Source organism: Streptomyces pallidus (ex Mingjun et al. 2026), assembly GCF_051550185.1.
GTDB lineage: Bacteria > Actinomycetota > Actinomycetes > Streptomycetales > Streptomycetaceae > Streptomyces.
In genome coordinates this window covers 6,365,001-6,474,864 of the sequence record NZ_CP196181.1, presented here as the reverse complement: position 1 = coordinate 6,474,864, position 109,864 = coordinate 6,365,001, and the positions used below count along the sequence as shown (strand labels likewise).

General features: G+C 73.1%; 109 protein-coding genes, 2 rRNA genes, 1 pseudogene and 1 riboswitch (2 of these 113 only partly in view). Of the genes and pseudogenes, 50 read left to right on the top strand and 62 right to left on the bottom strand.

Features of this window, described 5'->3' with window-relative positions:
- From ACSHWO_RS28845 to ACSHWO_RS28835, 3 genes and pseudogenes are all read right to left on the bottom strand, one after another.
- On the bottom strand, positions 1 to 862 hold the 5' portion of the coding sequence (locus ACSHWO_RS28845; protein WP_438316270.1) for a hypothetical protein. Its footprint begins 707 nt before the window's first position; the window shows 862 of its 1,569 coding nt (coding positions 1–862); the start codon lies at positions 860 to 862; the stop codon falls past the left edge of the window.
- Between the two features lie 153 nt (positions 863 to 1,015).
- Entirely contained in the window at positions 1,016 to 1,210 is a 195-nt protein-coding gene (locus ACSHWO_RS28840) for a hypothetical protein (RefSeq protein ID WP_361101500.1), read from the bottom strand.
- A 99-nt stretch (positions 1,211 to 1,309) separates the two neighbouring features.
- Positions 1,310 to 1,972 (bottom strand): annotated as a pseudogene (locus ACSHWO_RS28835) (ABC transporter ATP-binding protein).
- 238 nt (positions 1,973 to 2,210) lie between these two features.
- On the opposite strand from ACSHWO_RS28835, the gene ACSHWO_RS28830 reads away from it, so the two are divergent.
- Together ACSHWO_RS28830 and ACSHWO_RS28825 are read left to right on the top strand one after the other, a co-directional pair.
- Positions 2,211 to 3,170: a fibronectin type III domain-containing protein gene (locus ACSHWO_RS28830; RefSeq protein WP_385845434.1), complete on the top strand. Its 960-nt coding sequence runs from the start codon at positions 2,211 to 2,213 to the stop codon at positions 3,168 to 3,170.
- Positions 3,171 to 3,254: 84 nt separating this feature from the next.
- On the top strand, positions 3,255 to 5,354 hold the full coding sequence (locus tag ACSHWO_RS28825) for an ATP-binding protein (RefSeq protein WP_438316266.1): 2,100 nt from the start codon (positions 3,255 to 3,257) through the stop codon (positions 5,352 to 5,354).
- A gap of 156 nt (positions 5,355 to 5,510) precedes the next feature.
- Here the strand turns inward: ACSHWO_RS28825 and ACSHWO_RS28820 are convergent, their stop codons facing one another.
- Positions 5,511 to 5,696 (bottom strand): DUF5999 family protein, encoded by a 186-nt coding sequence (locus tag ACSHWO_RS28820; RefSeq protein ID WP_361101491.1) that lies wholly within the window; start codon positions 5,694 to 5,696, stop codon positions 5,511 to 5,513.
- A gap of 155 nt (positions 5,697 to 5,851) precedes the next feature.
- Between ACSHWO_RS28820 and ACSHWO_RS28815 the strand changes: the two genes are divergently transcribed.
- Together ACSHWO_RS28815 and ACSHWO_RS28810 are read left to right on the top strand one after the other, a co-directional pair.
- On the top strand, positions 5,852 to 6,289 hold the full coding sequence (locus ACSHWO_RS28815; RefSeq protein WP_361101488.1) for an SRPBCC family protein: 438 nt from the start codon (positions 5,852 to 5,854) through the stop codon (positions 6,287 to 6,289).
- Positions 6,290 to 6,351: 62 nt separating this feature from the next.
- Positions 6,352 to 7,131, top strand: coding sequence for an LppU/SCO3897 family protein (locus tag ACSHWO_RS28810; RefSeq protein WP_438316262.1), 780 nt, complete (start codon positions 6,352 to 6,354; stop codon positions 7,129 to 7,131).
- 64 nt (positions 7,132 to 7,195) lie between these two features.
- Here the strand turns inward: ACSHWO_RS28810 and ACSHWO_RS28805 are convergent, their stop codons facing one another.
- Complete coding sequence (locus ACSHWO_RS28805) at positions 7,196 to 8,422, bottom strand: acyl-CoA dehydrogenase family protein (RefSeq protein ID WP_385845425.1); 1,227 nt, start codon at positions 8,420 to 8,422, stop codon at positions 7,196 to 7,198.
- Positions 8,423 to 8,613: 191 nt separating this feature from the next.
- On the opposite strand from ACSHWO_RS28805, the gene ACSHWO_RS28800 reads away from it, so the two are divergent.
- A complete protein-coding gene (locus tag ACSHWO_RS28800) occupies positions 8,614 to 9,258 on the top strand; it encodes a TetR family transcriptional regulator (protein ID WP_361097584.1) in 645 nt (214 codons plus the stop codon).
- 31 nt (positions 9,259 to 9,289) lie between these two features.
- Here ACSHWO_RS28800 and def read toward each other — a convergent pair whose 3' ends face one another.
- Positions 9,290 to 9,853: a peptide deformylase gene (gene def, locus ACSHWO_RS28795; RefSeq protein ID WP_361097587.1), complete on the bottom strand. Its 564-nt coding sequence runs from the start codon at positions 9,851 to 9,853 to the stop codon at positions 9,290 to 9,292.
- A gap of 122 nt (positions 9,854 to 9,975) precedes the next feature.
- Between def and ACSHWO_RS28790 the strand changes: the two genes are divergently transcribed.
- From ACSHWO_RS28790 to ACSHWO_RS28765, 6 genes are all read left to right on the top strand, one after another.
- Positions 9,976 to 11,214 carry a Mur ligase family protein gene (locus tag ACSHWO_RS28790; protein WP_361097590.1) on the top strand — a complete coding sequence of 413 codons (1,239 nt, stop codon included), beginning with the start codon at positions 9,976 to 9,978 and terminating at the stop codon, positions 11,212 to 11,214.
- 30 nt (positions 11,215 to 11,244) lie between these two features.
- Positions 11,245 to 11,973, top strand: a complete 729-nt coding sequence (locus ACSHWO_RS28785) for a type 1 glutamine amidotransferase (protein WP_361097593.1) — start codon at positions 11,245 to 11,247, stop codon at positions 11,971 to 11,973.
- 209 nt (positions 11,974 to 12,182) lie between these two features.
- Positions 12,183 to 13,208, top strand: a complete 1,026-nt coding sequence (locus ACSHWO_RS28780; RefSeq protein WP_361097596.1) for a 6-phosphofructokinase — start codon at positions 12,183 to 12,185, stop codon at positions 13,206 to 13,208.
- Between the two features lie 94 nt (positions 13,209 to 13,302).
- A complete protein-coding gene (locus ACSHWO_RS28775) occupies positions 13,303 to 14,262 on the top strand; it encodes a cytochrome c oxidase assembly protein (RefSeq protein ID WP_361097599.1) in 960 nt (319 codons plus the stop codon).
- Between the two features lie 32 nt (positions 14,263 to 14,294).
- Complete coding sequence (locus ACSHWO_RS28770; protein WP_361097602.1) at positions 14,295 to 14,453, top strand: hypothetical protein; 159 nt, start codon at positions 14,295 to 14,297, stop codon at positions 14,451 to 14,453.
- 137 nt (positions 14,454 to 14,590) lie between these two features.
- A complete protein-coding gene (locus ACSHWO_RS28765; protein WP_385845411.1) occupies positions 14,591 to 15,301 on the top strand; it encodes a lysophospholipid acyltransferase family protein in 711 nt (236 codons plus the stop codon).
- 27 nt (positions 15,302 to 15,328) lie between these two features.
- On the opposite strand, the gene ACSHWO_RS28760 is transcribed toward ACSHWO_RS28765, so the two are convergent.
- The 7 genes from ACSHWO_RS28760 to ACSHWO_RS28730 all read right to left on the bottom strand — a co-directional run bounded on the left by ACSHWO_RS28760 (position 15,329) and on the right by ACSHWO_RS28730 (position 21,802).
- The gene (locus ACSHWO_RS28760) at positions 15,329 to 16,990 is read right to left on the bottom strand and encodes an alpha/beta hydrolase (RefSeq protein ID WP_361097608.1); all 1,662 of its coding nucleotides are present in this window, start codon (positions 16,988 to 16,990) and stop codon (positions 15,329 to 15,331) included.
- 205 nt (positions 16,991 to 17,195) lie between these two features.
- Positions 17,196 to 17,993 (bottom strand): urease accessory protein UreD, encoded by a 798-nt coding sequence (locus tag ACSHWO_RS28755; protein ID WP_438319298.1) that lies wholly within the window; start codon positions 17,991 to 17,993, stop codon positions 17,196 to 17,198.
- Between the two features lie 65 nt (positions 17,994 to 18,058).
- On the bottom strand, positions 18,059 to 18,754 hold the full coding sequence (gene ureG, locus ACSHWO_RS28750; RefSeq protein ID WP_361097611.1) for an urease accessory protein UreG: 696 nt from the start codon (positions 18,752 to 18,754) through the stop codon (positions 18,059 to 18,061).
- Positions 18,755 to 18,785: 31 nt separating this feature from the next.
- Positions 18,786 to 19,460: an urease accessory protein UreF gene (locus ACSHWO_RS28745; RefSeq protein ID WP_385845404.1), complete on the bottom strand. Its 675-nt coding sequence runs from the start codon at positions 19,458 to 19,460 to the stop codon at positions 18,786 to 18,788.
- Positions 19,460 to 21,181, bottom strand: a complete 1,722-nt coding sequence (locus ACSHWO_RS28740; protein ID WP_361097617.1) for an urease subunit alpha — start codon at positions 21,179 to 21,181, stop codon at positions 19,460 to 19,462. Before ACSHWO_RS28740 ends, ACSHWO_RS28745 begins: the two co-directional genes overlap by 1 nt.
- Entirely contained in the window at positions 21,174 to 21,485 is a 312-nt protein-coding gene (locus ACSHWO_RS28735; protein ID WP_179177811.1) for an urease subunit beta, read from the bottom strand. Before ACSHWO_RS28735 ends, ACSHWO_RS28740 begins: the two co-directional genes overlap by 8 nt.
- Before the next feature lie 14 nt (positions 21,486 to 21,499).
- Entirely contained in the window at positions 21,500 to 21,802 is a 303-nt protein-coding gene (locus ACSHWO_RS28730) for an urease subunit gamma (RefSeq protein WP_385845390.1), read from the bottom strand.
- 311 nt (positions 21,803 to 22,113) lie between these two features.
- On the opposite strand from ACSHWO_RS28730, the gene ACSHWO_RS28725 reads away from it, so the two are divergent.
- Positions 22,114 to 22,497, top strand: a complete 384-nt coding sequence (locus ACSHWO_RS28725; RefSeq protein WP_438316249.1) for a VOC family protein — start codon at positions 22,114 to 22,116, stop codon at positions 22,495 to 22,497.
- 31 nt (positions 22,498 to 22,528) lie between these two features.
- On the opposite strand, the gene ACSHWO_RS28720 is transcribed toward ACSHWO_RS28725, so the two are convergent.
- On the bottom strand, positions 22,529 to 22,978 hold the full coding sequence (locus tag ACSHWO_RS28720; protein ID WP_438316246.1) for an ATP-binding protein: 450 nt from the start codon (positions 22,976 to 22,978) through the stop codon (positions 22,529 to 22,531).
- Positions 22,979 to 23,175: 197 nt separating this feature from the next.
- Here ACSHWO_RS28720 and ACSHWO_RS28715 point away from each other — a divergent pair, with 197 nt between their 5' ends.
- Together ACSHWO_RS28715 and ACSHWO_RS28710 are read left to right on the top strand one after the other, a co-directional pair.
- A complete protein-coding gene (locus ACSHWO_RS28715; RefSeq protein WP_438316243.1) occupies positions 23,176 to 24,108 on the top strand; it encodes a helix-turn-helix domain-containing protein in 933 nt (310 codons plus the stop codon).
- The gene (locus tag ACSHWO_RS28710) at positions 24,072 to 24,293 is read left to right on the top strand and encodes a DUF397 domain-containing protein (protein ID WP_438316240.1); all 222 of its coding nucleotides are present in this window, start codon (positions 24,072 to 24,074) and stop codon (positions 24,291 to 24,293) included. Before ACSHWO_RS28715 ends, ACSHWO_RS28710 begins: the two co-directional genes overlap by 37 nt.
- Before the next feature lie 4 nt (positions 24,294 to 24,297).
- On the opposite strand, the gene ACSHWO_RS28705 is transcribed toward ACSHWO_RS28710, so the two are convergent.
- Positions 24,298 to 25,473: an 8-amino-7-oxononanoate synthase gene (locus ACSHWO_RS28705; protein WP_438316237.1), complete on the bottom strand. Its 1,176-nt coding sequence runs from the start codon at positions 25,471 to 25,473 to the stop codon at positions 24,298 to 24,300.
- Positions 25,474 to 25,627: 154 nt separating this feature from the next.
- On the opposite strand from ACSHWO_RS28705, the gene bioB reads away from it, so the two are divergent.
- From bioB to bioD, 3 genes are read left to right on the top strand one after another with little or no spacing between them, the layout of a single operon-like run.
- Positions 25,628 to 26,878, top strand: a complete 1,251-nt coding sequence (gene bioB / locus ACSHWO_RS28700; RefSeq protein WP_438316234.1) for a biotin synthase BioB — start codon at positions 25,628 to 25,630, stop codon at positions 26,876 to 26,878.
- The gene (locus ACSHWO_RS28695) at positions 26,871 to 28,184 is read left to right on the top strand and encodes an adenosylmethionine--8-amino-7-oxononanoate transaminase (RefSeq protein ID WP_361097642.1); all 1,314 of its coding nucleotides are present in this window, start codon (positions 26,871 to 26,873) and stop codon (positions 28,182 to 28,184) included. The genes bioB and ACSHWO_RS28695 overlap by 8 nt, the downstream gene beginning before the upstream one ends.
- 1 nt (position 28,185) lies before the next feature.
- Entirely contained in the window at positions 28,186 to 28,908 is a 723-nt protein-coding gene (gene bioD / locus ACSHWO_RS28690) for a dethiobiotin synthase (protein WP_438316231.1), read from the top strand.
- 91 nt (positions 28,909 to 28,999) lie between these two features.
- Here the strand turns inward: bioD and ACSHWO_RS28685 are convergent, their stop codons facing one another.
- Positions 29,000 to 29,419, bottom strand: a complete 420-nt coding sequence (locus ACSHWO_RS28685) for a GNAT family N-acetyltransferase (protein WP_438316228.1) — start codon at positions 29,417 to 29,419, stop codon at positions 29,000 to 29,002.
- 233 nt (positions 29,420 to 29,652) lie between these two features.
- Here ACSHWO_RS28685 and ACSHWO_RS28680 point away from each other — a divergent pair, with 233 nt between their 5' ends.
- The 5 genes from ACSHWO_RS28680 to mug all read left to right on the top strand — a co-directional run bounded on the left by ACSHWO_RS28680 (position 29,653) and on the right by mug (position 34,886).
- On the top strand, positions 29,653 to 30,993 hold the full coding sequence (locus ACSHWO_RS28680; protein ID WP_385845365.1) for a hemolysin family protein: 1,341 nt from the start codon (positions 29,653 to 29,655) through the stop codon (positions 30,991 to 30,993).
- Positions 30,990 to 32,015: a hemolysin family protein gene (locus tag ACSHWO_RS28675; protein WP_361097651.1), complete on the top strand. Its 1,026-nt coding sequence runs from the start codon at positions 30,990 to 30,992 to the stop codon at positions 32,013 to 32,015. The genes ACSHWO_RS28680 and ACSHWO_RS28675 overlap by 4 nt, the downstream gene beginning before the upstream one ends.
- Before the next feature lie 29 nt (positions 32,016 to 32,044).
- Positions 32,045 to 32,836, top strand: a complete 792-nt coding sequence (locus ACSHWO_RS28670) for an SGNH/GDSL hydrolase family protein (RefSeq protein WP_385845359.1) — start codon at positions 32,045 to 32,047, stop codon at positions 32,834 to 32,836.
- 71 nt (positions 32,837 to 32,907) lie between these two features.
- A complete protein-coding gene (gene purB / locus ACSHWO_RS28665) occupies positions 32,908 to 34,341 on the top strand; it encodes an adenylosuccinate lyase (protein ID WP_385845353.1) in 1,434 nt (477 codons plus the stop codon).
- Complete coding sequence (mug, locus tag ACSHWO_RS28660; protein WP_438319297.1) at positions 34,338 to 34,886, top strand: G/U mismatch-specific DNA glycosylase; 549 nt, start codon at positions 34,338 to 34,340, stop codon at positions 34,884 to 34,886. The genes purB and mug overlap by 4 nt, the downstream gene beginning before the upstream one ends.
- Here mug and ACSHWO_RS28655 read toward each other — a convergent pair.
- Genes ACSHWO_RS28655 through ACSHWO_RS28645 form a run of 3 tightly spaced genes read right to left on the bottom strand, consistent with a single transcriptional unit; the run spans position 34,883 to position 37,054 of the window.
- Entirely contained in the window at positions 34,883 to 35,317 is a 435-nt protein-coding gene (locus ACSHWO_RS28655) for a hypothetical protein (RefSeq protein WP_361097661.1), read from the bottom strand. The genes mug and ACSHWO_RS28655 overlap by 4 nt on opposite strands.
- Positions 35,318 to 35,366: 49 nt before the next feature.
- The gene (locus ACSHWO_RS28650; RefSeq protein ID WP_438316223.1) at positions 35,367 to 36,119 is read right to left on the bottom strand and encodes an ABC transporter permease; all 753 of its coding nucleotides are present in this window, start codon (positions 36,117 to 36,119) and stop codon (positions 35,367 to 35,369) included.
- Between the two features lie 23 nt (positions 36,120 to 36,142).
- A complete protein-coding gene (locus ACSHWO_RS28645) occupies positions 36,143 to 37,054 on the bottom strand; it encodes an ABC transporter ATP-binding protein (RefSeq protein WP_438316220.1) in 912 nt (303 codons plus the stop codon).
- Positions 37,055 to 37,162: 108 nt separating this feature from the next.
- Between ACSHWO_RS28645 and ACSHWO_RS28640 the strand changes: the two genes are divergently transcribed.
- The 3 genes from ACSHWO_RS28640 to ACSHWO_RS28630 all read left to right on the top strand — a co-directional run bounded on the left by ACSHWO_RS28640 (position 37,163) and on the right by ACSHWO_RS28630 (position 40,305).
- Positions 37,163 to 38,335, top strand: coding sequence for a sensor histidine kinase (locus ACSHWO_RS28640; RefSeq protein ID WP_438316217.1), 1,173 nt, complete (start codon positions 37,163 to 37,165; stop codon positions 38,333 to 38,335).
- A gap of 9 nt (positions 38,336 to 38,344) precedes the next feature.
- Positions 38,345 to 38,995 (top strand): response regulator transcription factor, encoded by a 651-nt coding sequence (locus tag ACSHWO_RS28635; protein WP_361097674.1) that lies wholly within the window; start codon positions 38,345 to 38,347, stop codon positions 38,993 to 38,995.
- 152 nt (positions 38,996 to 39,147) lie between these two features.
- Complete coding sequence (locus tag ACSHWO_RS28630; protein WP_361097677.1) at positions 39,148 to 40,305, top strand: ROK family transcriptional regulator; 1,158 nt, start codon at positions 39,148 to 39,150, stop codon at positions 40,303 to 40,305.
- Positions 40,306 to 40,499: 194 nt separating this feature from the next.
- On the opposite strand, the gene ACSHWO_RS28625 is transcribed toward ACSHWO_RS28630, so the two are convergent.
- Positions 40,500 to 41,258 carry a GntR family transcriptional regulator gene (locus ACSHWO_RS28625; protein WP_361097680.1) on the bottom strand — a complete coding sequence of 253 codons (759 nt, stop codon included), beginning with the start codon at positions 41,256 to 41,258 and terminating at the stop codon, positions 40,500 to 40,502.
- Between the two features lie 330 nt (positions 41,259 to 41,588).
- Between ACSHWO_RS28625 and ACSHWO_RS28620 the strand changes: the two genes are divergently transcribed.
- The 4 genes from ACSHWO_RS28620 (at position 41,589) to ACSHWO_RS28605 (ending at position 47,546) form a co-directional block, all read left to right on the top strand.
- Complete coding sequence (locus tag ACSHWO_RS28620; protein ID WP_385845326.1) at positions 41,589 to 42,443, top strand: alpha/beta fold hydrolase; 855 nt, start codon at positions 41,589 to 41,591, stop codon at positions 42,441 to 42,443.
- 114 nt (positions 42,444 to 42,557) lie between these two features.
- The gene (locus ACSHWO_RS28615; protein ID WP_438316211.1) at positions 42,558 to 44,195 is read left to right on the top strand and encodes an alkaline phosphatase D family protein; all 1,638 of its coding nucleotides are present in this window, start codon (positions 42,558 to 42,560) and stop codon (positions 44,193 to 44,195) included.
- A gap of 109 nt (positions 44,196 to 44,304) precedes the next feature.
- Complete coding sequence (locus ACSHWO_RS28610) at positions 44,305 to 45,786, top strand: GNAT family N-acetyltransferase (RefSeq protein ID WP_438316208.1); 1,482 nt, start codon at positions 44,305 to 44,307, stop codon at positions 45,784 to 45,786.
- Positions 45,787 to 45,821: 35 nt separating this feature from the next.
- On the top strand, positions 45,822 to 47,546 hold the full coding sequence (locus ACSHWO_RS28605; protein WP_438316205.1) for a DUF885 domain-containing protein: 1,725 nt from the start codon (positions 45,822 to 45,824) through the stop codon (positions 47,544 to 47,546).
- Positions 47,547 to 47,628: 82 nt separating this feature from the next.
- On the opposite strand, the gene ACSHWO_RS28600 is transcribed toward ACSHWO_RS28605, so the two are convergent.
- Positions 47,629 to 48,180, bottom strand: a complete 552-nt coding sequence (locus ACSHWO_RS28600) for a rhodanese-like domain-containing protein (RefSeq protein WP_438316202.1) — start codon at positions 48,178 to 48,180, stop codon at positions 47,629 to 47,631.
- A 94-nt stretch (positions 48,181 to 48,274) separates the two neighbouring features.
- Here ACSHWO_RS28600 and ACSHWO_RS28595 point away from each other — a divergent pair, with 94 nt between their 5' ends.
- The gene (locus ACSHWO_RS28595; protein WP_361097698.1) at positions 48,275 to 48,721 is read left to right on the top strand and encodes an Lrp/AsnC family transcriptional regulator; all 447 of its coding nucleotides are present in this window, start codon (positions 48,275 to 48,277) and stop codon (positions 48,719 to 48,721) included.
- Here ACSHWO_RS28595 and ACSHWO_RS28590 read toward each other — a convergent pair.
- The 3 genes from ACSHWO_RS28590 to ACSHWO_RS28580 all read right to left on the bottom strand — a co-directional run bounded on the left by ACSHWO_RS28590 (position 48,711) and on the right by ACSHWO_RS28580 (position 53,625).
- A complete protein-coding gene (locus tag ACSHWO_RS28590) occupies positions 48,711 to 51,722 on the bottom strand; it encodes an AAA family ATPase (RefSeq protein ID WP_438316199.1) in 3,012 nt (1,003 codons plus the stop codon). The two genes, ACSHWO_RS28595 and ACSHWO_RS28590, sit on opposite strands and share 11 nt — an antisense overlap.
- Positions 51,719 to 52,888 (bottom strand): exonuclease SbcCD subunit D, encoded by a 1,170-nt coding sequence (locus ACSHWO_RS28585; protein WP_385845305.1) that lies wholly within the window; start codon positions 52,886 to 52,888, stop codon positions 51,719 to 51,721. The genes ACSHWO_RS28590 and ACSHWO_RS28585 overlap by 4 nt, the downstream gene beginning before the upstream one ends.
- Positions 52,889 to 52,998: 110 nt before the next feature.
- Positions 52,999 to 53,625 carry a YigZ family protein gene (locus ACSHWO_RS28580; protein WP_438316195.1) on the bottom strand — a complete coding sequence of 209 codons (627 nt, stop codon included), beginning with the start codon at positions 53,623 to 53,625 and terminating at the stop codon, positions 52,999 to 53,001.
- Between the two features lie 182 nt (positions 53,626 to 53,807).
- Between ACSHWO_RS28580 and ACSHWO_RS28575 the strand changes: the two genes are divergently transcribed.
- Positions 53,808 to 54,212, top strand: a complete 405-nt coding sequence (locus tag ACSHWO_RS28575) for a CoA-binding protein (RefSeq protein WP_438316192.1) — start codon at positions 53,808 to 53,810, stop codon at positions 54,210 to 54,212.
- On the opposite strand, the gene ACSHWO_RS28570 is transcribed toward ACSHWO_RS28575, so the two are convergent.
- On the bottom strand, positions 54,190 to 54,789 hold the full coding sequence (locus ACSHWO_RS28570; protein ID WP_361097854.1) for a helix-turn-helix domain-containing protein: 600 nt from the start codon (positions 54,787 to 54,789) through the stop codon (positions 54,190 to 54,192). The two genes, ACSHWO_RS28575 and ACSHWO_RS28570, sit on opposite strands and share 23 nt — an antisense overlap.
- 107 nt (positions 54,790 to 54,896) lie before the next feature.
- On the opposite strand from ACSHWO_RS28570, the gene ACSHWO_RS28565 reads away from it, so the two are divergent.
- A complete protein-coding gene (locus ACSHWO_RS28565) occupies positions 54,897 to 55,763 on the top strand; it encodes an EamA family transporter (RefSeq protein WP_438316189.1) in 867 nt (288 codons plus the stop codon).
- On the opposite strand, the gene ACSHWO_RS28560 is transcribed toward ACSHWO_RS28565, so the two are convergent.
- Positions 55,760 to 56,605, bottom strand: a complete 846-nt coding sequence (locus ACSHWO_RS28560; RefSeq protein WP_438316186.1) for an acyltransferase — start codon at positions 56,603 to 56,605, stop codon at positions 55,760 to 55,762. The genes ACSHWO_RS28565 and ACSHWO_RS28560 overlap by 4 nt on opposite strands.
- A 163-nt stretch (positions 56,606 to 56,768) precedes the next feature.
- Between ACSHWO_RS28560 and ACSHWO_RS28555 the strand changes: the two genes are divergently transcribed.
- Positions 56,769 to 57,329, top strand: coding sequence for a gamma carbonic anhydrase family protein (locus tag ACSHWO_RS28555; RefSeq protein WP_438316183.1), 561 nt, complete (start codon positions 56,769 to 56,771; stop codon positions 57,327 to 57,329).
- A gap of 42 nt (positions 57,330 to 57,371) precedes the next feature.
- Here ACSHWO_RS28555 and ACSHWO_RS28550 read toward each other — a convergent pair whose 3' ends face one another.
- The 4 genes from ACSHWO_RS28550 to ACSHWO_RS28535 form a co-directional block, all read right to left on the bottom strand.
- Positions 57,372 to 58,016 (bottom strand): DedA family protein, encoded by a 645-nt coding sequence (locus tag ACSHWO_RS28550; RefSeq protein WP_438316180.1) that lies wholly within the window; start codon positions 58,014 to 58,016, stop codon positions 57,372 to 57,374.
- A 63-nt stretch (positions 58,017 to 58,079) separates the two neighbouring features.
- Entirely contained in the window at positions 58,080 to 60,620 is a 2,541-nt protein-coding gene (locus tag ACSHWO_RS28545) for a beta-glucosidase (RefSeq protein WP_438316178.1), read from the bottom strand.
- A gap of 127 nt (positions 60,621 to 60,747) precedes the next feature.
- Positions 60,748 to 60,960 carry a DUF2191 domain-containing protein gene (locus ACSHWO_RS28540; protein ID WP_385845286.1) on the bottom strand — a complete coding sequence of 71 codons (213 nt, stop codon included), beginning with the start codon at positions 60,958 to 60,960 and terminating at the stop codon, positions 60,748 to 60,750.
- Between the two features lie 147 nt (positions 60,961 to 61,107).
- Positions 61,108 to 61,560 carry a DUF4442 domain-containing protein gene (locus tag ACSHWO_RS28535; RefSeq protein ID WP_361097729.1) on the bottom strand — a complete coding sequence of 151 codons (453 nt, stop codon included), beginning with the start codon at positions 61,558 to 61,560 and terminating at the stop codon, positions 61,108 to 61,110.
- 96 nt (positions 61,561 to 61,656) lie between these two features.
- Between ACSHWO_RS28535 and ACSHWO_RS28530 the strand changes: the two genes are divergently transcribed.
- Together ACSHWO_RS28530 and ACSHWO_RS28525 are read left to right on the top strand one after the other, a co-directional pair.
- On the top strand, positions 61,657 to 62,685 hold the full coding sequence (locus ACSHWO_RS28530; RefSeq protein WP_438316173.1) for a hypothetical protein: 1,029 nt from the start codon (positions 61,657 to 61,659) through the stop codon (positions 62,683 to 62,685).
- Positions 62,686 to 62,763: 78 nt separating this feature from the next.
- Entirely contained in the window at positions 62,764 to 64,071 is a 1,308-nt protein-coding gene (locus ACSHWO_RS28525; protein WP_438316170.1) for an MFS transporter, read from the top strand.
- A 78-nt stretch (positions 64,072 to 64,149) separates the two neighbouring features.
- Here ACSHWO_RS28525 and ACSHWO_RS28520 read toward each other — a convergent pair whose 3' ends face one another.
- The 3 genes from ACSHWO_RS28520 to tuf all read right to left on the bottom strand — a co-directional run bounded on the left by ACSHWO_RS28520 (position 64,150) and on the right by tuf (position 67,247).
- Positions 64,150 to 64,941: a spermidine synthase gene (locus ACSHWO_RS28520; protein ID WP_438319296.1), complete on the bottom strand. Its 792-nt coding sequence runs from the start codon at positions 64,939 to 64,941 to the stop codon at positions 64,150 to 64,152.
- Positions 64,942 to 65,123: 182 nt separating this feature from the next.
- A complete protein-coding gene (locus ACSHWO_RS28515; protein WP_438316167.1) occupies positions 65,124 to 65,984 on the bottom strand; it encodes a patatin-like phospholipase family protein in 861 nt (286 codons plus the stop codon).
- Between the two features lie 81 nt (positions 65,985 to 66,065).
- Positions 66,066 to 67,247: an elongation factor Tu gene (gene tuf, locus ACSHWO_RS28510; RefSeq protein ID WP_404233434.1), complete on the bottom strand. Its 1,182-nt coding sequence runs from the start codon at positions 67,245 to 67,247 to the stop codon at positions 66,066 to 66,068.
- 435 nt (positions 67,248 to 67,682) lie between these two features.
- Between tuf and ACSHWO_RS28505 the strand changes: the two genes are divergently transcribed.
- From ACSHWO_RS28505 to lnt, 5 genes are all read left to right on the top strand, one after another.
- On the top strand, positions 67,683 to 68,408 hold the full coding sequence (locus ACSHWO_RS28505; protein WP_438316163.1) for a TVP38/TMEM64 family protein: 726 nt from the start codon (positions 67,683 to 67,685) through the stop codon (positions 68,406 to 68,408).
- A gap of 48 nt (positions 68,409 to 68,456) precedes the next feature.
- Complete coding sequence (locus tag ACSHWO_RS28500; protein WP_361097747.1) at positions 68,457 to 69,329, top strand: undecaprenyl-diphosphate phosphatase; 873 nt, start codon at positions 68,457 to 68,459, stop codon at positions 69,327 to 69,329.
- A gap of 123 nt (positions 69,330 to 69,452) precedes the next feature.
- Positions 69,453 to 69,629, top strand: a complete 177-nt coding sequence (locus tag ACSHWO_RS28495; RefSeq protein ID WP_360637197.1) for a hypothetical protein — start codon at positions 69,453 to 69,455, stop codon at positions 69,627 to 69,629.
- Positions 69,630 to 69,698: 69 nt separating this feature from the next.
- Entirely contained in the window at positions 69,699 to 70,169 is a 471-nt protein-coding gene (locus ACSHWO_RS28490; RefSeq protein WP_361097750.1) for a nuclear transport factor 2 family protein, read from the top strand.
- 43 nt (positions 70,170 to 70,212) lie between these two features.
- Complete coding sequence (gene lnt / locus ACSHWO_RS28485) at positions 70,213 to 71,856, top strand: apolipoprotein N-acyltransferase (RefSeq protein ID WP_438316158.1); 1,644 nt, start codon at positions 70,213 to 70,215, stop codon at positions 71,854 to 71,856.
- Here the strand turns inward: lnt and ACSHWO_RS28480 are convergent.
- On the bottom strand, positions 71,780 to 72,685 hold the full coding sequence (locus ACSHWO_RS28480) for a Gfo/Idh/MocA family protein (RefSeq protein ID WP_438316155.1): 906 nt from the start codon (positions 72,683 to 72,685) through the stop codon (positions 71,780 to 71,782). The two genes, lnt and ACSHWO_RS28480, sit on opposite strands and share 77 nt — an antisense overlap.
- An 83-nt stretch (positions 72,686 to 72,768) precedes the next feature.
- On the opposite strand from ACSHWO_RS28480, the gene ACSHWO_RS28475 reads away from it, so the two are divergent.
- Positions 72,769 to 73,293, top strand: a complete 525-nt coding sequence (locus ACSHWO_RS28475; protein ID WP_438316152.1) for a DinB family protein — start codon at positions 72,769 to 72,771, stop codon at positions 73,291 to 73,293.
- 113 nt (positions 73,294 to 73,406) lie between these two features.
- Positions 73,407 to 73,952 carry a hypothetical protein gene (locus ACSHWO_RS28470; protein ID WP_438316149.1) on the top strand — a complete coding sequence of 182 codons (546 nt, stop codon included), beginning with the start codon at positions 73,407 to 73,409 and terminating at the stop codon, positions 73,950 to 73,952.
- 71 nt (positions 73,953 to 74,023) lie between these two features.
- Here the strand turns inward: ACSHWO_RS28470 and ACSHWO_RS28465 are convergent, their stop codons facing one another.
- From ACSHWO_RS28465 to ACSHWO_RS28430, 8 genes are all read right to left on the bottom strand, one after another.
- A complete protein-coding gene (locus ACSHWO_RS28465) occupies positions 74,024 to 74,590 on the bottom strand; it encodes a hypothetical protein (RefSeq protein ID WP_438316147.1) in 567 nt (188 codons plus the stop codon).
- A 95-nt stretch (positions 74,591 to 74,685) separates the two neighbouring features.
- Complete coding sequence (locus ACSHWO_RS28460; protein ID WP_438319295.1) at positions 74,686 to 75,354, bottom strand: uracil-DNA glycosylase; 669 nt, start codon at positions 75,352 to 75,354, stop codon at positions 74,686 to 74,688.
- A gap of 126 nt (positions 75,355 to 75,480) precedes the next feature.
- Positions 75,481 to 77,070 (bottom strand): ABC transporter substrate-binding protein, encoded by a 1,590-nt coding sequence (locus ACSHWO_RS28455; protein WP_361097767.1) that lies wholly within the window; start codon positions 77,068 to 77,070, stop codon positions 75,481 to 75,483.
- A 146-nt stretch (positions 77,071 to 77,216) separates the two neighbouring features.
- The gene (locus ACSHWO_RS28450) at positions 77,217 to 77,978 is read right to left on the bottom strand and encodes an SDR family oxidoreductase (protein WP_361097770.1); all 762 of its coding nucleotides are present in this window, start codon (positions 77,976 to 77,978) and stop codon (positions 77,217 to 77,219) included.
- A gap of 19 nt (positions 77,979 to 77,997) precedes the next feature.
- The gene (gene fabG / locus ACSHWO_RS28445) at positions 77,998 to 78,759 is read right to left on the bottom strand and encodes a 3-oxoacyl-ACP reductase FabG (protein WP_385845241.1); all 762 of its coding nucleotides are present in this window, start codon (positions 78,757 to 78,759) and stop codon (positions 77,998 to 78,000) included.
- A 142-nt stretch (positions 78,760 to 78,901) separates the two neighbouring features.
- On the bottom strand, positions 78,902 to 79,285 hold the full coding sequence (locus tag ACSHWO_RS28440) for a DUF3037 domain-containing protein (RefSeq protein WP_361097776.1): 384 nt from the start codon (positions 79,283 to 79,285) through the stop codon (positions 78,902 to 78,904).
- Positions 79,282 to 80,133 carry a HipA family kinase gene (locus ACSHWO_RS28435; protein ID WP_385845236.1) on the bottom strand — a complete coding sequence of 284 codons (852 nt, stop codon included), beginning with the start codon at positions 80,131 to 80,133 and terminating at the stop codon, positions 79,282 to 79,284. Before ACSHWO_RS28435 ends, ACSHWO_RS28440 begins: the two co-directional genes overlap by 4 nt.
- A gap of 18 nt (positions 80,134 to 80,151) precedes the next feature.
- On the bottom strand, positions 80,152 to 80,766 hold the full coding sequence (locus tag ACSHWO_RS28430; protein ID WP_438316141.1) for a cysteine hydrolase: 615 nt from the start codon (positions 80,764 to 80,766) through the stop codon (positions 80,152 to 80,154).
- Positions 80,767 to 80,846: 80 nt separating this feature from the next.
- Here ACSHWO_RS28430 and ACSHWO_RS28425 point away from each other — a divergent pair, with 80 nt between their 5' ends.
- Positions 80,847 to 81,332: a pyridoxamine 5'-phosphate oxidase family protein gene (locus ACSHWO_RS28425; RefSeq protein ID WP_438319294.1), complete on the top strand. Its 486-nt coding sequence runs from the start codon at positions 80,847 to 80,849 to the stop codon at positions 81,330 to 81,332.
- 28 nt (positions 81,333 to 81,360) lie between these two features.
- Here ACSHWO_RS28425 and ACSHWO_RS28420 read toward each other — a convergent pair whose 3' ends face one another.
- Positions 81,361 to 82,260 carry a LysR family transcriptional regulator gene (locus ACSHWO_RS28420; RefSeq protein ID WP_385845230.1) on the bottom strand — a complete coding sequence of 300 codons (900 nt, stop codon included), beginning with the start codon at positions 82,258 to 82,260 and terminating at the stop codon, positions 81,361 to 81,363.
- 74 nt (positions 82,261 to 82,334) lie between these two features.
- On the opposite strand from ACSHWO_RS28420, the gene ACSHWO_RS28415 reads away from it, so the two are divergent.
- Positions 82,335 to 83,312 (top strand): DMT family transporter, encoded by a 978-nt coding sequence (locus ACSHWO_RS28415; protein ID WP_438316137.1) that lies wholly within the window; start codon positions 82,335 to 82,337, stop codon positions 83,310 to 83,312.
- 56 nt (positions 83,313 to 83,368) lie between these two features.
- On the opposite strand, the gene ACSHWO_RS28410 is transcribed toward ACSHWO_RS28415, so the two are convergent.
- A complete protein-coding gene (locus tag ACSHWO_RS28410; protein WP_361097790.1) occupies positions 83,369 to 84,700 on the bottom strand; it encodes an aminotransferase class I/II-fold pyridoxal phosphate-dependent enzyme in 1,332 nt (443 codons plus the stop codon).
- A 36-nt stretch (positions 84,701 to 84,736) separates the two neighbouring features.
- Between ACSHWO_RS28410 and ACSHWO_RS28405 the strand changes: the two genes are divergently transcribed.
- Positions 84,737 to 85,450, top strand: coding sequence for a pyridoxamine 5'-phosphate oxidase family protein (locus ACSHWO_RS28405; RefSeq protein WP_438316133.1), 714 nt, complete (start codon positions 84,737 to 84,739; stop codon positions 85,448 to 85,450).
- Here the strand turns inward: ACSHWO_RS28405 and ACSHWO_RS28400 are convergent.
- On the bottom strand, positions 85,432 to 86,439 hold the full coding sequence (locus ACSHWO_RS28400; RefSeq protein ID WP_361097796.1) for a DMT family transporter: 1,008 nt from the start codon (positions 86,437 to 86,439) through the stop codon (positions 85,432 to 85,434). The genes ACSHWO_RS28405 and ACSHWO_RS28400 overlap by 19 nt on opposite strands.
- Positions 86,440 to 86,603: 164 nt before the next feature.
- Positions 86,604 to 87,587: an EamA family transporter gene (locus ACSHWO_RS28395; protein ID WP_438316129.1), complete on the bottom strand. Its 984-nt coding sequence runs from the start codon at positions 87,585 to 87,587 to the stop codon at positions 86,604 to 86,606.
- 169 nt (positions 87,588 to 87,756) lie between these two features.
- Between ACSHWO_RS28395 and ACSHWO_RS28390 the strand changes: the two genes are divergently transcribed.
- Complete coding sequence (locus tag ACSHWO_RS28390; protein ID WP_361097802.1) at positions 87,757 to 88,185, top strand: type II toxin-antitoxin system Rv0910 family toxin; 429 nt, start codon at positions 87,757 to 87,759, stop codon at positions 88,183 to 88,185.
- A gap of 87 nt (positions 88,186 to 88,272) precedes the next feature.
- Here the strand turns inward: ACSHWO_RS28390 and ACSHWO_RS28385 are convergent, their stop codons facing one another.
- On the bottom strand, positions 88,273 to 88,887 hold the full coding sequence (locus tag ACSHWO_RS28385; RefSeq protein ID WP_438316125.1) for a PadR family transcriptional regulator: 615 nt from the start codon (positions 88,885 to 88,887) through the stop codon (positions 88,273 to 88,275).
- A 189-nt stretch (positions 88,888 to 89,076) separates the two neighbouring features.
- On the opposite strand from ACSHWO_RS28385, the gene ACSHWO_RS28380 reads away from it, so the two are divergent.
- On the top strand, positions 89,077 to 89,895 hold the full coding sequence (locus ACSHWO_RS28380) for a PhzF family phenazine biosynthesis protein (protein WP_438316122.1): 819 nt from the start codon (positions 89,077 to 89,079) through the stop codon (positions 89,893 to 89,895).
- 36 nt (positions 89,896 to 89,931) lie between these two features.
- Here the strand turns inward: ACSHWO_RS28380 and ACSHWO_RS28375 are convergent, their stop codons facing one another.
- Positions 89,932 to 90,756: a CPBP family intramembrane glutamic endopeptidase gene (locus tag ACSHWO_RS28375; protein WP_438316119.1), complete on the bottom strand. Its 825-nt coding sequence runs from the start codon at positions 90,754 to 90,756 to the stop codon at positions 89,932 to 89,934.
- A 94-nt stretch (positions 90,757 to 90,850) separates the two neighbouring features.
- A complete protein-coding gene (locus ACSHWO_RS28370) occupies positions 90,851 to 92,389 on the bottom strand; it encodes a glutamate-cysteine ligase family protein (protein ID WP_361097812.1) in 1,539 nt (512 codons plus the stop codon).
- A gap of 494 nt (positions 92,390 to 92,883) precedes the next feature.
- Here ACSHWO_RS28370 and ACSHWO_RS28365 point away from each other — a divergent pair, with 494 nt between their 5' ends.
- Positions 92,884 to 93,501 carry a hypothetical protein gene (locus ACSHWO_RS28365; protein WP_438316115.1) on the top strand — a complete coding sequence of 206 codons (618 nt, stop codon included), beginning with the start codon at positions 92,884 to 92,886 and terminating at the stop codon, positions 93,499 to 93,501.
- Between the two features lie 268 nt (positions 93,502 to 93,769).
- The gene (locus ACSHWO_RS28360) at positions 93,770 to 93,967 is read left to right on the top strand and encodes a DUF5999 family protein (RefSeq protein ID WP_360637266.1); all 198 of its coding nucleotides are present in this window, start codon (positions 93,770 to 93,772) and stop codon (positions 93,965 to 93,967) included.
- Positions 93,968 to 94,090: 123 nt separating this feature from the next.
- Here the strand turns inward: ACSHWO_RS28360 and gcvP are convergent, their stop codons facing one another.
- Complete coding sequence (gene gcvP, locus ACSHWO_RS28355) at positions 94,091 to 96,976, bottom strand: aminomethyl-transferring glycine dehydrogenase (RefSeq protein ID WP_385849529.1); 2,886 nt, start codon at positions 96,974 to 96,976, stop codon at positions 94,091 to 94,093.
- A 197-nt stretch (positions 96,977 to 97,173) separates the two neighbouring features.
- Positions 97,174 to 97,272, bottom strand: a riboswitch (glycine riboswitch).
- Positions 97,273 to 97,385: 113 nt separating this feature from the next.
- Here gcvP and ACSHWO_RS28350 point away from each other — a divergent pair.
- Positions 97,386 to 97,766 (top strand): PRC-barrel domain-containing protein, encoded by a 381-nt coding sequence (locus ACSHWO_RS28350; RefSeq protein ID WP_361097821.1) that lies wholly within the window; start codon positions 97,386 to 97,388, stop codon positions 97,764 to 97,766.
- Between the two features lie 15 nt (positions 97,767 to 97,781).
- On the opposite strand, the gene ACSHWO_RS28345 is transcribed toward ACSHWO_RS28350, so the two are convergent.
- The 12 genes from ACSHWO_RS28345 to ACSHWO_RS28290 all read right to left on the bottom strand — a co-directional run.
- A complete protein-coding gene (locus tag ACSHWO_RS28345) occupies positions 97,782 to 99,251 on the bottom strand; it encodes a DNA polymerase IV (protein ID WP_438316110.1) in 1,470 nt (489 codons plus the stop codon).
- 77 nt (positions 99,252 to 99,328) lie between these two features.
- On the bottom strand, positions 99,329 to 99,967 hold the full coding sequence (locus ACSHWO_RS28340; protein WP_385849531.1) for a MerR family transcriptional regulator: 639 nt from the start codon (positions 99,965 to 99,967) through the stop codon (positions 99,329 to 99,331).
- A gap of 181 nt (positions 99,968 to 100,148) precedes the next feature.
- On the bottom strand, positions 100,149 to 100,625 hold the full coding sequence (locus ACSHWO_RS28335) for a bifunctional nuclease family protein (protein ID WP_361097830.1): 477 nt from the start codon (positions 100,623 to 100,625) through the stop codon (positions 100,149 to 100,151).
- A 52-nt stretch (positions 100,626 to 100,677) separates the two neighbouring features.
- Positions 100,678 to 101,454, bottom strand: a complete 777-nt coding sequence (ftsR, locus tag ACSHWO_RS28330) for a transcriptional regulator FtsR (protein ID WP_361097833.1) — start codon at positions 101,452 to 101,454, stop codon at positions 100,678 to 100,680.
- A 42-nt stretch (positions 101,455 to 101,496) separates the two neighbouring features.
- Complete coding sequence (locus tag ACSHWO_RS28325; RefSeq protein ID WP_361097866.1) at positions 101,497 to 102,429, bottom strand: FHA domain-containing protein; 933 nt, start codon at positions 102,427 to 102,429, stop codon at positions 101,497 to 101,499.
- An 82-nt stretch (positions 102,430 to 102,511) separates the two neighbouring features.
- Positions 102,512 to 103,531: a DUF881 domain-containing protein gene (locus ACSHWO_RS28320; RefSeq protein ID WP_438316105.1), complete on the bottom strand. Its 1,020-nt coding sequence runs from the start codon at positions 103,529 to 103,531 to the stop codon at positions 102,512 to 102,514.
- Positions 103,532 to 103,536: 5 nt separating this feature from the next.
- Entirely contained in the window at positions 103,537 to 103,869 is a 333-nt protein-coding gene (locus tag ACSHWO_RS28315; protein ID WP_030158423.1) for a small basic family protein, read from the bottom strand.
- A complete protein-coding gene (locus tag ACSHWO_RS28310) occupies positions 103,866 to 104,774 on the bottom strand; it encodes a DUF881 domain-containing protein (protein WP_385849533.1) in 909 nt (302 codons plus the stop codon). Before ACSHWO_RS28310 ends, ACSHWO_RS28315 begins: the two co-directional genes overlap by 4 nt.
- A gap of 96 nt (positions 104,775 to 104,870) precedes the next feature.
- Entirely contained in the window at positions 104,871 to 107,366 is a 2,496-nt protein-coding gene (locus ACSHWO_RS28305; protein ID WP_438316100.1) for a sugar phosphate nucleotidyltransferase, read from the bottom strand.
- A 100-nt stretch (positions 107,367 to 107,466) separates the two neighbouring features.
- Entirely contained in the window at positions 107,467 to 108,057 is a 591-nt protein-coding gene (locus ACSHWO_RS28300; protein WP_361097845.1) for a CDP-alcohol phosphatidyltransferase family protein, read from the bottom strand.
- Between the two features lie 130 nt (positions 108,058 to 108,187).
- Positions 108,188 to 108,304: ribosomal RNA gene (gene rrf, locus ACSHWO_RS28295) — 5S ribosomal RNA — on the bottom strand.
- Between the two features lie 74 nt (positions 108,305 to 108,378).
- Positions 108,379 to 109,864 (bottom strand): 23S ribosomal RNA (locus ACSHWO_RS28290) (it continues 1,630 nt past the right edge of the window).

Below are 109,864 nucleotides of genomic sequence, written 5' to 3'. Positions count from 1 at the left end.
ACACGCCGTCCTCGGCGACCGAGAAGGAGTTCTGGATCTCCTCGCCGTCGAGCCGGACGTGGCGGACGGTTCCGGTCTGCGGGTCCACCGTGCCGACCGGGCCCTGGCGGGTGACCCACCAGATGCGGCCGTCCCAGTCGGGCATCACCGAGGTGACGGGGTCGCAGGTGCCGCTGGGCCGCAGGTTGGTCCACCCGATGCAGTCGTGCGGGACGACCCCGGTGAGGTCCCAGTCGTCCTCGACGGTGAACTCCCAGCTGCCGCCGGGGGTCCGGGCGTGGGCGAGCCGCAGCACGTGCTGGCGGGAGTCGGCCAGCACGGCCCGGTCCTGGTCGTCGAGGTAGAAGTAGGCGCCGCCGGAGGTGTCCTTGAAGATCTTCGTGAAGTCGAGGGTGGTGATGGCCTCGACGGTCGAGGACCGCTGCGGGAGCCGGTACTCGGCGAGGGTGGCGAGGGTACGCGGCTCCAGCAGTTTGACCCGGAAGCCGGAGAAGGTGCCGCACACCGTCACCAGCCGGCCGCCCGAGTCGAAGGTGGCGGTCGCGCACTCGCCACCGAGGGCGGCGATCCTCTCGCTGGTCACCTGAGGGTTCCTGCCGAGCGGGCCGGACCAGGGGGAGGTGGCGCTGCCGGCCGCGTCGGAGTGCATGCCGCTGGGGCCGTTGGGTGCGAGGTGGGGGTGCTGCGGCGGGGCCTGACCGGGCAGCGGGGCGGCGGCGGCCGGGCCGCCCTCGTAGGGGGCGACCAGCCGGTGGCCGGGGGCCTTGGGTATCTCCTCCGCCTGCGCCGGGGCGGCCCCGTACAGGGCGGTCAGGGCGATCAGGGCCGGGACTGCGGCGCAGTTCAGCGCTCTTCGCATCATCCGGTCTCCCTCCTTTCTCCTCGGGCTCGTTGACAAAGCGTCTGATGTCGCGCCGCCGCCCGACGCTAGAGCGCCGTGCCCGAGGAGTCCATGGAGCTGCCGGATGGTTCACGGGGGTGCAACAGTCGGCCGCGGCACCGCGCCGCGCAGGGGTCAGGGGTCGATGCCGGAGACCACCTGGGCGGTGGCCGCCACCCCCTCGTGGATGGTCTCGGCCATGCCGCTGCCCGCGAGCTGGAAGCCGAGCAGGACGCAGACGAGGGCGTGCGAGAACTTGAGTCCGCCGTTGCGCATGAAGACCCACGCCAGGACGAAGAGCAGGACGGCCACGGAGAGCGAGATCACCATTGATACCTCCTTGTGCGGGCGCCATGGTGGCGTAGGAGGGGGTGCTCCCGGGCGAAACCCGTGTCGGCCGTACGGGTGTTGACCGTCCGTGACGATCGGTCAGTGCTTGACGACCTCGTCCGAGCGCGTCGTGCGGTCGCACCAGCGATCGAGCAGGACGGGGTCGTGGCAGACGGCGAGGAGCCCTGCGCCGGTCTCGGCCCGGTACTCCTCGACGACGCCGACCAGGGCGGCAGGGGTGGAGGCGTCGAGCATGGCGGTCATCTCGTCGCACACCAGCCAGTTCGGGCGCAGCACCAGCGCGCGGGCCAGGCAGGCGCGTTGCAGCTGGCCGTCGCTGACCTCGTGGGGGGGGGCGCCGGTCGAGCAGGTCCGTGCCGAGGCCGACCCGGTCGGCGAGCGCGGCGACCGCGGCGGCGGCCTCGCGGCGCCGGCCGGTGGCGCGCAGCGGTTCGGCGACGAGGTCGCGCAGCCGCAGGCGGGGGTCGGCGGAGAGCCGGGGCTGCTGGAAGACGACGCCGACGGCGGTGCGCAGGCTGCGCGGGCCCGGTGGCGGAAGCCGGTGACGGTCCGGCCGTCGAGGGTGACGGTGGCGAGGTCCGGGCGGTGCAGGAGGGCGGCGACCCGGGGGAGGGTGGACCTGCCGCAGCCGCTGGGCCCGAGGAGGCCGAGGGATTCCCCCGGGTGCGGGGTGAGGTGGGCGCCGCGGACTACGGGGAGGCGGCGGTCGTGGCCGGCGGTGATGTCGCCGAGTTCAAGCATGGTGGCAGGCGGTCCCTCCGGTGAACCGGGGGCGTTCGGTGCGGCCGACGACCGCGGAGTCCGCGCCGCCGGGTCCGGTCGCCGTCCCGGCGGAGGGGTGGGAGCAGGACGGACGCCCGGCGGACCGCCTGCCGCACGGGTCTTGCCCGACCGTCGACCCGCATGCCATATATGTCTAGACCTTTACGAGGACCGCAAGCCCGAAGGACCACGAGGAAGCCGAGCCGAGGAAGGCCCCGTGCGACGCCCCGCCCCCCTGCCCGCCCTCGGCCTGGCCGCCGCCTGCGCCGCCGCCGGGCTCACGGCCTGCTCCTCCGCCGACACCACTCCCCCGGCCGCCCCCGCCGGGATCACCGCCCAGGCCGGCAGCGCCACCTCCGTGCACGTGATGTGGCAGCCGGCCCCCGCGGGCGAGGGGGTCACCAACTACCAGGTCTTCGCGGCCGGCCGGCTGGTGCGCGAACTCCCGGCGGACCGGACCATGGTGGACGTCACCGGCCTGGTCCCGCAGACCGCCTACGTCTTCACGGTCCGGGCCCGCGACGCCGCCGGGAACACCTCCGCCCCCGGCGCCGAGGCCGCGGCCACCACCCCGGCCGCCCGGGCCGAGGACCGTACGCCCCCCACGGCCCCGGCCCGTACCACGGCCCGCGCCGACGGTCCCCGTTCGGCGGTGGTGTCCTGGTCCGCCGCCTCCGACGACACGGGCGTGACGGCGTACGACGTCTACCAGGGCGGCGTCCGGATCCACACCGCCGGCCCGGCCGAGACCTCCACCACCCTCACCGGCCTCCAGCCGGAGACCGCCTACACCTTCACCGTCCGGGCCCGCGACGGCGCGGACAACTCCTCCCCCGACGGCCCGGCGGCCGAGGCCACCACCGCAGCCGCGCCCGGCCGGGGCCCCGGCACCGCGCCGTCGGACCTCACCGTCACCGCCTCCCCCGGCGCCGTCACCCTCGCGTGGGCCGCCCCCGACACGGGCCGCCCGACGACGGAGTACGAACTCCACGTCAACGGAAGGCCCGTCACCGTCATCCAATTCGGTGCCGGAGCCTTGACCGGCGGCCGCGCCGAACACCGGCTCACCGTGACCGAACCTCCCGGCACGGTCTGGGAGCTGAAGCTGCGGGCCCGCATGCCCGACGGCACGTGGGGGGCATTCTCCGCGCAGCGGCGCATCGTGCTGGCCGGCTGAGAACGGAAGCACCCGTACCGGTGACGTGACAGCGATACGGACGGAACGGCGCGTCGGGTAAGGAAGATCACGCACAATACATCCGTGTTCGGAGAGTACTCGTTCAACAACAGTCGGGCGGATTCCGCGGGCGGCGATCCCGATCCGGCGGAGGACCAGGCACCGGGAAGACTGCCGCCGGAACCGGCCGTCTTCATCGGCCGGGAGGACGAACTCGCCGGGCTCCACTGCCTGTTGCACACGCACCGGCTGATCACCCTCACCGGGGTGGGTGGCGTCGGCAAGTCGCGGCTCGCCCTGCGCGCCGTCGCCGCCGCCGAACAGGCCCGGCCCGACGGGGTGTGGTGGGTGGACCTCTCGCCGCTGCGCGACCCCTCCCTGCTCACCATGACCGTCGCCCACGCCGTCGGGCTGGCCGACCATTCGGCGCGCCCGCTCGACGAGGAGCTGTGCGCCTGGATGGCCGACCGGGAGCTCCTCCTCGTCCTCGACACGTGCGAGCACATGGTGGCCGAGTGCCGCCACCTGGTCGGCGAACTCCTGCAGTCCGCGCCGGGCCTGACGGTCCTGGTCACCTCCCGGGAACCCCTCGGCAGCCCCTGCGAGCAGGTCGTGGACCTCTGCCCGCTGCCCTGCGACGGCCCCGACAGCGACGCCCTCGCCCTGTTCCGCGCGGCCGCCCTGGCCGCGGCCCCGGAAGCCGCGGCCGCCCTCGACGGTCCGGCGCGGGCCGCCCTGGCCGCGCAGGTGTGCCGACGCCTCGACGGGATCCCGCTCGCCCTGGAACTGGCCGGGGCTCGGTTGCGGATGTGGACACTGGAACAGACGGCCCGGCGCCTGGGCGTGCGGTTCGACGTCCTGTCGGACGACCGGACGTCCACGCTGATGCCCCGGCACCGCACGATGCGCACCGCGATCGGCTGGAGCCACGAGCTGTGCGAGCCGGTGGAGCGCTTGCTGTGGGCCCGGCTGTCCGTCTTCACCGGCGACTTCGACGTGGCCGCGGCCCGGACGGTGTGTTCGGGCGGCCCGCTGTCGGCGGCCCGCGTGGAGCGGGTGCTGGCCGGGCTGGTGGCCAAGTCCGTGGTCCGGCGGACGCAGGAGCGGGGCGCGGGCGCCCGCTACCGGATGCTGGACACGATCCGCGAGTACGGCCACGACTGGCTGGCCGAACTCGGCGAGGTGCGTACGGTCGCCGACCGGCACGCCCACTGGTACGCGGCGCTCAGCCGGGCCGCGGACCGCGGCTGGATGGGCCCTCGCCAGGTCGACTGGTACCGCAGGATGACCACCGAGCACCCGCAGCTGCGGACGGCGCTGGAGCACCTGCTCGGCACCGACCCGGCGGCCGCGCTGGAGACGGCGGGGGCCCTGTGGTTCTTCTGGTTCTCCTGCGGGCACGTGCACGAGGGCCGCGGATTCCTGGAACGGGCCCTGCGGGCCGCCCCGGCACAGGCCGCCGGGTACGCCCAGGGGCTGTGGGCGCTCGGGCTGACCGCCGTCCTCCAGGGGGACATGGCCACCGCCCGGGAGCTCGGCGAGGAGTGCACCCGGCTCGCGGACCGGCTCGCGGACCCGGAGGCTCGGCTGCGGGCCGCCCACCTGCTCTCGGTGTCCCTGCTGCTGCCGGGGGACCCCGCGCGGGCGCTGGAGCTCGCGGGTCCGCGGGCCCGGGCCCGGATCCGGGGGCGGGAGGACAGCGCCGGCCTGCTGATGTGCCGGCTCGTGACCTGCTACGCCCTGTGCGACCTGCAGCGGTACGAGGAGGCTGCCGAGGAGGCGCGGGGGCTGCGCGAGGCCTGCGCCGACCTGGACGAGCGGTGGCTGCGCGCGTACGCGGACTACGTGCTGGCCGTCGCCGCCCTGGGGCTGGGCCACCACGGGGAGGCGTCGCGGCACGTACGGGCCATGTTGTCGGGGAAGCGGCTGCTCGGCGACCGCATCGGCATCGCGCTGGGCCTGGACCTGCTCGCGGCGGCGGTCGCGGCGCTCGGCGACGGGGAGCTGGCGGCCCGGCTGCTGGGCACGGGGCACGCCTGGTGGCGCACGGTGGGGCAGCCCCAGATGGGCTCACCCTCCCTGACGGCCCTGCGGGCGCAGGGCGAGCGGCAGGCCCGTGCGGCGATCGGCGACGCGGCGTTCGAGAGCGCGTTCCGGGGCGGGGCGGCGGCTCCCACCGGCTGACCGGCAGCCGGTGGGCCGCGGACGTCCTGTGCTGCTGTCGTGGGCTCCCGTCAGTACGGGAGGGTTCTGCCCGACGGTGTGCGCAGATCCAGGTCTCGGGGTGCGGGCTTGGGGACGGGCTTGCGGATCAGCTGTTGGCGCATGCGGCCTCCTCGCTCAGACCAGGACCGGGCGGCGGGGTTCCACCACGCGGCCGTCGGGGAGCAGTTCGCCGGTGTCGTCGAAGACCAACAGGCCGTTGCAGAGCAGGCTCCAACCCTGTTCGGGATGGGAGGCCACACTGCGTGCGGCGTCGTGGTCCGGACTCTCGGCGGACGGGCAGGGGGGCTGGTGGGAGCACATGGCGCACCTCCTCGCTGTGTGGGGCGGGAGGGCCGGTGGTCACCCGGTCGATTCCGCGATCCACGGTGGCCGCGAGTATTACTGATCGCGACCCCCGGACGGAACCCATATCGGCGGTCCAGTTCAGGGTGTGTATGCCCGGCTACCATGCGCTCATGCCCGGTATCCGGATCGTTCACCGTACGTGTCTGCCTGCCGCTGAGGCGTGGCTGCGGCTCACGGCCTGGGAACGGCACGGCGCCCGGGTCCCGCTCACCCGGACGATCATGGAGACTGCGCCGCCCACGCGCGTCGGAACCCGCTTCACGGCCCGGACCGGAGTGGGCAGGATCACGTTCGACGACCCGATGGAGGTCGTGGTCTGGCAACCGCCGTCCGGGACGGGTGCGGGACGGGTCCGGCTGGTCAAGCGCGGACGCGCGGTCCGGGGCTGGGCGGAGATCGTGGTCAGCCCGCTGGCCGGCGGAGGGACCGAGGTCTGCTGGCGGGAGGAGCTGCGGGTGCGGGGACTGGGCCGGGCGTTCGACCCGCTGGTCGCGGCGGCGAGCAGGCTGCTGTTCGGTCGTGTGGTGGAGGGTTTGCTGCGTACCTGACAGTCCGGGCTAGGGTTCCGTGATCACCGACCCGGTGCCGCAGCGAGAGCGAGGAGAACCCCGTGGCCAGTCCACCCCCGCAGCACGGCGCGGGCCCGTACCCCCCGTACGGGCCGCAGCAGGGCTCCCCGTACGGCCCGCCCGCGGGGCCCCCGCAGCAGGGCCCGTACGCCGTTCCGCAGCCGCAGGCGACCCCGTACGGCCCGGGGCATCCCGTGGTCCTCGACTGCCGCATCTGCGGGTCGGTGCCCGCCGCGCCCGGGACCGTGCGCGGACACCAGGGGATGGTCGTCCTGATGCGGTTCCTGCGGACGGAGGGCCCGCTCTGCCGCGACTGCGGGCTCGCCACCTACCGGCGGATGCAGTCCGACACCCTCTGGCAGGGCTGGTGGGGACCGCTGTCGCTGTTCGTCACACCCGTCACGCTGCTGATGAACCTCGGCCCCCGGGCTGCGTACTACCGGCTCGCTCCCCCCACGGGGGCCATCCTGCGGCCGCTCGACCCGGGCCGGCCGCTGTGGCGGCGGCCACCCGCCCTGCTCCTGATCGCCGCGGCGGTACTGCTCTCCTTCGCGCTCCCGACCCTGGTGGTGCTGGGCATCCTGGCCGGGGACGGGGACGACAAGCCGACGCCGCTCATCGTCGGCAGCTGCGTCCGCAACGAAGGAGGGGACATGAGCCACCAGAGGCTGCTGGTCACGGACTGCGGCTCGCCCAATGCCGAGTACCGCGTCAGCAAGCAGCCGACGGAGCAGGACTGGTGCGGTCCCCGGGACTTCCTCGCCATGCCCGAGTACAGCGCCGAGGGCACCAAGCTCCACTGCCTGACGCCCCTGCGCTAGCGGTGCCCGGACGCCGGCGCCCCCGGACTCCGACCGTCCGGGGGCGCTTCGGCTCCGCCCCGCGCTAGCGGATCGGCATTCCGGAGAGGGTGCGGGCGATCACCAGCCGCTGGATCTCGCTCGTCCCCTCGAAGATGGTGTATATGGCCGCGTCGCGGTGCATGCGCTCCACCGGGTACTCACGGGTGAAGCCGTTGCCGCCGAGGATCTGCACGGCCTGGGCGGTGACCTTCTTGGCCACCTCGCTCGCGTACAGCTTGGACATCGAGCCCTCGGCCGAGGTGAACGGCCTGCCCGCGACGGCCATCCAGGAGGCACGCCACACCAGCAGCCGGGCCGCGTCGATCTGGGTGCGCATGTCGGCGAGCTGGAAGGCCACGCCCTGGTTGTCGATGATCGGCCGGCCGAACTGGGTCCGGGTCCGCGCGTAGTCGAGGGCCACCTCGTACGCGGCGCGGGCCGTGCCCACGGCCATCGCGCCGACCGCCGGCCGGGAGGCCTCGAAGGTGGCCATGGCCGCGTTCTTCAGCCGCTCGCCGCCCGCCTTCGCCCTCTCACGGGCCCGGGCGAGGCGTTCGTCCAGCTTCTCCTTGCCGCCGAGCAGGCAGGAGCCGGGGATCCGTACGTCCTCCAGCACCACCTCGGCGGTGTGCGAGGCGCGGATGCCGTGCTTCTTGAACTTCTGCCCCTGGGACAGGCCGGGGGTGTTCGGCGGCACGATGAAGGAGGCGTGGCCCTTGGTGCCCAGCTCCGGGTCGACCACGGCGACGACGATGTGGACGTTGGCGATGCCGCCGTTGGTCGCCCAGGTCTTCGTGCCGTTGAGGACCCACTCGTCCTTCGCCTGGTCGTAGACGGCGCGGGTGCGCATCGCGCCGACGTCGGAGCCCGCGTCCGGCTCGGAGGAGCAGAAGGCGGCGACCTTCACGTCGTCCGGGGTGCCGTACATCTGCGGGATCCAGGTGCCGATCTGCTCCTCGGTGCCGTTGGCGAGGACGCCGATGGCGGCGAGCCCAGTGCCGACGATCGACAGGGCGATACCCGCGTCACCCCAGAACAGCTCCTCCATCGCCATGGGGACGCCGAGGCCGGTCGGGTCGAAGTACTGCTGGGCGTAGAAGTCGAGGGAGTAGATGCCGACCTTGGCCGCCTCCTGGATGACGGGCCACGGGGTCTCCTCACGCTCGTCCCACTCCGCGGCCGCGGGCCGGATCACGTCGGCGGCGAAGCCGTGGATCCAGTCCCGGACCTGCTTCTGGTCGTCGTTGAGCTCCATGGTGAACTCCGCCATGTCCCCTCCAACTGTGCATCCACCAGTGCGTTACTGGCGGTAACCTCGACGGTGGCCACAGTCTGTTACCGGCGAGTAGCGACTGTCAAGCGAGGTCGTCCGCGGCGCGGCCGATTCGGTGGCCGGGGTGTGCGGGGTGTTACGTTGCGTGGGCGTCACGCACCATCGCAAGGGCGGGGAGAGAACACGTCATGGAGACCACGCAGCAGGCCGGGGGGCCGGGAACGGCCGAGCACCGCCGGCGGGAGCTGCTCGAAGCGGCCGACCGGGTCGTCCTCAGGGACGGCCCCAAGGCATCCATGAATGCCATCGCGGCCGAGGCCGGCATCACCAAGCCGATCCTCTACCGCCACTTCGGCGACAAGGCCGGGCTCTACCAGGCCCTGGCCGTACGGCACACCGACGCCCTGCTCGCCTCGCTGAGGGCCGCGCTCGACGCGCCCGCCGAGCGCCGGCACAGGGTCGAGTCCACCCTCGACACCTACCTCGCGGCCATCGAGGCCCGGCCGCAGGTCTACCGGTTCCTCATGCACCCCACCGAGGACTCGCACAGCGCGGAGCACGGCTTCGACGTGGGCCGGCACTCGGCGCCCCTGCTGCGCCGGCTCGGCGAGGAGCTGGCCGAGGTGATCAGCGAGCGCGTGGACCTCGGTCCGGACGGGGACCGGCTGGCCCGCGTCTGGGGGCACGGGATCGTCGGCATGATGCACGCGGCCGGGGACTGGTGGCTCAGCGAACGCCCCTGCGGGCGCGCCGAGTTGGTGTCCGGACTCACCGACCTGCTGTGGGGCCGGCTGTCCACGGCGGGCGACCGGGCCGACGGCCCCGGCTTCTAGTGCTTCGGCCGGCTGCGGCCGGCGGAGCGGTTCAGTCGGCCAGGACGTGCGCGCCCCGCGCACCCCACGGCGTCCGGCGGATCGCACGGCGCAGCCGCCGGGCCCGCAGCCCGGTGACCCGTTCCGCGTAGACCGTGCCGTCGAGGTGGTCGCACTCGTGCTGCAGGCAACGGGCGAAGAACCCGGTGCCGGTGATCCGCACCGGTGCGCCGTCCGAGGTGACGCCCTCGACGACCGCGCGGTCGAAGCGGGCCGTGCCGGCCTCCAGGCCGGGCAGCGACAGGCAGCCCTCCGGACCGAGGAACTCGTCCCCGTCGGCCTCGACCAGGCGCGGGTTGACGATGTGGCCGACGTGCCGGACGTCCTCGTCGTCGGGGCAGTCGTAGACGAAGACCCGCTGCCCCACCCCGACCTGGTTCGCGGCGAGGCCGACGCCCTGGGCGGCGTACATCGTGGCGAACATGTCCTCGATCAGCCGGTCGAGGGCCGGGCCGAACGCGGTGACCTCCTCGCAGGCCGAGTGGAGCACCGGGTCGCCCAGCAGGCTCATGGTGCGGACGGTGCCGGTGGTGCCGGGAATGACGCGCTGTCGCATGGCCGTAAGGGTACGACGGGCGAATATATGAGGAGATCCGCGGCGACCTGGGGCGCCGCGGTCAGGGCCCCGGCCGGTACTGGATAGGCTGGGGCCGGTCGACGCAAGGAGGACAAGGGACGATGGCAGGCAACACAGAGCCGCTTTCGCCGCGGGCCAAACTGGCCGTGACGGCGGGCAAGGCCGCGGCGGCGGTGTCGCGGGCCGCGGGACGTGGCAGCGGATCGGTGATCGGTGGCAAGGTCGCACTCAAACTCGACCCCGACCTCCTCGGAGCGCTCGCGCAGCATCTCGACGTCGTCCTCGTCTCCGCCACCAACGGCAAGACCACGACGACCCGCCTGATCGCGGAGGCCCTGCGGGCCAGCGGCCCGGTGGTCTCGAACGCCCTCGGCGCGAACATGCCGGCGGGCATCACCTCCGCCCTGGCGGGCGGATCGGACGCCAAGTACGGCGTAATCGAGGTCGACGAGAAGTACCTGGCCGGAGTGGCCCGGGACGTCACCCCGAAGGTGATCGCCCTGCTGAACCTCTCCCGCGACCAGCTGGACCGCGCCGCCGAGACCCGCATGCTCGCGGAGAAGTGGCGCGAGGGCCTCACGGGCTCCAAGGCGGTCGTCGTCGCGAACTGCGACGACCCGCTGATCGTGTGGGCGGCCTCGTCCTCGCAGAACGTGGTGTGGGTCGCCGCCGGCCAGGAGTGGAAGGACGACGCCTGGTCGTGCCCCTCCTGCGGCGGTGTGATGCAGCGCCCGGGCGACGACTGGTTCTGCGGTGAGTGCGGCTTCCGCCGCCCCACCCCGACGTGGGTGCTCTCCGGCGACCACGTGCTGGACCCGCACGGCTCGGCCTGGCCGATCCACCTCCAGCTGCCGGGCCGCGCCAACAAGGCGAACGCGGCCACCTCGGCCGCCGTGGCCGCCGTCTTCGGCGTGCCGCCGCAGGTCGCGCTGGAGCGGATGTACCAGGTGCAGGCCGTCGCCGGCCGCTACGACGTGGTCAGCTTCCAGGGCCGTGAGCTGCGGCTGCTGCTCGCGAAGAACCCGGCGGGCTGGCTCGAAACGTTTTCGCTGATCGACCAGCCCCCGGCCCCGGTGATCCTTTCGGTGAACGCGCGCGGCGCCGACGGCACCGACACCTCGTGGCTGTGGGACGTGGACTACCCGCGCCTCGCCGGCCACCCGATCTTCGTGATCGGCGACCGCAGGCTGGACCTCGCGGTCCGCCTGGAGGTCGCGGGCCTGGACTTCCGGGTCTGCGACACCCTCGACGAGGCCGTGCAGCTGGCGCCGCCCGGGCAGATCGAGCTGATCGCCAACTACACCGCCTTCCAGGACGTCCGCCGCCGGGTCGGCAACTAGCACCGGGATCGGAACCCAGAGGACATGAGCATGAGCGACAACAGCCTGCGTCTGGTGTGGGTCTACCCCGACCTGCTCAGCACGTACGGAGACCAGGGCAACGTTCTCGTCGTGGAGCGCCGGGCCCGCCAGCGCGGCCTGGACGTGCAGCGCGTGGACGTGCGCAGCGACCAGCCCATCCCGACGTCCGGGGACATCTACCTGATCGGCGGCGGCGAGGACCGCCCGCAGCGCCTGGCCGCGGAGCGCCTGGTGCGCGACGGCGGTCTGGAGCGGGCCGTCTCGAACGGGGCGATCGTCTTCTCCGTCTGCGCCGGGTACCAGATCCTGGGCAACGAGTTCGTCAACGACATGGGCGAGCGCCAGCAGGGCCTCGGCCTGCTGGACGTCGTCACCGTGCGCGGCGAGGGCGAGCGGTGCGTCGGCGACGTGCTCGCCGACATCGACCCGCGGCTGGGCCTGCCCCAGCTGACCGGGTTCGAGAACCACCAGGGCGTCACGCACCTCGGCCCGACGGCCAAGCCGTTCGCCCGCACCCGGCTGGGCCGCGGCAACGGCACCGGGGACGGCACCGAGGGCGCGTACAACGACACCGTGTTCGGCACGTACATGCACGGCCCCGTCATGGCCCGCAACCCGCTGATCGCGGACCTGCTGCTGAAGCTGGCCCTCGACGTCAACGCGCTGCCGCCGGTCGACGACCGGTGGTACGACGCGCTGCGCGCGGAGCGGATCGCGTCGGCCACCCAGCCCGCGTAGCCCCTGCGGCGCCCGCGCCACCTGCGCGCAAGGCTGCGTTCGGCCCGGATTCCCCTCGGGGGGTCCGGGCCGACGTGCGTTTGTACGAGGAACATGACCAGCATGTGGAGGCTGGTTCAACGGGGTGCCGATCCGCTAGTAGGGTGACGGGTAGTTCCAACCGGACGACGTGGTCCGGTCGTCGGCCCACGTTGCAAAGGTTTCTTGCCATGCGCATTGGCGTGCTCACCTCCGGCGGCGACTGCCCCGGCCTCAATGCCGTCATCCGTTCCGTCGTGCACCGCGCCGTCGTCGACCACGGTGACGAGGTGATCGGCTTCCACGACGGCTGGAAGGGCCTGCTGGAGGGCGACTACCGCAAGCTCGACCTCGACTCGGTCGCGGGCATCCTGGCCCGTGGCGGCACCGTCCTCGGCTCCTCCCGAGTCCAGCCCGCCCACCTGCGCGACGGCGTGGAGCGGGCCCGCGGCCACGTGGCCGACCTCGGCCTCGACGCGATCATCCCGATCGGCGGCGAGGGCACCCTGAAGGCGGCGAACCTGCTGTCGCAGGCCGGGCTGCCGATCGTCGGCGTCCCGAAGACCATCGACAACGACATCGCCTCCACCGACGTCACCTTCGGCTTCGACACGGCCGTCGGTGTCGCCACCGAGGCCCTGGACCGCCTGAAGACCACCGCCGAGTCCCACCAGCGCGTGATGGTCGTGGAGGTCATGGGCCGCCACACCGGCTGGATCGCCCTGCACTCGGGCATGGCGGCCGGCGCCCACGCGATCGTCGTGCCGGAGCGCCCCTTCGACATCGAGGAGCTGACCGGGATCGTCGGCGAGCGGTTCTCCGCCGGCAAGCGGTTCGCGATCGTCGTGGTCGCCGAGGGCGCCAAGCCGCGCCCCGGCAGCATGGAGTTCACCGAGGGCGGCACGGACCAGTACGGCCACGAGCGCTTCGCCGGCATCGGCAACCTGCTCGCGGTCGAGCTGGAGCGGCGCCTGGGCAAGGAGGCCCGTCCGGTCATCCTGGGCCACGTGCAGCGCGGCGGCACCCCGACCGCGTACGACCGGGTCCTCGCCACCCGCTTCGGCTGGCACGCGGTGGAGGCCGCGCACCGCGGCGAGTTCGGGATGCTGACCGCGCTGCGCGGCACCGACATCGTGATGGTGCCGCTCGCCGAGGCCACTGCCGCCCTCAAGACCGTGCCCGCGCAGCGGTACGACGAGGCGCAGACCGTTCTGTGACCTTTTCCCCTCTTGTGGAACCGCCCCCGGACGCAGCCGCGTCCGGGGGCGGCACTACTGTGGTGGGGCACCACAGGTCAAGAGGAGTGGACAGATGGATCACAGCGGTCACGGCATGGACATGCACGACATGGACCTGCCGCCGTTCACCCTCGGGCGCGGTCTGGAGTTCTCCTTCGACGCGTTCTTCCTGATCGGCTCGCTGGTCGGGCTCGGCCTGTACCTGTGGGGCGTGGTGCGACTGCGGCAGCGGGGGGACGCCTGGCCGACGGGCCGGATCGTGGCCTTCACCACCGGTGTGCTCAGCGTGGCCCTGGTGATGTGCACCAAGCTGAACGACTACGGCATGGTCATGTTCAGCGTGCACATGATCCAGCACATGGTGATCAGCATGCTCTCCCCCATCCTGCTGCTGCTGGGCGCTCCGGTGACGCTCGCGCTGCGCGCGCTGCCGCCCGCCGGGCGCGGCCGCAAGGGGCCCCGTGAGCTGCTGCTGATGCTGCTGCACAGCCGCTACATGCGGGTGGTCACCCACCCGGCGTTCACCATTCCCATGTTCATCGCCAGCCTCTACGCCCTGTACTTCACCCCGCTCTTCGACTTCCTCATGGAGAGCAAGCCCGGGCACATCGGGATGATGGTGCACTTCCTCGCCGTCGGCCTGGTCTTCTTCTGGCCGATCATGGGCGTGGACCCGGGCCCGCACCGGCCCGGCTACGTGATGCGGATGCTGGAGCTCTTCGCCGGAATGCCGTTCCACGCGTTCTTCGGCATCGCGCTGATGATGGCGAGCGAGCCGATGATCGGGACCTACCGGAACCCGCCGGCCTCCCTGGGCATCGACCCGCTGCTCGACCAGCAGTGGGGCGGCGGCATCGCGTGGGCCTTCAGCGAGATCCCCTCGGTGCTGGTGCTGATCGCCCTGATGTACCAGTGGTACCACTCCGAGCAGCGGGCGGCGAAGCGCGCCGACCGGGCCGCGGACCGCAACGGCGACCAGGAGCTGGAGGCGTACAACGCCTATCTCGCCTCGTTGCGCGCGCGTGGCCAGTAGCGCCCGACCCGCTTTCGGGGCCACCATGGGGCATGACCGGTTCCGTTAAGGCGATGGCCGTCATGACCTTCGTCGCCCTGGTGGCCGTCGCGACGTACTCCGTGGCCCTCGGCAGCAACGGCTGGCTGTGGTTCGGCTGGGTCGTGCTGGGCGTGCTCACGGCCGGAATGGCCGCCGCCGGCAACAACTGACCGGCGTGGCGGAGCCTCCCGTGACGTCCGTGGCCCGCGGGGCGTGGGCGGCGGGCGCGGCGTGCGCGACCCCTCCGGTCCGGGTACCGCTGTCCGTACGATGGCGGTGACAGCCGGACGGCGACGGGAGCGGCCTGGTGTTCTACCACTTGCTCAAGTACGTGTTCCTCGGCCCGCTGCTGCGGCTGCTGTTCCGGCCGCGGATCGAGGGGTTGGAGAACGTCCCTGCCGAGGGGGCCGCGATCGTCGCCGGCAACCACCTGTCCTTCTCGGACCACTTCCTGATGCCCGCGATCCTGAAACGGCGGATCACCTTCCTCGCCAAGGCGGAGTACTTCACCGGGCCGGGGCTGAAGGGCCGGTTGACCGCGTTCTTCTTCCGCAGCGCCGGGCAGATCCCGGTGGACCGGTCGGGCCGGGACGCCGGGCAGGCCGCGCTCCGCGAGGGGCTGGGGGTGCTGGGCCGGGGCGAGCTGCTGGGCATCTACCCGGAGGGCACCCGCTCGCACGACGGGCGGCTGTACAAGGGCAAGGTGGGGGTGGCGGCGATGGCGCTGGGCGCCGGGGTGCCGGTGGTCCCGTGCGCGATGCTGGGCACTTTCGAGATCCAGCCGCCCGGGAGGAGGATCCCGAAGATCCGGCGGGTCACGATCCGCTTCGGTCGGCCGATGGACTTCTCGCGGTACGCCGGGCTGGAGGGCGAGCGGGCGGTGCTGCGGGCGGTCACCGACGAGATCATGTACGCCATCCTCGACCTGTCCGGCCAGGAGTACGTCGACCGGTACGCCGGCGAGGTCAAGGCCGAGGAGGAGGAAGCACGGAAGAAGGCCCGGCGCAGGACGCGCTGAGCCTTCTCCCGCGGTTCCGTCACCGGGTCAGCGGACGGACGGCAGCTCCTCGCGCGCCGGGAAGTCCGACGCCGGGGCGGCCGAGCGCGCCTTCGCGGCGGCCGGGGCCGGGGCGACCGGGGCGGCGTGCGACCCGCACAGCACGTCCTTGGCGTCGACCTTGCCCTTGAGCAGGTAGTCGTCCACGCGCGTGTTGATGCAGGGGTTCACCAGGCTGGTGACACCGTGCGAACCGGCCCCCTGCTCGGTGATCAGGCGCGAGCCGGCGAGGCGGCGGTGCAGCTCGACCGCACCCTCGTACGGGGTGGCCGCGTCGCGCTCCGACTGGACGATCAGGACCGGGGCCAGGCCGCGCTTGGCGCCGACCTCCAGCGCCTTGTGCTGCTTGGACTTCCAGGTCGCGCAGGGCAGGTTCATCCAGGCGTTGGCCCAGGTCATGAACGGGTACTTGGCGTGCAGGGCGGTGTTGTCCGCGTCCCACTTGGCCCAGCTGGTGGGCCACTTGGCGTCGGCGCACTCGACCGCGGTGTAGACCGCGTTGCCGTTCTCCGTGGCGATGTTGCCCTGGATGTCGGACATGTCCGGGGTGATCGCCTCGACCAGCGGCTTCTCGTCACCGGCGGCCCAGGCGCTGAACGCCTGCGCGACCGGGACCCACGAGGAGTCGTAGTACGGGGCGCTCTGGAAGAAGTTGATCAGCTCGGCCGGGCCGGCGACGCCGCCCAGCGGCTTGGCCTTGGCCTGGGCGCGCAGCTGCTGCCACTTGGCCTCCACCTTGGCGCGGGTGTCGCCGAGGTGGAAGGAGGCGTCGTTCTTCGCGACCCAGTCCTGCCAGTCGTTCCAGCGCATCTGGAAGGCGACGTCCTGGTCGAGGTTGGCCTCGTACCAGATGTTGTCCGTCGACGGGTTGACCACGCTGTCGACGATCATGCGGCGCACGTGGGTCGGGAACAGGGTCGCGTAGACCCCGCCGAGGTAGGTGCCGTACGAGACGCCGAGGTAGTTCAGCTTCTTCTCGCCGAGGGCGGCGCGGATGACGTCCATGTCGCGCGCCGTGTTCGGCGTGGTCATGTGCGGCAGCATCTCGCCGCTGCGCTCCTTGCAGCCGTCCGCGTACTCCGCGGCGAGCTTGCGCTGGGCGGTCTTGTCCGCCTCGGTGTCCGGGACCGGGTCGGCCTTCGGGACCTTGACGGCCTCCTGCGGGTCGACGCACGAGATGGGCGTCGAGTGGCCCACGCCGCGGGGGTCGAAGCCCACGAAGTCGTACGCCTTGGCGGTGTTGACCCACAGCGGCGACTTGGTGGTGGACCGGCGCGGGAAGCGCATGCCGGAACCGCCGGGTCCGCCGGGGTTGTAGAGGAGCGCGCCCTGGCGCTCGTCCTTGGTGCCGGTGCTGACGGCACGGTCGACCGCGATGTCGATGGTCTTGCCGAACGGCTTCGCGTAGTCGAGCGGAACCTTGACCCAGCCGCACTGGATGGGGGCGGCGAACCCCCAGTCGGCGGGACAGTCCTTCCACTGGATTCCGGCACGGGCGGCGCGGGCGGCGGCGAGCTGGACGCCGAGCGCCTCCGGGACCGGGCTGTTGCCCGTGGTCGCCGCGGCGGCCGGCGGGGCCAACAGCAGGCCGGCGGCGAGTGCTCCGGTGATCAGAGTGGCAGCGCTCCCCAGCGCTGCTTTGTGTATCACGTGGTCGTTCCCCCTGGATCAGGCCCGGCCGGGAGCGGCCGGGTCACGTCGGGTTGGTCGTGCGACGGTGGTGTGCGCGCACAGGGGATCTTTTCGCCTGACCTACACCTGACAACAGGTCAAGGTGATGTTCTTTGCCAACCCGATAACCGGCACGCCCTGTACCGCTCAGCGGTGTCTGGTTCGTCCCAGCTTCGCCCAGGGGTCACCAGCCGTACGTGCGACACGCCGCGTCGAGGAGCCCGCGCAGCCGCAGCGCGTCCGGCGCAAGTGCCGTGACGAGGACGGCCGGTCCGGCCAAGGGGGTGACCGCGGCGAACTCCCCCAGAACGGCGGCGGCCGGCGCCTCCCGGGCGAACCGCGGGTCCACGACCAGGAGCTGGCCGACCGCCCGGTGGCCCGCGAGCCCCGCCGGGCCGTCCCAGCCGCCGGGCGCGCCGGGCCCGCAGGCGAGCTCCTGGTCCAGCAGCGGGCGGCCGTCCCGGACCACGGTGAGCCGGCTGCGCAGCAGGCCCGGCTCCTCGGCCGCACGGCCCAGCACCTGCTCCTCGCGCAGCATCAGTCGGGCGCCGGGGGCGAGTTCGGCGCGGGTCCGCACCCGCAGGTCGCTGCCGCGCACGGAGACGAGCGGCTCGGGCAGCCAGCGCACCGCCGCGTCCTCGGCCGCGGTGATGCGCACGTCGTACCGCGCGGGTCCGCCGCCGCGGCCGGGCAGCGCCAGGGTCGCGGCGGCCGAGGCGAGGGCGAGCCGCGCCCCGGGGCCGGCGGTGGCCTCCACCGCGAGGTGGTCGCCGCCCAGCGGTGCGCTCATGGCGCCGACCAGCATGACGCCGGCCTCGGCGCCGCCGCCCCGCGTGCGGCGCAGCGCGAGCGGCCCCCCGCCGGTGAGCACGGGCAGGGCGGTGCCGCCGCGGCCGTCGGCGACGGCGCGGATCCGGGCGGTGGCCCGCACCCCGTCCGTGGGCGGGGCGGGGCGTGCGACGGGCGGGACGGGAGGTGCCAGTGGGCCGGCAGGGGTCGGCGCGTTGGCGGGAGCTGGTGGCGCGGCGGGAGCCGGGGGCGCGGCCGTCACCGTACGGCCCAGGCGGCGAGCCGCTCGCGCACCCAGGCGGCCACCGGGGCGACCCCTTCCGCACCGCGCAGGGACTGGAAGGTGACGGGGAGCGCGCCACGCTGCTCGGCGGCGTCGCGGGCCATCCGGTCCAGGTCGGAGCCGACGTGCGGGGCGAGGTCGGTCTTGTTGACGACGAGCAGGTCGGCCGTGGTGACGCCGGGACCGCCCTTGCGCGGGATGTCGTCGCCGCCCGCGACGTCGATGACGAAGATCTGGGCGTCGACGAGTCCGCGGGAGAAGGTGGCGGTCAGGTTGTCCCCGCCGGACTCGACGAGGATCAGGTCCAGCGGGGCGGTCTCCCGGTGGGCCTCCTCCAGCTCCTCCACCGCCTCCAGATTGGCGGAGATGTCGTCGCGGATGGCGGTGTGCGGGCAGGCGCCGGTCTCCACGGCGGTGATCCGCTCCGGCGGCAGCACGGCCTCCCGCAGCAGGAACTCGGCGTCCTCGCGGGTGTAGATGTCGTTGGTGACGACGGCCATGGACAGTTCGGTGCGCAGGGCCCGGCAGAGCGCGGCGACGGTGGCCGTCTTGCCGGAGCCGACGGGTCCGCCGAGCCCGATGCGCAGGGCGCGGCGCGAGCCGTCGGCCCGGCGGGGCTCGGCGCTGTGGGTGTGGCGTTCGGGGTAGGCCGTGCCGTGGTCGAGGTGCATGGGGTGGGTCTCCCGGGGTGGTGGAGGGGGGTCAGGAGGCGAAGAGCCGTACCGGCCAGCCGGCGTGGATCTCGGCGGCGATCTCCAGCAGCGGTGAGGAGGCAGCGGGCAGGGCGTCCGGGCCGTCGAGGCGCGCCCGGTGCGCGGCCCGCACGGCCCGCTGGGCCGTGTCGTCGAGCTCGGGGGCGAGGCGGGCGAGGACGCCGGTGGCTTCGAAGGGGTCGAGCCCGAGCAGCCGGACGGTGGCGGTGGCCGGACCGCCGATGCTCTCGTACGCCGCCACGTGCGCGGCGTCGGACGGCCCGAGCCCGGCCGCCCGGGCGGTGAGGCCGAGCACCACGGGCTGGTGCGCCCCGCGCGGGAACGCCGTGGCGAGGGCGTCGAGTTCGGCGGCGGGCCAGGTGGCGCGGGCGGCCCGCAGCAGCTGCCGGCCGAGCCTGCGGGCGGCGGTGCGCAGTGCGGGCGAGGGGGTGCGGGCGTCGGCGGCGGCGTCCAGGACGGCCGGGTCGAGCCCGAGGGCGGCCGCCGCGGCGAGGGCGGCGGCGGTGAGCCCGGCCGTGTGGAGGCGTCCGCGGCAGAACTCCTGGAGGGAGGCGGCGTCGTGGATGCGGCCCGCCTTGCAGGCGGCCTCCGCCCCGCCGGAGTGGGCGTGCCCTCCGGCGGGGAAGCGGCCGTCTGCGAGGACGAGCAGGGCGGCGCGGCTCATCAGAAGAGGAAGTACCGCTGGGCCATGGGGAGTTCCGCGGCGGGCGCGGGCTCCACCACCTCGCCGTCGATGGTGACGGTGAAGGTGTCGGCGTCGACCTGGACCCTCGGCATGGCGTCGTTGTTGCGCATGTCCGCCTTGGTCACCTTCCTGGTGCTCTCGATGGCGACGAACTCCTTTCCGAGCGCGAGCCGTTCGGGCAGGGCGTCGTCGAGTGCGGCCTGGGCGGTGAAGTTGAGCGAGTTCGCTGCGGGAGCCAGGCCGCGGCCGCCGAACATCGGGCGGGGCAGTACCGGCTGCGGGGTGGGGATGGAGGCGTTGCCGTCGCCCATCTGCGCGTACGCGATCTGGCCGCCCTTGACGACGGTCTCGGGCCGGACGCCGAAGAAGGCCGGGTTCCACAGCACGAGGTCGGCGAGCTTGCCGGTCTCCACCGAGCCGATCTCGCGGGCGAGGCCCTGGGCGACGGCCGGGTTGATCGTGTACTTGGCGACGTAGCGGCGGGCCCGGTGGTTGTCGGCGGGCCCGTCGCCGGGCAGGAAGCCGCGGCGGCGCTTCATCACGTGGGCCGTCTGCCAGGTGCGCAGGACGACCTCGCCGACGCGGCCCATGGCCTGGGAGTCCGAGGAGATGATGGAGATCGCGCCGAGGTCGTGCAGGACGTCCTCCGCGGCGATGGTGGAGGGCCGGATCCGGGACTCGGCGAAGGCGAGGTCCTCGGGGACGGCGGGGTTGAGGTGGTGGCAGACCATCAGCATGTCGAGGTGCTCCTCGATGGTGTTGACGGTGTGCGGCCGGGTCGGGTTGGTGGAGCTGGGCAGCACGTTCGGCTCGGAGACCACGGTGATGATGTCGGGGGCGTGTCCGCCGCCCGCGCCCTCGGTGTGGTACGCGTGGATGGTCCGGCCGGCGATCGCGGCGAGGGTGTCGCCGACGAACCCGGCCTCGTTGAGGGTGTCGGTGTGGACGGCGACCTGGGCGCCGGTCTCCTCGCAGACGCCGAGGCAGGCGTCGATCGCGGCGGGGGTGGCCCCCCAGTCCTCGTGGATCTTGAAGCCGAGGGCGCCGCCGCGCAGTTGGGCGTGCATGGCCTCGCGGGAGGTGGTGTTGCCCTTGCCGAGCAGGCCGATGTTGACCGGGTAGGCCTCCAGGGCCGCGAACATGCGGGCGAGGTGCCAGGAGCCGGGGGTGATGGTGGTGGCCTTCGTGCCCTCGGCGGGTCCGGTGCCGCCGCCGACCAGGGTGGTGACGCCCGAGGCGAGGGCCTCTTCGACGACGGTAGGGGAGATGAAGTGGACGTGGGCGTCGATGGCGCCGGCCGTGACGATCTTCCCGTTGCCCGCGATGACCTCGGTCTCGGGGCCGATCACGAGGGCGGGGTCGATGCCGTCCATGGTGTCGGGGTTGCCGGCCTTGCCGATGCCGCAGATCCGACCGTCGCGGATGCCGATGTCGGCCTTGACGACGCCCCAGTGGTCGAGGACCACGGCGCCGGTGATCACCGTGTCGGGGGCGCCCTCGGCGCGGGTGGTGCGGGCCTGCCCCATGGACTCGCGGATGACCTTGCCGCCGCCGAACACGGCCTCGTCGCCCGAGCGTCCGGGGCCGCCGCAGAGGTCCTCCTCGATCTCGACGAAGAGGTCGGTGTCGGCCAGTCGGATCCGGTCACCGGTCGTCGGCCCGAAAAGGTCGGTGTACGCGCCCCGTTCCAGCTCAGCCATCGAGCGGCCCCCCGGTCTCCCCGCGCAGTCCCCACACGGCGCGCAGGCCGCCGAGCGGTACGAGTTCCACCTCGACCGGGATGCCCGGCTCGAAGCGGACGGCGGTGCCGGCGGCGATGTTGAGCCGGAGCCCGCGGGCGGCCGGGCGGTCGAAGTCGAGGCCGGGGTTGGCCTCGGCGAAGTGGTAGTGCGAGCCGACCTGGACGGGCCGGTCGGCGGAGTTGAGCACGGTCATGCGGGTGACGGGGCGGCCTTCGTTCAGGCGCACCGGACCGTCCCCGTGGACGATCTCGCCGGGGATCATGCGGCTGCTGCCCTTCAGACGATCGGGTCGTGGACGGTGACGAGCTTGGTGCCGTCCGGGAAGGTCGCCTCGACCTGGACGTCGTGGATCATCTCGGGGATCCCCTCCATCACGTCGGCGCGGGCGAGCACGGTGCGGCCGGAGGCCATGAGCTCGGCCACGGACCGTCCGTCGCGGGCTCCTTCGAGGATGTGGGACGTGATGAGGGCCACCGCTTCGGGGTGGTTGAGGAGGACCCCGCGCGCCTTGCGCCGCGCGGCCACGTCCGCGGCCACGTGGATGAGCAGTCTTTCCTGCTCGTGCGGTGTCAGGTGCACGCGTATCACCAGCTTCCAGGACAGGTCGAGCGAGGGGCGAGCCGACCCTAGTGGCCGTCAACTCTTTGTTGACCTGCGCATTTCCAAGCCAAGCGGGTCTTGCCCAATGCTGAGGAAGGCTTTCCGTCCCGAGCACCGGCGCTTTGCCGGCCGATGGGTGATCATTTACGGAAGGCCGCGGCCGCCCACGCTAGGCGGCGCGCTTTTCCGTCGCGTTAACCCACGTTTCGGGCAGGCACCCGGTTCGGCGTGCGGACCGGCTCCGTCCGGTTCCGTATACGGACACCCGGGAGCCGCCCCGGAGGAGTCGCATGTTCCGCAATCCGGTACGCCACATCACCTTCGACGCCCTGGAGCCTTACGCAACCGCTTCGTTCTGGTCCGCCGTGACGGGCTTCCCGATCCACCCCGACGACGCCGAGGGCGACGACGAGGTCCTGCTGGACCCGGGCCGGCCGGGCGTGCCGGGCCTGCTGTTCGTCCGGGTACCGGAGGCCAAGTCCGGCAAGAACCGGCTCCACTTGGACATCCAACCGCAGGACGGCACCCGCGACGAGGAGGTCGAGCGGCTCATCGGGCTCGGGGCGAGGCTCGTCGACGACCGGCGCCGGGAGGACGGCACGGGTTGGGCGGTGCTCGCCGACCCCGAGGGCAACGAGCTGTGCATCGAGCGGAGCGCCTCCGAGCGCGGCTGACGCGCCGGCCGGGCGGCGGGCGCCACCGCCGTCAGCACGTGCCGGCGGTGCGGGCCGGGGCTCCGGCGGGCCAGGGCAGGGCGATCCACACGGTCTTGCCGCCGTCCTCGGTGGGGCTGACCGAGAGCCGGCCGCCGGCTTCGGCGGTGAGCCAGCGGATGATGACCATGCCGCGGCCGTTGTCCTGCTGGACGGCGGCCGGGAGCCGCCGCGGCCAGCGCGGATGGCTGTCGGTGACCCCGACGCGAAGCCACTCACCGCGCTCCAGCCGGACCTCGACGGTGAAGGTGGGCGACTGCCCGAAGGTGTGCTGCACGGCGTTGGTGGCCAGCTCCGAAACGATCAGCCGGACACTGTCGGCGGTGTCCGCCCCGACCGGCAGTCCCCATTCGAGGAGGACGTCCGCGACGTAGCGGCGGGCCGTGGCGACCGAGGCGGGATCGCTCGGCAGAGTGACGGATGCTTCCTGGTGGTCTGCCATGGCGACGGTCCCTTTCCCACCGGGACGGAACCGCCCCGGATCTGTGCTGGACGCCAGAGTGCCACCCATCGTCCCGTCGGTGCGGCCGTTCACCCAAGATATGCATATATCTGTCGCTCAATACAGTGAACTCTACTACGGAAGAGCGTATTTGGACGGCAGACTGGTGCGAGCTGTGCCGGTGGAAGGAGGCGGGTATGCAGCACGGCCCCGCGGTGCGTCGGCGCAAGCTCGGCGAGGAGTTACGCGCCCTGCGCGACCGTACCGGACTCACCAGTGGCGACGTGGCCCGCGCCATGGGCTGGCACCAGTCGAAAATCAGCCGCATCGAAACCGGCCGGAGCGGCGTGAAACCGGAGGACATCGGCCGCCTCCTCGACGCCTACGGAGAAGTCGTCAGCCCCGAGCAGCGGGCCCTGCTGGAGGCCCTGGCGGTCTCGGCGGCCGGCCCCGGGCCCGGCGGCGGCAACGGCCGCGGCCGCCAGTGGTGGCACGACTACCGGGGCCTGCTCCCGCAGGAGTACCGGGACTTCATCAGCCTGGAGGCGGGGGCCCGGGCGGCCCGCACCGTGGAGCTCTCCGTGGTGCCCGGCCTGCTGCAGACCGCCGAGTACGCGCGGGCCGTCACCCGCGCCGCGCTGGGCGGGCTACCGGAGCCGAAGATGGACGCGCTGGTCGACGTACGGCTGGCCCGGCAGGCGGTGTTGCGGGCCGAGCCCCCGCTGGAGCTGAGCGCCGTACTGGACGAGGCGGTGCTGCGGCGGCAGATCGGGGGGCCCGGGGTGATGGCGGCGCAGCTGCGACACCTGGTGGAGGTGGCGCGGTTGCCCCAAGTGCGACTGCAGGTGCTGCCGTTCAGCGTGGGGGGTCATCTCGGCCTGACCGGACCGTTCGTCATCTTCTCATTTCCGAACATTGCCGATCTGGATGTGGTGGTACTCGACCATTTGACGAGTAGCCTCTATCTGGAGCGGAAGGAAGACCTCGAGGCGTACAGCGCCGCGTTCCGCACCATCCAGGCGCACGCCCTCCCGCCCCAGGACTCGTCGGATCTCATCAGCTCCCTGGCTGACGACGCGCAAGGAGGCATCCCGTGTCCGCAACCCCCCTCTGCCCCGGCGGACTTCTGAACAGAGCGCGCTGGCGGCGCAGCAGCCGCAGCACCGGAATGAACAACTGCGTGGAAACGGCCGCCCTCGCCGGCGGCCTGCTGGCCGTCCGCGACTCCAAGCGGGCGGCCGGCCCGGCCGTGCTCTTCACCGGGCCGGCCTGGACGGAGTTCCTCGCCTCGGTACGGGCGGACGTGCCCGTATGACGTCCTAGGGCGCGTCCGTGGCCCCGGCCGGGGCGGTCCGCAGGATCGTCTCGACGGCCCGACCGATCTCGTCCCCCGTGAGATCGGCCCGGGCGGTCAGCCGCAGTCGGGAGATGCCGTCCGGCACCGACGGCGGCCGGAAGCAGCCCACGGACAGACCCGCCTCGCGGCAGTCGGCGGCCCAGCGCAGTGCCGCCGCGGCCGACGGGGCCCGCACCGACACCACGGCCGCGTCCGGCCGGGCCGCGGTCAGGCCGGACGCGGTGAGCCGCCCGTGCAGCAGGCGGGCCACCTCGCGGGCCCGCCCGGCGCGCTCCGGTTCGCGCCGCAGCAGCCGCAGGCTCGCCAGCGCCGCGCCCGCGGCGGCCGGGGCCAGGCCGGTGTCGAAGATGAAGGTCCGGGCCGTGTTGACCAGGTGCCGGATCACCTTGGCGGGGCCGAGGACGGCGCCGCCCTGGCTGCCCAGGGACTTCGAGAGCGTCAGCGTGGCGACCACGTCGGGCGCGCCCGCGAGCCCGGCTACGTGCAGCGCGCCGCGGCCGCCCTCGCCCAGCACGCCCAGGCCGTGGGCGTCGTCCACGACCAGCGCCGCGCCCTCCTCGCGGCAGGCGGCGGCATAGCCGGCGAGCGGCGCCGCGTCCCCGTCGACGGAGAACACCGAGTCGCTGACCAGCAGTGCCCGGCCCTCGTGCGAGGCGAGCGTCTTGAGCGCGGCCTCCGGGTCCGCGTGCGGGACGACCGCGGTCGCGGCGCGGGAGAGCCGGCACCCGTCGACGATGGAGGCGTGGTTCCCGGCGTCGGAGACGACGAGGGTGCCGCGGTCGCTGAGCGCGGTGACGGCCGCGAGGTTGGCCGCGTAGCCGGAGGACAGCACGAGCGCGGCCTCGAAACCGCAGAACTCCGCGAGCTCCCGTTCGAGCTCCCCGTGCAGCTCCGTCGTGCCCGTGACCAGGCGCGATCCGGTGGCCCCGGCGCCCCACCGGGCCGCCGCCGCACAGGCTCCGGCGATCGTCTCCGGGTGCCGCGACAGGCCCAGGTAGTCGTTGCTCGCGAGGTCGAGCAGCGGCGAGTCGGCGGGGCGCGGGCGCAGGGTCCGTACGAGTCCGGCCTGCTCGCGGACCCGCTCCGCGGAGTCGATCCACGCGAACACGTCGTCGTGCTCGCGGTTGTGCTGGGGCATCTGGTCCTCGCGATTTGTCGGCAGTCCACAGGCGTCGCCCGACCCTAACGGCCGATACCCGAGTGTCTTGTGTGGCGATACACACACTCCGTTCCGGCCATGTTGTGCGATCTCTCCTTGGCCGGGAGTGGTCGCGTGGTCCAGGATCGCCCTCATGGATCTGCTGAACACCCTGGTGGACAAGGGACTGCGGCGCGAGCTGCCGACCCGCGAGGAGGCGCTCGCCGTACTGGCGACCTCCGACGACGACCTGCTCGACGTGGTGGCCGCGGCCGGCAAGGTGCGCCGCCGGTGGTTCGGGCGTCGGGTCAAGCTGAACTACCTGGTCAACCTGAAGTCCGGGCTCTGCCCGGAGGACTGCTCGTACTGCTCCCAGCGCCTGGGATCGAAGGCGGACATCCTCAAGTACACCTGGCTGAAGCCGGACGAGGCCTCCCAGGCCGCCGCCGCCGGTGTCGCGGGCGGCGCCAAGCGCGTGTGCCTGGTGGCGAGCGGCCGTGGCCCGACGGACCGGGACGTGGAGCGCGTCGGCAGGACCATCGAGGCCATCAAGGAGCAGAACGAGGGCGTCGAGGTCTGCGCCTGCCTGGGCCTGCTGTCGGACGGACAGGCCGAGCGCCTGAAGGCGGCGGGTGCCGACGCCTACAACCACAACCTCAACACGTCCGAGTCGACGTACGGTCAGATCACCAAGACCCACACCTACGCCGACCGGGTCGACACCGTGCAGAAGGCGCACGCCGCGGGCCTGTCCGCCTGCTCCGGCCTGATCGCGGGCATGGGTGAGACGGACGAGGACCTGGTCGACGTCGTCTACTCGCTGCGCGAGCTGGACCCGGACTCGGTGCCGGTCAACTTCCTGATCCCGTTCGAGGGCACCCCGCTGGCCAAGGAGTGGAACCTCACCCCGCAGCGCTGCCTGCGCATCCTCGCGATGGTGCGGTTCGTCTGCCCCGACATCGAGGTCCGGATCGCGGGCGGCCGCGAGGTGCACCTGCGGGCCATGCAGCCGCTGGCGCTGAACCTTGCGAACTCGATCTTCCTCGGCGACTACCTCACCAGTGAGGGCCAGGCCGGCCAGGCCGACCTCGACATGATCGCCGACGCCGGCTTCGAGGTGGAGGGCGCCGGTACGCAGACCCTCCCCGCGCACCGCGCGGACGCCGCCGCGGCGGCCGCCGCCCACGGGCCGTGCGGTTCCGTGGCCGCGGAGGCCGGCTGCGGCTCGGCGTGCGGCGGCTGCTCCGGCCACGCGCAGGAGCCCGCGGCCGAGAGCGCCGTCGAGGCCTCCGTCGAGGGCGGGGCCGAGCCGGTCCTGGCCCAGGCGCCGGCCGGCGAGGTGCGCTCCGACCTGGTGGCGGTGCGCCGCCGCGGCGCGGGGACGGACCTCGCCCCCAATGCCTGACCCCCACGGTACGCTGCCGGCCGCCGAACTCCTCGCGCTGGACCGGCAGCACGTCTGGCACCCGTACGGCCCCATGCCCGGGCGGCAGGAGCCGCTGGTCGTCTCCTCCGCCTCCGGGGTGCGGCTGCGGCTCGCCGAACCCGCACAGGGACGGGGCGAGCTGGTCGACGGCATGTCCTCCTGGTGGTCGGCGATCCACGGCTACAACCACCCGGCTCTCAACGAGGCCGCGGCCGACCAGCTCGGCCGCATGTCCCACGTGATGTTCGGCGGGCTCACCCACGAGCCCGCCGTCCGGCTGGCGGCGAAGCTGGTCGAGATCACCCCGGCCGGCCTGGAGCACGTCTTCCTCGCCGACTCGGGCTCCGTCTCGGTCGAGGTCGCGGCGAAGATGTGCCTGCAGTACTGGCGCTCCACCGGCCGGCGGTCCAAGACCCGGCTGATGACCTGGCGGGGCGGCTACCACGGGGACACCTGGACGCCGATGGCCGTCTGCGACCCCGAGGGCGGCATGCACGAGCTGTGGTCGGGCGTCCTGCCGAGCCAGGTCTTCGCGGACGTCCCGCCCGGCGGCTTCACCGCAGCGGTGGACCCCGCGTACGTCGACCACCTGCGCTCCCTGATCGCCGCGCACGCCGACGAGCTGGCCGCGGTGATCGTGGAGCCGGTGGTCCAGGGCGCGGGCGGCATGCGCTTCCACAGCCCGGGCTACCTGCGGGTGCTGCGCGAGCTGTGCGACGAGTACGACGTCCTGCTCGTCCTGGACGAGATCGCGACGGGCTTCGGCCGCACCGGCGCCCTGTTCGCGGCCGACCACGCCGGGATCACCCCGGACGTGATGTGCCTCGGCAAGGCCCTGACCGGCGGGTACCTGACGCTGGCGGCCACGCTGTGCACGGAGCGGGTGGCGGCCGGCATCTCGCGGGGCGAGGTGCCGGTGCTGGCCCACGGGCCGACGTTCATGGCGAACCCGCTCGCCACCGCCGTGGCACTGGCCTCGGTCGAGCTGCTGCTCGGCCAGGACTGGCCGCGCGAGGTCAAGCGCATCGAGGCGGGGCTGCTGGAGGGCCTCGCCCCGGCGCGGGAGCTGCCCGGTGTCCGGGACGTGCGCGTGCTCGGCGCGATCGGCGTGGTCCAACTGGACCACGAGGTGGACATGGCGGCGGCGACCGCGGCCGCGGTCCGCGAGGGCGTGTGGCTGCGCCCGTTCCGCGACCTCGTCTACACGATGCCGCCGTTCGTGACGGACGACGCCGACGTCGCCCGGATCTGCCGCGCGGTGTGCGCGGCCGCGGAGGTGGGCTGAGATGTCCGTGCTCGTGGTGTCCGGAACGGGCACCGAGATCGGCAAGACCGTCGTCACCTCGGCGATCGCGGCGGCCGCTGCGGCGGCCGGCCGGTCCGTGGCGGTGCTCAAGCCCGCGCAGACCGGGCTGCCGCCCGGGGTGCCGGGTGACGCGGCCGATGCGGTCCGGCTGGCCGGGCCGTCCGTCACAGCCGTGGAACTGGCCCGCTATCCCGAGCCCTTGGCCCCGGACACGGCGGCCCGCCGGGCGGGTCTGCCGACGCTCTCCCCGGCCGAGATCGCGGAGGCCGCGGCGAAGCTCGCCGCCTCCCACGACCTGGTCCTGGTGGAGGGAGCGGGCGGCCTCCTGGTCCGCTTCGACGAGGCGGGGCACACCCTCGCCGACGCGGCGCGGCTGCTCGACGCCCCGGTGCTGGTGGTCGCTCCACCGGCGCTCGGGACGCTGAACTCCACGACCCTGACGGCCGAGGCGCTGCGGGCCCGCGGGCTGGCCTCGCCCGGCGTGGTCATCGGCAGCTGGCCCGCCGACCCCGACCTGGCCTGCCGCTGCAACCTGGCGGACCTGCCGGCCTCGTCCGGGCTCCCGCTGCTCGGCGCGGTACCGGAGGGCTCCGGAGCGCTGGCCCCGGAGGAGTTCCGGGCCGCGGCCCCGGCCTGGCTGGACCCGTCGCTGTCGGGCACGTGGTCGGCGGAGTCCTTCCTGGCGGCCTGGCCGGCCGGGTAGGACCGGTGGCCGCCCACAGTTCCCGGCGCGCCGCGCGCCGCGGCTCCGAGCGCCCCGTCCCCGGGTTCCCGGGACGGGGCGCTCCGCGTGTTCAACGTTCTCCGCCGGCAAGCGGCTCGACCCAACGGGTACAGGGGTCCTGGGGGTACCCGGCCGCGTCCCACGCCGCGTGCGCCCGTTCGTTGCGGCCGAGCACCATCGCGTCGGCGCGCCGACCCCCGAGCGCCGCGAACCGTTCCTCGGCGGCCGCCAGCAGGGCCGAGGCGATGCCCCGGCGGCGGTGGTCAGGGTGCACGGCGAGGCGGAGGTGGCAGCGCCAACCGTCGAACCCGGCGACCACGGTGCCGACCGGCTCCCCTCCGCGACGGGCGAGGAACAGGGCGTGCGGGTCGCGGGCGTGGAGCCGGCCGATGCCGGCGAGGTCGTCGCTGGTGCTGGTCCCCTCGGCGGCGGTCTTCCAGAAGTCGGGCACGGCCGCGGGGTCGACGGCCGGGCCGGGCCGGGCCGACATGAAGATCACCCGTGTCCGGGGAGCCCGTCACCGGCGGTCACTCCACCAAAAGGATGAGGCCCCCATTTTGCCTTTCCTTTACCATGGTGTGCATCCGGCCGAACTCCCGACGAGACCCGCGAAAGGTGTGAGCGTCCACCGATGGACGAGCCCCCCAGTGACCGACACCGCCGTACCCGACACCGCGCGCTGCCCCTCCTCCTGGCCGATCCTGGGACGGAGGTGACGGACCGATGACCGAAGTGCTCCTGCTCGTCGTGGCGCTGCTGCTCTGCCTTGCCTGCGGGGTGTTCGTCGCGGCCGAGTTCTCCCTGACCACCGTCGAGCGCAGCGAGCTGGAACGGGCCGTCGAGCGCGGCGAACGGGGCGCGGAGAGCGCCCTGGCCGCCGTCCGCAGCCTGACCTTCCAGCTCTCCGGCGCCCAGCTCGGCATCACCGTGACCGGCCTGATCATCGGCATGATCGCCAAGCCGTCGATCGCCGCCCTGCTCCAGGGCCCGTTCGAGGCCATGGGCCTGTCGGCCTCCGCCGCCTCCTCGACCGCTCTGGTCCTCGGCACCGTCCTGTCGACGGTGGTCCTGATGGTCGTCGGCGAGCTGGTGCCCAAGAACTGGGCGATCTCCTCCCCGCTGGCCATCGCCAAGCGGGTGGCGACCATGCAGCGGGTCTTCAGCCGGGCGTTCCGCCCGTTCATCAGCCACCTCAACAGCACCGCGAACCACCTGGTCCGCCGGCTCGGCCTGGAGCCGGCCGAGGAGCTCGCCTCCGCGCGCTCACCGCAGGAACTGGTGGCCCTGGCCCGGCACTCCGCCAAGGCCGGCGCCCTGGAGCGGGACACCGCCGAACGCTTCGTACGGACCCTGAACCTCGCCGACCTGACCGCGGAGAACGTCATGACCCCCCGCGTCCAGGTCACCGCACTCGACGTGCAGACCACCGCCGAGGACGTGGCCAACGCGACCATGGCGACCGGCCTGTCGCGCTTCCCGGTCTACCGCGGCAGCCTCGACACCGTCGTCGGCACCGTCCACATCAAGGACGTCCTGGCCCTGCCGGCCGAGGCCCGCCACCGCCACCCGGTGGCGCAGCTGCTGCGCCCGCCGCTGTTCGTACCCGAGTCGCTGACCGTGGACCGGCTGCTGGACCGGCTGTCCGGCAAGCAGACCATGGCCGTCGTCATAGACGAGTACGGCGGCACCGCCGGCGTGGCCACGCTGGAGGACATCATGGAGGAGGTCGTCGGCGAGGTCCACGACGAGCACGACCCGCTCGAAACCCCCGACCTGGCCCCGGCCGGCACCGACACCTCCGGGCGGGCGCTCTACTCCGCCGACGGTGCCGCGCGCACCGACCAGCTCCGGCAGATCGGGCTGCGCGTCCCGGAGGGGCCGTACGAGACCCTGGCCGGGCTGATGGCGACCGCGCTCGGCCGGATCCCGGTCGTCGGCGACCGGGTGGACCTGGATGGCTGGCAGCTCGACGTGGTCGACGCCAGCGGGCACCGGGCCGCCCGCGTGCTGCTGCACGCTCCGGCCGGACCCCGGCAGGACCAGGGCGGGGAGGCCCACCGATGACCGCGCTGCAACTGCTGATCGGCCTGGCGACCCTGGTCGTCAACGCCTTCTTCGTCGGCGCGGAGTTCGCGCTGATCTCGGTCCGGCGCAGCCAGATCGAGCCGTACGCCGAGCAGGGCGACCGGCGGGCCCGCTCCGTGCTGTGGGGCCTGGAGCACGTCTCCGCCCTGATGGCGGCGGCGCAGCTGGGCATCACCCTGTGCACCCTGGTGCTGGGCGTGGTGGCCGAGCCGGCCATCGCCCACCTGCTGACGCCGCTGTTCGACCTCGTGGGCGTACCGCACGGGCTGACGCACGTCATCTCGTTCGCGGTGGCGCTGACGCTGGCGACGTACCTGCACATGCTCTTCGGCGAGATGGTGCCGAAGAACGTGGCCCTGTCCGAGCCGGTGCGCACCGCGCTGCTGCTGGGCCCGCCGCTGGTCGCGGCCACCCGGGCGCTGCGCCCGGTGATCTTCGCGGTGAACGCCTTCGCCAACGCGCTGCTGAAGCTGCTGCGGGTCGACGCGAAGAACGAGGTCTCCGCGACGTTCTCCGACGACGAGCTCGCGCGGATCGTGAAGGACTCCAGCGAGGCGGGGCTCATCGACGACCGGGCCAGCGAGCGGCTGCACGACGCCCTGGAGCTGGGCCGGCGGCCGGTCACCGACGTGGTGCTGCCCTCCGAGCGGGTCGTCGCGGCCCGGACGGGCCTCACGCCGGCCGGGCTGGAGCGGCTCTCGGCCTCGTCCGGCTACTCCCGCTTCCCGGTACTCGACGAGCACTCGAAGATCCTGGGGTACCTGCACGTCAAGGACGCCCTGGACGCGGACGGGCCGGAGCGGGAGGAACCCTTCCCGATCTCGGCGCTGCGGCCGATCGCACAGATCCGGGCGGAGACCCCGCTGGACGACGTGCTCACCGCGATGCGGCGCAGCCGGACGCACCTGGCGGCGGTCCTCGGACCGGACGGGACGATGGCGGGGCTGGTGACGATGGAGGACGTGCTGCGCGAGCTGTTCGGGCGCCCGGCCTCCACTTGATCCGTACCGCGCGGTAGCATCGCTGCGCCATGGGGATCAATGCGTCTTACACCAGTTTTGTCGCGGTCGGCGACTCCTTCACCGAGGGCATGTCCGACCTGCAGCCGGACGGCTCGTACCGGGGCTGGGCCGACCTGCTGGCAGCCCGGCTCGCCGCGCGCGAGCCGGGCTTTCGCTACGCCAACCTCGCGGTCCGCGGGAAGCTGATCGGGCAGATCGCCGCGGACCAGGCCCCCCTGGCGGCGGCGATGCGCGCCGACGTGGTGACCCTGGTGGGCGGGCTGAACGACACCCTGCGGCCCAAGGTCGACATGGGCCGGGTCCGCGGGCACCTGGAGGAGGCCGTCGGCCTGCTGGCGCCCTCCTGCACGACGCTGGTGCTGATGCGCTCGCCCGGGCGGAACGGCCCGGTGATGGAACGCTTCCGGTCCCGGATGGAGGAGCTCTTCGGCTTCGTCGAGGAGCTCGCCTCCCGGCACGGCGCCCTGGTGGTCGACCTGTACGGGGCCCCGGTGCTCGGCGACCCGCGGCTGTGGGACGTGGACCGGCTGCACCTGACGCCCGAGGGCCACCGGCGTGTGGCCGAGGCGGTCTGGCAGACTCTGGGACTGCCGCCGGAGGAGGACTGGCGCGCCGCACTGCCTCCCGCCGAGCGGCCGGGCTGGGGCGAGCGCCGCTCGCAGGACCTGAGCTTCGCCCGGCAGCACCTGCTGCCGTGGATCGGGCGCCGGCTGACGGGCCGCTCCTCCGGGGACGGCCGCCCGGCCAAGCGGCCGGAACTGCTGCCGTACGGGGAACCTGCGGGAGAGCGGCTCTCGTAGCAAGGCACAATCCGGGGCAGGCGCCCGACCTGCGCAATCGCACAGCAGCAACCCCAGTAGAATCCCTACACGTGACAGCCAAGCCCCGCATCCCCAATGTCCTGGCCGGCCGCTACGCTTCCCCGGAGCTCGCCGTCCTGTGGTCCCCCGAGTACAAGGTGACGCTGGAGCGGCGGCTGTGGCTCGCCGTGCTGCGCGCCCAGAAGGACCTCGGCATCGAGGTCCCCGACGCCGCCCTCGCCGACTACGAGCGCGTCCTGGAGACCGTCGACCTCGCCTCGATCGCCGAGCGCGAGAAGGTCACCCGGCACGACGTGAAGGCACGCATCGAGGAGTTCAACGCCCTCGCCGGCCACGAGCACGTCCACAAGGGCATGACCTCCCGCGACCTCACCGAGAACGTCGAGCAGCTGCAGATCCGGCTCTCCCTGGAGCTGGCCCGCGACCGCGCGGTCGCCGTCCTCGCCCGCCTCGGCAAGCTGGCCGGCGAGCACGCCGAGCTGGTCATGGCCGGCCGCTCCCACAACGTGGCCGCGCAGGCGACCACCCTCGGCAAGCGGTTCGCCACCGCGGCCGACGAGCTGCTGGTCGCCTTCGACCGCCTGGAGGACCTGATCGGCCGCTACCCGCTGCGCGGGATCAAGGGCCCGGTCGGCACCGCCCAGGACATGCTCGACCTGCTCGGCGGCGACGCCGCCAAGCTCGCCGACCTGGAGCAGCGGATCGCCGACCACCTCGGCTTCGCCCAGGCCTTCACCTCCGTCGGTCAGGTCTACCCGCGCTCGCTCGACTACGACGTGGTCACCGCCCTCGTGCAGCTGGCCGCCGCCCCCTCGTCCATCGCGAAGACGATCCGTCTGATGGCCGGCCACGAGCTCGTCACGGAGGGCTTCAAGCCGGGCCAGGTCGGCTCCTCCGCGATGCCGCACAAGATGAACACCCGCTCCTGCGAGCGCGTGAACGGCCTCATGGTCATCCTCCGCGGCTACGCCTCGATGACCGGCGAGCTGGCCGGCGACCAGTGGAACGAGGGCGACGTCTCCTGCTCCGTGGTCCGCCGGGTGGCGCTGCCGGACGCGTTCTTCGCCTTCGACGGCCTGCTGGAGACCTTCCTGACGGTCCTCGACGAGTTCGGCGCCTTCCCGGCCGTCGTGGCCCGCGAGCTCGACCGCTACCTGCCGTTCCTGGCCACCACCAAGGTCCTGATGGGCGCGGTGCGGGCCGGCGTGGGCCGCGAGGTCGCCCACGAGATCATCAAGGAGCACGCGGTGGCCTCCGCGCTCGCGATGCGCGAGCAGGGTGCCGAGCGCAACGAGCTGCTGGACAAGCTGGCCGCCGACGAGCGGATGCCGCTGGACCGGGCCCAGCTGGACGCCCTGATGGCCGACAAGCTGTCCTTCACGGGCGCCGCCGGCAGCCAGGTCTCGACGGTGGTCTCCCGCATCGAGGCCATCGCCAAGCAGTACCCGGAGGCCGCCGGGTACGCCCCGGGGTCGATCCTCTGACCCGCGCCGACCTCGAAGCCGCCCGCGACCGCCTCGTCCCCGACGTGGTCGCGGGCGGTCTGCGCGTGCTGTTCTGCGGAATCAACCCGAGCCTCCTCTCCGCCGCGACCGGGCACCACTTCGCCCGTCCCGGCAACCGCTTCTGGCCCGTCCTGCACCTGTCCGGTTTCACCCCGCGCCGCCTGGCCCCGGCCGAGCAGGAGGAGCTGCTGACCTACCGGCTCGGCATCACCAACGTCGTCGCCCGGGCCTCGGCCCGCGCCGACGAGCTGAGCACCGAGGAGCTGATCGAGGGCGGCCGCATCCTCCGGGCCAAGGTGGAGCGCCTGCGCCCCCGGTGGCTGGCCGTAGCCGGCGTGACCGCCTACCGCACGGCCTTCGGCGAGCGCCGGGCCGCCATAGGCCCCCAGGACCGGACCATCGGCGACACCCGCATCTGGGCCCTCCCCAACCCCAGCGGTCTCAACGCCCATTGGACCGCGGAGACCATGGCCCGGGAGTACGCCCGCCTCCGCGAGGCCGCCGAGGCCGAGCCGGACGTCTAGGGCGGGTCGATCACGGTGACCGCGGCCATCAGCTGCGGCGAGTGGTCGGCCCCCCACCGGGCCGTGTACAGGGCGATCCAGCGGTCCCCGGCCCGCCACAGGTGCAGGTGGTCGCTGGTGTGCCCGATCTCCTGCCAGGGCTCCGGCACCTCCTCGTGCCCGTCGCGCAGGACCAGTCCGGCGAGGCTGAACGTGTCGGGTCTCCCCCACCGCTCCTCCAGCCGCTGGGTCAGGGCCTCGTACTCGGCGACCACCTGGTCCTCGTGCGCCGCGCGGTCGGCCGCGTCCTCGTCCCCGTACCACCGGCTCCCGCCCAGCTCGGCGAGGTGGTACCCCGGTCCGCTCGTCCCCACGTCCGACCGGCCGCGCTCGGCTGGGAAATCCCTGGCCCGCAGCCGGTCGATCGTCTCGAGATGCTGTGCCGTGGTCATGTCGTCAGTATTCCGGCGACCACTGACAACTGGCCTTCCGTCACGAACGTCAGGCGTCGCGTCGCCGAACCGCCAGCCAGCCGCCGACCAGAGCAGCGCCCGTCCACAGCGCCATCACGCCCAGGCCGGTCCACGGGCCCAGCTCGCCCCACGGCTCGACGCGCATCACCATCTGCCCCGCGCGGTCCGGCAGGTACTGGGCGGCCCCGCCCGCGACGTCGCCCACGACGAAGGAGACGACCAGGATGAAGGGTATGAGGACGCTGAGCGTCGCGGCCGCGCTGCGGAACACGGCCGTGAGGCCGGCGGCGAACAGGGCCATCAGGGTCAGGTAGAGCCCGCAGCCGATGACGGCGCGGAGCGCGCCCTCGTCCCCCAGGCCGATGGCGTACCGGCCCATGAAGGCCTGGCCGCCGAGGAAGGTCGCGAAGGCGGTCGCCTCACCGACCAGGAAGGAGAGCCAGCCCACCGTGAGCAGCTTCGTGAGGTAGAAGCGGGCGCGGTTCGGCACCGAGGTCAGGGTGATCCGCAGGGCGTTGTTGTGGAACTCGCTCGAGAAGGCGTTCGCGCCGAACGCGATGGCCGCCGTCTGTCCGAAGACGAGGCCGTAGAAGGCGGCGAACATCGGGTCGGATCCCATGCTGCCTTCCTCGGCGGTCCCGATGGCGGCAGCGGTCAGCATCTGGATGCCGGTGACGGCCACGAAGGTCGCGACGAGCGGCCCGAAGGTGCTGCGCAGCGAACGTATCTTGATCCATTCCGCGTGCAGGGCGGCTCGGGTGGGCAGGGCGGTGGTGGACATGGCGCGCATTCCTCCGGTCGTGGTCAGTGGGTGGCGGCGAACTCGCCGTGGTCGGCGGTGAGGTCGAGGTAGGCCTGCTCCAGCGAGGCCCGCTCGTCGGAGAGTTCGAGCATCGGGATTCCCTCGCGGGCGGCGAGGGCGCCGAGCCGCTCGGCCTGCATCCCGTCGACGGTCCAGCGGCCGTTGGCGGCCTCGGTCAGCTGGAAGCCGTCCCGGGCGAGGGTGGCGCGCAGACGGATCGGGTCGGAGGTGCGCAGTCGCACCCTGGGGGTGCTCCGCGCGTTGATGAAGTCCTCCATCGGCGTGTCGGCGAGGAGCTTGCCGCGGCCCAGGACGACCAGGTGGTCGACGAAGGAGGCGGTCTCCGACATCAGGTGGCTGGAGACCAGGACCGTCCGCCCTTCACCGGCGAGGCCGCGCATCAGCTCGCGGATCCAGATGATGCCCTCCGGGTCCAGGCCGTTGGTGGGCTCGTCCAGCAGTAGCACTCCGGGGTCGCCGAGCAGTGCGGCGGCTATCCCCAGGCGCTGCCGCATCCCCAGGGAGTAGGTCTTGATCCGCCGCTTCGCGGCGGATGCGATGCCGGCCTGCTCCATGACCTCGGCCACCCGGCGCACCGGGATGCCGTTGCTCACGGCCAGCGAGAGCAGGTGGTCCCGGGCGGTGCGGCCGCCGTGGGCGGCCTGGGCGTCCAGCAGTGCGCCGACGTGGAGCAGCGGCTGCTGGAGGTCGGTGAAGCGGCGGCCGCCGATGGTGGCGGTTCCGGAGGTGGCCCGGTCCAGTCCGAGCAGGAGCCGCAACGTGGTGGACTTGCCGGCACCGTTGGGGCCCAGGAAGCCGGTGACCCGGCCGGGCAGTACGTCGAAGGTGAGGTGGTCCACGGCCCTCGTCCTGCCGTATTCCTTGGTCAGTTGGCGGATCTCGATGCGGTTCATGGCTCAAGGTTCGCCGTCGGCCCCACCCTTTCTCCTCCCCCGCGCGGGGGGATCGTCTCCCCCGTGCGGGGGAGACGGTCGTGATCGTCCTGCTGTCACGATGGGGGCATGCACCGATTGATCACAGCGCCCCTGCGGCCACTGACGTACAAGCGTTGGCTGCACCTGTGCGTGCCCGTGCTGCTGGTGGCGGTGTGGATGTTCATAGAGGATCGGATCCCGTGGGCTCCCGCTCTGATCATCGCCCCGTTCGGTCTCGTCCCCTGGATGCGGACGGCGGAGGGACTCCAGGCGCAGTTCCTGCTCACCCCGTACGACCGCGGGTCCGAGGAGAGCGCCATATCCACGGTTGCCTCGAAGCGCTGGGGCGACCGCTGGCGGACCGTGCTGTGGCTGGAGATACGGCTGGCGCTGGGGTTCGTGGCCATGTTCGCCACCGTGTGGCTGCCGGCGTTCACCGTCGAGTTGTTCACCACGGCGTTCGGCTATCCGATACGCGGGGACGTGATGCTGCCGGTGGTGCCGCCGCCGTGGCTGGCCGCCGTGCTCACCCCGCTGCCGCTGGTCGTGCTGTTCGTGACCGTGTTCCTGATGGGCGAGCTGGTCACGGCCATCGCGACCCGGCTGTTGGGGCCTTCTTCTGCGGAGCGGTTGTCCGTGCTGGAGGAGCGGACCGAGCGGCTACTGGAGCGGACCCGGATCGCGCGCGAGCTGCACGACACGATCGGGCACGCGCTGACCGTGGCCGTGGTCCAGGCCGGGGCGGCGCGGGCGGCCGGTGATCCGGCTTTCACCGAACGGGCGTTGACCGCGATCGAGGAGACCGGCCGGACGGCTCTTGAGGACCTGGACCGGGTCCTGTCGGTACTTCGGGACTCCGGCCCGCGGCCGTCGCAGCGGCCGACGCTCGCGGACGCGGACCGGCTGCTGGACTCGACCCGGGCCTCCGGGGCCGAGGTGCGCGCCCGACTGAGTGGCCCGCTGGAGTCGTTGCCCGGGCCCGTCACCCGGGAGGCGTACCGGATCCTGCAGGAGGCGCTCACGAACGTGTTGCGGCACTGCGGTCCCGTCCCGGTCGAAGTGCGGGTGGAAATGACGGGTGGAAAGCTGGAATTGGAGGTGTCGAATCCGTTGCCCGAGGGGCAGGGGTCCCCGGGCGGCGGCAGCGGCAGCGGTCTGCGCGGCATGCGGGAGCGGGCCGCGCTGCTCGGGGGCGCGGCCGAGTCCGGTCCGTACGAGGGGAGATGGCGGGTGCGCGCCCGGCTTCCGCTCAGCACATAAGCTGAACGGATGCCGGTTACCGTACTGCTCGTCGACGACGAACCCCTGGTGCGTGCGGGTCTGCGCGCCGTTCTCGATGCCCAGCCCGACATCGAGGTGGTCGGCGAGGCCGCCGACGGGGCGGCCGTGGTCCCGCTGGTCCGCCAACTGCGGCCGGACGTGGTGGCCATGGACGTGCGGATGCCGCTGCTGGACGGGATCGAGGCGACCAAGGCGGTGCTGAAGAGCGTCGACAAGCCGCCGAAGATCCTGGTGGTCACCACCTTCGAGAACGACGAGTACGTGTACCGGGCGCTGCGGGCGGGCGCGGACGGCTTCCTGCTGAAGCGGGCCCGCCCGTCGGAGATCGTGCACGCGGTGCGGCTGATCGCGGAGGGCGAGACGCTGCTCTTCCCGACCGCGGTGCGGTCGCTGGCCGCGGAGTACGGGAGCACCGGGGCGCGGGCCCGGCTGGAGCGGGCCGCGCTGACCGAGCGGGAGGAGGCGGTGCTGCGGTTGATGGCGCGGGGGCTGACCAACGCGGAGATCGCGGCCGAGATGTTCGTGGGGACCGAGACCGTGAAGTCCCATGTGAGCGCGGTGCTGTCGAAGCTCGGCGCGCGTGACCGGACCCAGGCGGTGATCGCGGCGTACGAGTCGGGCTTCGTCGTCCCGACCTGACCGACGCCGGCCGAGGCCATCGACCACCCCGGACCGCCAACGAGCACCCCGGACCGCCCCGGACCGCCGGGCCCGGCGGGGGCGCATCTCGCTGCCGCGGCGGGTGCGCAGTACGATCCGGCTGACAGGCTCGCCAGCTGGGAGGACAGACGTTGGGGCAGCTGACCGGCGGAGATCCCTCTCTGCTCCGGCGGATCAATTCGGCCGTGGTGCTGCGCGCCCTGCGCGCCGCCCAGTCGCCGACCCTCACCGACCTCACCCGGGCGACCGGGCTGTCCCGGCCGACCGTCGAGGGCGTGGTGGAGGGGCTGATCGGCACCGGGCTGGTCGTCGAGGCCGACGCTGACGGGGGTGCCCGGCGCCAGGGGCGGCCGGCCCGCCGTTTCCGGTTCCGGGCCGAGGCCGGGCATCTGCTCGGCATCGAGATCGGTTCCCACCGGATCGCGGTGCTGCTGTCCGGGCTGGACGGGCGGGTGATCGGCGCCGGCACCAAGGACGTCGCCGAGACGGCGTCCGCGGACGAGCGGTTGGAGCGCGTCCGGGCGGCGGTGGCCGATCTGCTGCGCCGGGCCGGCGTACCGCGGGACTCCCTGCGGGCCGTCGGGGTCGGCAGCCCCGGCATCGTCGAGGCGGACGGCACGGTCCGCCTGGGCACGGCGCTGCCCGGCTGGACCGGGCTGCCGCTCGGGGACCGGCTGCGGCGCTCCTTCCGCTGCCCGGTCCAGGTGGAGAACGACGCCAACGCGGCGGCCCTCGCCGAGCACTGGAAGGGGGCCGCGCAGGACACCGACGACATGGTGTTCGTGATGGCCGGCCTCAGCCCGGGGGCCGGCTCGCTGATCGGCGGCCGGCTGCACCGCGGCTTCGGCGGGGCCGCCGGCGAGATCGGTGCGCTCCACCTGCTGGGCCGCGAGGCGACGCCCGAGCGGCTGCTGTCCACCACGGGCGAACCGTTGCACCCGCTGGACGAGCAGGCCGTGGCGGAGGTCTTCGCGATGGCCGGGCGGGGCGACGAGCGGGCCGTGGCCGCGGTGGAACGGTTCATCCAGCGCCTGGTGCACGACGTGGCGGCCCTGGTCCTGGCGATGGACCCGGAACTGGTGGTGGTCGGCGGCTGGGCGGCCGGCCTGGACGGGGTCCTGGACCCGCTGCGCCGGGAGCTGGAGCGCTACTGCCTCCGTCCCCCGCGGGTGGCCCAGTCCCTGCTCGGCGAGGCGGCTGTGGCCACCGGGGCGCTGCGGCTGGCGCTGGACCAGGTGGAGGCGGAGCTCTTCGCCGTGGAGATGACGGTCACCGCGCGCCGCCGCTGAGCCGCGCCCCCGCGCGCCCCGCCCGGCCTAGGCCCTGGCCCCGGTCTCGCCCGGCCCCCTCCTGCGTACGGCCCCCTCCTGCGTACGGCCCCCTCCGTCGTACGGCCCCCTCCGGCGTACGGCCCCCTCCGGCGTACGGCCCCCTCCGGCGGGTGCCGGACCGGGGGCCGTCGGGGTGCGGGGGCGGGCGCAGGTCAGGACGCGGCGCGGGTCTCGTGGGCTATTTCGACGTCGCCCGAGTCACCGAAGGTGAGCCGGCAGGTGTCCGCGCGGTACGTGGCGACGGAGACGGCCGCCGTGCCCCCGGCGGTGAGGAAGCGGGTGGTGACCACCAGCACCGGGGCTCCGGGCAGGCGGTCCAGCTCCTTGGCGTCGTCGGCGCGGGCGGAGCCGAGCTCGACCGAGCGGTCCTGGCCCTCCAGGGCCAGTCGCTGCAGCTCGCGCAGCACGGCACGGGCGCGGGCGGCCCCCGCGGGCGCGTCGATCGCGGAGAGCCCGGGCACGGAGGCCGCGGGCACGTACAGCAGTTCGGCTGCGACGGCCTGGCCCTGGGTGATCCGGGTCCGGCGCACGGTGTGCACGGGCTGGTCGGCGGGGACGCCCAGCAGCTTGAGGGCCGCGGCGGGCACGGGCGCGTCGACGGCGTCGACGGCCTCCCAGCCGTCGGCGGCTTCGCCGGGCCAGCTGTGGCGGGGGGTGCCGACGGCGACACCGACCCGCGGCGGGGCGACGGTGGTGCCGACTCCGCGGCGGCGCTGCAGGCGGCCTTCCAGTTCGAGCTGCTCCAGCGCCTGGCGCAGGGTCGCGCGCGCCACTCCGAAGCGGGCGGCGAGCTCCCGCTCGTTCGGCAGGACCTCCCCGACGGCGAAGTCCTGGTCGAGTGCCTCGCTCAGAACGGTCTTCAGGTGCCAGTACTTCGGCTCCGGCACCGTTTCCAGCTGCGTGGTCCCCACCCTGACTCCTCCTGCCATCGCTGCAATCGCCGTGTTCCAGCGGCAGTTCCGCGCCTTTGTTTATTAAAGGTTCCTGCACTATCCCTTGCGACCATAGGTCGGTGCAGCACCTTGGTCAAGACCAATCCTCACCCCTTTACCGGGCAGATCGGGCATACGCATCAAGCCGTTCATACGATGTTCGCGCCGCCCTCAAGGGCGTGCCATGCGATCCGGACTCGACTGCTCCGACACGCCGGAGGCTTGTAGTCAAGGCCTACCGGACGGTAATCATGACCATAGCGATTACTGACAGCCTGTCTCACACGCCTCCACCCGACGAGGAGCAGCATGACGGCCACGGTCTCCTTCCCGATCGACTCGCCGCTGGGCCCCCGCACCGCCACCGTCACCTACGAGCGCAAGGGATCCGGCGAACCGCTCCTCCTGCTCCACGGCATAGGCCACCACCTCCAGGCCTGGCACCCGGTGACCGACATCCTCGCCTCCGAGCACGATGTGATCGCCGTCGATCTGCCCGGCTTCGGCCTCTCCGAGCCCCTGCCCGACGGGGTCCCCTACGACCTCCCCACCGTCGCCGCCGCGCTCGGCTCGCTCTGCGCGGCCCTGGGAGCCGAACGCCCGCACGTCGTCGGCAACTCCCTCGGCGGCCTCCTCGCCCTCGAGATGGGCCGCGGCAGCCTGGCCCGCTCGGTCACCGCGCTCTCCCCCGCGGGCTTCTGGACCGAGGCCGAGCGCAGGTACGCCTTCGCCACGCTGCGCGCGATGCGCGTCGGTGCGCTGGCCCTGCCGCTGTCCACCCTGGAGCGGCTCTCGCAGAGCGCCGCCGGCCGGACGGCCCTCACCGGCACCATCTACGCGCGCCCGGCCCGCCGTTCGCCCGCGGCCGTGGTCGCCGAGACCCTCGCCCTGCGCGAGGCCACCGGATTCGAGGAGACCCTGGCGGCGGGCCGCTCCGTACGGTTCACCGAGGACGTCCCCGGGCTGCCGGTCACCATCGCCTGGGGCTCCCGGGACCGGCTGCTGCTGCCCCGCCAGGGCGTGCGGGCCAAGCACGTCGTGCCGGGTGCCCGCCTGGTGCGGCTGCCCGGCTGTGGCCACGTCCCGATGAACGACGACCCGGCGCTGGTCGTGCGGGTGGTCCTGGACACGGTGCGGGCGACCGCGAACACCGAGGTGGGATGACGTCCGGCGGCTGTTCATCCGGGGTTCGCGTGTGCGACGCGGGCGGGCCGGGGTGCCTCGGCACACTGGTCCGACCCTTCCCCGGTCGGCCCTGGAGACGCTCCGATGGCACCCATGCCGTACACCCGACGGTCCCTGCTCGGCGGTTCGATCGCCGTTCCGGTGGGCCTTGCCCTGTCCGGCTCGCTCGGCACGCAGGCGTTCGCCTCGTCCACCGCCACCGCCACCGCCACCTCGGGCCGGACCGCGGGCGCGGTCGGGACCGCGGCGGCCCCGGCCTTCGCCCGCTCGGGCCGGCCGAGCGCGCCGTGGGGCGTCCAGTCCGGTGAGATCACCGCCCATTCGGCCACCGTCTGGACGCGCTCGGACCGCCCGGCGCGGATGTACGTCCAGACCTCCCCGAGCGAGTCCTTCCGCTACGGCGTCCGCCACCACGGCGGCCCCTACCTCGGCCCCGGCACCGACCACACCGGCACCGTCACCCTGCGCGACCTTCCCCCCGGCCAGGAGATCCACTACCGGGTCGTCCTGGCCGATCCGGGCGACCCGCGCCGCTGCAGCCGGCCGGTGCAGGGCTCGTTCCGCACCACCCCCGTATCGCGCCGCCGGAACGTGCGCTTCCTGTGGTCGGGGGACCTCGCGGGCCAGGGCTGGGGCATCAACCCCGACCTCGGCGGCTATCGCGTCTTCGACGAGATGCGGCTGCGCGACCCCGACTTCTTCCTCTTCAGCGGGGACACGGTCTACGCCGACGGGCCCCTCCAGGCCTCGGTCCCGCTGCGCGACGGCACCACCTGGCACAACGTCACCACCGAGGAGAAGTCGAAGGTCGCCGAGACCCTGGACGAGTTCCGCGGCACCTTCCGCTACAACCTCCTCGACCGCAACCTGCGCGACTTCAACGCCCACGTGCCGGTCCTCGCCCAGTGGGACGACCACGAGGTGCGCAACAACTGGTACCCCGGCCAGTTGCTGGACGACCCCCGCTACACCGTCCGGGACGTCGACACCCTCGCCTCCCGCGCCCGCCGGGCCTTCGGCGAGTACTTCCCCGTCACCGACCTGCGCGGCGGCCGCGCCGAGGGCCGGATGTACCGGGTGATGCGGTACGGCCCGCTGCTCGACGTGTTCGTGCTCGACATGCGCACCCACCGCAACGCCAACTCCCCCGGCCGCCAGACCGACGACCCGATCGGCATCCTGGGCGCCGAGCAGCTGGCCTGGCTCAAGCGCGAGCTGTCGCGGTCGCGGGCCGCCTGGAAGGCGATCGCCGCGGACATGCCGCTCGGGGTCGTCGTGCCCGACGGCGCCGCGAACTTCGAGGCCGTCGCCCAGGGCGACCCGGGCGCGCCGCTGGGCCGCGAGCTCCAGATCGCCGAGCTCCTGCGCCACATCAAGCACCAGCGCATCACGGGCACCCTCTGGCTGACCGCGGACGTCCATTACACGGCCGCGCACCACTACGCCCCCGAGCGGGCCGCCTTCGCCGACTTCGCGCCCTTCTGGGAGTTCGTCTCCGGCCCCGTCGGGGCGGGCGGCTTCCCCGCCGGCAGGCTGGACGCGACGTTCGGACCCCGCACGGCGTTCGTCCAGTCGGCCCCGTTCGCGAACACGTCGCCGTCCGAGAACCCCCCGTACTACGGGGAGGTCGAGATCGACGGCGACTCCGGGGAACTGACCGTGCGGTTGCGGCGCCAGGGCGGTGCCGTACTCTTCACCAAGACGCTCCAGCCGGGCCGCATGGGTCAGTAAGGCGGCCGCCGGGAGCGGCAATCAGGGCGAAATCGGCCAGATGGACGCTTAACCGAGCGGTCACAGATCGTTCGTAACCACGCAACACCCCTGCGTCACAGTGGCATGCATGACTGAACGCACGCACGCCGCCGCCCACCGCTCCCACCGCCACCACCACTGGCGCCGCGACGTCGTCGAGCTGGCCGCGCTCTTCTGCGCCGTCGCGGTCGCCGACGGCATCGCGAACCTCGTCGTGCACGGCCCGAGCGGCCCCGCCCTGCTGGTCGCCTCGGCCGTCGCGCTCCTGGTGACGGCGGCGTTCCACACCTGGTGGGCGCGCCGCCACAGCCATGCACCGCCGCCCGCACGCGCGGGCCGCTCCGATACGGGTGCCGCCGGCCCGGCCACGGCTCCGGCCCCGGCGGCCCCCGCCCGGTCCGCGGCGGGCTCCCCCGACGACGGGGCGACCGCCACGGCCGCGCTGTGGCGGATGCGGACGACGGTGCGCGACGAGCCCGGCAGCCTCGCCGCCCTGTGCACGGCACTCGCCTCGCACGGCGTGGACATCCTGAACCTGCAGACGCATCCGCTGCCCGAGGGCGGCACCGTGGACGAGTTCCTGCTGCGCGCCCCGCAGCAGCTGCCGCCCGCCGAGCTCACCCGTGCGGCCGCCGGCGCCGGCGGCAGGGACACCTGGATCGAGCGGGCCGACGCGCACGACCTCGTCGACACCCCGACCCGGGTGCTGGGCCTGGCGACCCGTACCGCACTGGACGCCGCTGAACTGCCGCTGGCGCTGCGCCAACTGCTCGGCCGCTGCACCATCCACTCCATCCCGGCGACCAGCCTCTCCGGCCGTCCCAACGTCGGCGCGGACGCCCCCGTCGAGGGCGTCCTCGAAGCGACCGTGATGCGGCTGCGCGACCCCTCGGGCGGTGCCCTCACCGTGGAACGGCCCCATCTGCCGTTCACACCGACCGAGTTCGCCCGCGTCCGGGCCCTCGTCGAGCTCGACGCCCGGCTCGGCCCGCGCATCCCGCGCAGCCAGGACGTGCTGACCCTGCCCGAGGGCAACGAGATCACCGTGCGCCGCGCCGACCGGTCCGACCTGCCCGCCGCCCGCGCGATGCACGACCGCTGCTCCGAGCGCACCCTGGGCCTGCGCTACCACGGCCCGGTCGCCGACGCCGACCGCTACCTCGACCACCTGCTGAGCCCGCGCTTCGGCCGCACGCTGGCCGCGACCACCGCCTCCGGCAAGCTGGTCGCCCTCGGCCACCTGCTGTGGGACGGGGACGAGACCGAGGTCGCGCTCCTGATCGAGGACGACTGGCAGCGCCGCGGGATCGGCTCCGAGCTGCTGCGCCGGCTCGTCGCGCTGGCCGTCGAAGCCCGCTGCTCCAGCGTGTACGCCGTGACCCAGTCCTCCAACACCGGCATGGTCGCTGCCATGCGCGGCCTCGGCCTCCCCCTCGACTACCTGGTCGAGGACGGCACCCTCGTCATCACCGCCCGCCTCGACGGGGCACCCGTCGGCACCGGGCTCCCGCACGGGCTGCCCCGCGCGGCCCTGAACGCGCAGCGTCATCAGGCCGACAGCGAACGGTGATGACGCGGACCCTTCGTGCATACGAAGATGTCCGCATGTCAGACACCCTCAGCAGCGACATCGCGTCCCGGCTGCCCCGTCAGGTCGCCGACGCCTACGTCGACGACCTCATCGCCCTCGACCCCATCACGGGTACCTACCTCGGTGTCGCCGCGAGCTCCGGCAGGCTCCCGGACTTCTCGCCGGCCGGCCGTGCGGCCGTGGCCGACCTGGCCCGCGCCACGCTCGCGCGGCTCGACGCGGCCGAGCGGCTGCCCGGCGCGGACGGCGACGCCGAGCGCCGCTGCGCCCGCCTGCTGCGTGAGCGCCTCACCGCCGAACTCGCCGTGCACGAGGCGGACGAGGACCTGCGAGCCGTCAGCAACATCCACTCCCCCGCACACTCGATCCGCGAGGTCTTCCCGCTGACCCCGGCGGACACGGACGAGGACTGGGCCGCGATCGCCGAACGGATGCGCGCGGTGCCCGCCGCCCTGGCGGGCTACCGCGAGAGCCTGCAACTCGGGCTCGACCGCGGCCTGTACGGCGGTCCGCGCGCTACCGACACCTTCATCGGCCAGCTCACCACCTGGGCCGGCGAGGACGCCCCCGGCGACGGTGACGGCGGCACTGCGGGCGTCGGCTTCTTCGGCGAGTTCGCCGCCCGCGGCCCGCAGGCCCTGCGCACCGAACTGGAGCAGGCGGCCGGCGCCGCGACCGCCGCCCTCACCGAACTGCGCGACTGGATGCGCGCGGTGTACGCCCCGGCCGTCGCCGGCGCCCCGGACGCGGTGGGCCGCGAGCGCTACGCCCGCTGGTCGCGCTACTTCAACGGCACGGACCTCGACCTGGACGAGGCGTACGCCTACGGCTGGTCGGAGTACCACCGGCTGCTGGCCGAGATGAAGGTCGAGGCGGCCAGGATCCTGCCCGGCGCCGGCCCCTGGGACGCGCTGCGGCACCTGGACGAGCACGGCACCCGCATCGGCGTCGACGAGGTCCAGTCCTGGCTGCAGGGCCTGATGGACGAGGCCATCGAGAACCTGGACGGCACCCACTTCGAACTCGCCGAGCGGGTCAAGCGGGTGGAGTCCCGCATCGCCCCGGCGGGCGGCGCCGCGGCCCCGTACTACACGAGCCCGTCCGAGGACTTCTCCCGCCCCGGCCGCACCTGGCTGCCGACGATGGGACAGACCCGCTTCCCCGTCTACGACCTGGTCTCCACCTGGTACCACGAGGGGGTTCCGGGCCACCACCTCCAGCTCGCGCAGTGGACGCACGTCGCGGACCGGCTCTCCCGCTACCAGGCGTCCGTCGGCCTGGTCAGCGCCAACGTCGAGGGCTGGGCGCTGTACGCGGAGCGCCTGATGGACGAGCTGGGCTACCTGAAGGACGCCGAGCAGCGCCTGGGCTACCTCGACTGCCAGATGATGCGGGCCGCGCGGGTCATCGTGGACATCGGCATGCACCTGGGCCTGGAGATCCCGGCGGACTCGCCGTTCCACCCGGGCGAGCGCTGGACCGTGGACCTGGCGCAGGAGTTCTTCGCGCAGCACAACAGCCGGCCCGCGGACTTCATCGAGAGCGAGGTGACCCGCTACCTGTCGATGCCGGGCCAGGCGATCGGCTACAAGCTGGGCGAGCGCGCCTGGCTGCTGGGCCGGGACAACGCCCGGGCCGCGCACGGCGAGGCGTTCGACCTGAAGGCGTGGCACATGGCGGCGCTCTCGCAGGGTTCGCTGGGCCTGGACGACCTGGTGGACGAGCTGTCGCAGCTCTGACCCGGGGCACCGGTCCCGCGCGTACGGGCCGCCCGCTGCCCCGAGGGGATGCGGGCGGCCCGTACGACCGTCGGCAGCAGCATCAGCAGCCGCAGTGGTCGGAGCCGGTGGGCGCGGTCAGCGGGTCGGCCTCGGCGCGCTGCCGGCTGCCCTGCCAGGTCTCGACCTCGAAGCCCTCGCGGATCCAGTACTCGATGCCGCCGAGCATCTCCTTGACCTGGAAGCCGAGCCGGGCCAGGGCGAGCGCGGAGCGGGTGGCGCCGTTGCAGCCGGGGCCCCAGCAGTACGTGACCACGGGGACGGTCTTGTCGAGGAGCTGCTCGGCCTGCTGGGGGACCAGGGCGGTCGGCAGGTGGACCGCTCCGGGGACGTGGGCCTGGTCCCAGGCGGGGGTGGAGCGGGAGTCGACGAGCTGGAAGCCGAGGGCGGCGCCCTGCTCGCGGTGGGCCCTGAAGGCGGCGGCGACGTCGGACACGTCCGCGTGGAAGGCGAGGCTGGCGGCGAAGTAGGCGGCGGCCGCGGCGGGGGTGGCCGGGGGAACCCGGAGTACGGGGTTCTCGGGCGCGGCGGAGCCGGCAGAGCCGGAGGCCGAAGCGGAAGCGGAGGTGGACTGGGCGGGCTGTGTCGTCGTCATGTCAGCGAATCTATGAGCCTATTGATCACCCGGAAAGGGACTTTCCCCGGCATTCCTCTTGTTTGACCGGGGATTCCCCTGCTACACCAGCCGTATGACCGAGTATTCCCCCGACGCCACCGATTGGCGCATTCTGGCAGCCCTCCAGGAGGACGGTCGGGCCAGCTTCGCCGACCTCGCCCGCGCCGTCTCCATGTCGGCCAGCGCCGTCACCGAGCGGGTGCGCCGCCTGGAGGAGGCCGGAGTGATCACCGGGTACACGGCCGTGGTGGACCCGGAGAAGCTGGGCAAGTCGATCCTGGCACTGGTGCGGCTGCGCTATCCGCACGGCAACTACAAGCCGTTCCACGATCTGCTGGAGGCGACGCCGGAGATCCTGGAGGCCCACCACGTCACAGGCGACGACTGCTTCGTGCTGAAGGTCGCCGCCCGCTCGATGGGCCATCTGGAGGAGGTCGCCGGCCGCATCTCCGGGCTCGGCGCCGTCACCACGAGCGTCGTGTACTCCTCGCCGCTGCCCCGCCGCCCGCTCAGTCCGTGACGGCGGCCGTGCGGTGCCTGACCGCCGAGCCGCCGCGCTGTTTGACGACCTCCAGCTGTGCCTGCACACGGGTCCTGAGGTCGGCGACATGGCTCACGATGCCGACGCTGCGGTCCCGCTCGCGCAGCGAGTCCAGGACGTCGAGGACCTCGTCGAGCGCCTGGTCGTCCAGACTGCCGAAGCCCTCGTCGATGAAGAGGGTGTCCAGGCGTACGCCGCCCGCCTCGTCGGAGACCACGTCGGCCAGACCGAGGGCGAGGGCGAGGGAGGCGAAGAAGGTCTCTCCGCCGGACAGGGTGGCGGTGTCGCGCTCGCTGCCGGTCCAGGCGTCCACCACGTGCAGCCCGAGACCGGAGCGTCCACGGCCGCTCGCCTTGGCGTCGGAGTGGACGAGGGTGTAGCGGCCGCCGGACATCTTCAGCAGCCGGACCGTCGCCGCGGCCGCGACCTGCTCCAGGCGGGCCGCCAGCACGTACGCCTCCAGCCTCATCTTGCGCTCGTTGTCGGCGGAGGTGCCCGCGGTCAGGCCGGCCAGCCGGGCCACCCGCTCGTAGGCCTCGCGCAGCGGGCCGAGGGCGCGCAGCTCGTGCTCGGCCTGCCGGGAGAGCCGGTCCAGCTCCGCGCACCGCACCTGCGCCGCGTCGACGGCGGAGGAGGCGGAGCGCACCAGTGCCTCGGCCCGCTCGGCCTCGGCCCCGGCGGCGTGCGGGTCGGCCGGGGGCAGGGCGGCCGCGGCCGCGGTGTCGGCCTCGCCGCGGCGGTCGGCGAGCGTCGCCTCCTCGGCCCGCCAGGCGTCCAGGCGGTGCTGGAGCGCGCTGCGTTCACGGTCCGGGAGCACGGCGGCGGCCGCAGCCTCGACGGTGTCGAAGCCGGCCTTGAAGGCGGCGTCGGCGAGCTGGCCGTCGGCCTCCTTGAGCCGGGCGGCGGCGGTCTCGGAGCGGCGCAGCGCGGTTCCGGCGGCGGCGACGATCCGGACCCGGTCCTCCAGGATCCGGGCGCGGGCGGCGAGGGTGGGCTCGTTTCCGCGGAGCAGGGCCAGCCCGGCCTCCAGCGAGGCCTGCTCCCCGTCCAGGGCCTCGCGCAGGGAGGCCCTGGCGGCGGCCCGGCGTTCGGCCTCGAGCCGGTCGGTGCTGCGTGCGGCGTGCTCGCGTTCGGCACGGGCCAGCCGCTCGCGGGCGGCGTGCAGGCCGGCCGCGGCGGCGTGGGCGGCGGCGTGCCGGGAGCTGAGGTCCGCGGCCAGGGCGATCAGGTCGGCGGTGGTGGCGTCGCCCGCGGCGGCCGCGGCCCCGGCGCGGGCCTCCTGGGCGGCGGCGAGGGCCCGCTCGACGGCGGCCCTGCGCTCCTCGGCGTGCTCGTAGCGGGCGTGGGCGGCGTCCTCGGCGGCCCGGTCCACGTGCCCGGGGGCGGGGCGGGCCGGGTCGGGGTGCGCGTCGGAGCCGCACACCGTGCACGGCTCGCCCGCCACCAGCGCCGCGGCCAGCTCGGCGGCGATCCCGCGCAGCCGGGCCTCCTTGAGCTCCAGCCACGTCTCCCGGGCCGTGGCCGACTCCTCGCGTACGGCGGCCAGTTCGCCGGCGGCGCGCTGCGCGTCGGCGTCCAGCGCGTCGCGCCGCCGGGCCGCCTCCAGGCGGAGCCGGACGGGCTCCAGCTTCCCGGCGAGCTGCTCGGCCAGGGTCGCGGCCTGCTGTGCGGCGTCGACGCGGCCGACGAGCGCGGCGCGGGCCTCCTCCCAGCCGGCCAGCCACTCGGCGGACTCGCGCAGCTGCTCCTCGGCGGCGCGGGCCTCGCGCTCCAGGGCGGCCCGCTCGCGGCCGATCTCGGCGCTGCGCTCCTCGGCGCGCCGGCCGGCGCCCAGCGCGCCGAGGTCCTCCCGCAGCCGCTGCTCCTCGGCGGCCAGCTGCTCCGGCCCGGCCCCCGCCAGGGGCGGGGGCAGTTCGGCGCGGGCGGCCGCCTCCGCGCCGACGGCGGCCAGGTGGGCGGCCTCGGCCGCGCCGCGCAGTTCCAGGGCGGGCGCGACGAGGGCGGCGCGGCCGGCCCGGTCGAGGAGTTCGCGGATCCGCTGCCGTTCGGGGGCCGCTTCGGCGAGGAGGGCGGCCCGGCGCGCGGTCTCGGCGTGCCGGCGCTGCAGCCGGTCGAGCTCGCGGGCCTCCTCCGCGGCCCTGCGGGCGGCGGCGTGCCGGCCCTCGACGGCGGCCAGCGCGTACTCGGTGACGGTGAGCCGCTCCCGGGCGGCGCAGCGCGCGACGGCGGCCCAGGCCCGGACGGCCCCGGCGAGGCCGGGGTCGCCGGGCTGGTGGCCGGGCATGGGCCAGGCCCGCAGGTCGGCGCTGTCGCCGGCCGCCTGGGCGAGCCGCTGCGCGGTGCCGAGGACCTTCTCGTCGCCGGCTCGGACCCTGGCCTCGGCGGCCCGGCGGCGCTCGGCGAGCAGGGTCTCGACGGCGGCGAAGCGGCGGGTGTCGAAGAGGCGGCTCAGCAGGCGGATGCGGGCCTGCTCGTCGGCGCGCAGGAAGCGGGCGAACTCGCCCTGCGGCAGCAGGACGACCTGGCAGAACTGCTCCCGGCTCATGCCGAGCAGCTGCTCGACCTCCTCGCCGATCTCCTGGTGGGAGCGGCTGAGGGCGGCCCACTGCTGCCCGTCGAACTCGCGCAGCCAGCTCTGCGGCTTGTCCTTGGTGGTGCCGGTGCCGCGCTTCTTCGGCCGGTCCTGTTCGGGGCGCCGGGTGATCTCCAGGCGCCGCCCGCCGGCGGTGAGTTCGAGGGTGACCTCGGTCGGGGTGGCGGGCGCGGCGTGGTCGCTGCGCAGGCTGGTGCCGGGGGCCTGGCGGGCGCCGGGAACGGACCCGTACAGGGCGAAGCAGACGGCGTCCAGGACGGAGGTCTTGCCCGCGCCGGTGGGTCCGTGCAGCAGGAAGATCCCGGCGGCGGACAGGGCGTCGAAGTCGATCTCCTGGGGTTCGGCGAACGGGCCGAAGGCGGTGATCCGGAGCCGGTGCAGCCTCATCGGCGGGCCTCCTGGAGGCCCTCGGCGGCCGCGGTGCGGACGTCCTCGAAGGCGGCCTGGAGCACGGCCCGTTCGGCCTCGTCGGCGCCGCCGCCGCGGACGTGGGCGACGAAGTCCTCGGCGATCTCCTGGTCGCTGCGGCCGCGGAGCCGCTGGGCGTAGGTGGCGCCGCCGTCCTCCTCGCGGCCCTCGGGGTCGAAGGCGAGGCTCAGGACGTGCGGGAAGCGGGCTGCGAGGCGGGCCATGGGGTCGTCGGGGCGTACCGGGTCGGTGAGGGTGGCCTCGATCCAGGACTCCTCGTGCGCGGTGTGCGCCGGGTCCTCCAGCAGCGCGGCGAGGGGGCCGCGCAGCCGGGCGAGCCGCCGCGGCACGGGGGTGTCGATCCGCTCGGCGGTGATCTCCCCGGCGGGGCCGAGGTCGACGAGCCACGTGGTCTTGCGGTGGTCGGCCTCGGAGAAGGAGTAGGCCAGCGGGGAACCGGAGTAGCGGACCCGCTCGTTGATGGTCTGGCAGCCGTGGAGGTGGCCGAGGGCGGCGTAGTCGACCCCGTCGAAAACGGAGGCGGGTACGGCCTCGACGCCGCCGACGGCGATGTCGCGTTCGCTGTCGCTGGCCCGGCCGCCGGTGACGAAGGCGTGGGCGAGGACCACGGAGCGGGTCCCGGGGGTACGGCCGGCGAGGTCGGCCCGGATGCGGTCCATGGCCGCGCCGAGGACCGCCTCGTGGCTGACCCGTTCGGCGCCGATCGCATCCTTGACCAGGGCCGGCTCCAGGTAGGGCAGCCCGTACAGCGCCACGTCGCCGTGTGCGTCGGACAGCACCACCGGGTCGGCGCAGCCCTCGGGGTCGGTCCTGAGGTGGATGCCGGCCCGGCCGATCAGCCCGGCCCCGACGCCGAGGCGGCGGGCGGAGTCGTGGTTCCCGGAGATCATGACGGTGGGGACGCCGAGGTCGGCGAGGCGGTGCAGGGCGCGGTCGAAGAGCGCGACGGCGGGCAGCGGGGGCACCGCCCGGTCGTACACGTCGCCGGCGACGAGGACCGCGTCGACCTCGTGCTCGCGGACGGTGTCCACGAGGTGGTCGATGAACGCGGCCTGGGCTCCGAGCAGGTTGACGCGGTGGAAGGACCGGCCGAGGTGCCAGTCGGAGGTGTGCAGGAGCCTCACTCGCCGGCCCCGCCGGCCGCCACTGCGCACATGTCCGTCCGCCCCCTGTATCGCCCGTATCGCCCTGGCCGTCCGATGAACCCCTCTACGCTAACGCCTCGCCGGGGTCCTCAGGGCGCGTACGTCTCACCGCCGAGGGTGAGGGCGGCGGTGCCGGCCGAGGTGTCGGCGAGCCAGGCCTCGAAGCCGGGCAGGTCGGCCTCGGGCAGGGCGACCTCGATCTCGACGGCGGCCCCGTAGCGCAGGTCGACGACGGTCCGGCCGGTGGACCGCAGATCGTTCTGGATCTTGCCGGCGCGCTGGTGGTCGACGGTCACGGTGGCCAGCCGGTAGCGGCGGCGGGTGACGGTGCCGAGCACGTCGAGGGCCTCGCCGACGACGCCCCCGTAGGCGCGGATGAGGCCGCCGGCGCCGAGCTTCACGCCGCCGTAGTAGCGGGTGACCACGGCGACCGCGTACCGGACGTCGCGGCGCATCAGCATCTGCAGCATGGGCACGCCGGCGGTGCCGCCGGGCTCGCCGTCGTCGCTGGCCTTCTGGACGGAGGCGTCGGCGCCGATGACGTAGGCGTAGCAGTTGTGCGTGGCGGTGGGGTGTTCGCGGCGGACGCGGGCCACGAACTCCTGGGCTTCCTGCTCGGTCGCGGCGGGCGCGAGGGAGCACAGGAACCGCGAGCGGTTGATCTCGGACTCGTGGACGCCCTCGCGGGCCACCGTCGCGTACTGGTCGGACTTCACCGCTCCACCCTAAGCCGTGCTTGGAAGCGGTCCGCCCGCACGAAGCCCGCCCGCGCGCACCCCCGCCGAACCCGTCGCGGGGAATCCGCGGCGCGGGGTTCGTGTTGTCCACGGCTGCGGTCCGGAGCACCGGGCGCACCCGCCGGGCAGGGGCCCGGACGAGACATCAGGAGGCGGCACCCGTGTACGGCGACCCGGCAACCATCCGCAGGATCCTCACCGAACTCGGCGACACCTGGGCCGTGGTGGGCCTGTCCAACAACCAGGACCGGGCCGCCTACGGGGTGGCGCGCGTGCTCCAGCGGTTCGGGAAGCGGGTGGTTCCCGTGCACCCGAAGGCCGAGACGGTGCTCGGGGAGCAGGGGTACGCCTCGCTCGCGGAGATCCCGTTCGAGGTGGACGTGGTGGACGTGTTCGTGAACAGCGCGCTGGCGGGGCAGGTCGCGGACGAGGCGGTGGCCGCGGGCGCCGGCGCCGTGTGGTTCCAGCTCGGCGTGGTGGACGAGGCCGCGTTCGCCCGTACCCGCGAGGCGGGCCTGGAGATGGTGATGGACCGCTGCCCCGCTATTGAGATTCCCGCCCTGTAGCCGTGCCGCCCACGGGCGGGATGGAGACGGCCAGGGTCATCTCCATCGGCTCCCCGCCCTCGTTGCGGTACGCGTGCGGGGTGTCGGCCTCGAAGGAGACGGCACCGCCGGCCGGGACGGCGTACCGGCCCTCGCCGACCAGCAGGGTCAGTTCCCCGGCCGTGACGTGCAGCATCTCGAAGGTGCCGGACGGGTGCGCGTCGGATTCGGCGCCCTCGCCCGGCTCCAGGCGGTAGCTCCACATCTCGACGGGGCCGCGCCGGTCGTCGCCCAGGAGCATGCTCGCGCCGCTGCCCGCCCCGGTGCTCCACATCCGCACCCCCTGGCCCGGCAGGACGACGTGGACGCGCGGGGTCCGGTCACGGTCCAGCAGGGTGGTGATGCTCACACCCAGGGCGTCGGCAAGCTTCACGGTCGTGCCGACGCTGGGGTTGGTACGGGCCTGCTCGATCTGGATGATCATCCCGCGGCTGACCCCGGCGCGGGCGGCCAGGGCCTCCAGGGTGAAGCCCCGCTCGCCGCGCCAGTGGCGGAGGTTCCGGGCGAGCGCCTGCGTGAGCTGTTCGAAGTCCGACACCATTCCGTCCAAGATTTTGGATTCCCAAGTCCAACAGGCTGAACTATCGTGTGGGGTACCCACTACTGCACCCCACCGTTCACCGCACTGTACTGCGAGGCCCCCGCATGACCCCCCTCTTCGCCCTGGCCACGGCCCTGCTCTGGGGCCTCGCGGACTTCGGCGGCGGACTGCTGACCCGCCGGTTGCCGGCCCTGACCGTGGTCGTGGCCTCGCAGGTGCTCGCCGTCCTGGCGCTCGGCTCGGTCGTGGTCGCCACCTCGGCCTGGCAGGAGGCCGGGCCGCAACTGTGGTTCGCGGTCGCCGCGGGCCTGGTCGGCCCCGTCGCCATGTTCAGCTTCTACAAGGCGCTGGCGCTCGGACCGATGGGCGTGGTCTCGCCGCTGGGCTCGCTCGGCGTCGTCGTGCCCGTCGCGGTCGGGCTCGCGATGGGCGAGCAGCCCGGGCTCGGCCAGGTCACCGGGATCGCGATCGCCGTCGTCGGCATCGTCCTCGCGGGCGGACCGGAGCTGCGCGGGGCGCCCGTACAGCGCCAGGCGGTGGTCCTGACCCTGACGGCGGCCTTCGGCTTCGGCGCGGTGATGGCGCTGATCTCGCACGCCTCCGACTCGGTGACCGGGCTGTTCCTCGCCCTGTTCGTCCAGCGCGTGACGAATGTGGTCGCGGGCGGCGGCGTCCTGTGGGTGCGGAGCCGGCGCGGCGCGCCCGCCCTGCCCGAGGGCACGGGTCTGCGGACCCTGTGGCGGCTGCTGCCGGCGCTGGGCTTCGTCGGGCTCGCCGACGTCGCGGCGAACGGCACCTACTCCGTGGCCGCGCAGAACGGCCCGGTCACCGTCGCCGCCGTGCTCTCCTCGCTCTACCCGGTGATCACCGCCCTCGCCGCCTTCGCCGTGCTGCGCGAGCGGCTGCGCGCGGTCCAGGCGGCCGGCGCCGGACTGGCCCTCGCCGGAACGGTTCTGCTGGCAGCCGGCTAGTGCTGCGGCCCGCCGGACCCGCCGCCCGCGACGGCCGTCGCCTGCCCGGGCTCCTGCTCCCGCGCCAGCACGGCCGCGTCCTCCTCCGCCCCGGCAGCCCGCTGCTCCACTTCCGCGAGCTCCGCCAGGGCCCGGAGCTGGCCCGAGGTCATCCCGTCCGGGATCGGCACCGGGGCGGGGGTGCGCAGCGGTGGCTGCCAGCCCGCCTCCTGGGTCCACCGGCGGACGATGCGCGCCGGGGCTCCGGCCACCACCGCGTGGTCGGGCACCTCGCCGCGCACCACGGAACCGGCGGCCACCACCACGTTGCGGCCGAGCCGCGCCCCCGGGAGGATCACCGCGCCCGTGCCGAGCCAGCAGCCGGGTCCTATCTCCACCGGTTCGCTGCGCGGCCACTGCCGGCCGATCGGCTCGTGGGGGTCGTCGTAGCTGTGGTTGGTGGAGGTGATGTACACCCCAGGCCCGCAGAAGGTGTCGTTGCCGATGGTGATGGGGGCGTCGGCGATGACGTGGGAGTCCCGGCCGAGGACCACGCCGTTGCCGATGACCAGCACGGGCTCGGTGCCGAGGTCGAGGCCCGGCAGCATGCCGGCCGTCAGGGTGACCTGCTCCGCGATGATGCAGCACTCGCCGAGGTGGATCCACGGCTCACCGAAGACGGTGCCCTGGGGGAAGGCGAGGCGGGTGCCCTCCCCGATCGTGCCGAAGCGCAGCCCGCCGGTGGTCCGGGCGGTGACCGCACCGGCCTGCTGCATCCAGCGCCAGACGCCGTGGGCGATCCGGCCCGCGACGCGGCGGCGCAGGGTGGTCAGGGATGAGAACGTGTTCTGGTTCTTCGGCACCGGGCCACGTTAACGCGCCGGGTGCCAGGACCGCGCCGTGATCTTCACCCCATCGCCGGCACGCGCGCGGCGTGCCCTACGGTGCGGGTAGCGCGACACGTCAGCCACACCGGGTACACCAGGCACACCAGACCCGGCGGACACAGGACTGAGGAAGAAGAACATGACGGAACACGCGGACCTCGGCAGCGCCGGCCGGGCACTCGTCGCGGGCGTGGGTGGCAAGACCCCCCGGATCGACCCGACCGCCTTCACGGCGCCGACCTCCGTGGTGGTCGGCGACGTCACCCTCGCCCCGGGCGCCAGCATCTGGTACTCGGCGGTGCTGCGCGCCGACTGCGGGCCGATCGCGCTCGGCGCCGACAGCAACGTGCAGGACAACTGCACCCTGCACGTGGACCCCGGGTTCCCGGTCTCCGTCGGCGAGCGCGTCTCCGTCGGCCACAACGCCGTGGTGCACGGCTGCACGGTGGAGGACGACTGCCTGATCGGCATGGGCGCGACCGTCCTCAACGGCGCGGTGATCGGCGCCGGCTCGCTGGTGGCCGCGCAGGCACTGGTGCCGCAGGGCATGGTGGTCCCGCCCGGCTCGCTGGTCGCCGGTGTGCCGGCCAAGGTGCGGCGCCCGCTGACCGAGGAGGAGCGCGAGGGCATCAAGCTCAACGCCGCGATGTACCGGGAGCTGGCGGAGCAGCACCGCGCCGCGGTCACCCGGGGCGAGTAGCCCTCCCGTACGCCGTCCGTCCCGGTGGCCGCCGTACGCAGCTCAGTGCTCGGCGGGCACCGGCGCGGCCGCGGAGTCGCCGGCGGCGGCCTTCTTCATCCGGCTGCGCATCACCAGCATCACGGTGACGCCGATCACCAGGGCCAGCACCAGGGCCACCCACGAGAAGCCCTTCAGCCAGGGCTCCGCGACGATGCCGATGGAGTAGATGACGGCCGTGGTGCCGCCCGCCCAGAGGATGCCGCCGAAGACGTTGGCGATGAGGAACTTCCAGTACGGCATGTGGAGCACGCCCGCCAGCGGCCCTGCGAAGATCCGCAGCAGCGCCACGAACCGCCCGAAGAACACCGCCCACATGCCCCACCGCTCGAAGGCGTGCTCGGCCTGGGCCACCTGCGCCGGTCCGAAGTGCTTGGGGAAGCGCCGCCCCAGCCTCTCCAGCAGCGGCTTCCCGCCGCGGCGGCCGATCGCGTAGCCGATCGAGTCGCCCACGATCGCGCCGGTCGTCGCGCAGATCCCGAGGACCACCGGGTCGATGTCCCCGTGCTGGGAGGCCAGCAGGGCCGAGCTGACCAGGATGATCTCGCCCGGCAGCGGGATGCCGAGGCTCTCGAGCCCGATGACCAGGCCCACCAGGAGATAGATGCTGACCGCCGGAATGTGCTCCAGCCATTCCTGGATGTGCACCGGTGCGCCCTCCGATTCGTCCGGTGTCCCGGCGCGTCCCGCGTGACACGCCGAACGGGCAGCCTATCTGCTCCCGGCGGCGGCCTCGACGACAGCCTCGCCGCGCAGCGGCAGGTCCCGGGAGGAGCGGCCCGCGAACACCTCGCGCCGGCCCGTCCCCTGCGCCCAGGCCCGCCGCTGCGGGTCCCACGACGACAGCGCCCGGATGTCGACGTCGACGGTGACCCGGCGGGCCTCGCCCGGCGCCAGGGTGACCCGCCGGTAGCCGGCCAGCGCCCGCACCGGCTGGTCGAACCCGAGCTCCGCGGAGGGGCCCACGTACACCTGGGCCACCTCGGTCCCCTTCCTGCGGCCGGTGTTGCGGAGGGTGAACTCCGCGCGCAGCCCGCCGCGCTCCGGCCGCACCACCAGGTCCCGGTACTCCCAGCTCGTGTACGAGAGCCCGTGCCCGAACACGAACAGCGGCTCCACGCGCTGTGCGTCGTACCAGCGGTGCCCGGCGAGAACGCCCTCGGAGAACTCCTGCCGGCCGCCCACCCCGGGGTAGCGCAGCGGGTCCCCGCCGAAGGGGGTCCGCTTCTCGTCGGCCGGGAAGGTCTGGGTGAGCCGCCCGCCCGGGTCGGTGTCCCCGAACAGGACGGCGGCCGTGGCCGCGGCCCCCTCCTGGCCGGGGTAGTACATCTGCAGGACGGCCCCGGTGCGGGCGAGCCAGGGCATGGTGGTGCTGGAGGGCGTGTTGAGCACCACCGCCGTACGGGGGTTGGCCCGGGCGACGGCCTCGACGAGTCGGGTCTGGCCGCCGGGAAGCCCCAGCGAACTGCGGTCACTGCCCTCGCCGGCGTCCTCGTACGCGAAGAGGACCACGCTGCGGGCGGCCTTGGCCGCCTCGACGGCATCGGCGACGTCCGCTGCCCGGGTCGCCCCCGTGGTGTGGCGCAGCCGGAACCGGCCGCCCTTCGCCCCGCCCTCCGCGAAGACGGCGAGCCGGTGGGGGCCGGCCTTGAGGGCGAGGGTGCGGCGGCGGACGGCGAGCCCGTCGGGGGCGGAGCCGAGCAGTCCGCCCGTGGCGGACTCCGCCGCGCCCTGCCGCACGGGGAACAGTTCCTCGCCGTCGAGGCGCACGCCCGGCGGGGTGCCGGTGTGGTGGACGAGCAGCGTCCATTCGTCGTCCTCGGCGAGGGTGAACTCCGCCTCGTGGCTCCAGGTCCGCCCGGCGGGCACGCTCCGGTCGTCCAGGTCCGCGGCCGGGACCAGCAGGTCCGCCGGCAGCGGCCGGCCGTACAGGTCCTCGCCGAGGGCGTGGCGCACGGTGGCCCCGCTCCCGGCGCGGCGTCTGATGGCGGTGAGCGGGGCGGCCGCCCGGTCGGGGACCACGTGGCCGCTGCCGCCGCCACTGACGAAGGGCACCAGGGCGGTGGGCCCGATCACGGCGATGGAGCGGGCGGCCGCCCCGGCCAGCGGCAGGGTGTCGCGCTCGTTGCGGAGCAGCACCGCTCCGGCCGTGGCGACCCGGCGGGCGGTCCGCGCCCCGGCGCCCGGGTCGCGGGCGGGGCGGGGAGGGCGCTCGGCGTCGAGCAGCCCGAACCGGTCCATGGTGGCCAGGATCCGGCGTACGGCCTGGTCGACGGCTTCCTCGGGGACGGTGCCGGCGCGCACCGCCTCTTGCAGCGGGGCGCCGAAGCGGGTGCCGTCGGGCAGTTCCATGTCGAGCCCCGCCCCGAGGGCGGCGAGCGTGCTGTGCGCGGCGTCCGGGGCGGACACCACCCAGCCGTCGAAACCCCAGTGCCCGCGCAGCAGTTCGTCGAGCAGCGGCCGGCTCTGGCCGGCGTGGGTGCCGTTGACCTTGTGGTGGGCGCCCATCACGGCGCCCGCTCCGGCGGTCACGGCCGCTTCGAAGCCGCGCAGTTCCGTTTCGTGGAGGGTGCGCTCGGCGGCGATGACGTCGACGGTCTCGCGGCCGTGCTCCTGGTTGCCGGGGGCGAAGTGCTTGACGGCGGCCACGGCGCCCTCATCCTGGATGCCGCGGACGACCTCCGCGACCAGGTCCGCCGTCAGCCGCGGGTCCTCGGAGAAGGCCTCGAAGTTCCGGCCGGCGTACGGGGTGCGGATCAGGTTGGCCAGGGGTGCGAGGAGGACGTCCTGGCCGAGGGCGCGGGCCTCCCTGCCGAGGGTCCTGCCGTACTCGCGGGCCAGCGCGGGGTCGAAGGCGGAGGCCAGCATGACCGGCGCGGGCAGCGCGGTGGCCGGGCGGGCCACCCGTACGCCGGCCGGGCCGTCGGCGAGCCGCAGCGGCGGGATGCCGAGGCGCGGTACGCCGGGGAGGTAGCCGGTCTGGCCGAGCGCGGCCGGGTCGGGGGCGCCGTGCAGGAGGGCGGTCTTCTCCTCCAGGGTCAGCCGGTCGAGGAGGGCTTCCACGCGGGCGGCGCTGCCGGGCCGGGCGGGGCCTGCGGCGCGGGCGGCTCCGGAGGCCGGGCCGGGCGGGCCGGCTGCGCCGGCGGGGGCGGTACGGGCGCTGCCGCCGGGCGGTACCGCGGGGGTGCAGCCCGCCGCGCCGAGGGCCGCGCCGACCGCGCCGATCAGCCGGAGCGCGGAACGTCTGGACACGGCCTCGGTCATGACACTCCCTGCGGCTCCGGTCGGCGGGAGCGGCCCGCGCCGGACCGCTCCCGGCCCCCACTGTGCCCCCGTGCGGGCTCGCTGGCCCGGGGACGCGCCACCGCGGCGGGCAGGTTCAGCCCTGCGGCGGCTGCTCGACGGTGTCGGCGGCCTGCCGGGCGCCCTCCTGCGACTGGATCCGCGCCTCGGTGCGGTGCCCGCGGGCGATGTAGTCGCGTACGACGGCCTCCACCGCGTCCTGCGGCGAGCCGACCCCGGCGAGGAGCATCACCTCGACCACGAGTTCGGCGTCGAGGCTGATGTCGACTCTGGCACGGCCGCCGGCCATGGGCCCTCCCCTTGTGCGTCGGCCGCCGCGGTCACGGTCGTCGTCGCGGCGTACGCACGGGTTCTGGCCGCGCGGGGGCGCCCTGAAACGCGGGTGGGGCCGCGCCGGGTACGGCGCGGCCCCACTCTTCCCCCGGGGAACGTGTGGTCATGCGTTGGGGCGCAGGGTCCACACGACGGTCATTTCGCCGGTCACGGCCTCGTCGTCGCGCTGGATGGCGATGGTGACCGGGAACTCCGGGCGGCCGCCCGCATCGAGCTCGGCGACGATCTCGGCGGCCGGTCGGCCGAGCGTGGCGGTGGCCGTGACCACGCCCTTGGCGAGCTTCTTGTAGGCGATCTCGGCCTTCACGGCGAGCGGCACGGCGCGCGAGAGCTGGTCGCCGAAGGCGGCCAGGACGATGGCGCCGCTGGCGGACTCGGCGAGGGTGAACATGGCGCCGGCGTGCGGACCGCCCACGTGGTTGTGGTAGTCCGGCTGGTCGGGCAGGCGGACGACCGCGCGCTCGGGGGTGGTCTCCAGGAACTCGAGGTTCAGGGTCCGGGCCATCGGCACGGTCGCGGCGAGCAGTTCGCCCACGTTCATCTGGTCTGCGCTCATGGCAGGCGATGTTACCCACGAGTAGATGCCCTTGACCAGACCTGGCGCGGGGGCGGCCGTGGCTCCTGTCAGCCACTCCCACTATCGTTACCGGCCATGTGGCCAGGACAGCAGCAGCCGCCCGGGGGACAGCAGAACCCTCAGGACGCGCAACACAATCCGTACCAGCAGCAGCCGCCGGGACAGCCGGGACAGCCGGGACAGCCGGGACAGCCCAACCCGTACCAGCAGCAGCCGGGTTACGGGTACCCGCAGGCGGGCTACCAGGCGCCGGCCCAGCCGTGGACCCAGCCCCAGCAGGCCGTTCCGGCCCCGCCGAGCGGCGGCGGGGGCGGCGGGCTCTCCACCAAGACGGTGGCCATCGTCGCCGTGTCCGCGGTGGTCGTGGCCGCGGCGGCGACCGGCGCCTTCGTCCTCACCCGGGACGACAAGGGCGAGGAACAGAACAACAAGCCCGCCGCCGCCTCCTCGGCACCGCAGACGCCCCCGGCCCCGGCCTCCCCGACCGACAACCCGCGCGCGGGCGGAGAGGTCAAGCCGGTCATCCCCGGCTGGAAGACCGTGGTCAACACGAAGTACAGCGCCGCCTACGACGTGCCCGCCGACTGGAACGTGAACAACGCCGGCGTGTCCATCTCGATCGCCGACGAGAAGGACGGCAAGCCCGTCATCACCATGTCCGGCACCGCGACCCTCAAGGAGGAGTGGTGCACGATCGACAAGGACAAGGACGGCAGGCTGGAGAAGTTCTCGCTCGCGGACACGGGCATCAAGGGCGCCCAGGGAGCCAAGGACACCCAGCAGGTGGCGACCGACAACACGGGCACCTGGGTCTGGGCCGCCTACGCCCAGCAGGAGCCCAAGGGAACGGTCAAGGTGACCGACCCCAAGGAGTACACGACGGCCTCCGGCCTCAAGGGCCACATGGTGATCGCCACCGCTCCCAACGTGAAGAAGGAGCACAAGTGCTCCTCCGACGGCAAGGCGGTCGGGTTCGCCTTCAAGAACGGTGAGGGCGACTTCGCCAGCTTCGTGATGGTCGGCGCGGCGGGCGTCAAGGACGAGGTCGCCGCCGACGTCTACGAGAAGATGCTCAGCTCCATCCGGCTGCTGCCCAAGCAGTAGCCGGTCCGCCGGCCCCGGCCGGAAGGCCGCCGGGTAATCCGTTTGGATTACCCGGCCCGGGCCGGGGATAGTCCGGGGGTGAGTTCCCGTGCCGCCCTCCCCGTCCCCCGCCGCCGGCCCGACTGGGCCGGGCGCAACTACGCGCTGCTCACGGCCGCCGCCGTCATCACCAACCTCGGCAGCCAGGGGGCGCTCATCGCCTCGGCGTTCGCCGTCCTGGAGGCGGGCGGCTCGGCCGGGGACGTCGGCCTGGTGGCGGCGGCCCGCACCCTGCCGCTGGTCCTCTTCCTGCTGATCGGCGGCGCGGTCGCCGACCGGCTGCCGCGCCACCGCGTGATGGTCGCGGCCAACGCCCTCAACTGCCTGTCGCAGGCCGCCTTCGCCGTCCTCGTCCTCGCCGGGGACCCGCAGCTGTGGCAGATGATGCTGCTCACCGCGCTCTGCGGCACCGGCACGGCCTTCTTCAACCCGGCCGCCGAGGGCATGCTGTTCGCCAGCGTCTCCGCCGGGCACGCCAACCGCGCCTTCGCCCTCTTCCGGATGGCCGTGAACGGCGCCGGCATCGGCGGAGCCGCCCTCGGTGGCGCGCTGATCGCCGCCTTCGGGCCCGGCTGGGTGCTGGCCGTGGACGCGGCAGCGTTCGCCCTGGCCGGAGCGCTGCGCGCCGCCCTGGACGTGAGCCGCGTCGCGGCTCCGGCGCCGAGCGGCGGCCTGCTGGCCGATCTGCGCGAGGGCTGGGTGGAGGTCCGTACCCGCCCCTGGCTGTGGGGGATCGTGCTCCAGTTCTCGGTGGTCGTCGCCGTCGTCGGTGCGGCGGACGCCGTGTACGGACCGCTCGTGGCCCGCGACCGGCTGGGCGGGCCCGCCCCCTGGGGCCTGGCCCTCTCCCTCTTCGGGGTCGGCACCATCGCCGGCGCCGTGGTGATGATGCTGTGGAAGCCGCGCCGGCTGCTGCTGGTGGGCACCCTGTGCGTGTTCCCGCTCGCGCTGCCGTCGGCGGGGCTGGCGGTGCCGCTGCCCGTGTGGGCCCTGTGCGCGGTGATGTTCGTGAGCGGCACGGCCGTCGAGGTGTTCGGTGTGAACTGGATGACGGCCCTGCACCAGGAGATCCCGCCGGAGAAGTTCTCCCGGGTCTCCGCCTATGACTGGTTCGGCTCGGTGTCGCTGCTGCCGCTGGCCACCGCCGTGGCGGGGCCGGTCGAGTCGGCCTTCGGCCGTACCGCCGCGCTGTGGGGGTGCGCCACGCTGGTCGTGGCGGTCACGGCCGCGGTCCTCGCCGTTCCGGACGTCCGCCGGCTCACGCGCGGGCCCGGGTCCGCGAAGACCGGCTCGGCCGGGGTCCCGGCAGCGGCCCCGGCTGCGGGAGCCTGCCCCGCGGAGCACTGAGGCCGGCACGGCCGGGCGGCGGCAGGGACGTCGGGCCCGCGCGGGCGGCCTCGGCCGCTGCGCCCCCGTCGGGCGGACTCAGCCGATGCCGAACGCCCCGTCGGGCGGCTCGGGGGAGCCCGCGGCTTCGGCGTCGACCACCGGTGCCGCCCGGCCCACGAACCGGTCCAGCTCTGGGCCGACCACCACCCGCGCGGGGAAGGCGTCCGCCGCGCACCGCCGGGCCAGGGCCCCGACCGGCAGCTCCCGGTCCCCGGCGAGCAGCACGGCGTTGCCGAAGCGGCGCCCGCGCAGCACACCCGGCTCCGCGACGAGGGCGACCTGCCCGAACACGGCGCGGAAGGTGGCGAGCTGGCCGCGGAGGAAGTCGAACGGCGCCCCGTCGGCCAGGTTCGCCGCGTAGAGCCCGCCCGGTCGCAGGACCCGCGCCGCCTCCCGCGCGTACTCCAGGGAGGTCAGCGCGGCCGGCACCCGCGAGCCGCCGAACACGTCAGCCACGATCACGTCAGCGCCCGCCGGGGCCGCGCCCTCCAGCCAGGCCCGTGCGTCCGCCGCGTGCACCGTGATCCCGGACCCGGCCGGGAGCGGCAGGTGCTCCTCGACCAGGCCCACGAGGGCCGCGTCGAACTCCACGACGGTCTGCCGGGAGCCCGTCCGGGTCGCCGCCGCGTACCGGGGCAGCATCAGCGCGCCGCCGCCGAGGTGCAGCAGGTCCAGGGCGGCGCGGGGCTCCGCGGCGCAGTCCAGGACGTGGGCGAGGCGGCGTGCGTACTCGAACTCCAGGTGCTCCGGGTCGTCGAGGTCCACGTACGACTGCGGGGCCCCGTCGACGGTCAGCAGCCAGGCCCGGTCCCGGTCCACGTCCGGCATCAGCTTGGCGGTGCCCTGGCCCACGGCCCGGATCACCGGGATCTGTTCCTCGCTCACCGCACCATTGTCCGGCAGCCGCACGGCCCGCCCGTACGAGGGCCCGTACGGCAGCCCGCACGCGGGTCGGCGTTCCCGCGCCCGCCCTGGCGCGGGCCGCCGGCCCCAGGCCTCCGTAGGCGCCGTCAGCCCGCCCACACCGCGGCGGCCTCGGCGGCGTGCCGCACGGCCTGGGCGAGACCGGCCCGGGCCGCCGGGGCCCGTCGTGCCGGGTCCAGGACGTTGCGCCCGAAGGCCTTGCGGGCCTCGGCGGACGGGGTGATCAGCAGCACCCGGGCGCCCGCCTCCCGCAGCCGCGCCGCCTGGGCGGCCGGCGCGGGGACGTGCCCGGAGCCGAGGGTCATCGGGGCGAGGACGACCACCCGGTCGCAGCCGGCGGCGAGGTCCGCGTTGGCCGCGGAGCGCATCCCCCCGTCGATGTAGCGGCGCTCCCCCACCGTCACCGGCGGCCACACCCCGGGCACCGCGCAGCTCGCCGAGACGGCGTCCACCAGGCCGGTGCCGCTGTCCCGGTCGAAGGCGGCGAGTTCGCCGCTGAGCGCGTCGACCGCGGTGACCACGAGCCGCCGCCCGGCGGGCCATTCGTGCGAGACCAGCCGGGCCGCGATGACCTTGCGCCGCTCCGCCTCCTCGCCCGTGTCGGCGGCCAGCGCCATCCCCCCGACGCGCCTGCGGTAGGCGGCTCCGTCGCGCGAGCGGAGCATCGCCAGCGCGTACCGGGCGACGAGCCCGCCGCCGAACCGGGCCACGGGCTCGCCCGCGGGGTCGGCGAGCTGGCGCTCGTACAGCTCGCGCGGAGTGAGCCGGCCGGAGGCCAGTTGGGCGCCGACGAGCGAGCCCGCGGAGGTGCCGACGACCAGGTCGGCGCCGAACAGGTCCACGCCCGCCTGCGCGAGCCCGTACAGGATCCCGGACTCCCAGCCGATTCCGGTCAGCCCTCCGCCGCCGAGCACCAGTGCCGTGCCTGCGCCGCCCGTGCCGCCCATGCCGTCCGCGCCTCCTCGTGTCACGCCGTGTGGTGACGGCAGTCTGGCGTACGGGGACCGCCGCCACCAGGCCGGGGCGCCTCAGTCCAGGACCGTCGTCACCGTCCCCGCGCCGACCGTGCGCCCGCCCTCGCGGATCGCGAAGCCGAGCCCCGCCTCCAGCGGCACGTCCCGGCCGAGCTCGACGGTCATGGCGACCGTGTCGCCCGGCCGGGCCACCGCGGCCGCGCCCAGGTCCACGTCACCGACCACGTCGGCGGTGCGGATGTAGAACTGCGGCCGGTACCCGGTCGACAGCGGGGTGGTGCGCCCGCCCTCCCGCGCGGACAGCACGTACACCTGCGCGGTGAAGCGCCGCCTCGGCTCCACGCTGCCGGGCGCGGCGACCACCTGCCCGCGGCGCACCCCGTCGCGCGGCACCCCGCGCAGCAGCAGCGCCACGGTGTCCCCGGCCTCGGCGGACTCCATCGGCTTGCCGAAGGTCTCCAGGCCGGTGACCACGGTCTCCACCGGCTCGGCGTCGCCGCCGAGGACGCTGACCCGGTCGCCGGGGCGCACCCGCCCGCGCTCGACGGATCCGGTGACGACGGTCCCGCGCCCGGTGATGGTCAGCACGTTCTCCACCGGCAGCAGGAACGGCGCGTCCGTGTACCGCACCGGCATCGGGACGTACGTGTCCACCGCGTCCAGCAGCGCCTCGATCGCCCCGGTCCAGCGCGGGTCGCCGTCGAGCGCCCCGAGCCCGGAGACCCGTACGACCGGTGCGCCGTCGCCGCCGTAGCCGTGGGCGGTGAGCAGCTCGCGGACCTCCAGCTCGACCAGGTCGGTCAGCTCGGGGTCACCGGCGTCGGCCTTGTTGAGGGCGACGACGATGTGGTCGACGCCGACCTGCCGGGCGAGGAGCACGTGCTCGGCGGTTTGCGGCATGACCCCGTCGAGCGCGGAGACGACGAGGATCGCGCCGTCGAGCTGGGCGGCGCCGGTGACCATGTTCTTGACGTAGTCGGCGTGGCCGGGCATGTCGACGTGGGCGTAGTGCCGGGTGTCGGTCTCGTACTCGACGTGCGCGAGGTTGATGGTGATGCCGCGCCGGGCCTCCTCCGGCGCCCGGTCGATGCGGTCGAAGGGTACGTAGGAGGCGCCGCCCCGGTCGGCGAGGACCTTGGTGATGGCGGCGGTGAGGGTGGTCTTGCCGTGGTCGACGTGACCCATGGTGCCGATGTTGAGGTGCGGCTTGGTGCGCACGAAGGCCGTCTTGGCCATGATGTCCCTTCCCGTGTACATGGCGCTGCTGCGGCCGGCCGAAGCCGGCACAGGACCCCTGGGGCCGGCCGACCCTCCCCCTGCGGGGTCCGCCGGACTGTCCGGGAAGGGTCAGCTTCGTGCGCCGTCGACCGCGGCGAAGGCCGGTGCCTCGAAGAGCAGGACGGCAGCCTTCGGCGCGTCCGCGACTGCGGACGGCGCTGCGGGGAAGGCGTACCGGGACATGGGGCAGATGCTCCCGCACCGGCAGCGCCCACGTCGAACGAATTTCCGACTGATGAACTTCCGTTGAATTCCGGGGACGACCGGAACCCCTTCCCGGAGGGCCGATCACCCCCGGGAGGCGCTGCACGGGGCCGCGGCGGACGCCGGCCGTTCCTCCGCATGAGGCCTGGATTACGGCAGGGCGCCGCATACGTCGGATACCCTCCCCGGATGTCCCTCCTCCTGGCGCCGTGGACCCGGCTGTCGCTGCTCGTCGTGCTGCTGCTCGCGTCCGGCGTGTGCGTGCTGCTGTTCGAGCCCCAGCGCATCCTGTCGGAGGGGTGGCCGCCCGGGCTGCCGGTGGGCACGGCGGCGGTGGTGTTCGCAGGCGCGTACGGTCTGGGCACCGCGGCCCTCGTGCCGCGGCCGCTGCTGAACCTGGCCGCCGGGGCGTTGTTCGGCGTCCCGTTCGGCCTGGCCGCCGCGGTGGCCGGCTCGGTCCTGGGAGCCGGGATCTCCTTCGGCCTGGGTCGGGCCATGGGCCAGGACGCACTGCGCCCGATGCTGCGGGGGCGCTGGCTGCTCGCGGCCGACGACCAGCTGGCCCGGCACGGCTTCCGCTCGATGCTGGCCGTCCGGGTCTTCCCCGGGCTGCCGTTCGCGGCCGCCAACTACTGCGCCGCGGTCTCCCGTTGCGGCTGGCTGCCGTTCCTGGCCGCCACCGCGATCGGCGTCGTGCCGAACACCGCGGCGTACGTCGTCGCCGGGGCCAGCGCCTCGTCGCCGGGCTCGCCGGCCTTCCTCCTCTCGTTCGGGTTCATCGCCGCGTCCCTGGTGGCGGCCGCCGCCGTCGGGTGGCGCAAGCGGCACCGGCTCGCGCGCCCGGCGCGACCCGCGGACCGGGGACCGCTGCACGAGCAGCCCCCTGTGGTCGGAGCCGCGTCCCACGGGCCCTAGCATCGGACCCGAACTTCCCGACGATCACAAGGACGAACGCACCCCGACATGAGCTGGTTCGAATCCCTAATCCTCGGTCTCGTCCAGGGGCTTACGGAGTTCCTCCCGATCTCCTCCAGCGCCCATCTCCGGCTGACCGCGGCGTTCGCCGGCTGGGAGGACCCGGGCGCGGCCTTCACCGCGATCACCCAGATCGGCACCGAGGCCGCCGTGCTGATCTACTTCCGCAAGGACATCGCGAAGATCGTCTCCACCTGGTTCCGCTCGCTGTACACGAAGTCGCTGCGTGCCGACCAGGACGCCAAGATGGGCTGGCTGGTGATCGTCGGCTCGATCCCGATCGGCGTGCTGGGCCTGCTGTTCAAGGACCAGATCGAGGGCCCCTTCCGCGACCTGCGGCTGACCGCCACCACCCTCATCGTCATGGGCGTCGTGCTCGGTGCCGCCGACCGGCTGGCGGCCCGGGACGAGGAGGGCGGCCGGCACCGCGCCGTCCGCGAGCGCAAGACCCTGCGCGAGCTGGGCGTCAGGGACGGCCTGATCTTCGGTGTGTGCCAGGCCATGGCGCTGGTCCCGGGCGTCTCCCGGTCCGGTGCGACGATCTCCGGTGGTCTGCTGATGGGCTTCACCCGCGAAGCCGCCGCCCGCTACTCCTTCCTCCTCGCCATCCCGGCCGTGCTGGCCTCCGGCGGACTGGAGCTGAAGCACATCGGCGAGGGTCCCGTCTCCTGGGGCCAGACGATCTTCGCGACGATCATCGCGTTCGCCGTCGGCTACGCCGTCATCGCCTGGTTCATGCGCTTCATTACCACCAAGAGCTTCATGCCCTTCGTGATCTACCGCATCCTGCTCGGCATCCTGCTGTTCGTCCTCGTCAGCATGGGCGTGCTGAGCCCCCACGCCGCCGAGTCGGCGGGCTAGGACGGTCCCGCGCTCACCGCTTTGCGTGAACCCCAGGCCGCCCGGGAACGTTCCCGGGCGGCCTTCGCGTCGTTGTGCCCGAAGAGTGTCGGAGTCCCGAAGCCGAGCAGCAGGGGGTACCCCATGGGACGAGTGGTGCTGGAGCGGTTCCCGGCGGGGAGCCCGAGGGGAAGCTGGCCCGCCGAGGAGTACGCCGCCCAGCGGATGCGCGAGGGCGTGCCCGCCGAGGTGGTGATGGACCTGGCCAGCGACGCGTTCCTGGTCGTGGTCCGCCAGCGGGAGCCGTATTCCGGCCACTGACCGCGGCCCGGTCGGACTGGCAGGCGCACGCCCCTTGGCGCGGCCGCCCGACGCCCCCACACTGACCCGATGACGCAGCGTGTGGATCTCGCCTCGGTCATGGACCGACTGGCGATCGACGAGGTGGTCACGGGGTACGCGAGGGCCGTGGACGACGGCGACTGGGCGGCGTACCGCGCACTCTTCGCGCCCGGCGGGCGCGCCGACTACAGCTCGGCCGGCGGCATCGAGGGCCCGGCCGAGGAGGTGGCGGACTGGCTCGCGCAGGCCGTGCAACTGTTCCCGGTGCGCCAGCACCTGATCGTCAACCGGCTGGTCCGGCTGGCCGACGCCGGCGGCTGGGCCGCCGACCGGGCCGAGGTCCTGGCCGATTTCGTCAACCCCATGAGGCTCGACGGCAGCGGCGCCGGCGGGCCCGTGACCGTCCCCAACTTCGTCGCCGCCGGCCGCTACACCTTCGACCTGGCCCGCACTCCTCGCGACGGCTGGCGGCTGGCCCGGGTCACCGTGCACGAGAGGTGGCGCCACGTCTCCGCGTGAGCGGCCGGGAGGGCCCTGTCCCACACTGGAAGCGGAGGCGCTCATGGTCAAGGTCCCGAGGCGTACCCGGTACTGGCGTGCGGCCGCGGCGACCGCCGCGGGCGCGCTGCCGTGCCTCGCCTTTCCCGCCCCCGCGCTGTGGTGGTGGGCGTACGTCGCCCTCGTGCCCTGGATGCTGCTGCTGAGGTCGGCGCCGACCGGGCGACGGGCGGCCTGGGAGGGCTGGCTGGGCGGCGCCGGGTTCATCGTGGCCGTGCACCACTGGCTGCTGCCCAGCCTGCACGTGTTCCTGCTGCCGATCGCGGCCCTGCTGGGCCTGCTCTGGATCCCCTGGGCACTGCTGGTGCGCGAGTTGCTCGGCGGGACCCCGGGGCCGGGTCGGGCGGCGGCCGCCCTGGTGCTCGTCCCCGCGGGGTGGCTGCTGTCGGAGCTGGTTCGGTCCTGGCAGGGGCTGGGCGGGCCGTGGGGGCTGCTGGGGGCGAGCCAGTGGCAGGTGCCGCCGGTACTGCGACTCGCCTCGGTGGGCGGGGTGTGGCTGGTGAGCCTGCTGGTGGTGGCGGTGAACTGCGCGGTGGTGCTGCTGATCACGGAGCCCCGGGCCCGGGTCCCGGCACTGGCCGGGGTCGCGGGGTGCGCGGTGCTGACGGGGGCCGTGTGGCTGTGGCTGCCGCGGCCGGAGGCCTCGGGCCTGCTCCGGGTGGCCGTCGTCCAGCCGGGCGTGGTGGCGGACGGCCCCGACAGCGCGGAGCGGCGCTTCGCCGCCGGGGAGCGGCTGACCCGGACCCTGGCCGGCAGGCCGCTGGACCTGGTGGTGTGGGGGGAGAGCAGCGTGGGCGCGGACCTGGCGGCCCGCCCGGACCTGTCCCGGCGGCTGGCCGCACTGTCCGCGGAACTGGGGGCTCCGCTGCTGGTCAACGTCGACGCCCGGCAGCCGGCGGCCCGGCGCCCGGCGACCGCGGCCGCAGCCGCGCCGGAGCGCCCGGCCGTGGGCGGGGGCGGCGGGGAAGGCATCTTCAAGAGGTCGGTGCTGGTCGGCCCGCGCGGTCCGACGGGCGACCGGTACGACAAGATGCGCCTGGTCCCGTTCGGCGAGTACGTCCCGGCCCGGTCCCTGCTCGGCTGGGCCACCTCGGTCGGCCGGGCCGCGGGCGAGGACCGGCGCAGCGGCGCGGCCCCGGTGCTGATGGAGCTGCCGGGCGGGCCGGCCGGGATGCGGATCGGCCCGCTGGTCTGCTTCGAGTCGGCCTTCCCCGACATGAGCCGCCACCTCGTCCGCGACGGGGCCGGCCTGCTCGTCACCCAGTCGGCCACCTCCACCTTCCAGAGCAGCTGGGCCCCGGCCCAGCACGCCTCGCTCGGCGCGCTGCGCGCCGCGGAGACCGGCCGCCCGGTGGTGCACGCCACCCTCACCGGCATCAGCTCCGTCTACGGCCCCGCCGGCGGACGGATCGGCGCGCCGCTGCCCGTCTCGGCGAGCACGGCCCGGGTGTACGAGGTCCCGCTCGCCCGCGGCACGACGCCCTACGTCCGCTTCGGCGACTGGCCGGTGGGTGTCGGCCTCGCGCTGCTCGCGGTGTACTGCACCGTCGAGGGGACCCGTTCGCTGCGGCTCAGAAGGCCTGCTCCAGAGCGGCCAGCACCACCCGCTCGCACAGCTCGTGGGTCAGCAGGGCGTCCCGGGCGCTGACCGCCTTCCCGGCCGCGACGGCCTCCAGGAAGGTGTCGACGGCCTGCTCGATGCCGCGCTGGCGGGCCACGGGCACCCAGTCGCCGCGGCGGCGCACGGTCGGCTGACCGCGGTGGTCGACGACCTCGGCGAGGTTCACGACCTGCCGCTTGCTGTCCTGCCCGGACACCTCCAGGACCTCCTCCGCCGACCCGGACCGCCGGTTCATGATCCCGAGCGCGGTGAAGCCGGGCCCGGACAGCTGCAGCACGACCTGGTCCATCAGCCCGTCCCGGACCCGGGCCCGTACGTCGACGTGGTCGGCCTCGCCGGGCAGCAGGAAGCGCAGGGTGTCGACGACGTGGATGAAGTCGTCGAGGACGAGGGTCCGCGGGTCCTCGGGCAGCCCCACCCGGTTCTTCTGCAGGACGATCAGGTCGCGCGGGTGCTCGACGCACTGGGCGTAGCCGGGCGCGTGGCGGCGGTTGAAGCCCACGGCGAGCGGGACCCGGCGCGCCTCGGCGAGCTCCACCAGGCGCCGCGAGTCGGCGATCTCGTAGGCCAGCGGCTTGTCCACGTACGTCGGCACGCCGGCGTCGAGCAGCCGGGCGACGATCTCGGGGTGGACGTCGGTCGGGGCGTGCACGAACGCCGCGCCGAGGCCCTGGGCCAGCAGGGCGTCGAGGTCGGTGTGGCGGCGCTCCGCCGGGACGTGGTGGCCCTCCCCGACCCGCTCCAGGGTGGCGGGGGTACGGGTCTGCAGGTGCAGCTCCAGGCCGGGCCGGGCCGTGAGCACGGGCAGGTACGCCTTCTGCGCGATGTCGCCCAGTCCGATGACGCCGACCTTCACCGCGGACCTCCAGGTGTTTGCTTGTGGACCCCCGCAGCTTAATCCCTGGTGGAGACCGGCCGGTTGGCCCGAGGATGGCGGCCATGACGACGACTTCGGGATCACACCGCACCGAGCCCTCCACCTCCGCCGACGAGCGCGCGATGCTGGAGGGCTGGCTGGACTACCACCGCGCCACCCTCGCCTGGAAGTGCGAGGGCCTCGGGGAGGAGGAGCTGCACCGCATGCCGCTGCCGCCCTCCGAACTGAGCCTGATGGGCCTCGTCCGGCACATGGCGGAGGTGGAGCGGTACTGGTTCCGGGAGATCATGCTGGGCGAGGACCTGCCCGACCTGTACAGCACCCGGGAGGACCGGGACGGCGACTTCCACTTCACCCCGCAGGACACCTTCGCCGAAGCGGAGCGGGTGTGGCGGACCGAGGTGGAGCTGGCCCGGGAGGCCGCGGCGGGCCGTTCGCTGGAGCTGATGTCGAAGCCGGAGAGCCACCACCGGGGCGAGGAGTTCAGCCTGCGCTGGGTCTACACCCACATGATCGAGGAGTATGCCCGCCACAACGGCCACGCGGATCTCCTGCGCGAGCAGATCGACGGCGCCACCGGCGACTGACGCCGGTCCGGGCCGGGGGGTGGGGGTGTCCGGGGGACGCGGCGTCACCCGTGCGGAGTGAATATCGGCTCCGGGTTTCCGCAACGGGGTCCTCGCACAGCAGAGTTGCCCGAGTGCACCCAACCCGAACCACGACGAAGCTGCTGCTCTCCGTCGCCTGCGCCGTCTCGGCGGTGTCCGGCTGTGTGAATGTGACCCCCGCCCCGGTGCAGCCGGCGGGCGCTCCCGGAACCACGGGCGCCGCGCCGCAGCACGAGGCGCGCGGCGAGCCGGGGACGGCCCCGGTGGAGGTCCAGGCACCCGCCCTGGAGGCGCTCAAGGCGTTGCCGGAGCAGTCCGCGCGGCCGGCGGCCACCGCCGCCGGGCACGGCCGGGCTCCGGTCGCCCCGGCGGCAGCGGTCGGAGCGGCCGCCCGGGAGGCCCCGAAGGCCGTACCGCCGGTCCCGGACATCCCCGAGCCGCGCGGGGCCGCGAAGCCGGCATCGGGGAGCAGGTCGAACCGCCCCGATCCGCTGGACCCGAAGACCGGGGTGGCACGCGGGCTGGCGGAGAAGCTGCCCGTCCGGCCCGCCGACGTGTGCGCGATGGGCCGCAGGCACGGCCGCTGGGCCTCGGACAGCCCGGAGGCCCGGATCTGCGAGGGAGTCCACGGCGGCTGACGCCCGTACGCCCCCTCACGTCCCTACCGCCGCCCCGCGCGGCCCCCCGCTGCCGGCGGGTCCGGCGGGCGTCAGGGGTGCTGCTCCGGGAACGGTCTGGGCTCCCTGCCCGGGTTCCCGGCCAGCAGCCGTTCCAGGCGCGTCAGGGCGGCCCGTACGCCGTCGCCGTATCCGTAGCCGTCGTCGGGGAGCACCCCGGCGGCGGCCCAGGCGCGGGCCAGGTGGACCCGCGCCTCTTCGGGGCGCTGCAGCTTCAGGTAGTCGGCGGCGAGGCTCAGGTGGAGGGAGGGATAGAGCACCCGAACGGCCGGATCCGGCCCTTCTGCCGGCTCCTCTCCGGGCTCCACCCCCTGCTCCGGCCCGGCCCCCTGCTCCGGCTGCGGCCCGTCCCGCGGCCCGCAGGCGGCGGTCAGGGCGCGCAGGTCCCAGGCCAGCTCGTCGGCGGGGTCGTCCTGGGCGTCGGCCATGTAGTGCGCGAGGGTGCACCGGTGGAGGCCGGCGGCGTCCTCGCCGAGCTCGGTCCACAGGTCGCGGAGCCGGTTGCGGGCCTCCTCGCGGTCCCCGGCGTGCAGCAGGATGACCGCCTGGCCGATCCGGGTCATGACGGCGTCCTCCGACGCCTCCTGCTGCTCGGTCACCGCGGCCTCCGGCTGGGTCTGCCAGACCTGCTCCGGTCTGATCGTGACGACGCTAGCCGGAGCTGCCGCCCGTGGCGCCGAGGCGCGGTCGGGGCTCAGCCCAGGTCCGGGATCCGCCAGTCGATCGGCGCATGGCCCTGCGCGGCGACGGCCTCGTTGATCTGCGTGAAGGGCCGGGAGCCGAAGAACTTCTTCGCCGACAGCGGGGACGGGTGGGCGCCCTTGACGACCACGTGGCGCTCCTCGTCGATCAGCGGAAGCTTCTTCTGCGCGTACGCGCCCCACAGCACGAAGACGGCCGGGTCCGGGCGGGCGGCCACCGCGCGGATCACCGCGTCGGTGAACTTCTCCCAGCCCTTGCCCTTGTGCGAGTTGGCCTCGCCCTCGCGGACGGTGAGCACCGCGTTGAGCAGCAGGACGCCCTGCTCCGCCCACGGCATCAGGTAGCCGTTGTCCGGGACGGGGATGCCGAGCTCCGCGTGCATCTCCTTGTAGATGTTGCGCAGCGACGGCGGCGTCTTGACGCCCGGCCGGACGGAGAAGCAGAGGCCGTGGCCCTGGCCGGCGCCGTGGTAGGGGTCCTGGCCGAGGACCAGGACCTTCACCTTCTCGAAGGGGGTGGCCTCGAGGGCCGCGAAGACCTGCTCGCGGGGCGGGTAGACCGGCCCGTTCGCCCGCTCCTTCTCGACGAACTCGGTGAGCTCCTTGAAGTAGGGCTGTTCCAGCTCCTCGCCGAGGACGGGGAGCCAGGACTCGGGCAGCATCTGGGGCACGGCGACAACCTCCGGTAGTACAAGTCTGCGCAACTGCGTGGTGCGACAGCTCAAGAACCTACCGGTGCCCACTGACAACGCTTCACCCGCCGGGGTCCGAAGACCCCGGCGCAGCGGCTACCAGCTGGTCTTGCGGTACAGCTCCCACATCTGGAAGACGGTCTGCGGGTCCAGGGCCCGCTCGCCGCCCGCGATGTCCTCGCGCGCGGCGACGTACAGCTTGCCCTGCCACAGCGGCAGCAGCCGGACGTCCTCGGCGAAGATCTGCTGCGCGCGCTCGAACTGCTGGACCCCGGCGGCGCGGTCGCCCTCGCGGCGGGACTTGGGCAGCAGGTCGGTGAGGATCTCGGCGGGCTCGTACGGGGTACCGACCGCGTTCTCCTTGCCGACGAACGGCGCGATGAAGTTGTCCGGGTCCGGGAAGTCGGGGAACCAGCCTCGGCCGAAGACCGGGTACTGACCGCTCTTGTAGCCCTCCTGGAAGGTCTTCCAGGGCTGGCTGCGCAGGGTGACCTTGAACAGGCCGCTCTCGTCGAGCTGGCGCTTGATCTCGGTGAACTCGTCGGCCGTGGAGGCGCCGTAGCGGTCGGTGGTGTACCAGAAGGTCAGCTCGACCGGCTGGTTGATCCCGGCGTCCTTGAGGATCTTCTTGGCCTTGGCGACGTCGGACTGGCCGTACTTGTCGTAGAAGGGCGTCTTGTGACCCACGACCCCCTTGGGGACCATCGAGTACAGCGGCTCGGCGGTGCCCTGGTAGACCTTGGAGACGATCGCCCCGCGGTCGATGACCTGCGCGATCGCCTGGCGCACCGGCGGCTTGTTGACGTTGGGGTCCTGGGGGTTGAACACCAGGTAGCGGATCTCGGCGCCGACGTTCTCGACGACCTGCACGCCCTGCGCGTGGGCGGCGGGCGACTGCAGGTCCTTGATCTGCGGGGCGGACAGGCCTCGGTAGGTGGCGTCGATCTCCTTGTTCTTCAGCGCGGCGACCATCTGGGTGGCGTCGGCGAAGTAGCGGATGGTGACGCCGTCGTTGCGGCGGTTCGCGAAGCCGCTGTAGCCGGCGTTCTTGCCGAGGACGGCCTCGCTGCCCTCCTTGTACGAGTCGAGCAGGTACGGGCCGGAGCCGGTGATCTTGCCGTCCTCGCGGACCTTGTCGGCCGGGTAGTCCTTGGGCGCGACCAGCGAGGCGGCGGGCGAACCGAGGACGAAGGGGAAGGTCGCGTCGGGCGTCTTCAGGTGGAAGACGACGGTCTGCGCGTCAGGGGTCTCGATCTTGTCGAGGCTGCCGAAGAGGTCCTTCGGGCCGACCTTGGAGCCGATGGTCCGGATCCGGTCGATCGAGTACTTGACGGCCTTGGCGTCGAGCGCCTCGCCGTTGGAGAACTTCAGGCCCTTGCGCAGGGTGCAGCGGTACGACTCGTTGGCGGCGTCGGTGAACTCGCAGTTCTGGGCGGCGTCCGGCTGGGGCTTGGACGAGCCCGTGGGGAACGCCAGCAGGGTCTGGTAGACGTTGCGGTACAGCTCCCAGGAGCCGTCCCACGCGGCGGCCGGATCGAGGGTGCTCGGGGCGCTCGTCGTGCCGACGACGATTCTCTTCTCGGCGTCTTTGCTGTCGTCGGAAAGCATGCCGCATCCGGCGAGCAGGGATATGGACGCAAGGGCCGCAGTGATCTGCAGGCTTCTGGTCCGGTTGGACACGTGCACGCTCCTCGATCTGCCAGGGGTGCGGCAAACCCTAGCGCAGTGCGTCACAAATCCAATGGGTAGGTTTGGTGTGACACTTGACCGATTTCGCGCACGTTCGGTACGTATTTGCCTCCCGGCGGGAGGCAAATACGTCCGATTATCGATCAGTGAACCCCGGCATTGAGGAACATTCCTCCGTCGACGACCAGAGTTTGGCCGGTGATCCATTCCGCTTGCGCAGAGGTAAGAAATGCCGCAGCTCCACCGATGTCCGCCGGAACGCCCAGGCGGCCGAGCGGATAGGCCGCGGCGGCCTCCGCCTCCCGGCCCTCGTAGAGCGCCTGCGCGAACCTGGTCTTCACCACCGCCGGCGCGATCGCGTTGACGCGGACCCCCGGGGCCATCTCGTGCGCGAGCTGCAGGGTGAGGTTGACCATGGCGGCCTTGCTCATCCCGTAGGCGCCGATGAAGGGCGAGGCGGAGACGCCGGCGATCGAGGCGATGTTCACGATCGCGCCGCCGTTGTCCTTCTGCCAGGCGTGCCAGGTGCGCTGGGCGAACCCCAGCGCGGAGATCACGTTGGTCTCGAAGACCTTGCGGGCGACGTTCAGGTCCAGGTCCGCGATCGGGCCGAAGACCGGGTTGGTGCCCGCGTTGTTGATCAGGAAGTCGACCCGCCCGAAGGCCTCCATCGTGCGCTCGACGGCGACGGCCTGGTGGCCCTCGTCGTGCGCCTTGCCGGCGACGCCGATCACCCGGTCCGCGCCGAGCCGCTCGACGGCCTCCTTCAGCGCGTCCTCGCCGCGGCCGGTGATGCACACCCGGTCGCCCCGGGCCACCAGCGCCTCGGCGATGCCGTAGCCGATGCCCCGGCTCGCGCCGGTGACCAGCGCGACCCTGCCGCTGTCCGTTCCCTCGTACGCCATGACCGCGTCCCGTCCCTCGTCAGTTGAGCGGGCCGCCGGCCACGTACAGGACCTGGCCGGAGACGAAGCCCGCGGCCTCGCCCGTGAAGAAGGCGATCGCGTTGGCGATGTCGTCCGGGGTGCCGACGCGCTGCACCGGGATCTGGGTGGCCGCGGCGGCCTGGAAGTCCTCGAAGCCCATGCCGACGCGGGCCGCCGTCTGGGCGGTCATCTCCGTGGCGATGAAGCCGGGGGCGACGGCGTTGGCGGTGACGCCGAACTTGCCGAGCTCGATGGCCAGGGTCTTGGTGAAGCCCTGCAACCCCGCCTTGGCGGCGGAGTAGTTGAGCTGGCCGCGGTTGCCGAGGGCCGAGCTGCTGGAGAGGTTGACGATGCGGCCGAACTTGGCGTCCACCATGTACTTCTGACAGGCCCTCGCCATCAGGAACGCGCCGCGCAGGTGCACGTTCATGACGGTGTCCCAGTCGGTGTCGCTCATCTTGAACAGCAGGTTGTCGCGCAGCACGCCGGCGTTGTTGACCAGGATGGTCGGGGCGCCGAGCTCGCTCGCGACGCGTCCGACGGCCGCCTCCACCTGCGCCGCGTCCGACACGTCGCAGCCGACCGCGAGGGCCTTGCCGCCGGCGCGGGTGACGGCCTCGACGGTGTCCTTGCAGGCCGCCTCGTCGAGGTCGAGTACGGCGACCGCCCGGCCCTCGGCGGCCAGGCGCACGGCGGTGGCCGCGCCGATGCCCCGGGCCGCCCCGGTCACGACGGCGACGCGCTGCTCGGTGGTGGACATGCTGGATCTCCTCGCCCTTGGAATCCTCTGGGCGGTCGCCCATGGGTGAGCAACCGCTTAGTAGCTTCAGCTGAGGAGACGCTAGGAGCCGCGGCACCCGGTGTCAACGGCGCCGGGCCCGGGGGGCGCGGGGTCGAACGGATCAGCGCACCAACAGGTCGAGCAGCCGTTCCACTTCGGCCTCGGGGTCGGCCGTCAGCCCGGTGTGCACCGGACCCGGCTGCACCACCGTGCTGCGCGGCGCGATCAGCCAGCGGAACCGGCGGCCCGCGTCGTCGCCCGCCGCCTGGCCGGCCTGCTCACCGCCGCTGCACACGCCCTCCACCCCGCGCAGCGCCGCCCGTACGCCGGTCACGTCGGCCTGCGGGTCCAGCGCGAGGAGCTTCGCCTCGTCGAGGTGGGTGCGCGCGGCGACGTACGAGCGCGCCCGGCAGTAGACGATCACTCCGGCGTTGAAGCACTCGCCGCGCTCCACCCGGGGCACCACGCGCACCAGCGCGTACTCGAACACGTCCCGCTTGGTCACTCGTTGCCGCTCTTCTGCTTGGTCCTGGTCTTGTGGGGCCACTCGGTGAGGTGATCGGTCAGCCAGCCCGGCGGCTTCTGCGGGGCCTTCACCTGCGGCTCCATGGAGATCCTCTCGTGGATCACGGCCGCGCGCGGCAGCAGGGCCGCCACGTAGGCGCGTCGCACCGCGTCGGGCGAGTCGAAGCCGGGCTCGTCGACCAGCCACTCGTCGGGTACGTCGGCGGCCACCTCGGTCAGCAGCTCCTCGGTGACCAGGGGCGCGAGCTCGGCGGCGGCCGCCGCGAAGTCGGGGCCGGCGGGGGCCAGGGCGTGATCGGAGGCGTTGTAGGGCTTGGCCGCGGCGCTCTGCGCGGTGGGCCAGTTGTGGTGCCAGATCATGGTGGCGCCGTGGTCGATGAGCCACAGGTCGCCGTGCCAGACCAGCATGTTCGGGTTGCGCCAGGACCGGTCGACGTTGTTGACGAGGGCGTCGAACCAGACCACGCGGCCGGCCTCGACCGGGTCGACCTGGTAGGCGAGCGGGTCGAAGCCGAGGGAGCCGGGCAGGTAGTCCATCCCGAGGTTGAGGCCGCCGCTGGCCTTGAGCAGCTCCTGCACCTCCTGGTCGGGCTCGGCGAGCCCGATGACGGGATCGAGCTGCATCTGCACCAGGCGCGGCACCCGCAGGCCCAGCCGCTGGGCCAGGCGGCCGCAGATGACCTCGGCGACCAGGGTCTTGCGGCCCTGGCCGGCTCCGGTGAACTTCATGACGTAGGTCCCGAGGTCGTCGGCCTCGACGATCCCGGGAAGCGAGCCGCCCTCACGCAGGGGCGTGACGTAGCGGGTCGCGATCACTTCGGACAGCATCCGCCCAGGTTACGGCGGTCAACGCGGTGGGGCCCACGCATTTGTCAGCGCGGCGGCGGTGGTCAGCTCGGCGACCAGGGAGAGCGAGTTGCGGACGACCTCCGCGGTGTAGGCGGCGGGCACCCCGGCGATGGCGTCGACGGGGACCACGACCCGGTAGCCGAGGTTGACGGCGTCGAAGACGGTGTTCGGGATCGCGATGTTGGAGGAGACGCCGGCGACGACGAGGGTGCGGACGCCGAGGTTGCGCAGCAGGGCGTCCACGTCGGTCCCGGCCAGCGGCGAGAGGCCGTGCAGGCGGCGCACCACCAGGTCCTCCTCGGCGACCCGGATGGGCGGCGCGATCCGGACCGCCCGGCTCCCGGACAGCTGGCGCACCGGGAGCCGGTCCGCGGCCCGGAACAGCCGGGCGTTGGCACCGGCCCCCCGGCCGTCCGGGCGCCGTTCGGCGACGGCGTGCAGCACCTGTACGCCCGCCGTGTGCGCGGCGTCCACCAGCGCGGCCACCCGCTCCAGCATCCCGGAGTCCCGGGCCTCCGCGGCGAGTTCGGGCAGGGCGCTCTCCTCGCCGACGACGCCGTTCTGGCACTCGACCGTGAGCAGAGCGGTGGTTTCGGGATCGGGTCGGGTCATGGCTCCCCCTGGCGTGGCGGCCGACGAGCCCGCATGATTCCTGACACACAGTCAGATGTGAAGGGGTGGGTGCGGTACGGATGGAAGGCCTGGAGCGGACGGACGGCGCACGCGCGACCCAGCGGCGGGGCCGACGGATCATGATGACGGACGAGGAGGTGGACGCCTTCCTGCGCGAGCAGCGCACCTGCCGGGTGGCGACCGTCTCGCCGGACGGTCGCCCGCACGTGGGCGCCCTGTGGTTCGCCTGGGACGGCACCGCGCTGTGGCTGTACTCGCTCACCCGCAGCCGCCGCTGGTCCGACCTGCGCCGGGACCCGCGGGTCTCGGTGGTCGTGGACGCGGGCGAGTCGTACGGGGAGCTGCGCGGGGTCGAGCTGTCGGGCCGCGCGGTCTTCGTCGGCGAGGCTCCGCGTACGGGCGGGCCGTGCCCGGAGCTGGCGGACGTGGAGCGGATCTTCCCGGTCAAGAACTTCGGGATCGCGGAGATGCCGCACGACGGGCGGCACGCCTGGATCCGCCTCGCCCCTGACGCGGTGGTCTCCTGGGACTTCCGCAAGCTGTAGGGGCCGCGCGCGGAGCCCGTACGCCGCCTCAGAGCCCCGCGGCGACCTCACCGAGGGCGTCGACCGCGGCCCGGATCGAGGGCCTCCGGTCGGCGTCGGCCCGCCAGACCACGTAGACGTGCCGGCGGACGGCCTCGGCCACCGGCAGCAGGCGCACGCCCGGGGGCACCGGACCGCGGCCGAGCCGCGGGGTCACGCACACACCGAGCCCGGCCTCGACGAAGGCCAGCTGGGTGTGGTGCTCCTCGGCGATGTGCCGGATGCGCGGCTCCACCCCGAGGCCGCGCAGGGTGTAGACGAGCCACTCGTGGCAGAACTGGCCCTCGTTCCAGGAGATCCACTCGTCGGCGGCGAACTCGCCGAGGGAGATGCGCGCGCGGTCGGCCAGCGGGTGGCCGACGGGCACCGCGATGTCGCAGGCGTCGTCCAGGAGGTGGGCGCGGGCGAGCTCGGCCGGCACCGCCATCCGCTTGTTGTGCCAGTCGATGGCCAGGGCCAGGTCGAGGTCGCCGCGCACGACCGCGGCCATGCTCTCCTCCGGTTCCTGCTCGCGCACCAGGGGCCGCAGGCCGGGGTGGGCGGCGGCCAGCGCGGTCAGCGTCCCGGGCAGCAGGCCGCGCATCGCCGTGGGGAACGCCCCGATCCGCAGTTCGCCGACGGCCCGGCCGCGCTGCGCCTCGACGTCGGCCTGGGCCACCTCCACCTGGGAGAGGATCCGGGCCGCGTGCTCGGCGAGGAGCCGCCCGGCGTCCGTGAGGCGGACCCCGCGCCCGTTCCTGGCCAGCAGCGGCTGGCCGATCTCCCGCTCCAGCTTGGCCATCTGCTGGGACACCGCGGAGGTGGTGACGTGCAGTCCGTCGGCCGCACCGCTCACGGAGCCGTGGCGGGCGAGGGCGTCGAGGGTGCGCAGGCGCTCCAGGTTCAACATGTAAGCGATACTACGCCGTCGCACCAAAACAATCTCGCTTGTCCTACGTAGTTGAGCGGAGCAGAGTAATCCTCATGAGCGCACCCGCCACACCCCGACCCACGCCGCCGCCGGCCGCCGCCCCCGCCTCCCAGCCCGCCCGGTCCGGGTCCGTCCGGTCCGCGCGGACCGTCCGCTCCGCCCTGCTGGACTGGCGCCTGCGTTTCGCGCTCCTGTCGGTGGTCTGGGGCTTCAGCTTCCTCCTGATCAAGGTGGGCACCCAGGGGTACGCCCCGTTCCACGTCGCCCTGGGCCGGGTGTTCTTCGGGGCGCTGGCCCTGCTGGCGGTGCTCCTGGTCCGGCGCGAACCGCTGCCCCGCGGTCGGCGTACCTGGGCCCACCTCACCGTCGCGGCGCTGCTGCTCAACACGCTGCCGTTCTCGCTCTTCTCGTACGCGGAGCTGACGATCCCGTCCGGCCTGGCCGGCATCTGCAACGCCACCTCCCCGCTGTGGGGGATGGTGCTGTCGCTGGTCGCGCTGTCCGAGGACCGCCCGACCCGGCGCCGGGTCGCCGGGCTCGGCCTGGGCTTCCTCGGGGTGCTGACGGTCCTCGGGGCATGGCAGGGCTTCTCCGGCGTCGACGCCGAGGGCACCGCCCTGGCCCTGATGGCCTCGCTCTGCTACCCCGTCGGCTGGATCTACGTCCGCCGCACCCTGGCCTCGGTACCGGGCTCCCCCGTGGCCCTGACCGGCGGGCAGCTGCTCGTCTCCACGCTCCAGCTGCTGCTGGTCAGCTCCCTGTTCACGACGGCGCCGACGGGGCTGCCGCTGTGGCCGACGCTGGCCGTGGTCGCCCTGGGGGCGCTCGGCACGGGCATGGCCCTGCAGATGCAGTACGGCCTGGTGGCGGAGGTCGGCCCGACCACGGCCCAGATGGTCACCTACTTCATCCCGGTCATCGCCACCGCGGCCGGCGTCGTGCTGCTGGGCGAGCAGCTCCACTGGAACACGCCGGTGGGCGCGGCGATCGTCCTGGCGGGCGCCGCCCTCACCCAGACCCGCCGCCGCTAGTGCTGTGACCGGGGTCGGGCACGGCCGGTTCGCCGGTTCGCCGGTCCGGCGGTCGCTCAGTCGAAGCGGCCGGTCGGGACCGGGCGCACCGCCGCCGCGAGGGCCTCGGCGAGGGGGGCGACCTCGGCGGCGTCCAGCCCGGACACCGTCACCCGCACGCCCGGCCCCGACCGCACGCGGAACCGGCTGCCCGGCGCCACCGCCCAGCCGGCCGCCAGCATCCGCGTCACCACCCCCGTCTCGTCGGCGACGGGCACCCACACGTTCATCCCGCTGCGCCCGTGCGCCCGTACCCCGCGCTCCGTCAGGGCGGCGACCAGGGCGTCCCGCCGCTGCGCGTACGCGCGTGCCACCGCGGCCGGGTCGACCAGCCCGGAGGACCACAGGTCGGCCACCGCGTACTGGAGCACCCGGCTCACCCATCCCGGTCCGAGGCGCTGGCGTCCGCGCACCCGGTCCAGGGTCACCGCGTCGCCGGTCAGCACCGCCAGGCGGAGGTCCGGTCCGTACGCCTTCGCCGTGGACCGCACCAGCGCCCAGTGCCGGGTCACCCCGCCGAGCGGGTGCAGGGGGACGTCGACGATGCCGTGCCCGTGGTCGTCCTCGATCACCAGCACCTGCTGGTGGGCCGCCAGCACCGCCCGCAGCTCCGTCGCCCGCCGTGCGCTGACGGCCGCGCCGGTCGGGTTCTGCGCCCGGGAGGTCACCACGAGCGCCCGGGCCCCCTGCTGCAGCGCCTGCTCGACGCCCGCGGCCGACGGCCCCTCGTCGTCCACGGCCACCGGCTCCGCCCGCAGGCCCAGCGCCGCCACCAGGTCCAGCACGCTCCCCCAGCCCGGGTCCTCCAGGGCGACGGCGTCCCCGGGGCGCAGGTGCGCGGTCAGCACCCGCTCGATCCCGTCCAGCGCGCCCGAGGTCACGGCCAGCGGCCCCGCCGGCACCCCGTCCGCGTCGAACCCGGCGCGGGCCGGTCGCGCCAGCTCCGGCGCGACCGGGTCGTGCCCGTACAGGGTCGGCGCCTGGACGTGCCGCGCCGCGGCGGCGGCCAGCGCGGCGTCGAGCGGCGGCAGCAGTCGTACGTCCGGATTGCCGGAGGCCACGTCCCGCGCGCCGGGCGGCACGGCCGGCCGCAGCTGGTCCCGCGGAGCCGTGGCGGGCCTGCCGCGCACCCGGCTGCCGCGCCGTCCGTCGGTCTCGATGACCCCGCGGTCCCGCAGGGTGCGGTAGGCGGCGGCCACGGTGTTCGGGTTCACCCCCAGCCCGGCGGCGAGCTCCCGCATCGGCGGCAGCAGCGTGCCGGGCGCGAGCGCACCCGACCCCACGCCCGACTCCACGCTCGCCGCGATCTCCGATGCGCGGCGCCCTACGATCCGATACTCTCCTAGCACAAAGCCGATTATGCACTAGTGCAATGGAGTTGCGCCATGACCGCCACGACCGAGACCGCAGGGACCACCGGGTCGGCAGCGGGAACCACCGGGCCGGCCGGCGCGTACGAGCCCACCGACCGCACGGTTCCGAGCCGCTCCCGCGAGCGGGCGCGCTACGACCGGGCGACCGTCCACGCGATACTCGACCAGGCCTACGTCTGCCACCTCGGCTTCGTCCGCGACGGCGCCCCGGTGGTCCTGCCGACGCTGTACGCCCGGGTGGGCGAGACCCTCTACGTCCACGGCTCCACCGGCTCGCGCCCGCTGCTGGCCGCGGGTCAGGCAGACCCGGGGCTGCCGGTCTGCCTGACCGTGACGCACGTGGACGGCCTCGTTCTGGCGCGCTCGGCGTTCCACCACTCGCTCAACTACCGCTCCGTGGTCGTGCACGGCACCGCCCACCAGGTGACCGACGAGGACGAGCGCCGCACGGCCCTGGACGCCCTGGTCGACCACGTCGTGCCTGGCCGCTCGGCCGACTGCCGGCCCGCGAACGCCAAGGAGCTCGCCGCGACCGCCGTGATCCGCCTGGACCTGGCCGAGGTGTCCGCCAAGGTGCGGACCGGCGGTCCGAACGACGACCCCGAGGACCTGGACCTGCCCTACTGGTCGGGCGTGGTCCCCGTCGCGCCCGCGCACGGGACCCCGGTCCCGGCCGCGGACCTGGCCCCCGGGACCGCCGCTCCGGACTACCTCGCTGCGCTCTGAGCCGGGGCGGCGGCCGGCCGCTCCGCGTCGGCGGGCGTGTCGGCGGCGGGGCCTGCGCCGGCCGGCCGCCGCGCCTCGGCGGCGATCAGCCCGCCCACCGCACCGAGCAGCAGGACGGTGCCCAGCACCACCGCACCGGTCAGCCGCTCCCCGAGCACGAGCACGGCGATCACCGCCGCGCTGACCGGCTCGATCAGCATGATCACCGACACGGTCGCGGCCCGGACCGCCGCCGCCCCGGTGAAGTACAGGGCGTAGGCGAGGGCCGTCGGCACGGTGGCGACGTACACCAGCAGCCACAGCACCCGTGCCGGCTCCGCGGTGTGCGGCAGCAGCCCCTCCACGGCGGCGAGCGGCAGCAGGCACACCGCCCCCACCCCGGCCGACCAGGCGGTGGTGACGAGCGGATCGCCCGCCGCCCCACGCCGCCCGAGGGAGCGGGCCCGCAGGGTCATGCCGGCGTACCCGGCGGCCGAGGCGAGGGCCCAGCCGACGCCGACCGGCCGGACCTCCCCGGACCCGCCGCCGAGGACAAGCACGACGAGCCCGGCGAGCGCTCCGGCGACGGCGGCCACCCCGCCCGCGCCGAGCCGCTCGCCCATCCGGTACCAGGCCCCGACGGCGATCAGCACGGGCCCGGCGCCGAGGGTGACCACGGTGCCGACGGCGAGGCCGGTCTCCTGCACGGCGGCGAAGTAGGCGGCCTGGAAGAGCGTGAACAGCAGCCCGGTCCCGACGAGCGAGCGCACGGAGGGGCGGGGCGCGACCGCCGCGCCGCGCGGCCGGGCCCGGCGCACCCGGCTGCGTACGGCGAGCACGCCGAGCAGCACCGCGAGGCCGCCCGCGCAGCGCCAGAAGGTCAGGGCGAGCGGACCGAGGTCACTGGCCAGGTACAGCAGGGAAGCGGCAGCTCCGGCGGTGCCCCAGGCGGCGCCGGCGATGACGAGGAACAGCAGACTGCGCCCGGAAGCGGGCGAGTGGTACGACACGTGGTTCTCCGCGCATGCGTGAAGGATGAAAGGGACGGCTCATCGCTTCGCGGGCAGCACGGACCTCCCGGGGTCCTCCCGGGCCGGGTCCTGGTTCACATGGCGTGGGCCGCCCGCGCTAGGCGGCGGGCGGCGGAAGCACGGTCGAATGCATGCCCGCCACCCTATGCGCTGGTCGCTTGCCGGTCCACCGGGACCGGCGCGAGCCCCTCCGCTTCGTCCGCCCGCCCCTCTGCCGGCGTCGGCGCCGGCCGGGCGGTCTGGGCGATGAATGCGCCGCCCAGCACCAGCGCGCCACCGATGACCTGCGGCGTCGACAGGTGCTCACCGAGCAGGATCCAGGCGAAGACGGTGGCGACGACGGCCTCCAGGAAGGCCACGACGGCGGCCACCTGCGGCGAGAGGCTGCGCACGGACACGACACCGGTGAGGTACGCGAACACGGTCGCGACGAGCACGACCCAGGCGAGCAGCAGCGGTGCGGGCACCGGCGTGTCCCCCATCAGGGCCTCGCCGCCCAGCACCTGCCAGTCGATCTCCCAGGGGCGGGCGATGGCCGTCATCACGAGCGCGCCGACGAGCATGCCGTACGCGATCACGCCGATCGGGTCGGGAGCGTCGTCGCCGTCGGCCCCCTGGTCGGCGAAGACGAAGTAGAAGGCCTGGCAGCAGGCGGCGCAGAGGCCGAGCAGCACGCCCAGCGCGTCCAGCTTCAGCCCGGCCCACACCTCGACGACGGACGCCAGTCCTACGACGGCCACCGCGGCGCCGGCCGCGGCCGCCCGGGTCACCGGCTTGCGCTGCACGAAGCGGATCCAGCCGAGCAGCAGCGCGGGCCCGAGGTACTCCAGGAGCAGCGCCACACCGACGGGGATACGGGACAGGGAGGCGAAGTAGAAGGCCTGCACGCCCGCGACGGCGACGATGCCGAAGCCGGCGAGCAGCAGCGGTTTGCGGCGCACCAGGGCCCGGTGCCGCCAGGCCAGCGGGGACAGCACCAGCGCCGCCCCGCCCACCCTGAGCCAGACCATGTGCAGCGGGTCCAGCCCCGCTTCGATCAGCGGCTTGGCCGCCACTCCCGAACCGCCGAACGCGAAAGCGGAGACCAGCGCGAGGCCGAGTCCGGCGTTCCTCCCAGTCGCTTGCATCCGGCCATCATGACAGGGCTTGTCATGAGCGTCACGACCGTGACGCCTGTTGAGACACAGCTGATATCCGCGGTGACCAGCGACTGTAATCTGACGAGTAGTCAGTATTGAATGTTCCGCCTGCCAGGGCTACGTTCCGCCGCACGTACCCGACGAGAGGGGTGGCCGCATGGCAGAAGTGACGGCGGAATCGCGCATCGAGGCGTCCCCCGCACGGCTCTGGGCCCAGCTGACGGACTGGCCGGCGTACGGCCGGTGGAGCATGACGCACACCGACTTCCCGAAGGGCGGGCCCGAGACCCTCGCGGTCGGCGCGACCTTCGCGGAGAACATGAAGATGATGGGCTTCCCCGCCGAGGTCGTCTGGACCGTCTCGGAGCTGGAGGAGGAGCGCGTCTTCGCCATCACCGGCAAGGGCCCGATGGGGGTCGCCGTCCTCACCCGCTACACCCTGTCCCCCGACGGCGGGGCCACCGTCGTCCGGATCGACGGGGAGTTCACCGGCGCGGCCGTCTCCCTGATGGCGGGCAAGCTCAAGGACTCCGCCACCGCCGCCCTGAACGAATCGCTGCGCAGGCTCGCCGGCCTGGTCGCCTGACCCCGCCTCCGGAGGACGGCCACCGCACGCGCGGGCGCGCCCCGCGGGAGGTCGCGCGGGGCGCGCCACGCCCGTCGGCCACCGGGCTCAGTGCTCGTCGGCCAGGATCAGGTAGAGCTTCTTCCGGGCGTCGTTGATCACGGCGAGCGCCTTCTCGCGCTGCTCGGGCGTACCGGTCTTGAAGACCTGACCGAAGGCCTCCATCAGGCCGATCCCGGCCGTCCGGACCTCGTGCATCGCCTCGAAGTCGACGCCGCGCCCGGCCTCGGCCCAGGGGGCCTCCGGCCCCGACTCGGCCTCGGTACGCCCGGCGTCGGTGAGCGTGAAGAGCTTCTTGCCGCCCTCGCTCTCGCTCGCGATGAGACCCTCGTCCTCCAGCAGCTGCAGGGTCGGGTAGACCGAGCCGGGGCTGGGCTTCCAGGCCCCGCCGCTGCGCTCGCCGATCTCCTGGATCATCTCGTAGCCGTGCATCGGGCGGTCCTTGAGCAGCGCCAGGATCGAGGCGCGCACGTCGCCCCGCCGGGCCCGGCCGCGCATGCCGCCGCGCCCGCCGCGGCCACCGAAGGGGCCGCCGCCGAAGGGCGGGCCGAACGGGCCGAAGGCGGCACGGCGCCCGATGAACTCCTCCCGACGGTCGGGCCCGCAGCGCCCGTGGCCCCGACCGTGCTCGTGACCGTGTCCGTGCTGTCCGCGTGAACGCATGACCGCGCTCCTTTCGCCATCCGTCTTTCCGGTGCTCCGGGTATCGCTCCTGCGATGACTCAACTATCGCCAATGGATCGCGATGCGTCAACGATATATCGGAAACTGGTACCGAACACACCTGTGACCAGTCCACTCCTCCCGGATTGGCGTTTGTCCGCGATCAAGGAACGGGCCTACCGTCGGGCCATGCGCCTCCGAATCGTCGACGCCTTCACCGACCGCCCCTTCGGCGGCAATCCCGCCGGCGTGCTGCTCCTGGACGACGGCTTCCCCCCGGACGCCTGGCTCCAGCAGGTCGCCGCCGAGGTCAACCTCTCCGAGACGGCGTTCGCCCACCCCCTGCCGCCCGGCGGGGACGCCGACTGGGCCCTGCGCTGGTTCACCCCGACCGCCGAGGTCGACATGTGCGGCCACGCCACCCTGGCCACCGCACACGTCCTCGCCGCCGGCGGCCTCGCCCGGGGCCCGATCCGGTTCTCCGCCCGCTGCGGCGCCCTCAGCGCCGAGACCGCCGAGGACGGCACCGTCACCCTGGACTTCCCGACCTCCGACCTGACGCCCGTCGCGCCCGACCCCGCCGTGCACGCGGCCCTCGGCGCCGACATCCGGTCCGTCCACGACACGTCCGCGCACGTCGGGGACCTGGTCGTCGAGCTGGCCGACGAGCGGACCGTACGCGGGCTCACCCCCGACATCGCCGCCCTGCGCGGCTACGCCCGCCGCGGGGTGATCGTCACCGCACGGGCCGAGGACCCCTCCCGCGGCTACGACTTCGTCTCCCGCGGCTTCTTCCCGGCCTTCGGGATCGACGAGGACCCGGTCACCGGCAGCGCCCACACCGCCCTCGCCCCGTTCTGGGCCGAACGCCTGGGCCGCACACGACTGACCGGCCTGCAGGGCGGCGCCCGCACCGGCCTGGTGCGCGTCACCCTGGCGGGCGACCGCACCCTCCTGACCGGGAACGCCGTCACCGTCATCGACGGGGAGCTGCTCACCCGCCCCTGAACCATCCGCCCGCCGCCGGCCCCCCGGAACCGGGTACTACGAGGGGGTCGGCAGCCAGCCCACCTTGCCCGCGAGCAGCGCGTACCCGCCGAAGGCCACGACGTCGAGCAGGGCGTGCGCGACGACCAGCGGCATCACCCGCCCCCACCGGCGGTAGGCCACCACGAAGACCGCGCCCATCACCATGTTGCCGACGAAACCGCCGATCCCCTGGTAGAGGTGGTACGAACCGCGCAGCAGCGAGCTGGCCACCAGCGAACCCGTCGGGGACCAGCCCAGCTGGTCGAGCCGGCGCAGCAGGTAGGCCAGCACGATGACCTCCTCCACCACGGAGTTCTGCACCGCGGAGAGGATCAGCACCGGGAACTTCCACCACACATCAGGCAGCGCCTCGGGCACCACCGTGAGGTTGAACCCGCTCGCCCGCGCCGCCAGGTAGAACGCCAGCCCGGCGCTCCCGATCCCCGCCGCCACCAGCGCCCCTCGCGCCAGGTCCCAGCCGGGCCGGGTGCGGTCGAAGCCCAGCGCGCGCAGTCCCGGCACGCCCTCCCGGGTCAGCAGGTGGGCGACCAGCAGCACGGGCACCAGGGCGGTGCAGATCCCGAAGAGCTGCCAGGCCAGGTCCAACCAGGGCCGACCCGGCGCGTACGAGCCGTTGAGCGTGGCGGCCTGGTCCTTCAGGCCGCCGGGCTTGGTCAGCGAGCCTATGAAGCTGATCAGCGAGGAGACGGCGCTCGCGCCCAGCGACAGGGCGAGCACGAGCAGCGTCTCGGTGCGCAGCAGGCTCCGCCGCCCGTCCTCGTCCAACGACCCGACCACCGGCTCCTGCTGCGCCCGCACGTTCGACTCCCGTTCCGCCATCCCGTTCCGACCACCCCATACTGCCTCTTCGGCGGCGGAACGGGATCAGCGGACGGCGTTCCGGCTGCTGCGACGAGCCGGACCCGGCCCGGGCTCAGGGCCTCCGGGCCGGCACCGGCGCCCCCCTCTCCTGGGCGGGCAGGCCGACCGGCCAGGTGTGCACGGGGTCGCCCTGGTGCATCAGCTCGCTGTAGCGGCGGGTGATCGCGGCGAGCGCCGCGTCCCGGTCCAGGCCGGACGCGAGCGCCCGGTGGTAGGTGTCCACCTGCCAGGTCGCCCCGTTGACGCGCCGCCGGCAGCGCTCCTCGATGATGCCGAGGTAGTGGTCCCGGTCGGCCCGCTCGACGCCCCAGGCGTCCAGGCCGGCTGCCGCCATCGGCAGCAGCTCGTCCAGCACCAGCCGCACGGCGGGGACGCTGGCCAGTCCGCCGCCGCGGCCGCGGCGCGGCCACCGCAGCCGGGCGTCGATCCCGTACCGGCAGGCCGCGTCGAAGTTGGCCTCGGCCTCGGCGAACGGCAGCCGGGTCCACACCGGGCGCGGCTCGTCGGCGAGGGTGCGGACGAGCCCGTAGTAGAAGGCGGCGTTCGCGACGACGTCGGCGACCGTCGGCCCGGCCGGCAGCACGCGGTTCTCCACCCGCAGGTGCGGCACCCCGTCGGCGACCCCGTACACGGGCCGGTTCCAGCGGTAGACGGTGCCGTTGTGCAGGACCAGCTCCTGCAGGCTCGGCACCCCGCCCTCGGCGAGCACCCGCAGCGGCTCCTCCTCGTCGCAGATGGGCAGCAGGGCGGGGAAGAAGCGGACGTTCTCCGCGAAGAGCTCGTACGCCGAGTCCACCCAGCGCTCCCCGAACCAGGTGCGCGGCCGCACCCCCTGCGCCTGGAGCTCGGGCGGCCGGGTGTCGGTGGCCTGCGTGAACAGCGGCGGCCGCGACTCCCGCCACAGCTCGTGCCCGAACAGGAAGGGCGAGTTGGCGCCGACGGCTATCTGCACGGCGGTCACCGCCTGGGCGGCGTTCCACACGTCGGAGAACCGGGCCGGCGTCACCTGCAGGTGCAGCTGTACGGAGGTGCAGGCGGCCTCCGGCACGATCGACCCGGTGCTCCAGGTCAACCGTTCCACCCCGTCGATGTCGAGGAGGAAGTCCTCGCCGCGCAGCATCAGGATCTGCTCGTTCAGCAGCGAGTAGCGGTCCACCGCCGAGAGGTTGGCGGTGACCAGGTCGGAGCGGGTGATCGTCGGCAGGATGCCGATCATCACCACGCCCGCGTCGATCGCCGCGGCCTGCCGGTGGGCATAGCCGAGCCCTGCGCTCAGCTCTTCGGCGAGCTGGTCGAATACCCGGCCGCCGAGCCGGTGCGGAAGTACGTTCACCTCCAGGTTGAACATTCCGAGTTCGGTCTGGAAATCCTGGCTCGCAATGCGATCGAGAACCTGGGCATTCAGCATTCTCGGCATCCCGTCGGCCCCCGCCAGATTCAGCTCGATCTCCAGCCCCATCATGTTCTTGGGGCGGTCGAACCGCTTCTCCGCCAGAAGCCGCTCCAGTCCCTCCAGGCACTCGTGGAGCTTCCTCCGATACCGCTGGCGATCGGACAGGTCGAATCCGCCCGCCACGACCTTCTCCCCCATCGAAGCGTCCCTCCTCGAGTGGGCATCGCCCGGGCATCCGGACGCGCCTGTACGGTCGATGATGCCCCGGAGGCGAGATCTGTAACGCGGCGGGGAGGGGCGCGGCGGGGAGCGTGCGCCGGTTTGGCCGAAGGGCGCCATGGCACATTCACCTGGCAAGCAACTGTATGCAAATTCCGCGTCGGTTTTGCCGGTTCCGGATAATCGGCGCTTTCCAGCCGAGCCCCCGTCAGGTAACCTCCGAGGTCAGCGCGACGTGTTCGCGTGTATCCGGCATGGATGCCATGTCAGCGGGACCGGTAAGCGCCTTGCCCGGAATAGCCGGGCAGGCTAGCCGAAACACTGCGTGAACACATGTCGTATAAACTCCGCAAACGAGGCAGAGAGTTGGCGCGCGGCCATTGCCCCTCAGCCCCCCTCTGGCCCCAGAATGCGACAGCGCCGTCCGCACCTGCCCCTGATCCACAGGTCTCCCAAGTGAGAGGCGACCCACCATGCCGCTGCATGTCCCCCCGGCTCCCGCGCCTGCCCTGCGCAGCGTCCTCGCGGCACTCGGTTCCCCCGCAGCCCTCGCGGCGGGCACCCCCGCCCTGCGCGCCGTGCAGGGTCCGCTGACCGCCGAGCTGCCGCTGCCGGTCCACGTCCTCGACCGGCTCGGCATGTCCCAGCCGGCCGCCCCGGCCCGTCCGCCCCGCACCCGGCTGACCGGCTGGCGGTTCCTGATCCGCAGCGGCGACCGGCACATCGCGGCCGCGGACACCCGGCTGACCGCGGACGGCTGGGTCTTCTCCCATTTCTTCGAGGGTCCCTACGTCGCCGCCACCGAGCGGGCGCTGCGGCAGGCGGAGGCGCTCGGCAACAGCTACCAGCCCCGGCTGCTGTCCGTACCGGAGCTGTACATGCTGACCCTCTGGCTGCACGGCGCCGTCGGAGCCGATGCCTCCGCCGGGCTTCCGGCCGCTGCGGACCTGCTGGTGCCACTGGCCCCGGCGCCGCCCGGCATCGCCCCGTACCGGCCGCATCCGGTGTCCGAGCTGCTGCCCGTCATGACGCACCGGCTCACTCCCCCGGCCCCGCCGGTGCGGCCACCACTGGCCGCTCCGGCCGCCTGAGCTCGACCCCTCCCCCCGGACGGCCCATCCGGCGTAGTCCTGCCGGGCCACCCGCGAACCACCCGAAATGACAGGGGAGTTGGGATGAACCGCCCGCACGGGTGATGCGTCATCAATCTGTGAGGACAGCTGCCGGAAATCCCTGCGGACCGAGGTCCGGAGGGCAACACTGGGACTGACCACTTCTAGTCGTCGACCACGGGGGGCGGCCATGAACAAGGCATCGAGCCGCAGCACACAGACCACACCGCAGCGAAAGAACGCATCCATGTGCCAGCACCAGCCAGCGTGCCCGTCAGCCGACTCCGCCGACCGGGAGGCCGCGAAGCCCGTGGCCAACCACCCGGAACAGGGCTGGAGCCTGCTGTGCAACGGTGTCCTGCTGTTCGAGGACACCGGCGAGCTGCTGCCGGACGGCCAGATCATCGCACCGCACCGCCCTCTCGTGGCGGCGCAGGCGGCCTAGCCGACGCCGGCTCGACGGAACGCCGGAACTGCCGAAGCCGAAGGGGCCAGCCCGGGAGCGATTCTCCCGGGCCGGCCCCTTCAGCGTGCAGTCACCTCACACTTCTGTGTCAGGTCCCGCGGATCAGGCGTCGTACTCGTCCAGCGGCGGGCAGGAGCAGACCAGGTTCCGGTCGCCGAAGGCACCGTCGATGCGGCGCACCGGCGGCCAGTACTTCTCGGACGCCGAGACGCCGCCGGGGAAGACGGCCTCGTCCCGGGTGTACGGGTGCGGCCACTCGCCGCCCAGCGCCGCCGCGGTGTGCGGGGCGTTGCGCAGCGGGTTGTCCTCCACCGGCCACTCGCCGGTGGCGACCCGCTCGACCTCGGCGCGGATGGCGATCATCGCGTCGCAGAACCGGTCGATTTCGGCGAGGTCCTCGGACTCCGTCGGCTCGATCATCAGCGTGCCGGCCACCGGGAAGGACATGGTCGGGGCGTGGAAGCCGTAGTCGATCAGACGCTTGGCGATGTCGTCCACGCTCACGCCCGTCGCCTTCGACAGCGGACGCAGGTCGATGATGCACTCGTGCGCGACCAGGTTGCCCGGGCCGGTGTAGAGCACCGGGTAGTGCGGCTCCAGGCGCTTGGCGATGTAGTTGGCGCCGAGCACGGCCACCTGGGTGGCGCGCTTGAGGCCCTCGCCGCCCATCAGGCGCACGTACGACCACGAGATCGGCAGGATGCCGGCCGATCCCCACGGCGCGGCCGAGATCGGGCCGACGCCCGTCTCCGGGCCGGCGGTCGGCTGCAGCGGGTGGTTCGGCAGGTACGGGGCCAGGTGGGCCCGGACACCGACCGGACCGACGCCCGGACCGCCACCGCCGTGCGGGATGCAGAAGGTCTTGTGCAGGTTCAGGTGGGAGACGTCGCCGCCGAAGTGCCCCGGCTTGGCGAGGCCGACCAGGGCGTTCAGGTTGGCACCGTCGACGTAGACCTGGCCGCCGGCCTCGTGGACCTGGGCGCAGATGTCGGCGACGTGCTCCTCGAACACGCCGTGCGTGGACGGGTAGGTGATCATCAGCACGGCGAGCTCGTCGCGGTACTGCTCGATCTTGGCGCGCAGGTCGTCCGTGTCCACCTCGCCGTCGTCCGCCGTCTTGACGACGACGACCTTCATACCGGCCATCACGGCGCTGGCGGCGTTGGTGCCGTGCGCGGAGGACGGGATGAGGCAGACGGTGCGCTGCTCGTCGCCGTTCGCGCGGTGGTAGGCGCGGACGGCGAGCAGGCCGGCGAGCTCGCCCTGGGAGCCCGCGTTCGGCTGGATGGAGACCTTGTCGTAGCCGGTCACCTCGCAGAGACGTTCCTCCAGCTCGTTGATGAGCGTGAGGTACCCCTCGGCCTGCTCGACCGGGGCGAACGGGTGCAGCTGGCCGAACTCCGGCCAGGTCACCGGCTCCATCTCGGTGGTCGCGTTGAGCTTCATCGTGCAGGAGCCCAGCGGGATCATGCCGCGGTCCAGCGCGTAGTCCTTGTCCGCGAGCTTGCGCAGGTAGCGCAGCATCGCGGTCTCGGAGCGGTGCTGGTGGAAGACCGGGTGCGCGAGGTACTCGTCCGAGCGCAGCAGGCCCTCGGGCAGCGCGTCGGCGGTGGTCCCGTCCAGCGCCTCGATGTCCGCCGTGACGCCGAAGGCGGCCCAGACGGCCTCGATGTGGGCGCGCAGGGTCGTCTCGTCGACGGAGACGGAGACGTGGTCGGCGTCGACCTGGAACAGGTTGACCCCGCCCTCGCGGGCGGCGGCCACGACCTCGGCGGCCTTGCCGGGCACCCGGGCGGTCAGGGTGTCGAAGTACGAGCCGTGCACGAGCTCGACCCCGCCGGACGTCAGACCGGCCGCCAGCAGGGCGGTGTAGCGGTGCGTGCGGCGGGCGATCGTCCTCAGGCCCTCGGGACCGTGGTAGACGGCGTACATGCCGGCCATGACGGCGAGCAGCACCTGCGCGGTGCAGATGTTGCTGGTGGCCTTCTCACGGCGGATGTGCTGCTCGCGGGTCTGCAGGGCCAGGCGGTACGCCTTGTTGCCGTCCGCGTCCACCGAGACGCCGACGAGGCGGCCGGGCAGCGAGCGGGCGTGCTTGTCCTGGACGGCCATGTAGCCGGCGTGCGGGCCACCGAAGCCCATCGGGACGCCGAAGCGCTGGGTGGTGCCGACGGCGATGTCCGCGCCCAGGGCACCCGGGGAGGTCAGCAGGGTCAGCGCGAGCAGGTCGGCGGCGACGGCGACGATCGCGCCGAGCTCGTGGGCCTGGTCGATGACCGGCTTGATGTCCCGGACGGCACCGGAGGCGCCGGGGTACTGGACGAGGACGCCGTAGACGCCGCGCTCGGCGATCTCGGCCGGGATGCCGGCGGACAGGTCGGCGACGACGACCTCGATGCCGATCGGCTCGGCGCGGGTCTCGATCACGGCGATGGTCTGCGGCAGGGCGTCGGCGTCGACGAGGAACACGTTGCCCTTGGCCCTGCCGACGCGGCGGGCCAGGGTCATGGCCTCGGCGGCGGCGGTGCCCTCGTCGAGCAGGGAGGCGCCCGAGGTCGGCAGGCCGGTCAGGTCGGCGACGACGGTCTGGAAGTTCAGCAGGGCTTCCAGGCGGCCCTGGGAGATCTCGGGCTGGTACGGCGTGTACGCGGTGTACCAGGCCGGGTTCTCCATCACGTTGCGCAGGATCACCGGCGGGGTGAAGGTCCCGTAGTAGCCGAGACCGATCATCGAGGTCATGACCTGGTTGCGGCCGGCCAGGGCGCGCAGCTCGGCCAGCACCTCGGCCTCGGTCCGCGCCTCGGGGAGGTTGAGCGCCTCGGCGGTCTTGATGACGTCCGGTACCGCGGCGGCGGTCAGTTCGTCGAGCGAGCCGTAGCCCACGTGGGCGAGCATCTTGGCCTGCGCCTCGGCGTCCGGGCCGATGTGGCGCTGCTCGAAGGGGATGCCTCGCTCCAGCTGGGAGAGCGGAATGCGGTTGGCGGTCATGTACGGAGGCCTCCTGGGTCGTACGACCTGCGAGGGGCGCCACGACGCGGGCGCCCGGACGGCCTCCCCCTCTGTCATCTCAACCTGAGAGCTTCACCGGCTCCTGCGGAGGTCGTCCACGGGGGCCGGCTTTCACCGTCGGTGAGGGGTGGAACCGGCACTACGGGCCCGGCGCCGCCCCTGCTTTCCAGAGTGGCCTCGTCCGTGCGGTACGTATGCCTGAGAGATTCCGGGGAGGATTTGCTCCTTCGGCGCCTCCGTAAGAACTCGGTGGAGGACTCTCCCGCACAGGGTCAGCAGCCACCACCCAGCCTACCAGCGAGGTTCCCGGACCTCCCTCGAGTGGCCCCCTCCAGGGAAATGGCCTTTTGTTGTCATTACGGAGGAGTTGCGACCACGTGGAGGGACCGTGCAGACAGATATCGATCCCCGCAGCCTGATCGGCCGCAAGGCGTTCGACCGCAACGGCACCAAGATCGGAACCGTCGACGAGGTCTACCTCGACGATGCCACCGGCGTCCCGGAGTGGGCCGCCGTCCGGACCGGTTTGTTCAGTCGGGACGCCTTCGTCCCCCTGGAGCCGAGCGAGCTGGTGGGCGACACCCTGCACGTCCCGTTCGAGCGCTCGCTGATCAAGGACGCCCCGGACTTCGGCGTGGGCCGCCATCTGTCCCCCGAACAGGAGTTGCAGCTCTACCACCACTACGGGCTGGACGTCTCCCTCCCCTCCGACTTCACGTTCAACGGTGATTTCGGCCACGTGGCCAACGGCGAGCAGGGCGAGGAGTAGCCCGGCCCGCCCCGGTCACCCGGCCCGCCCCACCAGGGGCAGCGGATCGGACGGCTCCAGATCGGGGTCGTCCACCCGGAAGGTGCGGACCCGGCCCGGAGCGGATCCGGGCTGCTCGAACCGCACCGTCACCCGCCCGAGACCACTGCCCTGCACCCATCCCGGTCCGTAGACGGCGTGGCGGACGTCACGCCCGGCCGCCCAGCGCCGCTCACGGGCCCGCTCCGACTCCTCGGCCGATCCGGCGGTCGCACCGGTCACCTCGTGGCCCGTAGCGGCCCCAGGGGCCTCCTGCGCCCCTTCCGGTCCCTCGCCCCCGCCGGCCACCGCAAGCCCTGCGGGCCCTTCCGGCCCGGCCCCCTCGTCGGGGGCGTCGTCCGCGTCCCCGGCCACTTCGGCGGCTTCGGCGGCGGCCCGGGACTGTGCGAACAGGTCCTCCTGCGTGAAGTCCGCGAGCCCGGTCACGCCCACGCCCAGCAACCGCACCCCGCCGGTGGTGTCCACCACCTCCAGCAGCCGCGCGGCGGCCTCCCGGACGACCGCAGGATCGTCCGTGGGCCCGCGCAGGGTCTCGGACCGGGTCAGCGTCGAGAAGTCGTACCGCCGCACCTTCAGCACGATCGTGCGCCCCGAGTGCCCGGAGGCCCGCAGCCGCTGCACGCACCGGTCGGCGAGCCGCTGCACCTCGATCCGGATGCGGACCCGGTCGTGCAGGTCCACGTCGAAGGTGTCCTCCACCGACACCGACTTCGCGTCGCGCTCGGCGACCACGGGCCGGTCGTCCAGGCCCAGGGCCATCCGGTACAGCCCCACCCCGTGCGACCGCCCGATCAGCCGGACCAGCTCGTCCTCCCCGGCCTCGACGAGCTCCCCGACCGTGGTGATCCCGGCCCGCCGCAGGTGCTCCCCGGTGGCCGGCCCCACCCCGGGCAGGGTGCGCACGGACATCGGCGCGAGCAGTTCCCGCTCGGTGCCGGGCTCGATCAGCAGCAGCCCGTCCGGCTTGGCCTCCTCGGAGGCCACCTTCGCGAGCATCTTCGACCCGGCCAGCCCCACCGAGCCGGTCAGGCCCGTCGCGGCCAGGATGTCCGCCCGCAACCTCTCCCCGGTCTCCCGGGCGGACCGGGAGTCCCGGGCGCTGCCGCCCGCCTCCAGGTCGACGAAGGCCTCGTCGAGGCTCAGCGGCTCCACGAGCGGGGAGAGTTCCCGCAGCAGGCCCATCACGATGTCGCTGACCGAGCGGTACAGCTCGAAGCGGGGGACCAGGTAGGCGCCGTTCGGGCAGAGCCGCCTGGCCTGGGCCGTCGGCATCGCCGAGTGGACCCCGAAGCGCCTGGCCTCGTACGAGGCGGTGGCCACCACCCCGCGCGGCCCCAACCCGCCGACGATCACGGCCTTCCCGCGCAGGCTCGGCTTCGACGCCTGCTCCACCGAGGCGTAGAAGGCGTCCATGTCGAGATGGAGGATGGTCGGCGCGGATCTCACGGCACCGATGCTGCCCTACGCCACTGACAATGCCGAGGCCGGGCGGGCAGGCGGGCGGCGGACGGGGTCCGCGGGGTTCAACCGGCCCGGTTGCGGCGGGCCGCCAGCTCGTCGGCCGGGTTGTGCCCGACCACGGTCTCGCCGGTGTCGACCCGCTCGCCGTGCAACTGCGACAGGGCCTTCTCCACGTCCCGCCAGACCACGCCCACGGCGATGCCGAAGATCCCCTGGCCGCCCTGGAGCAGCCGCACCACCTGCTCCGGCGAGGTGCACTCGTACACGGAGGCGCCGTCGCTCATCAGCGTCATGCGCTCCAGGTCCGAGAATCCGCGCTCCCTCAGGTGCTGGACGGCGTTGCGGATGTTCTGCAGGGCGACGCCGGTGTCCAGGAAACGCTTCACGATCTTGAGGACGACCACGTCCTTGAAGCTGTACAGGCGCTGGGTCCCGGAGCCGTACGCGGGGCGCACCGTGGGCTCCACCAGCCCGGTCCGCGCCCAGTAGTCGAGCTGCCGGTAGGTGATGCCGGCCGCCGCGCAGGCGGTCGGCCCGCGGTAGCCCACCTGCTCGGCCGTCTGGGAGCCGCCGTCCGACGCCGTCGGCGAGGTCTCCGGCTGGCGGCGCGCGGAGCCCGTCGTACTCCCGAGGAGCGGGTACGGCCCACCGTCACTCCGTGCGGGGATGCCCCCGGTCGTACCGTCGCCCGTGACTCTCACGCCGACCCTCCGTCCTTGACCTGCCCCCTCGAAGGTAGGCAGTCACCAGGGGTGCGTCAACGATCGCCACACTCGGCACGCCGAGTGATAATCACCCTGAGAGTGGTTTCCCGTGCCCTTCGAAGGGGCAAGGTTAACTGAATGGGGCGAAGGTCTCATCGGCTTTGACAAGTTCGATGTCTCACTGCTGCGGCCCGGTACCGAAGTCCTCCGGCGAAATCTGGTCGAGGAACTCGCGGAACTTCTCCACCTCGTCCTCCTGCTCGTCCGGGATGGCGATTCCGGCGTCGTCCAGCACGCCGTCGCTGCCGTAGATCGGCGTTCCCGTCCGCAGGGCCAGCGCTATGGCGTCGGACGGCCGCGCGCTCACCTCGACCCCGCTGGAGAAGACCAGCTCCGCGTAGAAGACGCCCTCCCGCAGATCCGTGATGCGGACCTCGGTGAGCTCTTCGCCCAGCGCCTCCAGCACGTCCTTGAACAGGTCGTGGGTCAGCGGACGGGCAGGGGCCATGCCCTGCTGCGCGAAGGCGATCGCGGTCGCCTCCCCCGGTCCGATCCAGATGGGGAGGTACCGGTCGCCTCCCACTTCACGCAGGAGCACGATCGGCTGGTTGGAGGGCATTTCCACCCGGACACCCACAACATCGAGCTCGTTCACAAAGCAACCCTAGGACCTGCCCGGCAGGTTTGGGTAGTCGGGGCCGAGCCGGTCAGTGCAGCCGCACCCCGAGGGCCGCTTGCACCAGCACCTCGTGGAGCCGTACGGACAGCCCCGCGAGCTCTCTCGCGGTGGCCTCCGCATGGGCCCTGGTCTGGGGGTTGCGATGCCGTCTCAGCGGGGCCACGACCTGCTCCACGAGACCCGCCTCCCGGTCCGCGGCCGCCTTCATGGCCCGCAGGTGGCGGGGCTCCAGCCCGAACCGGCCCAGATCGGCCACCAGCCGGGCCACGGTCAGCGCATCGCCGTCGTACCCGCCCCCCGGAGCCTCCGCGAGCAGCCCGTACGACTCCCATTCGGCCAACTGGGCCTCGTCCACCTCGGCCGCGGCGATCAGCTCGGCCCGGCCGACGCGGGTGCCGGCGGGCAGCTCGCGCCCCGACCGGGTCGCAAGGGACCCGGCCCCGGCTCCGGCCGCCGCGGCCGGCTCCGCGGCGTCGCCGTGCGCCGCGGGCGCCGGGATCCGCACCTGCTCACCACGGTCCAGCGCGTCCAGCTGCTCGCGGATGACCTTCAGCGGCATGTAGTGGTCGCGCTGCAGGCGCAGGATGCGGCCCAGCCGCTCGACGTCCGCGGTGCTGAACTTGCGGTAACCGGAGGGCGTGCGTCTGGGCTCGACGAGCCCCTCCGCCTCCAGGAAACGGATCTTCGAGATCGTGACCTCGGGGAACTCTTCGCGCAGCATCGTGAGCACCGTGCCGATGCTCACCAGCCGCCCGGCCGAGGCGGCGGTGCCGTTCCCGGCACCGCCTGTCGGAGTACGCAGCACAGGACCTCCCTGGGGTTCCCCCCGGACGGAGTCCGGGAAGGGTCAGACGCCCCGCAGGCTCGCGTAGAAGACCAGCCGGTACTTGCCGATCTGCACCTCGTCCCCGTTGTGCAACGGGACCGAGTCGATCGGCTCACGGTTGACGTACGTGCCGTTGAGGCTGCCTACGTCGGCGACGGTGAAGCCGCCGTCCTGGCTCCTGCGGAACTCGACATGCCGCCGGGAGACGGTGACGTCGTCCAGGAAGATGTCGCTCTGCGGGTGCCGGCCCGCCGTGGTCAGCTCGCCGTCCAGCAGGAAGCGGCTGCCCGAGTTGGGGCCGCGCCGCACGATCAGCAGGGCGGATCCCGCGGGCAGCGCCTCCACCGCGGCCTGGGCCTCGGGGGACAGCGCCGACGACACGTGCTGTCCCGACACCTCGGCCTCGTAGGCCTCCAGGCCCGAGATCGAGATGGTGGACGTGGTCTCCGAGGCACGCTCCGGCGTCAGACCCGCCCGAAGCGGCGCCCCGCAGTTGGAGCAGAACCGGCTGGCCGCATCGCTGCGGTGGCCGCACCTGCTGCAGACCTGCTCGGCCGACATGGACGGCTCCTCGTGCCGCGGGTACCCCGCGGAGGCGTCGGTGGCGTACGGGTCGGGAGCAAACCCTCCACCCGTACTCGAGGTTGATGATTCCCCGAAACCTATGCGTCCGGTACCGGCAGGGTCAACAGCCGACGCGCCCGGAACGTCACCCACACCCGCGACCTCGTCCCGGAAGAGCGGCCGGTCCCCCTGGACCTGTGCCTCCCCCTGCCCCGCACGGGGCTCTGCCGCGGCGGCTTCCTCGCGGTTCTTCTTACCGAACAACTTCTCAAACAACTTCACGGGCGATTCCCCTTGAACGAAACAGACCCGCCCGTGGGGCAGGACGAACTCCGAATGCACATACCTGCCGACCCGGACATCCTCACAACGTCCGCAACCACCAGACAGTTTCCACCACGCGCCACGACTTCAGTGCGTCGACCCCCCGCAGGCACCAGCCCGCGCAGGACCCTCCGCTCTCCGCCCCGCATCACGACGATGACGACCGAGCGTAGTCAGGCTGCTTCGCAGCCCGCAAGGCGTCCACAATGATCTTCGCCGACCGTGTGACGGCAACAGTGGCCTGTTCCTTCTCCAGTGTCTGCACCACACCACCCGGGATGTTCAGCGCCGGCTCCAGATCCTGCGGCTTGCCGATCACCTTGAACTCGTAGGGCTGTGTGATCTTCTTACCATCGATGGCGATGTGGCCCCCCTCGTCCGAGAAGTACGAGCCCGCCACCACGCGCACCCCGTTGATCTGGATCGCCTCGGCGCCCGCGGCCCGCAGCTCCTGGAGCGCGTCCAGCAGCTGGTCGGACTCCACCTGGCCCTTCGGATCCGTGATCTTCAGTGTGATGCCCGGCCCCTGCGCCGCCACCGTACCGGCCAGGATGCCCAGTTGGCGCTCCTTTTCGACGGTCTGCCGGCGCGCCTCCTCGGCCTGGTTGGAGCTGCTCTCCAACTCCTTGCGCTGGTCCTCCAGCTGCTGCTTCTCGTCCTCCAGGCGCTTGGTCCGGCCGTCCAGCTCGTCGAGGATCCGCACCAGGTCCTCCTGACGGGCCCCGCGCAGCGCGCTGGAGTCGCTGTTCGACCGCACCTGGATCGCCAGACCCAGGCCCAGCACGAACAGCAGGAGCGCCACGATCAGTTGGGCCCGGCTCACCCGCGGCGGCCACAGCCCGGCCGCGAGTCGCTGCCGCCCCGTGGTCTCCGGCCCGTCCGTGCCGTCCGTCCCGGCGGGCGACGCGGCGGGCGTGGCGGGCTCATCGGGCTCGACGGGTCCGGTGGGCTCGACGGGTCCGGTGGGCTCGACGGCCGCGGCGGGCTCGGTGGACGCAACGGGCTCGGTGGGCCCGGTGGGCCCGGTGGGCTCGGTGGGCTCGGCAGGCGGCTTCCCGGGCCGGGGTGCGGGCTGCTCCCCGTCCCGCGGCGGCCCGTCCGGCCGGGCCTCCCGCGGAGGCTGCTCGGGGCCCTTCGGCTCCTCGGGCGGGGTGTCGTTCGTACCCATCGGCCTCACGCCCGGAACACGTGCCGGCGGATGGCCGCGGCGTTGGAGAAGATGCGGATGCCGAGGACGACCACGACGCCCGTGGACAGCTGGGAGCCGACGCCCAGCTTGTCGCCGAGGAAGACGATCAGCGCGGCCACGACCACGTTCGACAGGAACGACACCACGAAGACCTTGTCCACGAAGATGCCGTCCAGCATCGCGCGCAGGCCTCCGAACACCGCGTCCAGCGCCGCCACCACGGCGATCGGCAGATACGGCTCGACGACGGCCGGCACTTCGGGCCGGACCAGAAGTCCGACCACCACTCCGGCCACGAGGCCCAGTACCGCGATCACGATGCACCCTTCTTCGGCTCTTCTGCTGTGGCTGTCCGTACGGTCAGGCTTGACGCGGCGGGCAGCCGCACGTCGTCCACGGGGGTCAGCGAGTACCGGATCCCGTAGCTCTCCTGGAGCACGTGCAGGTACTGGCCGTCCACGGAGTCCTGGAACACGGTGCCGAGCCGTTTCTTGTCCCCTACCGCCAGCACCTCGTACGGCGGTACCAGCGGCCTGTTGTCGACCAGTATCGCGTCACCCGCGGCCCGGATGGCGGACAGTGCCGTCAGGCGCTGCCCGTTGATGGAGATCGCCTCGGCTCCTGCCTGCCAGAGCCCGTTGACGATCCGCTGCATGTCCCGGTCACGCAGCCGCCCGGTGTCGGAGAACCCGGTGTTCTCCCGCGGCTTGCCGCCGCCCGCCGCGGAGGAGCCCTTGGCGTCGTCCACGACCAGCTTGAGTCCGGGACCGCGGACCTCCGAGGCACCGGACAGCAGTGTCACCAGCTGCCCCTGGTCCCCGCCGTGCTGCTTGAGCGCCTGGCGTTGGCGGCGAGCGACGTCCGCCCGCAGCCGCTCGATGTCCCGCTCCAGGCCGTCCGCCCGCCCGTCGGCCACCTGGACCCGGTCGATCAGCTCCTGGCGCTCCTTGGCGAGCACCGGAGCGGAGAACTGTGCCTGGGCCGCGCCGAGCGTGACGACCATGGCGGCCAGGACGAGTCCGGCGGCCAGCCCCAGCTTGGCCCGGAGGGTCCGCGGGAGTCCTGCCGTGCCGTCGGCCTCGCGCCGGGCGGACGCCTCCGCATACCCCTCGTCGAGGCTGTGGTCCATCACGTGCGTCAGCAGCGACATGGACGCGTCCGGGCGCGCCGACGGGGTCGGCGCCGAGCTCCGGTTGTGGGGCGGCTGCGGCATGCCGCTCATCGTCGCACGTCGGCGCCGCCCGCACCGAATGCGCCCGAACGGTGGACCGGGCACGACGCTCCGTACCCGGTCCACCACGGTCCTACCGGCCCCGGGTCAGTGCCCGGAGCCGTCCACTACTCCGGCCCACTCCTCCAGCAGGGCCTGCGCGGAGGCGTCGTCGGGGCCCTCCGCCCACAGGTGCGTGACCGCTTCCGCCGGGTCCGGCAGGACCAGCGCCCACCGCCCGTCGGCCTCGACCACCCGCACCCCGTCGGTGGTGTCCACCTGCCGGTCGCCGGCGGCTTCCACGACCCGCCGCATCACGAGGCCCTTGACCGCCCACGGGGTGGGCACGTCCCGCTTGAGCACGTGCGCACGTGGTATCCGCGCGTCGATCTGGCTCAGCGTGAGCTGGGTCCGCGCCACCAGCCCGATCAGCTGCACGAAGGCCGCCGACCCGTCGAACACGCTGCTGAACTCGGGGACGATGTACCCGCCCCGCCCGTCCCCGCCGAAGATCGTGTTCTCGGCGCGGCCCACCCGGGTCAGGTCGTCGGGCGAGGTGGTCGTCCACTCGACCTGCGTCCCGTGGTACGCCGCCACCTGCTCCGCGATCCGGGTCGTGGTGACGGGCAGGGCCACCCTGCCGCTGCGCTTCTCCGCGGCCACGAGGTCCAGGAGGACCAGCAGCGCCCGGTCGTCCTCGATGATCCGCCCGCGCTCGTCGACCAGCGAGATCCGCTCGCCGACGGGGTCGAACCGCACCCCGAACGCGGCCCGGGCCGAGGCCACGATCTCGCCGAGCCGGACCAGCCCGGCCCGTCGGGACTCCGCGGTCTCGGTCGGCCGGGACTCGTCGAGCCCGGGATTGATCGTCAGGGCGTCCACCTCGAGTCGGCCGAGGAGACTGGGCAGGACGAGTCCGGCGCTGCCGTTGGAGGCGTCGACCACCACTTTCAGCCCGGAGTCCGCGATGCCGGTGGTATCGACCTGCCTCAGCAGTGAACCGGTGTACGAGTCGAAGATGCTGGACGGGAAGTGGAGGTCACCGATCTCGCCCGGGAAGGCGCGACGGTACTCCTGGCGTGCGAAAACGCGGTCCAGCTTGCGCTGCTGTGCCTGCGAGAGGTCGGCCCCGCGCTCGTCGAGGAACATGATGTCCACGGAGTCCGGGACGCCGGGCGAGGTCCGCAGCATGATCCCGCCGGCGCTGCCGCGTGCGGTCTGCTGTCTCGCGACGGGCAGCGGCACGTTCTCCAGGTCGCGCACGTCGATCGCGCTGGCCTGGAGGGCCGAGATCACCGCCCGTTTCAGCGCGCGGGCGCCGCGGGAGTGGTCGCGGGCGGTGGTGACGATCGCCCCCTTCTTGAGCATGGTGGCGTACGCGCCGGCCAGCCGCACCACCAGTTCGGGGGTGATCTCCACGTTCAGGATGCCGGTGACGCCGCGGGCGCCGAACAGGTGTGCCTGTCCGCGGGACTCCCAGATGACGGAGGTGTTGACGAAGGCGCCGGCCTCGATCGTCTTGAAGGGGTAGACGCGTACGTTCCCCTGGACGATGGACTCCTCGCCGACGAGGCACTCGTCACCGATGACGGCGCCGTCCTCGATCCGGGCGGCCCGCATGATGTCGGTGTTCTTGCCGATGACGCAGCCGCGCAGGTTGCTGTGGGGGCCGATGTACACGTTGTCGTGGACCACGGACTTGTGCAGGAAGGCGCCGCTCTTGACGACGACGTTGGACCCCACGACGGTGTGCTCGCGGATCTCGACGCCGGCCTCGACCTTGGCGTAGTCCCCGATGTAGAGCGGGCCGCGCAGGACCGCGTCGGGGCTCACCTCGGCGCCTTCTGCGATCCACACGCCGGGCGAGATCTCGAAGCCGTCCATCTCGACCTGGACCTTGCCTTCGAGCACGTCGGCCTGGGCCTTGACGTAGCTCTCATGGGTGCCGACGTCCTCCCAGTAGCCCTCGGCGACGTAGCCGTAGATCGGCCGGCCTTCCTTCATCAGCTGGGGGAAGACATCGCCGGACCAGTCCACCGGAACGTCCGGCTCTACGTAATTGAAGACCTCTGGCTCCATGACGTAGATGCCGGTGTTCACGGTGTCGGAGAACACCTGGCCCCAGGTCGGCTTCTCAAGGAAGCGCTCGACCTTGCCCTCCTCGTCGACGATGGTGATGCCGAATTCCAGCGGGTTGGGCACCCGGGTGAGGCACACGGTGACGAGTGCGCCGTGCTGTTTGTGGAAGCGGATGAGATCGGTGAGGTCGAAGTCGGTGAGCGCATCGCCGGAGATGACGAGGAAAGCGTCGTCCTTCAGGGCCTCCTCGGCGTTCTTCACACTGCCGGCAGTGCCGAGTGGCTTCTCCTCATTGGCATAGGTGAGCTCCATTCCGAGCTCTTCGCCGTCACCGAAATAGTTCTTGACGAGTGAAGCCAGGAACTGAACGGTGACCACGGTTTCGCTGAGCCCATGCCGCTTGAGCAGCCTGAGCACGTGCTCCATGATCGGCCGGTTGGCGACCGGCAGGAGCGGCTTGGGCATGCTCGAGGTCATGGGGCGAAGGCGAGTGCCTTCGCCACCGGCCATCACGACGGCCTTCATGTCGGAAGAGTCCTCCTCGGGAGACGACGTTCCAGCCGACCTCACCCGTCCCGGGCGGTGACGCCGCAACTCTTCCGTGTCGGACCGGCACCGAGCGGGTTCAATCGGCCGCGGTATCCGCCTTCACGAGTCGGCGGACCTGCACCACGTAAAGGATTCCTGCCCACCAGTAGAGCGTTGTACCCCATCCGGCGAACGCCCATCCGAAAACTGCCCCCATCCAGGCCAACCAACCCGTACCGTCGCTGAGCAACAGCAGCGGGAAGGCGTACATCAGGTTGAAGGTGGCGGCCTTGCCGAGGAAGTTGACCTGCGGCGGCGGATAGCCGTGGCGGCGCAGGATCGCGACCATCACCAGGAGCATCAGATCGCGCGCCAGGAGGGCCCCGGTGAGCCACAGCGGGAGAATGTCCCGATAGGTGAGGCCGAAGAGCGTGGACAGGATGTACAGCCGGTCCGCGGCCGGGTCCAGGAGCCGTCCGAGGCTGCTGATCTGATTCCAGCGCCGCGCGAGCTTGCCGTCCAGGTAGTCACTGACCCCGCTGAGCATGAGCACGGCGAGCGCCCATGCGTCGTACTCCGCCAGAATCAGCCAGAGGAACAGGGGCACGCCGGCGAGGCGGGCCATGCTCAGGATGTTCGGAATGGTGAAAATTCGGTCCGTCTGAACCCGAGTCTCCTGGACCTCCACTCGGGGGCCTCCACTGTTGAACGTACGAACGATGCCACTCGACCCTAGCAGGAAGGCGTGTGCCCCCTGAACGCAGAAAAGCCCCGCACCGAGCCCTTGACAGGCTGGTGCGGGGCTTCCCGCAATGATTGTTCGGCGGCGTCCTACTCTCCCACAGGGTCCCCCCTGCAGTACCATCGGCGCTGAAAGGCTTAGCTTCCGGGTTCGGAATGTAACCGGGCGTTTCCCTAACGCTATGACCACCGAAACACTATGAAGTTGAACTCAAGCCGGCATGGCGAGTTCGTTGCTTCAGAACTAACACAGTGGACGCGAGCAACTGAGGACAAGCCCTCGGCCTATTAGTACCAGTCAGCTCCACCCGTTACCGGGCTTCCACATCTGGCCTATCAACCCAGTCGTCTACTGGGAGCCTTACCCTCTCAAGGAGGTGGGAATACTCATCTTGAAGCAGGCTTCCCGCTTAGATGCTTTCAGCGGTTATCCCTCCCGAACGTAGCCAACCAGCCATGCCCTTGGCAGGACAACTGGCACACCAGAGGTTCGTCCGTCCCGGTCCTCTCGTACTAGGGACAGCCCTTCTCAATATTCCTACGCGCACAGCGGATAGGGACCGAACTGTCTCACGACGTTCTAAACCCAGCTCGCGTACCGCTTTAATGGGCGAACAGCCCAACCCTTGGGACCGACTCCAGCCCCAGGATGCGACGAGCCGACATCGAGGTGCCAAACCATCCCGTCGATATGGACTCTTGGGGAAGATCAGCCTGTTATCCCCGGGGTACCTTTTATCCGTTGAGCGACGGCGCTTCCACAAGCCACCGCCGGATCACTAGTCCCGACTTTCGTCCCTGCTCGACCCGTCGGTCTCACAGTCAAGCTCCCTTGTGCACTTACACTCAACACCTGATTGCCAACCAGGCTGAGGGAACCTTTGGGCGCCTCCGTTACCCTTTGGGAGGCAACCGCCCCAGTTAAACTACCCATCAGACACTGTCCCTGATCCGGATCACGGACCGAGGTTAGACATCCAGCACGACCAGAGTGGTATTTCAACGGCGACTCCACAACCACTGGCGTGGCTGCTTCAAAGTCTCCCACCTATCCTACACAAGCCGAACCGAACACCAATATCAAACTGTAGTAAAGGTCCCGGGGTCTTTCCGTCCTGCTGCGCGAAACGAGCATCTTTACTCGTAGTGCAATTTCACCGGGCCTATGGTTGAGACAGTCGAGAAGTCGTTACGCCATTCGTGCAGGTCGGAACTTACCCGACAAGGAATTTCGCTACCTTAGGATGGTTATAGTTACCACCGCCGTTTACTGGCGCTTAAGTTCTCAGCTTCGCAACCCCGAAAGGTCACTAACCGGTCCCCTTAACGTTCCAGCACCGGGCAGGCGTCAGTCCGTATACATCGCCTTACGGCTTCGCACGGACCTGTGTTTTTAGTAAACAGTCGCTTCTCGCTGGTCTCTGCGGCCACCCCCAGCTCAGAGTGCAAGACTCATCACCAAGCGTGGCCCCCCTTCTCCCGAAGTTACGGGGGCATTTTGCCGAGTTCCTTAACCATAGTTCACCCGAACGCCTCGGTATTCTCTACCTGACCACCTGAGTCGGTTTAGGGTACGGGCCGCCATGAAACTCGCTAGAGGCTTTTCTCGACAGCATAGGATCATCCACTTCGCCACAATCGGCTCGGCATCAGGTCTCAACCTTCATGAGGGACGGATTTGCCTACCCCTCGGCCTACACCCTTACCCCGGGACAACCACCGCCCGGGCTGGACTACCTTCCTGCGTCACCCCA

Excerpts from the sequence above, each read along its gene's own strand:
- ACSHWO_RS28790 (WP_361097590.1), top strand. The coding sequence starts at position 9,976 with ATGGCAGGCAACACAGAGCCGCTTTCGCCGCGGGCCAAACTGGCCGTG.
- bioD (WP_438316231.1), top strand. The coding sequence starts at position 28,186 with ATGTCCGTGCTCGTGGTGTCCGGAACGGGCACCGAGATCGGCAAGACC.
- ACSHWO_RS28680 (WP_385845365.1), top strand. The coding sequence starts at position 29,653 with ATGACCGAAGTGCTCCTGCTCGTCGTGGCGCTGCTGCTCTGCCTTGCC.
- ACSHWO_RS28420 (WP_385845230.1), bottom strand. The coding sequence starts at position 82,260 with ATGTTGAACCTGGAGCGCCTGCGCACCCTCGACGCCCTCGCCCGCCAC.
- ACSHWO_RS28500 (WP_361097747.1), top strand. The coding sequence starts at position 68,457 with ATGAGCTGGTTCGAATCCCTAATCCTCGGTCTCGTCCAGGGGCTTACG.
- ACSHWO_RS28390 (WP_361097802.1), top strand. The coding sequence starts at position 87,757 with ATGGCAGAAGTGACGGCGGAATCGCGCATCGAGGCGTCCCCCGCACGG.
- ACSHWO_RS28685 (WP_438316228.1), bottom strand. The coding sequence starts at position 29,419 with ATGTCGGCCCGGCCCGGCCCGGCCGTCGACCCCGCGGCCGTGCCCGAC.
- ACSHWO_RS28305 (WP_438316100.1), bottom strand. The coding sequence starts at position 107,366 with ATGAAGGCCGTCGTGATGGCCGGTGGCGAAGGCACTCGCCTTCGCCCC.
- ACSHWO_RS28745 (WP_385845404.1), bottom strand. The coding sequence starts at position 19,460 with ATGAGCCGCGCCGCCCTGCTCGTCCTCGCAGACGGCCGCTTCCCCGCC.
- ACSHWO_RS28395 (WP_438316129.1), bottom strand. The coding sequence starts at position 87,587 with ATGCAAGCGACTGGGAGGAACGCCGGACTCGGCCTCGCGCTGGTCTCC.
- ACSHWO_RS28555 (WP_438316183.1), top strand. The coding sequence starts at position 56,769 with ATGACGGAACACGCGGACCTCGGCAGCGCCGGCCGGGCACTCGTCGCG.
- ACSHWO_RS28505 (WP_438316163.1), top strand. The coding sequence starts at position 67,683 with ATGTCCCTCCTCCTGGCGCCGTGGACCCGGCTGTCGCTGCTCGTCGTG.
- bioB (WP_438316234.1), top strand. The coding sequence starts at position 25,628 with ATGGATCTGCTGAACACCCTGGTGGACAAGGGACTGCGGCGCGAGCTG.
- ACSHWO_RS28320 (WP_438316105.1), bottom strand. The coding sequence starts at position 103,531 with ATGGGTACGAACGACACCCCGCCCGAGGAGCCGAAGGGCCCCGAGCAG.
- ACSHWO_RS28490 (WP_361097750.1), top strand. The coding sequence starts at position 69,699 with ATGACGCAGCGTGTGGATCTCGCCTCGGTCATGGACCGACTGGCGATC.
- ACSHWO_RS28670 (WP_385845359.1), top strand. The coding sequence starts at position 32,045 with ATGGGGATCAATGCGTCTTACACCAGTTTTGTCGCGGTCGGCGACTCC.
- fabG (WP_385845241.1), bottom strand. The coding sequence starts at position 78,759 with ATGTCCACCACCGAGCAGCGCGTCGCCGTCGTGACCGGGGCGGCCCGG.
- ACSHWO_RS28605 (WP_438316205.1), top strand. The coding sequence starts at position 45,822 with ATGTCAGACACCCTCAGCAGCGACATCGCGTCCCGGCTGCCCCGTCAG.
- ACSHWO_RS28535 (WP_361097729.1), bottom strand. The coding sequence starts at position 61,560 with ATGAGCGCAGACCAGATGAACGTGGGCGAACTGCTCGCCGCGACCGTG.
- ACSHWO_RS28520 (WP_438319296.1), bottom strand. The coding sequence starts at position 64,941 with ATGCCGGACGTGGACCGGGACCGGGCCTGGCTGCTGACCGTCGACGGG.
- ACSHWO_RS28540 (WP_385845286.1), bottom strand. The coding sequence starts at position 60,960 with ATGGCCGGCGGCCGTGCCAGAGTCGACATCAGCCTCGACGCCGAACTC.
- ACSHWO_RS28370 (WP_361097812.1), bottom strand. The coding sequence starts at position 92,389 with ATGGGGGAGAAGGTCGTGGCGGGCGGATTCGACCTGTCCGATCGCCAG.
- ACSHWO_RS28380 (WP_438316122.1), top strand. The coding sequence starts at position 89,077 with ATGCGCCTCCGAATCGTCGACGCCTTCACCGACCGCCCCTTCGGCGGC.
- ACSHWO_RS28430 (WP_438316141.1), bottom strand. The coding sequence starts at position 80,766 with ATGACCCGACCCGATCCCGAAACCACCGCTCTGCTCACGGTCGAGTGC.
- lnt (WP_438316158.1), top strand. The coding sequence starts at position 70,213 with ATGGTCAAGGTCCCGAGGCGTACCCGGTACTGGCGTGCGGCCGCGGCG.
- ACSHWO_RS28740 (WP_361097617.1), bottom strand. The coding sequence starts at position 21,181 with ATGGCTGAGCTGGAACGGGGCGCGTACACCGACCTTTTCGGGCCGACG.
- ACSHWO_RS28595 (WP_361097698.1), top strand. The coding sequence starts at position 48,275 with ATGACCGAGTATTCCCCCGACGCCACCGATTGGCGCATTCTGGCAGCC.
- def (WP_361097587.1), bottom strand. The coding sequence starts at position 9,853 with ATGCGACAGCGCGTCATTCCCGGCACCACCGGCACCGTCCGCACCATG.
- ACSHWO_RS28840 (WP_361101500.1), bottom strand. The coding sequence starts at position 1,210 with ATGGTGATCTCGCTCTCCGTGGCCGTCCTGCTCTTCGTCCTGGCGTGG.
- ACSHWO_RS28620 (WP_385845326.1), top strand. The coding sequence starts at position 41,589 with ATGACGGCCACGGTCTCCTTCCCGATCGACTCGCCGCTGGGCCCCCGC.
- ACSHWO_RS28655 (WP_361097661.1), bottom strand. The coding sequence starts at position 35,317 with ATGACCACGGCACAGCATCTCGAGACGATCGACCGGCTGCGGGCCAGG.
- ACSHWO_RS28805 (WP_385845425.1), bottom strand. The coding sequence starts at position 8,422 with ATGGCGGAGTTCACCATGGAGCTCAACGACGACCAGAAGCAGGTCCGG.
- ACSHWO_RS28610 (WP_438316208.1), top strand. The coding sequence starts at position 44,305 with ATGACTGAACGCACGCACGCCGCCGCCCACCGCTCCCACCGCCACCAC.
- ACSHWO_RS28720 (WP_438316246.1), bottom strand. The coding sequence starts at position 22,978 with ATGGCAGACCACCAGGAAGCATCCGTCACTCTGCCGAGCGATCCCGCC.
- ACSHWO_RS28360 (WP_360637266.1), top strand. The coding sequence starts at position 93,770 with ATGTGCCAGCACCAGCCAGCGTGCCCGTCAGCCGACTCCGCCGACCGG.
- ACSHWO_RS28365 (WP_438316115.1), top strand. The coding sequence starts at position 92,884 with ATGCCGCTGCATGTCCCCCCGGCTCCCGCGCCTGCCCTGCGCAGCGTC.
- ACSHWO_RS28475 (WP_438316152.1), top strand. The coding sequence starts at position 72,769 with ATGACGACGACTTCGGGATCACACCGCACCGAGCCCTCCACCTCCGCC.
- ureG (WP_361097611.1), bottom strand. The coding sequence starts at position 18,754 with ATGCACCTCGACCACGGCACGGCCTACCCCGAACGCCACACCCACAGC.
- ACSHWO_RS28450 (WP_361097770.1), bottom strand. The coding sequence starts at position 77,978 with ATGGCGTACGAGGGAACGGACAGCGGCAGGGTCGCGCTGGTCACCGGC.
- ACSHWO_RS28735 (WP_179177811.1), bottom strand. The coding sequence starts at position 21,485 with ATGATCCCCGGCGAGATCGTCCACGGGGACGGTCCGGTGCGCCTGAAC.
- ACSHWO_RS28515 (WP_438316167.1), bottom strand. The coding sequence starts at position 65,984 with ATGGGCGGCACGGGCGGCGCAGGCACGGCACTGGTGCTCGGCGGCGGA.
- gcvP (WP_385849529.1), bottom strand. The coding sequence starts at position 96,976 with ATGACCGCCAACCGCATTCCGCTCTCCCAGCTGGAGCGAGGCATCCCC.
- ACSHWO_RS28530 (WP_438316173.1), top strand. The coding sequence starts at position 61,657 with ATGTGGCCAGGACAGCAGCAGCCGCCCGGGGGACAGCAGAACCCTCAG.
- ACSHWO_RS28650 (WP_438316223.1), bottom strand. The coding sequence starts at position 36,119 with ATGTCCACCACCGCCCTGCCCACCCGAGCCGCCCTGCACGCGGAATGG.
- ACSHWO_RS28770 (WP_361097602.1), top strand. The coding sequence starts at position 14,295 with ATGACCGGTTCCGTTAAGGCGATGGCCGTCATGACCTTCGTCGCCCTG.
- ACSHWO_RS28495 (WP_360637197.1), top strand. The coding sequence starts at position 69,453 with ATGGGACGAGTGGTGCTGGAGCGGTTCCCGGCGGGGAGCCCGAGGGGA.
- ACSHWO_RS28600 (WP_438316202.1), bottom strand. The coding sequence starts at position 48,180 with ATGACGACGACACAGCCCGCCCAGTCCACCTCCGCTTCCGCTTCGGCC.
- ACSHWO_RS28820 (WP_361101491.1), bottom strand. The coding sequence starts at position 5,696 with ATGTGCTCCCACCAGCCCCCCTGCCCGTCCGCCGAGAGTCCGGACCAC.
- ACSHWO_RS28385 (WP_438316125.1), bottom strand. The coding sequence starts at position 88,887 with ATGCGTTCACGCGGACAGCACGGACACGGTCACGAGCACGGTCGGGGC.
- tuf (WP_404233434.1), bottom strand. The coding sequence starts at position 67,247 with ATGGCCAAGACGGCCTTCGTGCGCACCAAGCCGCACCTCAACATCGGC.
- ACSHWO_RS28785 (WP_361097593.1), top strand. The coding sequence starts at position 11,245 with ATGAGCGACAACAGCCTGCGTCTGGTGTGGGTCTACCCCGACCTGCTC.
- ACSHWO_RS28310 (WP_385849533.1), bottom strand. The coding sequence starts at position 104,774 with ATGAGCGGCATGCCGCAGCCGCCCCACAACCGGAGCTCGGCGCCGACC.
- ACSHWO_RS28415 (WP_438316137.1), top strand. The coding sequence starts at position 82,335 with ATGAGCGCACCCGCCACACCCCGACCCACGCCGCCGCCGGCCGCCGCC.
- ACSHWO_RS28705 (WP_438316237.1), bottom strand. The coding sequence starts at position 25,473 with ATGCCCCAGCACAACCGCGAGCACGACGACGTGTTCGCGTGGATCGAC.
- ACSHWO_RS28375 (WP_438316119.1), bottom strand. The coding sequence starts at position 90,756 with ATGGCGGAACGGGAGTCGAACGTGCGGGCGCAGCAGGAGCCGGTGGTC.
- ACSHWO_RS28675 (WP_361097651.1), top strand. The coding sequence starts at position 30,990 with ATGACCGCGCTGCAACTGCTGATCGGCCTGGCGACCCTGGTCGTCAAC.
- ACSHWO_RS28460 (WP_438319295.1), bottom strand. The coding sequence starts at position 75,354 with ATGCTGCCCGAGTCCTGGCTCCCCGTCCTCGGCGAGGAGCTGGAACAG.
- ACSHWO_RS28405 (WP_438316133.1), top strand. The coding sequence starts at position 84,737 with ATGACCGCCACGACCGAGACCGCAGGGACCACCGGGTCGGCAGCGGGA.
- ACSHWO_RS28815 (WP_361101488.1), top strand. The coding sequence starts at position 5,852 with ATGCCCGGTATCCGGATCGTTCACCGTACGTGTCTGCCTGCCGCTGAG.
- ACSHWO_RS28565 (WP_438316189.1), top strand. The coding sequence starts at position 54,897 with ATGACCCCCCTCTTCGCCCTGGCCACGGCCCTGCTCTGGGGCCTCGCG.
- ACSHWO_RS28615 (WP_438316211.1), top strand. The coding sequence starts at position 42,558 with ATGCCGTACACCCGACGGTCCCTGCTCGGCGGTTCGATCGCCGTTCCG.
- ACSHWO_RS28775 (WP_361097599.1), top strand. The coding sequence starts at position 13,303 with ATGGATCACAGCGGTCACGGCATGGACATGCACGACATGGACCTGCCG.
- ACSHWO_RS28635 (WP_361097674.1), top strand. The coding sequence starts at position 38,345 with ATGCCGGTTACCGTACTGCTCGTCGACGACGAACCCCTGGTGCGTGCG.
- ACSHWO_RS28590 (WP_438316199.1), bottom strand. The coding sequence starts at position 51,722 with ATGAGGCTGCACCGGCTCCGGATCACCGCCTTCGGCCCGTTCGCCGAA.
- ACSHWO_RS28695 (WP_361097642.1), top strand. The coding sequence starts at position 26,871 with ATGCCTGACCCCCACGGTACGCTGCCGGCCGCCGAACTCCTCGCGCTG.
- ACSHWO_RS28725 (WP_438316249.1), top strand. The coding sequence starts at position 22,114 with ATGTTCCGCAATCCGGTACGCCACATCACCTTCGACGCCCTGGAGCCT.
- ACSHWO_RS28640 (WP_438316217.1), top strand. The coding sequence starts at position 37,163 with ATGCACCGATTGATCACAGCGCCCCTGCGGCCACTGACGTACAAGCGT.
- ACSHWO_RS28435 (WP_385845236.1), bottom strand. The coding sequence starts at position 80,133 with ATGCTGTCCGAAGTGATCGCGACCCGCTACGTCACGCCCCTGCGTGAG.
- ACSHWO_RS28800 (WP_361097584.1), top strand. The coding sequence starts at position 8,614 with ATGGAGACCACGCAGCAGGCCGGGGGGCCGGGAACGGCCGAGCACCGC.
- ACSHWO_RS28780 (WP_361097596.1), top strand. The coding sequence starts at position 12,183 with ATGCGCATTGGCGTGCTCACCTCCGGCGGCGACTGCCCCGGCCTCAAT.
- ACSHWO_RS28425 (WP_438319294.1), top strand. The coding sequence starts at position 80,847 with ATGGAAGGCCTGGAGCGGACGGACGGCGCACGCGCGACCCAGCGGCGG.
- ACSHWO_RS28715 (WP_438316243.1), top strand. The coding sequence starts at position 23,176 with ATGCAGCACGGCCCCGCGGTGCGTCGGCGCAAGCTCGGCGAGGAGTTA.
- ACSHWO_RS28645 (WP_438316220.1), bottom strand. The coding sequence starts at position 37,054 with ATGAACCGCATCGAGATCCGCCAACTGACCAAGGAATACGGCAGGACG.